This is a genomic window from Microbacterium sp. MPKO10, assembly GCF_026107415.2.
GTDB lineage: Bacteria > Actinomycetota > Actinomycetes > Actinomycetales > Microbacteriaceae > Paramicrobacterium.
The window spans coordinates 513710-606513 of record NZ_JAPCHX010000004.1; the positions used below are offsets into that span (position 1 = coordinate 513710).

Genomic DNA, 92804 nt, shown 5'->3' on the forward strand with positions numbered 1-92804 from the left:
CCTCAGCGACGTTCGGGTGTGCCCGCAGCCGGTAGCGGAGTGCGTTGTCTCCATAAGTCTCGAGAATCGGGCTGTTCGTCGGGTCGTCCGACAGGCCGCGTGCCTCGGCGGCGAGCTCTGGGCTGAGCTCAAGCTGGGGCATTCGGGTGTCGAGGTGCGGGTTGAAGAAGAACGGCAGCGACACGCGGTCGGTGCCCTTGAGCGGTGAGATCACGCGGTGCAGCGTCGCCTTGAGGTATCCGCCCGTGGCCAGCTCGAGCATTTCGCCGATGTTGACAACGAATGCGCCGGGAACGCTCGGGGCGTCGATCCATTCGCCCTCGTGCTCGACCTGCAGTCCGCCTTTCCCTTCTTCGACGAGCAGCAGGGTGAGCACGCCGCCATCGCGGTGGTGTCCGACGCCCTGCTTGGGCTCCGGGTCGGATTCGCCGGGGTAACGCACGATCTTCAGCACCGAGAACGGGTCGGTCGCAAACGCGTCGTCAAAGACGTTCTCGGGGGCGCCGAGCGACACGGCCCACGTGCGCAGCAGACGCAGCGCGACCTCATTGAGGCGGTCGGTCCACTCTGTGACCGTGGTCTGCAGCTCGGGCAGTGCCTCGGGCCACAGGTTCGGTCCCTCGAGACGCCAATAGTCGGCAACGTCCTCGCCCGGGGAAACCGCGTCGCGCTCAGGCCCGACGTCGATCTGCTCACGCCAATCGACCTCGCCGGCAGTGAGCTCACCGCCCATGCGGGTGTAGCCGCGGAACTGCGGGCTGTTCACGTTCTCAATTGCAAGCTTCTGTTCGGCGGGCAGGGCGAAGAACTGGCGAGACACGGCGACCACGTCGTCGATGAGCTCTTGCGGAACGCCATGCCCCACCAGATAGAAGAAGCCGACGTCGTGCGTCACCTCGCGCAACTCTGTGCGGAAGGCGGCGGCCTCATCGGCGCCGGCGTCGAGACGGGACATGTCGAGAATGGGAAGCGAAGAGATCATGGTGAAATACTTGCACCGACAACCACTTGTTGTCACGGATGTTACGCGTCACAAATGAAATATGACGCGGATGCTGGTAAGCACCGCCATCTGACTGCGCGGCGGCCTGCGGCGAGCGCCCCGTTATGCCAGGCGCCCGAGCCCCACCCAGCCGTAGCTGCCGTCTGCCTCGATCTGCTTCTTCCATACGGGAAGCTCGGCTTTCACCGACTCCACCAGTGCGCGGCACACCTCGAATGCGTCAGCGCGGTGCACGCTCGACACCGCACAGACGATTGCCGCATCTCCGATGCCCAGCGTGCCGATGCGGTGGCTGACCGCAATGCGCAGCCCCTCAGCATCCGCCGACGTCGCCAGTTCCGCGAGCACGGCCGCGGCGTCTGGGTGCGCGCTGTACTCCAGCTCGACGACGCGCCCCGCGGCATCCGGATCATTGTCACGCACGGTTCCCACGAATAGCGCTGTCGCTCCCTGCGTGTCATGCGCGACAGCATCCATGTGCCCAGTGACATCAAGCGGCGTCTCAGACACACTCGTCGAGATGATCATCAGTGGTCGCCTCCGTCCAGTTGGCTCAGCACGTGTTCGGCGACAGACAGGATCACCGGCACGCCGTCACGCACCGCGCCCGTCGAACCCGCAAGATTCACCACGAGAGCCGTGCCGACCACACCCGCCAGCCCGCGTGACAGCAGGGCTGCCGGGAGCTTCTCGGCGCCGACGCGGCGGATCTGCTCGGCGATTCCGGGCAGCTCGAAACGCAGAAGCGGTGCCGTCGCCTGCGGAGTCACATCGCGAGGCGCAACACCCGTGCCGCCCGTGGTCACAACGAGGCGCGAGCCGGCGTCAATGGCCGAGCGGATGCTGTCGCTCACCGTGTCGATGCCATCAGGTACCACTCGCACATCAGCGGTCCACCCGGCGTCCCGCAGCAGCTCAGCGGCGAGCGGCCCTGACCTGTCTTCGCGCTGCCCGGCGCTGGCGCGGTCAGACACCGTGATGACGCTGGCGCTGTACGGTCGGGTCACGATGTTGGCGGCTCTGCCGTGTGGCTCATGGTCCATACGGCAAGTGTAGGCAACGTTCCCGTTCGACAACGTGTGACGTTGCGGACAAAATGCCACCGCACACCTGCCGACCCTATCCGTGCCGTCACAACTTCTTCCCTGTGACAGCATCCGGAGCATTTGCACCGTGTCAGCAGCCGCAGCTTCCGTGCCGCGAAAGCATCATCCGCAGTATCGGTGCCATGGCAGCATCCTCAGCGGTTAGTTCGCCCAGAACACCGAGCGGCGAGCACCGCGTGGCGGCACACCTCGCACCGTTCGGCAGCGAATTCGCACACGAATGATTAAACACGGCACTTTCGACAGCGGGTTTCGCCGCCGCGAGCAAGACTCGAATCAGCTGCACATGTGCCACACCGCATCATCGACGAAGTTAGCCTGTCCTAAATCATCAGAGCCTCGATAGGCTCCAGAAACAAGGCACAGGTACTGATTTCGACCGAGACGCCATTCGGTTGAAGGAGGAGACGTGGACGCGAAGACGGGCACCGACTTGCCCACCGCTCCGCTGAAGTCTGACCTGTCTACCGCGGATCCCGAGAATGCTCGGGAGGCCGGGAACATCCTGTACTCCGCGAACGTCTTTGATTCCGAGATCGGCTCGCACCCCGGGATCAGCGTGTATCCCACGAAGACGCGACTACCTGCACACGCCCCGATTCCTGAGACCACCGCGTCCCGGGATCACCCACGGTCCGGGCACACACAGTCCGGGCACACACACGGGAATGCGACGCACTCCCTGGCTCTGGCTTTCGCCGCGTGGCATTTCATCATTGCCTTCGTCCGCCATGCCACCGCCTTGGGCCGGAACACCACTGGGAAGGTGCCCTTCGGTCGGGAGCCTCGCGGACTCGCGCTCATCTTCGAACCGGTGCCGCTCCCCAAGTCTGCGCTCTCCCCCGGGTCTGTGACGCTCTCGACTGCGCGCTTGCCCCGGCCGGGGCCCCTCGTCAGGTGCGCAAGCGACACCGTGAACCGCATCTGAACCACAATCGGCCGACTCACGAACCAGCGACACGAAAGGCAGCGATTCCCATGGCGAAGCGCACACGCACGGCTCCCCGCCGAACCGACAGCGGAGCCCGCACTGACGGGCCGCTCGCCGATTCGCTCGTGAATCTCGGCCGCTACCTGCGCCCGGGCGAGGTGTCAGAAGACCTGCGCTCGGTGTATCTGAAGGGCGGCCGCGCGGGCGACGCCTTCTACCGTGACCGCTGGTCGCACGACAAGGTGGTGCGCTCCACCCACGGTGTCAACTGCACGGGCTCCTGCTCGTGGAAGGTGTACGTGAAAGACGGCATCATCACGTGGGAGACGCAGCAGACCGACTATCCTTCCGTCGGCCCGGATTCCCCCGAATATGAACCGCGAGGCTGCCCCCGCGGCGCGGCCTTCAGCTGGTACACGTACTCGCCGACGCGCGTGCGCTACCCGTACGTGCGCGGCGTCCTGCTGCAGATGTACCGCGAGGCCAAGCAGCGCCTCGGCGACCCCGTCGCCGCCTGGGCCGAGATCACATCGGATCCCGAGAAGGCGAAGCGCTACAAGAGCGCCCGCGGCAAGGGCGGCCTCGTGCGCGCCGACTGGGACGAAGCGGCCGAGATCATCGCCGCCGCGCACGTGCACACGATCAAGCAGTACGGCCCCGACCGCGTCGCCGGGTTCTCGCCGATCCCCGCGATGAGCATGGTCTCGCACGGAGTGGGCGCCCGCTTCGTCAATCTTCTCGGCGGCACCATGCAGTCGTTCTACGACTGGTATGCCGACCTGCCCGTCGCCAGCCCGCAGGTGTTCGGCGATCAGACCGATGTGCCCGAGTCCGCCGACTGGTTCAACGCGTCGTACCTCATGATGTGGGGCTCAAACGTGCCCGTCACCCGCACGCCGGACGCCCACTTCATGACGGAGGCACGCTACCGCGGTCAGAAGGTCATCACCGTCTCGCCCGACTACGCCGACAACTCGAAGTTCGCCGACGAGTGGCTCGCCCCGCACGCGGGGACAGACGGAGCCGTCGCCATGGCGATGGGACACGTGATCCTCAAAGAGTTCTTCGTCGACCGCACCACCCCATATTTCAACGACTACCTCAAGCGGTTCGCCGATGCCCCGTACCTCGTTGCCCTGCAGAAACGCGGCGACGCGTGGGTGCCGGGCAAGTTCGTGACCGCCGCCGACCTCGGTGGTCAGGATGCTGACACGGGCAACGCCGCGTTCAAGACAGTGCTTCTCGACCAGGACGGCTCGCCCGTCGTGCCGAACGGCGCGCTCGGGCACCGCTTCAACGCCGACGACACGGGAAAGTGGAACCTCGATCTCGGCGACGTCGACCCGCTGCTGTCGATCATGGACTCCCCAACCTGGTCAGGCGACGCAGCGGCGATCGACCTGCCGCGCTTCGACATCACGCCGCTCGACGACGCCGACGGCACGGCAGACGACGGTGACAGCGCGAACACCGCGCACACGGGCGGCTCCGGCATCGTGCGGCGCGGCGTGCCGACAGCATCCATCGCCGGTCAAACGGTCACAACAGTATTCGACCTGTTGCTCGCCCAGTATGGCGTGGGCCGCGACGGTCTGCCCGGCACCTGGCCCACCGGGTACGACGACCCGTCCACACCGGGAACCCCCGCGTGGCAGGAAGAGATCACGTCGGTGAACGCCGACCAGATCGCCCGCATCGGCCGCGAGTTCGCCGACAATGCCGAGCGCAGCGGCGGCCGTTCCATGATCATCATGGGTGCCGGCACCAACCACTGGTTCCACTCGGACACCATTTACCGCACGTTCCTCACCCTCACCACGATTACCGGATGCCAGGGTGTCAACGGGGGCGGATGGGCACACTACGTCGGGCAAGAGAAGGTGCGACCCCTCACCGGGTACAACCAGTATCAGCTCGCCGCCGACTGGGTGCGCCCCGCGCGCAACATGATCGGCACGGCATTCTGGTATCTCGCGACCGACCAGTGGCGCTACGACGGTCTGCCCGCCGACCAGCTCGCCTCACCTCTCGCGACCGGAAAGTTCGCCGACCGCACGACGGCGGACTGCATGGTCGAATCCGCTAAGCGCGGGTGGATGCCCAGCTACCCCACCTTCGACCGCAACCCGCTCGACATCGTCGACGAGGCTCGTGCCGCTGGCGTCGAGCCCCAGCAGTACGTCGTCGACAGCCTGAAGGACGGCAGTCTGCGCTTTGCGTGTGAAGATCCGGATGACCCCGCGAACTTCCCGCGTGTGCTCAGCATCTGGCGCGGCAACATCCTGGGCTCGTCTGGCAAGGGAAACGAGTACTTCCTCAAGCACCTGCTGGGAACGGATGCTGCGGTGCGCGCTCCCGAGGCGGAGGGCGACCGCCGCCCTCGCACCATGACGTGGCACGACGAAGCTCCCGAGGGGAAGCTCGATCTGCTCTTCACCGCCGATTTCCGCATGACCAGCACGACGCTGTTCTCTGACGTCGTGCTGCCCGCGGCCACCTGGTACGAGAAGCACGATCTGTCGTCCACCGACATGCACCCGTTCGTGCACTCGTTCAACCCGGCGATCAAACCGCCGTGGCAGACGCGCACCGACTTCGACATCTTCCACACGCTCGCGGCCAAGGTCAGCGACATGGCGACGACGCATCTCGGCGTGCGCGAGGATCTCGTCGCGGCACCGCTGATGCACGACACCGCCGACGCTTTGGCGACGCCGCACGGAACCGTCACCGATGATGCGCCTCTGGTTCCGGGCGTGACGATGCCGAAGCTCATCGTCGTCGAACGTGATTACACGAAGCTCGCCGAGCAGATGAGCGCTCTCGGACCGCTCACGGCGAAGTTGGGCATGCAGACGAAGGGGATCACCTACGATCCAACGCCCGAGATCGAGAAGCTGGGCCGGGTGAACGGCCTCGTGCAGGCGGGGCCGTACACCGGCAGCGTCCGTCTCGACAGCGATGTGCGGGCCTGCGAGATGGTGCTCGCGTTCTCGGGCACCACCAACGGCAGGCTCGCGCTGCAGGGATTCGAGAAGCTCGGCACCCATACCGGCCAGCACAGCGTCGAAGAGCTCGCCTCGGGGTCGGAGGAGACCCGCGTCACGTTCCCCGACGTGCAGTCGCGCCCGGTACCCGTGGTCACCTCCCCCGAGTGGTCCGGCTCTGAGCACGGCGGCCGACGATATACGGCGTTCGCCATCAACGTGGAGCATAAGAAGCCCTGGCACACGCTCACGGGGCGCATGCATTTCTACCTCGACCACGACTGGATGCTGGAACTCGGCGAAGCCCTGCCGATCTACCGGCCTCCGCTCGACCTCTACCGGCTGTACGGGGACTCGCAGGTCGGCTCGACGGCAGCATCCGGTGCCCCCGGTTCGCACGGGAAGGCGGAGGTCGCTGTGCGGTACCTGACCCCGCACTCCAAGTGGTCGATTCACTCGGAGTACCAGGACAACCTGTTCATGCTCTCGCTCAGCCGCGGCGGACCCACCGTGTGGATGTCGCCGCAGGATGCCGACAAGATCGGCGTCCGCGACAACGAGTGGATCGAGGCGTACAACCGCAACGGCGTGGTCGTGGCGCGGGCGAACGTGTCACACCGGATGCCGGAGGGGACCGTGTTCATGTATCACGCGAAGGATCGCACCGTGGATGTGCCGAAGACCGAGACGAGCGGTCTTCGCGGCGGCATCCACAACTCGCTCACGCGGGTGCTGCTGAAGCCCAGTCACCTCATCGGGGGCTACGCGCAACTGTCATTCGCATTCAACTATCTCGGTCCGACAGGAAACCAGCGAGACGAGGTGACGGTGATCCGCCGTCGCAGCCAGGAGGTCGAATACTGATGCGCGTCATGGCACAGATGTCGATGGTGATGAACATCGACAAATGCATCGGATGCCACACCTGCTCTGTCACGTGCAAGCAGGCGTGGACGAACCGCACAGGCGTGGAATACGTGTGGTTCAACAACGTCGAGACCAAACCCGGCGTGGGCTACCCGCGAGAGTACGAGGATCAGGAGAAGTGGGGCGGCGGCTGGGTGCGCACCAAACGCGGCCGACTCAAGCTGCGCTCGGGCGGCCGCATCCAGAAGCTCGCGAGCATATTCTACAACCCGAAGCTGCCCGAGATCGAGGACTACTACGAGCCATGGACGTACGACTACGACATGCTGCTCAATGCGCCGGCGGGCGAGCACACGCCCGTCGCCCGCCCCAAGTCGCTGCTCACCGGCGATGACATGAAGATCGGGTGGTCGGCGAACTGGGATGATGACCTGGGCGGCTCGACCGAGACGGTGCAGAACGATCCGATCCTCAAGCACATGAGCGACCACGTCGCCATGGAGTTTGAGCAGTCGTTCATGTTCTACCTCCCCCGCATCTGCGAGCACTGCCTCAACCCGTCGTGCGTCGCCTCGTGCCCGTCGGGTGCCATGTACAAGCGCAGTGAAGACGGCATCGTGCTTGTCGACCAAGACCAGTGCCGCGGATGGCGGATGTGCGTCTCCGGATGCCCCTACAAGAAGGTGTACTTCAATCACAAGACCGGTAAGGCCGAGAAGTGCACGCTCTGCTACCCGCGGCTCGAGGTTGGTCTGCCGACCGTGTGCAGTGAGACGTGCGTCGGCCGACTGCGCTATCTCGGGCTCGTTCTCTACGACGCCGATCGTGTGCTCGAAGCCGCGAGCGTCGAAGACGAGAAGGACCTTCTCGAGGCCCAGCGCAACATCATCCTCGACCCGCACGACCCCGCCGTGATCGAGGCGGCGCGTGCCGAAGACATCCCCGAAGACTGGATCGAGGCGGCGCAGTCGAGCCCCATCTACAAGCTCATCAACGAGTATCGCGTGGCGCTGCCGCTGCACCCGGAGTACCGCACCATGCCGATGGTCTGGTACATCCCGCCGCTCTCCCCCGTCGTCGACGTCGTCGCCTCAAGCGGCAACGACGGAGAAGACGTGCGCAACCTGTTCGCCGCCATCGACCAGCTGCGCATCCCGATGGAGTACCTCGCCGGCCTGTTCAGCGCGGGCGATCTGGGGCCGGTGACGGAGTCGCTGCAGAAGCTCGCCGCCATGCGCTCGTACATGCGCGGCATCAACCTCGACGAGGGGCGTGACGAGTCCATTGCCGAGGCTGTCGGTATGACCGGCACCGAAATGGAGGCCATGTACCGGCTGCTCGCGATCGCGAAATACGAAGAGCGCTACGTGATCCCGCAGGCGCACTCCGAGCAGGCACGTGAGCTTGACGAGCTTGCCTGCTCCCTCGACTACGACGGTGGCCCGGGAATGGGCGGGGCCGGTCCGTTCGGCCTCTCCAGCGGGCACGGCCCCGAGCCGGTCGCCGTCGAGAACTTCCATGTGCTCAAAGACCGCCAGACCGCCGACCGCCCCTCGACTCCCGGCCGCATGAACCTGCTCAACTGGGACGGCAACGGCAGGCCGACAGGCATGTTCCCGCCCGACAAGCAGAAGGACGAGTCATGAGCCCCGTCAAGCCGCTTCCCGAGCCGGTGCCTCCGCACCCGCTCACTGTGGATCAGCGACGCATCGCCCACATGGCAGCATCCATTCTTCTCGACTATCCCGACGCCGCGCGCCGGGACGCCTGGCCTGCAGTCGCCGATGCTGTGGCGAGCCTGCCCGAGCAGATCGGAACCCGGTACCGCCGCTTTCTGCACGAGATGGCGGATGCTGACGCCGAAGCCCTCGAGCAGAACTACGTCGCCACGTTCGACCTCAAGCGCAAGTGTGCGATGTACCTGACGTATTACGCGGCCGGTGACACGCGGCGTCGGGGCATGGCACTCGTGCGCTTCATCGAGGCGTACCGTGCCGCGGGGTGGGAGCCGGGCGACCAGGAGCTCCCGGACTATCTGCCCGCCGTGCTCGAGTTCTCGGCGGCGAGCTCCTCGCCCGTCGCCGTCGATCTGCTTGCCGCGCACCGCGACGGCATCGAGGTGCTGCGTGCGGCACTCACGGGGTTCCGCAGCCCCTACGTGCACCTCATCGAAGCTGTGGCCGCGTCGTTGCCCGAGATCGACGCGGCCACGCGCGAGCGCTATCTGAGTCTCGTCAATGACGGCCCGCCGACTGAGACTGTCGGGCTGACGTTCCTCGGCAATCTCAAGCCGTACTCTGCTCGCGAGGAGGTGGGGGCATGAATGCCCTCGATTTCGTTCTCTGGATCGCCCTGCCGTACGCGGGTATGGCCGTGTTCATCGTCGGGCACATCTGGAGGTACCGCTACGACAAGTTCGGTTGGACGAGCCGCTCGAGCGAGGTGTATGAGACGCGGCTGCTGCGTCTCGGGTCGCCGATGTTCCATTTCGGCATCCTGATGGTGCTCGCCGGGCACGTTGTCGGGCTGCTGATCCCCCGCGAGTGGCTGTACTTCATCGGCATCGACGAACACATGTATCACTGGGGAGCCACGGTGCTCGGCACGGCAGCCGCCGCGATGCTCGTGGCCGGGCTGGCAATCCTCATCTTCCGCCGTCGCACGAACGGACCGGTCTTCCTGGCGACAACGGTGATGGACAAGATCATGTATGTGTTCCTGTCGCTCACGATCGTGATCGGCACGGCGGCGACGGTCGCGCATCAGATCATCGGCGGCGGCTACAACTACCGTGAGACGATCTCGCCGTGGGTGCGCAGCATCCTGTTGTTCCAGCCAGACCCGGCGCTCATGATCGACGCGCCCCTGCTGTTCCAACTGCACGCGCTGAGCGCGACACTGCTGTTCATCCTGTGGCCGTTCACGCGGCTCGTGCACGTGTTTTCGGCGCCGGTGGGCTATCTGTTCCGCCCGTACATCGTGTATCGCTCCCGGGACGAGCATCGCGGATCCCGCTCAGTGCGTCGTGGTTGGGAGGGCTCGAACCTGCCCGAGAAGACGCCGGGGCAGAAGCGGTTCTAGACGCGTCGCCCCGTACAAAAAAGGACCCCTCGCGCACCCGCCAGAGCCCGGTTACCCTTGCTACGTTTCCGTCCTGGGGGAGTTGGCCTGGATGGCGCCACGCGAGGAGCCAGAATCCATTGTACAGACTCACCCAGCACGGTCGAACCACCGTGAGCGAACCAGCAGAAGCGCCACAGTCAAACCCGTGTGGCGCACGGTTGAGACCGTATGGTCGGCACCACTGCTCGGTCTCGGGTAAGATAGCCGAGGCCGCTTTTCGCGGCTCTGGAGAATTCGCCTAGTGGCCTATGGCGCACGCTTGGAAAGCGTGTTGGGTTAACGCCCTCGGGGGTTCGAATCCCCCATTCTCCGCCAATTTCTGCCCCGTAATCGCGCGGAATATGGGCACCGATACCGGCGCCATCTGGCGTTCATGCAACAACTCATGCAACACCGGCTCTGAGAATCTGATCTCCCGGCGTGCGGAAGACTGAAGATGCGGGATGCCGCGAGCCCGGAAACTTCCGTGACTCCCTCGCGGCGCGCGACGTCGATCGCCGTTGGAGCGCCGCTGATTCCCGGCTCGAGCTACCGGTTCGTGTCGTGTCCTCCAAAAGGAGGACACGACAAGAGCGCCGATCCGTACCAAGATAGATGAGGAGGATCGATGGGGGAATCTGCACTGATGGACGCGACTGTTGTGCGCGTGCGCCGCTCCCTGCTCTGGCAGGGGCTGCTCATTGTGTGCGTCATCGCCATCCCGCTCCTTCTCACGCTGTACTGGCTTGCGATCCCCGCTGGCGCAGGCTGGTGGGTGCTCGCCGCCCAGGTGCTGCTGATGATCGCGCTCCTCGTGATCGGGATCCGCTATGCGGGGATGCGCGTCACGGTGACAGCATCCGAACTCGTCACCGTGCCGTTCTTGCCGGGATCCCGGAGCTTTGAGCTCGCCGATGTCGCGCGCGCGATTGTTTTGCAATTGCGGCGTTCGGGCGGGACAGACCCGGTCACGCAGATGTTCGTGCTTGACGACGAGGGGGCACTGCTGCTGCGGATGCGCGGCGAGTTCTGGGCAGACGACGCGATCAATTCGATCGCCGCGCGCCTGGTCACAGCCCCGGTCGAGCACATGCAGAACACGGTGACCCTCGACGAGCTTCAGCGCACGAATCCAGATATGCTCACGTGGTTCGAGAGGCGACCGCAGCGGAGCCGCTGATTGTGACGCGCTCTTCCGCGAAAGCAGGGTGACGGCCTGTGCGCTGGCCCGGCACACCCGGCGCCGCTTCTTTTGACTGACCTGACATTCTCTCGCCGACTTCGGCGGAATGTGCCTTCACCCTGTGGCGGTGCGGGCACAGCAGCACCTGCTCAGAGAACCATCCCGAAGGTCACGCTGCCCTCGTCACGAGCGATCTCTGAAAACCCGACGCGCCCGTAAAACGCGAGCGCTCCGGTGTTCGCCGTCCCGGCCGTCAGATGGAGCCCGGCGACACCTCGACGCCGAAGCTCGACGATCAGCGTGTCGATGAGTCGCCGCCCCAGACCCTGCCCCTGCGTCTCAGGGAGCAGGTCGATATGCAGATGCGCCGGATACGAATCAACGTCGCCGATCAGCATCCGATTCGGGTCTGTGGCTGCCTCAATGAGTGTGCGCTCCCCGGGCATCTCGTCGTCACGCGGCTCGTACTGCCACGCCCTCTCGGGCCACCAGGCCTCGGTGAACCACCGCGCAAATTCGCGGGTGTCGGCAGTCGCCACAAGGTACCCGATCGCGCGCTCCCCGTTGTCGACCACCCACGCCAGGCTCGGGTCGTGGCTCACATACGGGGCGGCGTAGACGTCGGGCAGGAGCGTTCCACGCGAGAACCTGCCCGTTGCGTCACCGCCGCTGTCACCGGTGCGCACACAGATGTCGGAGAGGTCGGCCAGGTCGGACGGACGATAGGGGCGGATGCTGCTCACCCAGCGATTCTACGGGCTCTGGCCACCGCACCCACCGTCATGGCTGTGGTGAGCGTCAGGCTCGAAGCGGGGCGACCCTGTCGACAACGATGGCACCCTCGCAGCGCCGTTTCAGCCTGCGCCGTGGGGCAAGACCTTCGGCGACGTGCACGACCACGTCGACGTGATGGTTCAGGTGGATTCACCCGGCACGGCGTGGCTGACGACGTTCAGGTGGCGAAGTTGGCGGTTCTCGGCGCCCTATGACGCCAACAGTGACACCTGAACGATGCGGGTCGGCGGACGCAGTGCGTCAGGCGCCGAAGACACGCCGCACGAAGTCGTTGCGGAACATGCTGTTCGGGTCGTAGCGCTCGGCCACCCCGCGAAAATCGGCGAGCTTCGGGTATGCCGCGTGCAGCGCAGCTGAATCGGCCGCGAACAGTTTGCCCCAGTGCGGCCGCGCGCCCAACGGCAGCAGACGCTCCTCCAGCTCGGCCAGCAGGACTTCCACGTCGGCCTGCGCAGGCAGCCAGGTGAGGTGCAGCCCCACGACATCGTGCCCGTACGCCGGGCTCAGCCACAGATCGTCCGCGGGAACCGTTCGGATCTCGTTGACCTGCAGCAACGGGGCCACACGCTCATGCATCGCGCGCATCACCTCGAGCGCGTCGCCGATCCGGGTCCGAGGCACCAGGTACTCGGTCTGCAGCTCGTCGCCGTTCGATGGCGTGAAGTCGAGGCGGAAGTGCGGCAGCCTGTCGATCCAGGCGCCGGGCGCGCCCAGCTGAGCCGTGCAGAACTCCGCGGAGATCCCGGGCAGCGGGTGACGAGCAACTGAGGCGGGAAGCGCACCGAACATATCGGTCGGCGCTGCCGCGTCGGCATCCACTCGCCGTTTCACCCAGACCTGGTCGACGGTGTCGGGGTCACGCCACGTCGTGAACATGCTCACGCTGTACCCGGCGCCCGAAATCGCGTCGAAATTCTCGAGAACGCGCTCGAGTGGAAGTCGCTCGTACACGTGCTGCGCCACATCGAACGTGGGCTCGATGTCGAGTGTGACCCGCGTGACGATGCCGAGCGCTCCCAGCGACACAACGGCGGCGTCAAAGTCGGCGTCGCCGCGCCGCAGGGTGACGATGTCACCGGATGCTGTCACCAGCTCAAGCCCCGCGACGGCCGCTGCGAGCGACGGAACCCGGTTGCCGGAGCCGTGCGTTCCGGTGGCGATGGCCCCGGCCACGGAGATGTGCGGCAGCGAGGCGAGGTTGGACAGCGCCCAGCCCGCACGCTGCAGTTCAGCGCCGAGCTCGCCGTAGCGGATGCCGGCACCGACGGTCACCGTACGCGCGGCCTCATCGATGACAGGCGCAGAGTCCAGGGCCGAGGTTGCGAGGAGCACGCCGGGAGTGTCGGCAATGGTGTTGAACGAGTGCCGCGACCCGACGGCCCGCACCCGCGCGCCCGTGGATGCGGCGTCCGCCAGCACATCCTGCACTTCGCGCGCCGTCGTCGGCGCGACGATCCGCTGGGCGCCGAAGGCGAGGTTGCCCGCCCAATTCGTACCGATTTCAAGAGACATGCTTAACTCCAGGTGGTGTGAGGCGGTATGAGTGCTGCGACGGTGGCGGACGCAGTGGTTGTGCTTGCGGTTGTGGCTGCGGCCACGGATGCAGCTGCGGCAGCGGTCATGGCTACGGTTGTGGCTATGGTTGCGGTCATGGCTGTGGTCGCGGTTGCAGTTGCAGTGAAACGTGCCATGACGTGGACAAAATCCGCGGGTGTGCGGTGGCATGATGTCCGCAGGTACCGATCATGTCTGCTGCTTCAGGCGCGGGGACGTAGGCGCTCCTTCAACAGGGGCACGCCGAGCAGCGCCCAGACGATGATGGCCGCAGCGATGCCGATGAGCGTGCCGGCAAGGGTGTCGGTGAGCCAGTGCGCCCCGACGTACGTGCGGCTGAGCGCCATCGCAACTATGCCGAGCACGCCGATGACCCAGATCCACGTGCGTCGCAGCGCGATGCCGAGCACGACGGCGATCGTGGCGGCATTCGCGGTGTGTCCGGAGGGAAACGAGCCGTGGTCGGAGACGACGAGCATCTCGAGGGGCCGGTCTCTTCCGACAAGCTGCTTCACTCCCTGCACCACGGCCGCGCTCAGCCCGAGAGATACGAGCCAGTAGACCGCCGCGATCGGCTTGCGCGCCAGCAGCAGCCCTGCGGCACCACCCAGCGGAATGATGATCCACGCGATGACGCCGCCGCCCAGGTAGTTCATCACGAAGCTGGCCCACATCAGAAGGCTGTTCGGGTCGTGCCGCACCGTGGACATCCACGCCGAGTCTGCCTCGAACGGCGACCCGCGCAGCAGCACGAGCCCGGCGAGCGCAGCCACGAGCAGCAGGGCGACGAGGGCACCAGTCAGTGGCCACAATCGGACAATCTTCGCGTGAACGAGGAGTGCTTCGTCTCGTGTTCGGGGCATAGCACCATCTTGCCATCGGTTCCGGATGCTGCCGTTGCACCGGCAGCTACACGACAACGCCGCTTGTCACACGGGTGCGCACGAGGCGCTCGTCGTCCGCGGTGACCTCGTACACGTCTCCGGTCAGCTCCACGTGCGTCTCTGTCTCCCGATCGGCGCACGAGGCACCGACCCAGAGCTGCACGCCGCCCGGTTCGACAACGCTGCGCAGAGTCCGGTCCGAGAACGCGAGCCGCGTCGGCGGCACTGTGAAGGACACCTCGGCGCTCTCCCCCGCACGCAGATCAACGCGCGCGTAGCCGACCAGCTGCGCCACAGGCCGTGTCACGCTCGCGTGCTCGTCGTGGGCATATAGCTGAACGACATCGGTGCCGTCGCGCTCACCCGTGTTGCGCACCGTGACACGTGCGGTGAACGTCTCACCCGCGCGAATCTGCGCGTCGTCTGTCGCGGACGCCGCAACAGCATCTTCGGCTGCCGCGCTCTCGACTCGAAGACCCGCGTGCTCGAATGTCGTGTACGAGAGTCCGTAGCCGAACGGAAGCACCGGATCGCTCGCGGCCGAGGTGATGTCGGTGCTGCCACCGAGCCGCGGGTGAAGATAACTGTACGGCTGTGCTCCGGCCGAGCGCGGGATGGAGACCGGCAGCCGCCCGGACGGCATGACCCGACCCGACAGGACGCCGGCGATCGCTCCACCGCCCTCCTCGCCCGGGAAGAACGCCTGCACGACAGCGCTCGGGGCGCTCGGGCCGGACACGGCCCAGTCGATCGCGTACGGGCGCCCCGTCAGCAGAACGAGGATCACAGGCGTCCCGCTTGCGACCACGCGCTCCACGAGCTCACGCTGCACACCGGGGAGCTCGAGGCTCTCTGTGTCGTTGCCCTCGCCCACGGTTCCGCGGCCAAAGAGCCCGGCACGGTCTCCCGCCACGATGACGGCGACGTCAGAGTCGCGGGCGGCGGCAACAGCTCCGTCGATGCCGGAACGATCGTCACTGTCAACGTCGACCCCCGGCACGAGCGTGATGTCAGCATCCGGAATCTCGGCGCGCAGAGCCTCTGCCACCGTGGGAATCTCGAATCCAACGGGGGTGCCCGGGTGGTGCGCCAGCACGTGGTTCGCGAACGAATAGCAGCCCATCAGCGCCTCGGCCGAGTCGGCGTTGGGCCCGATCAGCGCCACGCGGCGTCCCGGATGCTCGGCAAGAGGCAGCGAGCCGTCATTCGTGAGCAGCACAACGGACTCCTCGGCCAGCCGCCGCGCGACATCACGATGAGCGGGCGAGTCGAGGTCGACGGGCTCCGGCGTGAAGGCGAATCCGTCGTCGAGCAGGCCGAGCTCTTCCTTCTGCGAGAGCACGCGCAGAACGGCACGGTCGACGATCGCCTCGTCGGTGAGGCCCGCGCGGATCCGCTCGGCGAGCGGCTCGAGGTAGGCGTCTCCAGTGGGCAGCTCGACGTCGATGCCCGCGGTCAGCGCGAGTTCGGCAGCCTCTCCCCTGTTTGCAGCGACCTCGTGCATGAGGTGCAGGAACGCGACGGCGAAGTAGTCAGAGACGACGACGCCATCGAAGCCCCATCTCTGGCGCAGCAGCTTCTCGAAGTAGGCAGGGTCGGCGCCGACGGGCACACCGTCGATCTCGGCGTAGGAGTTCATCACCGATCGGACGCCGCCGTCGCGCACCGCCATCTCGAAGGGCGGCAGCAGAACGTCAGCGATCTCGCGTGGCCCGGCATGCACGGGCGCGTGGTTGCGGCCCGACTGCGACGCCGAATAGCCGACGAAGTGCTTCAGCGTCGCGTGGATGCCCTCGCTCTGCAGCCCGCGCACGTACGCGGTGCCGATCGTCCCGACCACATAGGGGTCTTCAGAGATGCACTCGTCAACCCGGCCCCAGCGCGGGTCGCGCACGACGTCGAGCACCGGGGCAAGCCCCTGGTGGATGCCGAGGGAGCGCATCGACCCTGCGATCACGCCGGCCATCTCCTCGACAAGTTGCTCGTCGAACGCGGCGCCCCATGCCAGCGGTGTGGGGAATGTCGCCGCCTTCCATGCCGCAAGACCGGTCAGGCACTCCTCGTGTACAAGCGCCGGGATGCCGAGGCGCGTCTGTGTGCGGAGGCGCTGCTGTTCTGCCGCGAGCCAGGCTGCGCGCTCCGCAGCATCCACCGGCCTCGTGCCGTACACACGGGTGAGGTGTCCGATGCCGTGACGCGTGGCTTCCTCATACTTGCTCGATGTCGCCATCTCGTCGGCCATGGGGGCGACGACCTCGCCGCCCTGGTCGACCCAGAAGCCCACAAGCTGCGCCAATTTTTCGTCGAGCGTCATCTGAGCGTGCAGTGCGCGCACGCGTTCTGACGGCTCCGGCAGCCCGGAGTGAACCATAGTCTTCTTCTCTTCTCTGCGTGAATAGCGTGATCATCCGAACCGGCGATGTCTGGCCGGAGCGGTTACCCCTTGACGGCTCCCGTGAGACCGCCGACGATGCGCCGCTCGAACAGGCTGAAGAACACGAGCGCGGGGATCATCGAGAGGGAGGTGAATGCAAGAACCTTCGCGGTGTCGACGGCGTATTGCGAGGCGAACGCCTGAACCCCGAGCGGGAGGGTGAATGTCGACGCGTCGTTCAAGATGAACAGCGGAAGGATGTAGCCGTTCCAGCTGCCGATGAATGCCAGAATGCCTGTCGTGATGACGCCGGGCGTTGCCAGCGGCACCACCATGCGCCAGAAGAATCCGATGCGTGAGCAGCCGTCGATGAACGCTGCCTCCTCAAGCTCCTTGGGGATGGCGCGGAGGAAGGGGACGAGAATGATGATCGTCACCGGAAGCGCGAAGGCGATCTGGGGAAGGATCACCCCGACAAGGGAGTTCATCAGCCCCAGATTCTTGATGACGATGTAGAGCGGAGTGATGGCCACCGTGATCGGGAACATCAGCCCGGCAGCGAACAGCGAATACAGGATGCCGCGGCCGCGGAACGGGTAGCGGGCAATCACATAGCTCGCCATGACGCCCAGTACCACAGCACCGAGCGTGGTCGCGACGGCGGCGATCGTCGAGTTGAGCACCTGCTGCCAGAAAACCGAGCCGAAGAGCACGGTGAAGTAGTTGCCGATGTTCCACGGTGCTGGAAAGCCCGCCGGGTCTGTCGTGATCTGCGCATTCGTGCGGAATCCGCCGAGAATGATGTACACGACCGGCGCGAGCATGAGCGCGATCACGACGAGCGCGACGAAGTACACGACCGGGTTGCCCCACGTCAGCTTCTGTTCTGCGCGCCGCGGGGCCAGCCGGGGCCGGATTGTTGCAGTGGCCATCACTTCTTTCCTTCCGTGAGCGCGCCCTCGGTGTCTCGTTTCATCACGTACCGCTGGTAGAGCAGCGCAATGATCAGCGAGATGATGAACATGACGACGGCAACGGCGTTTCCGTAGCCGTAGTTGCCGGAGTTGCGGCCGCTGGCGACCATATACGTCGCCATCGTCGACGTGCCCGCTGTCGATGCCACGTACTGGCCCCAGACGATGTAGACCAGGTCAAATAGCTGCAGCGAGCCGATGATCGAGAGGAATGCCCAGATGCGCACGGTCGGTCCCAGCAGTGGCAGGGTGATGCGTCGCTGAATCTGCCAGAACGAAGCACCGTCGATCTGAGCCGCTTCGGTGAGTTCTTCGGGGATCCCCTGGAGCCCGGCAAGGAAGATGATGACGGCGAAGCCGATGTATTTCCACGTGATGATGAGCATCAGCGTCCACATCGCGATCGCCGGGTCTGAGAGCCAATCCTGTTTCAGCGCCCCCAGCCCGATGTTCTCGAGGAAGCCGTTGACGGCTCCCGTCGTCTGCAGCATCAGGCTCCACCCAGTGCCGACGACGACCTCGGAAATCACGTACGGGATGAAGATCAGCACGCGGATCACAGACTGGCCGCGCATGCGCCGATTCAACAGCAGCGCGAGGAGGATGGCCGCGGGCCCCTGAAGCACGAGCGAGAGAACGACGATGATGCCGTTATGGGTCAGAGCCTCGAGAAATGCCGAGTCCTGAAAGATCGTGAGGTAGTTCTGGAGCCCAACGAAATCTGTCGGAGGGCCAAAGCCCTTCCACCGGAAGAAGCCGTAGAAGGCTGCCATCGCGACGGGAAAGATCACGAATGACAGGAACATGACGAGCGCCGGGCCGACGAGAACGGTGATCTCGAGTCGAGTCCTCCAGCTCTGCCCTTTCGGGCGGCGCCGTGCGGGGGCCGGCGCCGCTGCGCCGGCCCCCGTCGACTCGTCGACTGCGTCCACGCGTCGTGGCGACGGTGAGTGCGTTCGAACGGTCATGATGTGTGCGCCTTAGCCCTTCTTCGCAGCAACTGTCACGGCGTCGATGATGTCCTCGGGCGTTCCCTGGCCGGCGAGCAGGTCGACGACGGCGACGTTCAGCGCGTTGCCGACATTGAGTCCGTACACCGTGTCGAGCCACTGCGAAACGAACGGCGCTTCGTTGTAGGCCTCGAGGATCTGCTTGAGGTACGGCTCGGTCACGGCTTCCTGCGCCTTCGTGTTCACGGGAGGTGCGTTGAACGCCTTGTAATAGCTTTCCTGCACATCAGCGGTGGCGAGGTAGTTGAGGAAGTCAACGCACTCCGGCGGAGCCGTTGCCGAGCAGGAGTACCCATCGACACCACCCATCATCGCGCCCGGCTCACCGTTGCCGCCCGGAACCTCCGGGAACGGGAACCAGGCGAGGTCAGGAAGCGGCTTCTCGTCGGGGGTGAGCGATCCGATCACGCCCGGGTCCCACGCGCCCATGAGCTCCATGCCCGCCTGGTGGTTCGCGATCAGACCGGCCGAGCTTCCCGCGCCCTGCTGAGCGGATGTGGTGAGGAACCCTTCGTTGAACGGCTCGTTGGAGGCGAAGTCCTCAAGGTCCTGCGCCGCCTTCAACCAGCATCCGTCACTGAAGTCCATCTCGTCTGCCGCCTTCGCCATGGTGTCTGACGAGCACTCGCGCAGCGAGAAGAAATAGAACCAGTGGGCGGCAGGCCACGCGTCCTTCGCGCCCAAGGCAATGGGAGCGACGCCGCTGTCCTTGAGCTTCTCGACGGCGCCGACGAGGTCGTCGATAGTTTCGGGGTTCTCGGTGATCCCCGCGTCGTCGAACAGGTCCTGGCTGTAGAACATGCCGCCGGGCAGAACCGCGAGGGGCATGGCCCAGACCTTGCCGTCGAGCGTCTCAGCCGAGAACGAGCCTTCCGAGATCTCGTCCTTCGCCGTGTCTGAAATCTCGTCGGTCAGATCCATCAGCTGGCCTGCGGCGACCATGGCCGCCATCTTGCCGCCGCCGCGCTGCAGGAAGATGTCGGGAGCGTTACCCGAGTTGAGCGCGGTCTGGAGCTTGCCGTCGAGGTCTTCATTCTGAAGCGCCTGAATTTTGATGGTGACGCCTTCATGGTCCTTCTCGAAGGCAGCGGCGGCATCTTCAAAGAATTGCTTGCCTGCGCCCGTCGTCGAGTTGTGCCACAGCGTCATCTCGGTGCTGCCGTCATCTGCTCCGCCGGTTCCGCTGCAGCCGCTGAGCAGGAGTGCCCCTGCAGCGAGCGACGCGGACGCGGCGAGCCATCGCTTGGTCTTCATGTCTCACCTTTTCTCTTCATTGAGCGACGTCCCTCGCGAGAAGGGAGGACGCGGTGCTGCGCCAGCGGGTGGGGTGCTGTCGCCTCCCAGATCGTGCTTGTTGCTGCTGTGCTCACACGACCCGAGTAGGTCGATACTGACAATGCCTCAGAGAGTTGTCAAACGTTTTCGAAATCCTTTTCCATGCTACTCTCGGCGCATGGTGCGCAGAGCGACGATCCACGATGTGGCGGCAGAGGCCGGGGTCTCTGTGGCCACCGTGTCGAAAGCGGTGAACGGCCGGTATGGCATCGCCACGGCGACCGCGCAGCGGGTTCTGGATGCTGTCGAGAAACTCGGTTACGAATCGAGCCTCGTCGCCAGCAGCATGCGCTCGCGTCGCACGGGCGTCATCGGCGTTCTCGTCGCCGATTTCGAGCCGTTCAGCGCCGAGATCCTGAAGGGCGTCGGCACGGCGCTCCATGGCTCAGAACTCGATCTCCTGGCCTACAGCGCCTCCCGGCAGCGCGACAGCGAGGGGTGGGAGCGCCGCTCGCTCAGCCGTCTGAGCGGAACGCTCATCGACGGCGCCATCATGGTCACGCCCACGGTGGTCGGGGCCACGAGCGACATTCCGATCGTCGCCGTCGATCCGCACACCGGGCGTGCCGACCTCCCGACCGTGGAGTCCGACAGCTTCGGAGGCGCTCTTCAGGCGATGCGGCATCTCGTCGAGCTGGGTCACCGCCGGATCGCGTTTGTCGCCGGCCGTCCCGACCTGCGTTCGTCGATGCTGCGCGAGGCCGGGTATCGCGAGGGACTGCGCGAAGCCGGCATCCCATTCACACCCGAACTCGTGCGCATCGGCCGCTATGAGCCGGAGGAAGCCCGGCAGCGCACGGCGTCCCTGCTCGAGAACACGGACCCGCCGACGGCGATCTTCGCCGCCAACGACATCTCGGCGATCGCCGTCGTCGGTTTGGCGACGAGCATGGGTCTCTCGGTTCCCCGCGATCTCTCCGTTGTCGGGTTCGACGACATTCCCGAGGCCTCCCGGCTGGCCACTCCCCTGACGACGGTGCGGCAGTCGATGCAGCGCCTGGGCGGCGAAGCCGTGAACCTGCTGCTCGCGCTGATGAACGGCGAAACCACGGATGCTGCGCACGTCCGGCTTGCCACCACGCTGATCCCGCGGGCGACGACGGCGCCACCACCCGCCCGCTCCTGACTGTCTGCTCCGACGCTCAGGGCATCCGTACGTTCCTGCCCGGTGCGCTCTCGGCCCGTACCTCCCGCACCACGCGGCCCTGCAGCATCCGACCGCCCTTTACTGCTTCGCAATCGCGCTGACACGCCTCATCCGGGCCGCCTGAGGCCTCGTCACCGCGCGGCACCCTCAGCCGTACACCGTGGGGACCCGACAACATCATCCTGTCGATGCGCGCATCATTCTTGAGGCTGACGCGCGCGCCGCCTGCCGATCTCTAACGTGGAAGCATGATTGAACTCCAGCACCTGAGCAAGCGATACGGCTCCAAGCTCGCCGTCGACGACATCTCTGCGACGATCCGTCCCGGCATGGTGACCGGGTTTCTCGGGCCAAACGGGGCAGGCAAGTCCACGACCATGCGCATGATCGTCGGCCTTGACCACCCCACATCGGGCTCAGCGACCGTCAATGGCCGCCGCTACCAGAACAGCGCGGCTCCCCTACACGAAGTGGGAGCGCTGCTCGAGGCCAAGGCCGTACACACGGGACGCTCAGCGCAGAACCACCTCCTGGCACTCGCCGCCACACACGGCATTCCGAAAAAGCGCGTGCACGAGGTCATCGAGATGACCGGGCTGGGCTCGGTCGCACGCAAACGCGTCGGCGGCTTTTCGCTCGGCATGGGCCAGCGACTCGGCATCGCCGCAGCGCTGCTCGGCGACCCGCACACGCTGATCCTCGACGAGCCGGTGAACGGTCTCGATCCGGAAGGCGTGCTCTGGGTACGACGCCTCACACGCCAACTCGCCGACGAGGGACGCACCGTCTTCCTCTCATCGCACCTCATGAGCGAAATGGCCCAGACCGCCGATCACGTGATCGTACTCGGGCGCGGCAAGATCATCGCCGACGCCCCCATGACAGACATCATCGCCGCGTCGACGGGCAACCTCGTGCACGTGCGAACGCCTCAGACCGCCGACCTTGCACGGCTGCTGACCGCTCCCGACGTCTCGGTGACCTCACGCGAGAACGGACTGCTTGAGGTGTCCGGGATCGACGCCCGACAGATCGGCGAATCCGCAGCATCCCACGGAATCGTGCTCCACGAGCTCACCCCGGTCAACGCGTCGCTCGAAGACGCCTACCTGCAACTGACAAACGACGCGGTCGAGTACCGCACGGAGGAAGTCCGATGACAACCGCCACAGCCACACCCGCTCCCCGCTCTCTCGACAGCATCCGCCTCTCGTTCCCCGGGCTGATCCGCTCGGAATGGATCAAGCTCCGCAGCCTGCGCTCGACCGTGTGGTGCTACGTGCTGATCATCCTCGCCACAGCCGGCTTCAGCGTTCTCATGGCGCTCTCGGCGAACTTCGGCGGCGACGATCTGCCGCAGGCCGCGCAGAACAGCATGGTCGCCCAGTATCTGACGGTCGGCGGCAACTTCACAGGGCTGATCGCCGCCGTGCTCGGCGTGCTGGTCATCAGCGGCGAATACACGACAGGCATGATCCGCACGACATACACGGCTGCACCGGGCCGACTGAGCGCCTACACGGCGAAGGCTCTCGTGCTCACCGTTGTCACGTTCATCGTGGGGCTCATCTCGGTCGTCGCGGCACTCGCCGCGTCGATCCCGGTCTTCGCCCTCAACGGAGTCTCTCCTGACCTGAGCAACCCGGATGTTCTGATCGCGCTGATCGGCTCAGCCGGATACCTCGCGCTGATCGCACTGCTCTCGTTCTCGTTCGGCGCGATTCTGCGCAACTCAGCCGGAGGCATCGCCACAGCGGTCGGCATGCTGTTCGTGCTTCCCGTGGGGATCAACATCGTCTACAGCTTCACGGGAGCCACCTGGGCTGCGAACATCGCCACCATCCTGCCCGGCTCTGTGGGCGCCGCGCTGTACCAGTACAACGGCGAAGGCACCGAGGCAGCGCCCGCTGTCGGATTCAACGCGGACGGAATCCTGGTGCTCGATCAGGCCTGGATGCTCATCATCTTCGCCGCGTGGATCGTCCTCGGCCTTGTGGCGGGAGCGATCCTCACCAAGCGTCGCGACGCCTGATACAGCGCGTTCGGCAGGACGCCCTCGCCACCCCTCGTGGCGAGGGCGTCGGTCTGCGCGCCGCGGGCCTCGCGGTCAACGACTCAGTCGGAGAGCGGAGGCACCGTCCGAGGGCGCACGATAACCCACACCGAGAACGTCGCGACAAGAGCCGTGACGATCATGACGCCCGACATCGTCGCCGTGCTCACGCCGAGCAGTCCGACCACCGGTGAGAGGATGCCGGCGACGCCGAAGTTCATCGCGCCGAGCAGAGAAGCCGCTGTTCCGGCCTCCCGTCCATGGTTCACCAACCCGAGAACCTGAATGGTGGGGAAGGTGAACCCACACGACATAATGAAGAAGAACAGCGGGATCAGCACGCCGAGCAGACCGGCATCGGTGAACGACAGCACGAACATCGACACGGCGGTCAGAACTTGCACGGCCGTCGTACAGACAAGTACCCACTGCGGACCCCACCAGCGCATCAGCCGTGCCGCAATCTGCACGCCGATCACGACGCCGACCGAGTTCGCGCCGAACAGCAGACCATACTGCTGGGCGTCCATGGCGTACAACTCTTGGAAGAGAAACGACGAACTCGACAGGTACGAGAACAGCCCAGAGAAGTTCATCGCACCGACCAGGGCAACACCAATGAAGATGCGATCGCTGAAGATGTTCCGATAGCGCTCGCGCATGGTGCTGTGCCCCTTGCCCGTGCGCCGCTCCTTGGGCAGTGTCTCCACGATGAAGAGGCTCACGCAGACAACGACGACGAGTCCGTAGAGCGCGAGAAACCAGAACAGCCCGCGCCACGGCAGCACAAGCAGAAGCTGTGAGCCGAGCACGGGAGCCAGCACGGGCGCGATGCCCTGAACAAGCGCGAGGCGCGCCAGCATCCTGACCAGCGGCTTGCCGCCGAACAGGTCGCGCACCATCGCCATCGCGACGACACCACCGGCTGCCGCCCCAGCGCCCTGGGTGACGCGGAAGATCCCCAGCATGATGACGTCTGGGGCGACCGACGCGAGAATGCTGGAGGCGACGTGCACGGAGGTTGCGATGATCAGTGGCAGGCGCCGCCCGACCTTGTCGCTCCACGGGCCCATGAAGAGCATTCCGCAGCCGAACCCGATTGTCGTACCGGTCAAGGTGAGTTGGATCGCCGCGTCCGACACTCCGAAATCTTCGGTGAGCGCGGGGAAGGCCGGCAGGTACAGGTCGATCGTGAAGGGACCGATTGCCGCGAGGGCCCCCAGAATGAGGATGTAGACGAGGCGCTGTCGTCCGGAAAGCGAGTCTCCGGGATGCACGACTGTAGTCACAGAAAATTCCCTGGCTGAGCGTGGATGTATCGAGCGCGGTCTCGAGCCAGCCCGCGCTCGAATCGATTCGAGAGTTCTACTCTACGGGATGCTGCGACAGCGCGGCGCCCGTGCGCGCCGGGTCCGTGAGCACGATGTCGAAGACGAGTTCAGCGGCCCCGATCAACAGGATCTCGTCGCCCAACGCCGCGCGCGCAATCGCGACATCTTCGAAAGCAGGGCCGAGCGTCTGCAGGCCGACGAGCCGCGTCATCGCGTCGGTGCGTGCTTCGTAGAGAAGCCCGAGAAACCCGCCGAGCACGACAAGAGCCGGATTCAGGATGTTGATGGTGTTGCGCAGTGCCGTCGACAGCATGTCCACCTGCCGATCGATCTCGGTGACAGCATCCTCGTCAACGGCCGACAGGATCGCCCGCTCAAGATCTGACGGATCGAGACCCGGGTCTCCCAGAGCCTCGAGCAGCCGCGCCCGGTTCACCTCGTCTTCGAGCGTTGCACCCGGGACCGTAGCGCCAGCGACGCGCGTGTGACCGAACTCTCCCGCGAAACCGCCGATACCGCCGAGCAGCTCTCCCCCGACGATCATGCCGCCGCCGATGCCGCTCGCTCCCCCGTTCAGATAGACGAGGTCCGTGACGCCGTCCCCGGCGCCGAACGTGCGCTCGGCGACCGCGCCAAGGCTCGCATCATTGCCGACCCAGCTGGGCAGGCCCGTCGCGTCGGCAAGCAGCCGCGCCAACGGCACGTCAGTCCACCCCAGGTGCGGAGCAAGCCGCACCGTTCCGTCTGAACTGCGGACAAGACCCGGGACCGCCGCGCCGAGCCCAAGCACCACTGTGCGCTCGGGCAATTCGCGCTGCAGCTCCGCCACCAGACTCGCCGTCATGTGCACGGCTTCCTCCGGCGTCGGCGTGGACTCCACCTCGCGGCGCACGTGCGACCGCACGACGGCATCGAGCCCGACGACGCCCACGGTGATCGAGTCCACCTCGGGGTTCACCGCGAAGGCAACAGCGTCCCGATTCGGTCGAACCAAGGGCGACGGGCGACCGACGCGCTTGACACCCTCGGGCAGCTCTTCGACAGCGAGGCCCAGATCGACGAGTTCGGCGACGAGTGCGGCCACCGTGGATCTGTTGAGCCCGGTGAGCGCGGTGAGGCGTGACCGTGAGAGCCCTCCGCTGCGATGCACAAGCCTGACGATTGTCGAAAGGTTGTGCCGACGGACGGTATCGAGGTTATTGCCGCGCACTGCCACACTGAAACTCTAATGCGCCAACGCTCGGCGCAGGTGAAGGACGGTTCCACCGGCGCCTCTGGCTGCTCTCGTCCTGCCCAGGTGCGGGCACCGTCTCGGTGCACCGAATCGGTTCATCGATCACGACAACGGCGAGACGGAACCGCGGTCAATGTAGTGCGGAGCAACCAGGTCGACGCGGGGATCGACGGTGGCGGTGAGCTGTTCGACCAGCAGTTCGACACCGCGCTCGCACGATTCGGCTGCGACAAGCGGAATCACATCGAGCGGCGGCGAGAAGCGCGACGTGTCGAAGCTCGAGCACGCTGAGATCACCGACAGGCCCCCGGGAATATCGATCCCGCGATCGGCCAGTTCGTCGAGTGCCGACGTCTGTATCGGCTCTTCGCAGTTCATCACCAGACCGGTCATATCGGGCAGCTGCTCGTACAGTTCATCGAGCGCTCCGCGTACACCGGCGGGACCGTGGCCGGGCAGGGCGACGGCGCCCCGCACACCTCGCTCCGCCGCGGCATCCTCGAACCCTGCACGGAATCGGTGCGGAAAGTTGGAGCCGCGCTCGTAGATGCGCGGCGGGTGCCCCAGCATCCCAATCGACTGATGTCCCTTGTCTGTGAGACGCGCCAGCGACATCTCCGCCGCCTGGCGGAAGTCGAGGTCGACGCATACGAGTCCCTCCGTGTCATCGGGAATGCCGATCACGGTCGCTGGCAGATCGATCGAGTGCAGCAGGTGCGTTCGTTCGTCGTCCCTCGCCACATCGAGCACGATGACGCCGTCGACGAGTCGGCTTGCGGCAACACGCTGCAGGCCACCCGTCGCCTCGTCCTCCGTCAGCAGCAGCACGTCGTAGTCATACGCGCGCGCCGCCTGAGTCACGGCGAGCACGAACGCCATATGCGCGGGTGCGTAGGTGTCAGGGCGGAACGGCGCACTCAGCGCGAAAATGTGGGTCGTGGTGCCTGCCAGCATCCGGGCGCCGGCGTTGGGGCGGTAGCCGAGTTCGCGCACGGCGTCCGCAATGCGCACGCGCGTGGCCTCTCCGATCGACCGCTTTCCGCTCAGCGCATACGAGACGGTGCTGATCGATACGCCAGCCGCCTTCGCGACGTCATGAATGTTCGCCACGATCCCCCATTTCCACTGTGCACTCGCAACCGTCTGGTCGGAGTTTAGAGTACGCCCCGACCGGCGGCCATCACCGACCGACGGCGTGCCATGTCCACACGGCACCAGTGTCGCTGTCGCCATCGCGGTCGACGGTCACGCCCGAGTCATCCCAGCTCGCTGTGAACGTGGCTTCGGCTCCCTCGGGCGTCGTCACCGTCACGCGCTGTGAACCGGCCTCACGCGAGGGATACACGGCGAGCTCCAGGCCGTCGAGGTAGTCGTAGTCGGGGCGGTCGGTGCGTGCGCCGAGCGGCAAGACCGTACCTTCGCGAACCCAGAGCGGGATGCTGTCGAACGCGTGGGTCTCGGTGCGCCACACACCGCCGTCAACCGTCTCCCCGGTGAAGAAATTCGTCCACTGCCCGGCTGGCAGGTAGTACTGCACCTCACCCGCTTCGCTGAAGACCGGCGCGACCAGCAGCTGCGAGCCGATCATGTACTGCCTGTCGAGGTAGTCGACAGTCGGGTCGTCTGGGAACTCCAGCTGCATCGGGCGCATGAACGGAGCACCAGTCGTGTGCGCTTCGCGGCCGACCTGCAGCAGGTACGGCATGAGCCGGTTCTTCAGCTGAGCGAACGTGCGCGTCACGTCGACGGCGCTCTGGCCGGGCTCTTCGGATCCGTCGTCGAACAGCCACGGCACCCGGTAACTCGTCGAGCCGTGCAACCGCGAGTGACTCGACAGCAGGCCGAACGCCACCCACCGCTTGAACACGGCAGCATCCGGCATCCCCTCGAAACCGCCGATGTCGTGGCTCCAGAACCCGAAGCCGCTCATCGCGAGCGACAGCCCGCCTCGCAGGGTCTCGGCCATCGATTCGAAGCTGGACGAGTTGTCTCCGCCCCAGTGGACGGGCATCTGCTGGCCGCCCGCCGTCGCCGAGCGTGCGAACAGCACGGCCTCTCCCTGACCCCTGTGCTCTTCGAGGACCTCGAAGACCGCCTTGTTGTACAGCTGCGTGTACAGGTTGTGCATTGCCCCGGGGTCGGTTCCGTCGAACCACACGACGTCTGTCGGGATCCGCTCGCCGAAGTCTGTCTTGATCGCGTCGACGCCCTGCTCAAGCAGCGTCCGGATCTTGCCCTGGTACCAGGTGACAGCATCCGGATTCGTGAAGTCAATGAGCGCCATGCCCGACTGCCACATGTCCCACTGCCAGATATCGCCGTTCGGCTTCTTCACCAGGTAATCCCCGGCGACGGCCTCTTCGAACGCGGAGCCGCGCTGGGCGATGTACGGATTCATCCACACGCTGACACGCAGATCCTTGCCGTGCAACCGCTCGAGCATGCCGTCCGGGTCGGGGAACACCCGGGTGTCCCACTCGAAATCGGTCCAGTTGAACTCGCGCATCCAGAAGCAGTCGAAGTGGAAAACGCTCAGCGGCAGGTCGCGCTCGATCATGCCGTCGATGAAGCTCGACACGGTCTTCTCGTCGTAGTCCGTCGTGAAGCTCGTCGACAGCCACAGCCCGTACGACCACGCGGGCACTTCGGCGGGGCGACCGGTGAGCCGCGTGTAGCGCTCAAGCACGTCGGCGGGCGTCGGCCCGTCGAACACAAGATACTCGAGCACCTCGCCGGGAACCGAGAACTGCACGCGCTCCACGGCTTCGCTCGCCACCTCGAATGAGACGTGCTCCGAGTGGTTGACGAGCACCCCGTAGCCGCGGTTGGTCAGGTAAAAGGGAACGCTCTTGTACGCCTGCTCGCTTGAGGTGCCGCCGTCGGCGTTCCACACGTCGACGGACTGACCATTTTTGATGAATGGGCCGAACCGCTCCCCCAGGCCGTAGACGAGCTCACCCACTCCGAGCGAGAGCTGCCCGTGAAGATACCGGGATGCTGTGGGGCGGCCATCAGCTGAGGCGCCCACTTCGCCCACGGGCTCCGCCGCGATGGCAGCATCCGGTGCCAGGTCCATGCGACCGATCGACTTCCCGCCGCTGCGGGTTAACTCGCGACCGTTCGATTCGAAGGACAGGTTCCACGGACTCCCCGCCGTGACGCGGGCTGTGAGTGACCCGCTCGTGAAGGTGCCCTCGGCGTCGTCGATGCGGATCTCGGGCTCACCAGCATCCGCCCCCGGCAACTCAAACCCGCGGTGGTGTGCCGAACCGAGATGATTCTCGATGCGCACGGCGATGACGCCGTCGAGAGGGCTCGACAGAGACACCGTGAGCGCGGGTCGGTTGAGGGTGTCCCCACGCGTCGCGATGACCCGCGTCGGAGCCGTCACGCGCAGCGACTGCCCCACCCGCTCGATGTCGTATGCCTCCTGGGCATACAGCGCCGTGACGCCGGGTCGGGTCTGCCAGAATCCGTCGGTGAACTTCATTTACTTGACTGCTCCTGCGGTGATGCCCCGTGTGAGGGTGCGTTGGAAGATGAGGAAGAAGATGAGTGTCGGAATGAGACCGAGCAGCGCCGAGGCGCTCGTCGTCGTCACGTCCATGAGGCGGTCGCCCTGCAGCACGGTGATCGCCACGGGAACCGTCTGCGTCGCATTGCTGATCAGGAACGTGAGCGGAATCAAGAACTCGTTCCACGTCCAGATGAAGAAGAAGATCAGCAGCACGCTCAGCGTGGGGCGCGAGATGGGGAACACCACGGTCCAGAGAATGCGCCAGCGGCTGGCGCCGTCAAGGGATGCTGCCTCGAGCAGCCCCTTCGGGAACGTGCCGTATACGGAGGCGAGCAGGTACGTGCCAAACGCCGACTGGATGACGGTGAAGATGATGATGACGGCCCACTGGTTGTCGTACAGCCCGACCTGCTTGAACATGAAGTACAGCGGGTAGAGCAGCACCTCCTGCGGCAGCATGTTCGCCAGCAGGATCAGCACGACGATCCACGAGCGGCCTTTGACCCGGCCGATCCCCAGGGCGAACGCGTTGAACATCGAGATCACCACGGCGAACACCGCGACGAGCCCGGAGATGTAGATGCTGTTCCACAGCTTCTCGGGGAAGTTCACGCGCTCCCAGAACGCCGTGAGCCCGTCCGTGTAGAACTCGGTCGGCAAGGACAGGGGGCCGGATGTGGCGTAGTCCTCGGGAGATTTGAACGAGTTGACGAGGATCATCAGAAAGGGCACGGCGATGAAGAAGCCGAGCACGATGGCGACCGCGAGTACGACCCAATCGCTGGTCTTCTTCCGGTTGAGTCCGCTCGGCCGCTTGGTGATCCGTCTGCCGGTTGTCAGGAGCTCGGTGGCCATCAGATCTGCTCCTCTTTGCGCTCGAGCCGGTTCTGGAATGTGATGAAGACGATGCTGACGATCGCGATCACGACGGTGAGCGCCGTGGCGATGGTGGCTCCGTATCCGACCTGCTGCGACTGGAAGAACTCGCTGTACGCGTAGTAGGCGGGAACGATCGTCGAGGTTCCTGGCCCGCCGCCGGTCAGCGCGTACACGGGGCCGAACACTTTGAGCGCCGCGATCGTGCACGTCAGCACGACGACGAAGATCTCGGGGCGGATGATGCTCATAGTGATGGCCTGGAACCGCTGAAACCAATTGGCGCCGTCAAGCTCTGCCGCTTCGTAGAGCTCGGGATCCACGCGCTGCAGCGCGGCCATGAAGATCACGACCGGGTAGCCGAGCTGCACCCAGATCATGATCACCATGATGCTGATCAGCGCTGTATCGGGGCTGCCCAGCCAGTTGTGCTGCAGGTTCTCGAGGCCGATGCCGCCGAGCACGTTGTTGAGCGCACCGTTCTGCGGGCGCAGGATCCACCCGATCACGATCGCGGCGATCACGGAGGGCATGATCTGCGGCAGGTAGTACGTGGCGCGCAAGAAGCTCGCCATTTTGCCGCCGAACTTGCGCCCGATGAGGTCGAACAACATTGCGGCGAGCAGAAGCCCGAGCAGCGTTGGCAGCACGACCATCGCGAGAATCATCGCTATCGAGTTGACGAACGACGTCCAGAACGTGGCATCGCCGAAGAGCTTCACCCAGTTGTCGAGCCCCGTCCACTCCGGCGGCTTGATGCCCCGGTAGTCGGTGAACGACAGGTAGATGTTCCAGAACAGCGGGATCACGATGATCACCGCGAGCAGGGCGAGGCCGGGGATCAGGTAGAACCAATATGTTCGGGAGGTCGCGCCGGGGATCATCCCCTCGCGAACTCGTTGTCGCACGCGCGGGTCGGCCCCTGTGTCCACTTCCGTTGTTGCCATGAAAGTTCGCCCTTCGAGTCAGAATGAGAAGAGGGGTGGATGCTGCGGGGCAGCGCCCCGCAGCATCCACGTGTCTCAGCCGACGATGTCGTCGACGCCCGCCTGGTACTGCTCACCCAGCTGCTTCTGCACCTCGGCCGGTGACTTCGTGCCGTTCAGCAGCTCCTGCAGGCCAGCGTTCAGCTCGTCGTAGAAGGTCGCTGTCGGCCAGTCCGGGTAGAACGCGATCCCGTCGCGCTCCGTGAGCGTGTTGAAGTTGGCGATCAACTCCTGGCTGTCCGCGTCGATGTCTTCCTCGTTCGCGGCGACGGGGACGCCGCCGTTGTTCCCGATAATCGCCTGGATTTCGGGGCGCATCGTGATGTCGATGAACTTGTACGCGAGATCCTTGTTCTGCGCCTTCTCGGGCACGGACCACATGTTGCCGGCCGAGCCGGGCGACATCTCAGCACCGGGGAAGAGGAACGTGCCCCAGTCAGCATCCATCTCGGTATTGAAGCGGTTGTACCACCAGCTGCCCGAGAAGAAGATCGGGTAGTCGCCCGAGATGAACGCCACTCCGGCGTCCTCGGCCTTGAGCCCCGTGGAGTCCGGCGAGATGAAGCCCTTGTCCGTCCAATCGGCGATGGTCTCTGTCGCGTACGAGATCTCGGGGCCCTCAAAGTCCACGTCATCGGTGTACAGCTGATACGCGTCAACCCAGTCGCGGTCGGCCTTGGTCAGCGCGAGCTGGTACCAGAGCTGCCCGAGCGGGTACTCAGCCGCGGCCTCCGAGAGCGGCGTGATTCCCTCATCGACGAATGCCTGCATGACGCTTTCGAACTCGTCGAGCGTCGTGGGCACCTCGAGTCCGGCGTCGGCGAACATGTCCTTGTTGTAGTACACCTCGACGTACTCACCGTAGTTCGGGACGCCATACCAGCTGCCGGAGCCCATGATGCCGTCTTCGTTGTACCTCGCGGTGGTCTGCAGCGACGGCGCAAGCTTCTCGTCCCAGCCGTACTTCTTGACCTGCTCATCGAGGTTGGTCAACAGGCCCTGGCTCGACAGGAGTCCGGCCGTGGCGTTTCCCTTGTTGTATTCGAGAATGTCGGGGGCTTCGTCTGAGTTGAGCACCTGGCTTGCCGTTGAGCGGATCTGCTCGAAGCTCTTCTCTTCGAACTGGACCTTTGCCCCGGTCTCTTCCTCGAAGATGTCGATCGCTTTGTTCCAGGCGATGCCCATGGCGCTGTCTGCGTTCTCGTAGTGCCAGAGAACAAGCGTGTCTTCGTCGTGGCTCGCTCCGCCCGAGCAGCCCGACAGCAGCATTGCTCCGATTCCGACGGCAGCGAGGGCGGCCGCCGATCGTGTGTGGCGTTTCACGGATTTACCTCCTTGTAAGGCCCGAAGCGCCGAGGTGATCGTGGGGGTGATCGACGTTTGTCTAAACGTTTCGACGCGCTGTGTTGCAGATGAGTCTAAACGCTTCGACAGACGATGCGCAAGTGATTTGTCGGATGAAACGACAAAGAAGTCGTGAGACGGCACCGCCTCCCGCTACCCTGGAACCCGACCACAGTGTTCGAGCCGGAAGAACCCGAACCGCGGCAGTACCTGATTCTCGACAGTGCCCGAGGCCGGATTCTGTCCGGCTCAGGCTCTGTTCGACCCACGACACAGACCACGGCAGAGTGCGCGCACACCGAGGCGACGCACCGATCATGAGGAAGTGACACTCACCGATGTTCGTTGACATGCCCGAGGCCGACCTCGCTGCCTATCGCAGCGCGCAGACCGCCCCAGCCGACTTCGATGAGTTCTGGCGTCGCACGCTGCAGGAAGCGCGTGACGCGGCATCCGCCCCGACCCTCACTCTCGTCGATACAGGGCTGAGCACCATCGACACCTACGATGTGACCTTCTCGGGCTTCGCCGGGCAGCCGGTCCGGGCGTGGCTGCGGGTGCCGCACCACGCTGCGGGACCGCTGCCAGCCGTCGTCGAATACGTGGGGTACGGGGGCGGACGCGGCCACGTGCACGAGAACCTCATGTGGGCATCCGCCGGGTTCGCGCATCTGCTGATGGACACGCGCGGGCAGGGCTCGGGGTGGTCGACCGGCGACACCCCCGATCCCGAGGGCACGGGGCCGCAGGGCAGCGGCATGATGACGCGCGGCATCGACAGCCCCGAGACGTACTATTACCGCCGCGTCTTCACCGACGCTGTGCGCGCTCTCGAGACAGCGCGCGCACTCGAGATGACGGATGCTGCCCGCACGGTGATCACCGGCGGCAGCCAGGGCGGCGGCATCACGATCGCCGTCGCGGGGCTGGTCCCCGATCTCGCGGCCGCCGCCCCCTACGTGCCGTTCCTGTGCGACTTTCCGCGCGCGACCGTGATCACCGACAATGATCCGTACAAGGAGATCGGCCGCTACCTCGCCGTGCACCGCGACAAAGTCGCGCGTGTGCACGAGGTGCTCTCGTACTTCGACGGTGTGAACTTCGCGCGCCGCGCCACGGCTCCCACACTGTTTTCGGCGAGCCTCATGGATCCGACGTGCCCGCCATCAACGATCTACGGTGCGTTCAACGAATGGCAGACCGCTGATCCCCGGCAGAAGCGCATGACGCTGTGGCAGTACAACGGCCACGAGGGCGGCGGGCCGCTCGACCGCCAGTATGCGCTTGAGTTCTTCCGCGAGGTGCTCGAGTAGTTTCAGAGCAGCGGCACAGCTACCGGACGCCCAACAATCCCCCGAGATACTCACGTGTTCTGCTCGCGGCGAGCGCAGAGGATCGCGTCATGCGTGTGATTCGTGGCTCGCTGCGCCCCGCTGTCTCTGAGACGCTTTTCGTCGACAGAGATTGTCCAACCAGGCCCGAGCAGCGCCGCGACATCACCCGGCTGGCAGTAGCGCTGCGGGTCGAACCCGACGCTTGTCGTGAGGTCATTGATGTCGTGCGTAACGAAAAGGAAGACGCCGCTGGGACGCACGGCCCTTAGATGAGTGAGTCCGATTGGCCGTGAACGGTGTGGAGGCTGTTAATCGGTAGCGGAGGGCGCCAGCCCCAATGCGTGAATACCGGACTCAACACACTGCTGGTCACACTTAACGTCCATCTCGATGACCGGGTCCTGCCCGCGATCGGCTTCACCTGCGATCGCCACCCGGCCGCAAGCCTGCGCTGCACGATATCGAGCTGCTGTGCCTACTCGTCCCGAAGTATTTGCATACCGATGGGAAGCTCGCCGAATGCCAGACAACTTTGATGACGTTCTCGACGCCATCGGTCCGCAAGGACAGCGCTTTCACCTCAGAGCGGAAAGCCAGAACTGAGGACGGGGAACAATCAGTGCGAACGGGCGGGGGCCGCCGAGTCCTACCCGCCCCTACCGGGTTCCTGGCTCGGGGACTCGAGGAACGGATAGTCAGTAAAACCGCGATGATCACCGCCAAAGAACGTACGAGGATCCACAGCGGTGAAGGGACCCCCGGCTGTTAGGCGAGCGGGGGTGTCAGGATTGGCGATGAAGAGCGCTCCGTAGGCGATGAGGTCTGCCGTCCCATCCTCAATAAGTGCGAGCTCGGTTGGCCCGGTCGATCGACCCTCCGTGAAGGGGTTCAGAATGAACGTTCCTGGCCAGTGCTGACGCAGCCTCACAGTGAGGGGACGCAGATCACGCGACTCCATGAGGTGAATGTACGCCAGGTTCATCGGGGAAAGAGCAGCGATGAGCATGTCGTAGGTGTTGTCCAGATCGTTCTCAACGATGTCGTGGAGCGTGTTTCCCGGTGAGAGGCGGATGCCGGTTCGCTCAGCACCGATTGCATCGGCGATTGCCGATGTGACATCGACGGCAAACCGGATCCGCCGCTCGGAGGTTCCTCCCCATCCGTCCTCGCGCAAGTTGACGTTTGTCGAAAGGAACTGGTGCACGAGGTATCCGTTGGCCCCGTGTATCTCTACTCCGTCGAATCCGGCAGCTATCGCGTTTCTTGCCGCTGTGGCGAAGTCTGCGATCGTCTCGGATATCTCGTCCTCAGTGAGCGCGTGCGGAACGGGCAATGGTGTCCGTCCCGCACGCGAGTGGATGGTTCCTGCCGCTGCGACCTCGGACGGCGCCACGTGCTGCATTCCTCGTGGCAACACGTCGGGATCACCGAACCTGCCCGAGTGCATGAGCTGCGCGAAAATCCTCCCGCCTCTCGCATGAACAGCGCCGGTGACCGAGCGCCACGCGTGGACCTGTGCCACGGAATGCAATCCCGGCGTGTCCGCCACGCCTTGACCAGACACGGAAGGCTGCACGCCCTCACTGACAATGAGTCCTGCACTCGCCCGCTGTGCATAGTACTCAGCGTTCAGCGCACTGACCGTCGCGTCGCGCCCGTGTGCGCGGGCGCGCGTCATCGGCGCCATCACAATTCGATTCTTGAGGGTGATGCCCGCGAGACTGTACGGCTTCAACGCGGTATTCATGGGGTCTCCTGACCGGTTTTCTCATCGTTCCATCCCAGTTCTCGACCGATCGCGTGAACAGCAGCGAGCTGCCGCGTATTGAAGTCGACACCAAGCTGGCTCGGGATCGTGACGAGAACGGTGTCGGCGGCGGCGAGCGCGACATCGTCGCGCAGTCGATTGACGAGATCTTCCGGAGAACCAATGTAGGAACCGCCGTACCGAAATGCAGTTCCGTCGAGAATCCCTGCACCGTCACGGTCTTCAGGCCCTGTTCCGAAATAGAAGCGACTTTCGTCGTCGACGATCGGGACGATACTGCGAATGACGGTGATTCTGGGGCGCCACGGCCAGCCGTACGAGCGCCATGCGTTCGTGAAAGCGTCGATCTGCTCCGCCTGAAGTGCGCTGAATGAGGTGACGGCGTCATCGATGATGACCGTCGAACTCATCAGCCCCATTCCATTCTCGGCCGCCCAAACCGCCGTGTCTCGGTTGCCCGCACCCCAGGAAATTCGCTCATGTACCGTGGGCGATTGCGGGCTGACCGGCAAAAGATCTCTTGTGATGCTCTGCTCCGGGTTGGGTGCCGCAATACCCACGCCACGCACCGCAGCGAGCGCCTGCCGTGTATGCTCACGAGCCATCTCCCCCGCCTCTTTGCCCGGCGCCGGGGCATGCCCAAAATGTTGATATCCCCGGTCCGCTGCTTCAGGAGAACCGCGGCCGATACCCAGATGAACGCGTCCACCGGCAATCAGATCAAGGGAAGCGGCCTGCTCAGCAAAGTAGAGCGGTGATTCATACCGCATATCGTGGTTGCAACGCCCGTTCACGTAAGCTTGGTTGCATGGTCGAACTGGTAGCGCTGAGGAAGACGAACGAGGTGGCCGCGTACGTCCGCGCCTCCATGGACCGCAAGGGCGACCGCTGGACGGTCGATACGCAGCTGAGGAAGATCAGGGCGCTGGCCGAGGCCAAGGACTGGAACGTCGTCGAGGTCTACGAGGACAACGCGGTGTCGGCGACGAAGAAGCGCCGCGCTGGCACCCGGTGGGCCGAGATGCTGGACGACGCCCGCGCGGGCCGGTTCTCGATGGTGGTCGCCGTGGACATGGACCGGCTCCTGCGCAGCACGAAGGACCTGAACACGCTGATCGACCTCGGTCTGCGCGTCGTCACCGTGGACGGCGAGATCGATCTCTCGACGGCGGACGGCGAGTTCCGGGCGACGATGCTCGCCGCTCTCGCCCGGTTCGAGGCGCGTCGCAAGGCCGAGCGACAGATCAGGTCGAACGAGCGCCGACGTGCCGAGGGCATCCCCACGTCCGCCTGGAAGGCGTTCGGATGGTCGAGGGAGGGTGAGCTGATCGAGGAAGAGGCCGACGCGGTTCGGCGGGCCTTCGACGCGTTCCTCGGCGAGCCGTCGCTGTCGATCCGGCGCATCCGCGAGGACCTGAACAGCGCTGGTCACCTCACCGCCCGCGGCTCGGAATTCTCCGTCGATGCCGTGCGCTACCTGCTCGCGAACCCGCTTTACTGTGGCTACATCAAGCACTACGCATCCGGCGAGCTGTACCCGGTGCAGGGCGAGGCGTTCCCGCCCATCGTCAGCGAGCAGACGTGGCGGACCGCGGTGGCGAAGCTGGAGGACAACGTGCGGAGGTCGGCCAGGCAGGGCAACCAGCCGAAATACCTCCTGTCGACGATCGGGCTGTGCGGGAAGTGCGGTGCGACGCTCGTCTCGGGGACGAACAGCCGCAAGCAGCCGACGTATCGCTGCGGCGAGCAGTTCCACCTCACTCGCCAACGCGAGCCCGTCGATGCGATGGTCACCGAGGCAGTGCTCACCCGCCTGTCGTCGGTGGACGTGCACGACCTCGTGATGCCGCAGGAGGACGACGGGCCGGACCGCGAGGAACTGCTGACCGAGCGGAACGCCCTGGTCGAGCGCGTAAAGGAGCTGAGCCCGCTGCTGCGCGACATCCATCAGCCGGTCCTGGAGATCACCGCGGCGATCAACGACGTGAAGGTCCGCATCGACGAGATCGACGCGGAGCTGCTCGACCGCTCGGCATCCGTGGCGGCGAAGCTGCTGGCAGACGTGGAGGAGGCGGTCGGCACCGCGGAGCGTCGCGAGGTTGTCGAGTCGAAGTGGAAGGCGTTGGACATAGACCGCCGCCGGATGCTCGTGGACGAGCTGGTGACTGTGACCATCGAGCCCATCGCGCCCGGTCACGTGAAGTTCGACCCCGACCTCATTCGCATAGAGCCGCGTCGCGACTGACTCATGAGTCAACTCGTCATTGCAATGGTGAGTCGACTCGTGGGAGAGTGGTTGCAGACAAGAAGATCCCACCGGGGCCGCGACTTAGAAGCGCGGGGTTCTGCTCCCGGATGAGTAGCCGGTCAAACAGCCCAACTACCGTGGCGGGGAACCGGAAGATACTCATATCTGAGGACTTCCGATGTCTGTCGTTATCGACGTTCCCCGCGCATCCGCGCTTGACTGCCCTGCTCTCGATCAGGACTCGTCTCCCGTTCCGCATGCTGATGGGCTCGATCCCGTCATCGCCGCCGCCCGCGCCGCCGGTCGCCGAGCCGGTGAGCGCCTGGCTCTCACTCCGCTGACGCCGCGACAGCGCGCCGCCGTCGCCGCCGTGATGGGCGGTGGTCGCTGATGAGCGCGAACTCCGCCGCCTTCGATCACCTGACCAGCTTCCGCTGGCGACAGGGCGACCCGTCCCTCGCCGATGGCGAGGCCCAGCTCTACGACCTCGGCGTGCTCCGCTCCGTGCTGGAGGAGGCCGTCGAGATCGCCGTCGCCGACGCCCGCGCCGACGGGGTGACCTGGGCCAGGATCGGCGACGCCCTCGGCGTCACGCATCAGGCTGTCATCAAGCGCTACGGCCGGGGCGGTGGTCGCTGATGCACGCCGACGCACGCAACCTCAGCACCGCACCCGCCGACCTGACCCCGCCCGGAGGGCCTGGCCTGGCACCCGCCGAAGGCGGGCTGCCCATCGCCGTGATGACGGTCCGCAGCCGTGCTTCGCACTCCAAGAGTTTCGGGGGCCTCATTCGTTCCTACGGGCGCGGCAAGGGCTTGTCGATTGCCGCGCCTTGCAACAACGCGCCTGGTCAGAAGCCGATTCCGTCTTCGCTGCGTCGCGTCGCCTCGCGGGTTCATTTGAGGTCTCATTTGGGGGTCAATAGGGGGTCATTTAGGCGCCGCACCCCCTCTGCGGCCCTCCACGCCGCCTGCGACGGGGGTGGTCGCCGTGGCTAAGCAGGAGAACAACCCGACGAGCATCGGGCTCACGCAGTACCTCGATCCGTCGTACTGGACCTGGGCTGCCGAGGACCCGAACGGGGCCGCGCTGCTCGAGCAGGGAGCCGGGGCGATCCTCGCCTACGTCGCGCAGCGGCTCGAGGCCATCGGCTGCGAGGTCATCGAGGCCTACGGAATCGTGCACGACAAGGATGAGCGCGAGGTCTGGAGCGACACGGAGAAGGCTCTGGTGGTCGAGCCGAAGCCCGATCACCTGCACGCGGTCATCAAGTTCGCCAGCCGTGCGAAGAGCGCGCCGCTGGATCGGCTCGCGTTCGGCATCGGCGTCGAGCCCCAGTACGTCGAGAAGCCGGGCCGCGGTCGGTACGCCTTCGACAACATGCTGTCGTACCTGACTCACGTGAAGTATGCGGACAAGCATCAGTACGCGCCGTCGGAGGTCGCCACGGTGCGCGGGCCGGACTACCTCGGGATCGACGCCCAGCGCCGGGAGACCTGGCTCAAGGGGCGCGCCCACGTGAAGAAGAAGGTCGTCGCGGAGAACTTCGAGGACATGCGGGAGCGGGTGCTGCAGGGCGAAATCACGCGGGATCAGATCATGCTCACGGACGAACTGTTCGACATCTACTCGCGGCATCAGCGGGAGATCGACGACGCGCTGTCGGCCTACGGCCAGCGCCGCGCGTACCGGGCGGCCGCGAAGCTGCGCGCCGGTGCCTTCTCGACGCACGTGGTGTTCGTCCACGGGGATGCCGGGATCGGCAAGACTCGGTTCGCAACGGATTTCATCACCGAGGCGATTAGCGCGGCCAATGCACATGGCGAGCGGTGGCAGGTCTACCGTGCCGCGACGGGGAACCCATTGGATGACTGGCGGGGCGAGGAGGTGCTGCTGCTGGACGATCTGCGGGCCTCGGCGATGGACGCGAACGATTGGCTGCTGCTGCTCGATCCGTATAACGCCTCGCCTGCGAAGGCTCGGTACAAGAACAAGGGCGAGGTGGCTCCGCGCCTCATCGTGATTACGGCGACGATCGAGCCGGTCGAGTTCTTCTACTACGCCCGCCAGAAGGGCAACGTGGACGAGGCGCTGGACCAGTTCATCCGCCGCCTGGCGTCGGTCGTGAAGGTCTACCGCGCCGACGACATCAACCGCTACCTCGTGCAGCACATCGGGAAGATCGAGCCCTACGAGTGGCACCAGTGCAGCATCCCGACCGCCGCGCACACGCCCGGCATGTACGGCAACGCGTACCACCAGAACGCCGGGTCGCGGGAACTGACGTACGGTCCGGAGACCTCGGCGGAACACGACGCGGACGGTGCGGTCGCGGAGCTGCTCAGCGGGCTCGCGGTGCGAAGTCCGGACGTGCCGCTGGCGCTGATCGAAGGTGCCGCATGAGCACCGATCAGCATTCGCTCTTCCAGGGGGTCGAGGGGGCCGGAGGCCCCTCGCAAGCAGGGCTGGAGGACACGAGCGTCAGCGATGTGTCCGACAGGCCTACTGCTTGCCACTCTGGCGTACAGGTGGAGCAGCAGACCGACTCCCAGGTGAACACCGGTCGGGCTGATGCGGAGGCTGTGCGTCAGAGTCACGGCGGCGCGAAGCGTCGTCGTGGGGGCCGCGCGAAGCTCGATACCGACTTCGGGGAGGAGACGCTCGCGGCGCTTCGCACTCGTGCGAAGCGGCTCGGGCTGGCTCCGAGCACGTGGGTGCGGACCGTCGTACGCGATGCCCTCCACGCCTCCCGCTCGGAGGAGTTGGACGCCGCCGTGGCGGCGCACCTGCTCGGGGTCGAGGCGCGTGTGCAGGCGTCGGCGGACGCTCGTGAGCTGGCTGCCCAGGTGCGCCCGCTGGCGATCAACGTCAACGACTTGGATCGCCGCGCGCGCGCCGGTGAGGCGGTGGCGCTGTCGTCGGAGGTGCCCGAGCTGATCGAGCTGCTGCGCGAGGTCCGCGCCTTGCTCGGGGATCGGACGGCCGCATGAGCACCACCCACTACAGCCCGAGCACCAGCGCCGCCGACACCGAGCGCTATATCCGCGGGAAGGAGGACGAGCGGGGCGTCGCGATCACGTGCGAAGTGCCGGGAGGCCCTGGCGCATTCTCGGCGCGCGCACGGGCGCTCACGCAGAACACCACGCGCGAGGTCGAGGCGCTGCATTACCGGCAGTCTTTCAGCGACGAGGAGTTCGACCCGAAGAACCCGGAGCACGTGCAGCGGGTGAACGATCTCGGCTATCAGCTCGCGAAGAGGATGCACCCCGACTCGGACTGCCTCGTGGTCAGTCACGTGGATGGCCGGGGCAGAAAGCCGCATAACCACATCTTGGTCATCAATCACAGCAACCGGACCGGAAAGGCGCTCTCGGACTACCGGACGTTCCACGATCGCAAGGCCGGGAACCAGCGGGGCGTGCAGTCGGCGAACGACGAGCTGATGCGAGAGCACGGGCTCTCGGTCGTGAAGCGGCTGGAGCACGCGCCGAAGGACTGGGAGCTGCGCCGCGAGGACTTCGCGGAGGGCGGGCTCGACCGCGAGATGGGTGACCGGATGAGCGCCGCACTGGCCGACCCCCGCGTGGTGGACAAGGCCGGTCTCGAAGCGGTGATCGAGGAGCAGAACCAGCAGCTCGACGACGCCGGGGAACGTGTGCCGAGGATGCGGCTGCACAGCCCCGTCAGCAAGAAGGGCAAGCGCGCCGGGCAGGAGACCTGGACGCTCTACATCGAGGACCGCCGCGGCGAGTCCGGCCGCGCCGATCGCCGCAAACGCGCGAGCGCGCTCTCGGCGGACTTCACCCCGGAGGGCGCGCAGGCGTTCTTCGACTACCACCAGCAGCAGAAGGAGCAGGAACATGAGCGCAGCGCTCGACAGGCTGAAGCAGCAGAACGGGCCCGTGCAGTCGCCGCAGCCGCTCGGCAGTCCGGAGACGATGGAGCTGTTGACCTCGATCCTCGCCGCCGTCGAGGCGCAGAATACGAGGATTGCCACGCTGACCGAGCAGCAGAAGAAGCTCGCGGGGTTCGTGAAGGTCATGGACGAGGAGACGACGAGGCGGCTGGAGCGGATCACGACCCCGGCGTCGACCTCCTCGCCCTCCAGCGACGTGTCCGCGAGGATCGCGAGTATCGAGAGCAGGCAGAACGAGATCGCGAGCACGCTCGGCGAGTTCGCGCAGAGTCTCAACGGCGAGAGCTTGAACGCCGCGTCGCGAACCTTGGTCGCGGAGGCGCAGAAGAATCGCGCGGCTACGGCCTCGGCGATTGAGGGTCTGAAGGTGCAGGCCACAACGAACCAGAAGCTTGTGAGCCAGGTCGGCGGCGAGGTGCAGCGGATCGAGAAGCGTACTGAGGAGCGGGTCGAGAAGGCCGTCGAGCAGGTCGCCGGGGAGGCCTCGGCCACGATGACCGCGAACCTCGACGCCTCGAACGAGCGCGCCGAGCGGATCATGGCGGCGACGGCGAAGCTCGAAGCGCGTCAGCTCTGGTCGGCCGCCGCTGCGATGTGCCTCGCCCTGCTGCCGGTGGTCGTGGTCGTCGCCGGGCTCTGGATGGGCATCGCCGGTCTCATCACGGGCGCTCAGTGGGCGCTCGACGTGGACGGGCGCATCTGGCTCGGCATCGGGCGCTGGCTCGTGGTCTCCGTGGGTCTCGCCGGGGCCGGCTACGGGCTCTTCGCGTCCGTCCGCTCGGCCGCCGGTCTCGTGGAGACGTGGAAGGGTCGCGGGGTGCCGAAGTGGCCGAGGTGGCGATGATGGCTGGATCCGCTCGAGCTACCGGTTCCGATCAGCGGTCGAAGGATTTTCGCAGCAGCCGGTCCTGCGGCCTCGGTGCCGCCGCCCTAACCTGACGAGCATCCCCGCCGTGACGGCCATCACGACGGCGATCCCGGCACCGATGATCCAGGGGTTACCGAGGAGCCCACCGACGCCCGCGAGTGCTCCGCCCGCCGCGATGAGCGGCAGGCCGCAACAGAGCAGCAACGGAAGCGCGCAGCATGCCAGCAAGAGCAGTCCGGTCCCTGCAGCGACGACGGGACCGGCGCGCCGTTCGTCGCGGTCCTGATCGGCGCTCATCGTCTGCACCTCTTCAGGATGAGATCTCCCCGATTGCCTGCGTTGCCGGTCATGCGCAGCACGACAGCAGCGACGGGTCGGTGGTGAAGGCCTTCGCGGCGATCCGGATGCCCTCGGCCATCGTCAGGTAGGGAGCCCAGGCGTCGGCGATCTCGGCGACGGTCTTGCCGAGCACGTGGACACCGGCGGCGGCGAGCTCTCCGGCGTCCTTGGCGACGGCGGTCAGGCCGAGGATCTCGTTCGTGTCGGCGTTCACGACGATCTTGATGAACCCGCGGGTGTCGCGGTTGACCAGCGCGCGGGGCACGTGGTGCAGCGGCAGGACGCGGCAATCGCAGCGGATCCCCGCAGCAAGCACTTCCTTCTCGGTCATCCCGACCGCTCCGATCGCGGGCCCGGTGAACGTCACCCGCGGCAGGCGGGAATAGTCGACGGCACGATCGGCGTCGGCGAACGCGTTCTCGGCGACGAGGGTGCCGTGGTGGGCGGCGACGTAGACGAACTCGGGGTGCCCGGTCACGTCGCCCGCGGCCCAGATCCGCGGGTTCGAGGACCGCAGCCGGTCGGAGACGACCACCTCGCCGGAGTCCCCGGTCTTCACCCCGACCGCATCGAGGTTCAGGCCATCGGTGACGGGACGGCGTCCGAGGGCGACGAGCACCTGCTCGGCGCGGAACTCCTGCGAGTCGCCGGACACGTCGGCGGTCACGACGGCCTCGCCTCCCGTGCCGCGGGAGACCCGGGTGGGCACCACGCGGCGGACGACGCGGATGCCTTCGTCGGCGAACGTCTCCTGAAGCGCCTTGGACACCTCCGGCTCCTCCTTCGAGGAGAGCCGGGACCGCACCAGCAGCGTGACCCGCGAGCCGAGGCGAGCGAACAGCTGCGCCTGCTCCAGGGCGACGTAGCCGCCGCCGAGCACCAGCAACGACTCAGGAACCTCAGCGAGTTCCATTGCCGTGGTCGAGGTCAGGTACCCGGTCTCCTCCAGGCCGTCGATCGGCGGAGCCCACGGGCGAGAACCAGTCGCGACCAGGAAGTGGTCGGCCTCGATGGTCTCGACCGTCCCGTCGCCGGCGATGATCTCCAGTACCGGGGCGTCTGGGCCGCCGGCGAACGATGCATCGCCGCGGCGGACCTGCCAGCCGTAGGAGTCGGCGACGTCGGCGTACTTCTCGCCGCGCAGCGACTCGACCAGCGCCTGCTTCCCGGCGATCAGCGCAGGCATGTCCACTGTCTCAGCCGTCGCCGCGATCCCCGGGAACCGGCCTGAAGCGTCGGCGGCGACGTGACGGGCGTCGGCAGCGGCGATGAGGGCCTTCGACGGCACGCAGCCGGTGTTCACGCAGGTGCCGCCGAGCGTCCCGCGCTCGATCATCACCACCGACTTGCCGAGCGTGGTCGCACGGATGGCGGCGGCGAATGCTCCGCCTCCGGATCCGATGATGGCGAGGTCGTACTTGGTAGGCATCGCTGCTCCTGTCAGTCCTTGGCTTTCTGCTCTGTCTCAGCCATACTGGACCTTCCAGTGCAGGGGAAGGTCAAGCCTGCTCCTGCCGAACGATCGGAGGCCGCGATGCGCATCGGAGAACTCGCCGAACGCGCGGGCACCACGGCGAAGACGCTCCGCTTCTACGAGGGGCAGGGGCTGCTTCCGCCGGCCGAGCGCACGCAGTCCGGCTATCGCGACTACGCACCCGAGACGGTCGCCCGGATCGACTTCGTCCACCGCGGCCAGGCCGCGGGCCTCACCCTCGCCCAGATCCGCCAGATCCTCGACATCCGCGACGGCGGCCATGCGCCCTGCGAGCACGTGCGCGACCTGCTTGACGTGCGCCTCGCTGAGATCGAGCAGCAGATCGCGCAGCTCTCCGTGCTGCGCGACACTATCGCGGACCTCAGACAGGACGCCGCGCACCCGGACCCTGAAACGTGCAGCACCGATCAAGTGTGTAGGTACTTGTAGACGACGGTAGCCAATGACTCCAACGCTACAACCCCGATATGCGCTAACGCATATCGATGACGCCGGTTCCCACCTCCAGATGCGTCGTACGGGCGGCGATTGCAGCGAGGAGAGGGAATGGTGAGGACTGCTGCTTCGCAAAATGATGAACGCGGAAATACGCCCTATCGATACCGACCTCGTCCGCGGCTACCGCGATCTCGACGGCTTGGGTGAGAGAGTCTGCCGCTGATCGAACGCGGGATCCGACACCGCGATTCCAGAACCCGAACGAGAGAAACCCAATATTCTTCATGTCGCTCCATCCCTTTTTGTGACGCTACTTGAATGTTCAAGTACACGATACGATGCAGTACTTGAATGTTCAAGTTGCACCTGGCAGGATGCTTGCAGGAGGATCATGACCCGGAGACAAGCGTTGAGCGCCGATGAAGAAGCTGCGTGGACCAATTTGCACCTGATCTCGCAGTGCTTACCTGCGGTTATGAACCAGCAGCTCCGCCGAGACGCGGGCCTCGGGCACTATGACTACGCAGTGCTTCTGACCTTGTACCGCACTTCGGAGCACACGGCGCCGTTGATCGACCTCAGCGCCATCACATCCGGTTCATATTCTCGGCTCTCGCACACGATCAGTCGGCTCGAGGAGCGCGGTCTGGTCACTCGTGAACGTCGAGGCGCCAACCGTTACGCTTCGCTCACTGAGGAGGGGCGCCGTACGTTCATTTCGGCAGCGTCTGCCCACGTCAGTGAGATTCGGAAGCGGGTGCTCAACCATGTTCCGGCCGACAAGATCGCCGATCTCGCTGAGCTTCTGCACCCCATCGCTGAGCAGCTGCGCGCCGCAACTCCGCGAGAATAGTCTGCACAGGGGCACAACGCCATGCATAGGTGCGCGCGAGACAGCGGCCAGCTGAGGCATGTTCACCGTGCAGTACTGCCCATGGACGATCTGTCTGCCTGACTTTTACGCTGTTCACATGGTTCCGACTCCAGCCGCGATGTCATACGGCACGGCACTCTCACGCAACGAGCTGTTCTCTTCGCCTGGGCTGCAGCGTGATGTTCCCCGGATCTTAGATTCTGAAGAAGAAGTGCTTCTCGCACTTCCCGGGGTCGCAGGAAGGTACCCGCTCGTCATGATCGCCACGGCGCAGAGGCTCCTTGTGGCACAGGTCACGGGCGGCGTCAAAGGCGTGCGGCTCAAGAAAGAAGCCAGCGCACGCTCCATCACCGGCATCAGCTACAGACCCGGACTCTTCACCCGGGTGAGGGTGCACTCCAGTGAGACCCACGACATCAGGATGGTGCCCAATCGCAAGGTCGACGCCGAGCGATTCACGCGAGAGTTCGACTCGCTGCTGCGCACGGGGCACCTTCCCCGCTGATCCACGGCAAAGCCGCATGACGCTGTAGCAGTACAACGATCACGGGGGGCGGCAGGCCGCTCGACCGCCAGTATGCGCTCGAGTTCCTCCGCGAGATACTCGGGTAGACCTGCTCAACGCTGTGGCACAGCATCCGGACGCTCGACGGTGCTCTCGATCTCGACGACTCGGTGCTCGTGACCTGCACGCAGGATCGCGTCCATCACATCGAGTACGTGAAACGCCAGGTCTCCGGATGCTCGATGTGGACGGTCCTGCGTGATCGCGTCCGCGATGTCGACGATGCCGATGCCACGCCCACCGTCGCGGAATCCCGCCGCGTCGGCCAGCGGCATCCATTCTCTGCTCTCGGGCGTCCACACCTCGCCGACGTGTGAGAAGTGGTTCGGATCAGGAACGGATATCGTTCCCGCCGTTCCGTACACCTCAAACAGCGGCGCGCGCGTTGCCCAGACGTCGAAACTCACTGTCAGAGTCGTCGTCACTCCCGACGCGTGCTCGAGCAGGGCGCTGACGTGCGTATCGACCTCCACGGGAACGGGCTGCCCGGCGAGCGCTCCCTTCGCCACGGTCCGTTCTCGCAATGACCGAGTCGCCGTTCCCGACACTCGCGTCACCGCGCCGAAGAGCGTGACCAGGCTCGTCAGGTAGTACGGGCCCATGTCGAACAGCGGACCTCCCCCAGGCTGGTAATAGAACGCCGGCGCCGGGTGCCAGAGTTCGTGCCCCGGAGCACTCCAGTGCACGGATGCTGCCACAGGAGAGCCGATCATCCCGGCATCCAGAGCGTGTCGCGCCGACTGCACACCCGTGCCCAGAACCGTGTCGGGAGCACAGCCGATGCGCAGCCCCTTCTCCCGGGCAAGGTCGAGAAGCGGCGACGCCTCGGCCGGAGTCAGCGCGAGCGGCTTCTCTCCGTAGACGTGTTTTCCGGCTTCGAGCGCCCGACGGGCGATCTCGGCGTGAGCGGCCGGGATCGTGAGGTTGAGCACAAGGTCGATGTCGGGGTCGGCGAGCAGTTCGTCAACGCTCAGTGCACGCACGCCGCGCTCGGTGGCGACACCATCCGCCCGTGCTTCATCGACGTCGGCGACGGCGACGATCCGCGCATTCTCATGTTTCGGAAGCTCGGCAAAGTACTGCGCGCTAATGTTTCCGACGCCGATGACGCCGATCGCGAGCGTCTTCGGCTCGTGCATGCTGCTCCCCTGCTGGCTGGTTTCCTGCTCTCTGCTGCCCTGCTGTTGACTGCCCCGCTGTGTGATTCCCTGCGAGTCGCTTCTCACCGTGCTGCCCACAGCAGGCCCCTCTCGACGATCGTGCGCACGTTCGGATCGTCAAGCACATCGAGGCGGTGTCCCGCCGTGCAGACGAAAATGCGGCCCGCGCCCCACTGTCGCGTCCACACCGTCGGAGTGGTGACCGGCGCGTTCCACGCATCGAAGTCACGCGCGGCGACCGTCGTCGTGGCGAGCACGTCGTTGTAGCTGTCGGAGAGCACCCAGTACTGCTCGGTAGTGAGCTCGAAGTCGTCGAGCCCTGCCACGATCGGGTGCTCGGCTCGCTCGGGAACGATGTTCACGGTGTGCGTCACGTAATTGTCGGCCTGTTCGCCCGCAAGCTGATCCTTAGGTGCCTTCGCTGCGTGGTGCGCGAACTGCCCGCCAACCATGTGCAGGTAATCGGCGCTGTTCCGATAGGAGTCGGCGATGCCGCCGTGCCATCCGCCGAGCCCAGTGCCGGCGCGGACAGCGGCGATCAGCCCCGCCAGCTCATCGTCAGCGATGGTGTTCATGGTGTTCGTCTGCACGATCAGGTCGACGGATGCCAGGTAGTCGGCCTCCGTGTAGACCTGCGTGGACTCTTCCACCCGCACGTCGAAGTCGTTGTTCTCGAGGAACGGGATGACGCTGTTCGTCGTCTCGACGGGCTGATGCCCGTCCCATCCTCCGCGCACGATCAGTGCCCGTCTGCGGTTGCTGCTCATTGTCGTTGTGTCTACTTCCCTGTATGCGTTGTCGTGTGCGAGCTACTTTTTCCGTGAGAATGCGGCGTCGAACGCAGCATCCGGTGGGCTGATCTTCGCGAGTGTGCGCACGAACTCAAGAGCCTCTGACCCGCCAACGAGGCGATCCATGCCGGCGTCTTCCCATTCCACGCTTGTGGGGCCCTCGTACCCGATCGCGTTGAGTGCTCGGAAGATCGGCCCCCACGGCACGTCCCCGTGGCCTGTCGACACGAAGTCCCACCCGCGCCGCGGGTCACCCCACGGCAGGTGCGAGCCGAGTCGTCCGTTGCGACCGCCGGTGAGCTGCACGACAGACTCCTTGCAGTGCACGTGATAGACCTTCGGCGCGAAGTCGAGGAGGAATGTCACGGGGTCTACCTGCTGCCATACGAAATGGCTCGGGTCGAAGTTGAAGCCGAATGAATCACGGTCGCCGATGGCTTCGAGGGCACGCTTCGCCGTCCAGTAGTCATACGCGATCTCAGAGGGGTGCACCTCGAGAGCGAATCGCACGCCGACCTCGTCGAAGACGTCAAGGATCGGGTTCCATCGGTCGGCGAAGTCCTTGTAGCCGGCATCGATCATGCCGTCGGGTACGGGCGGGAAGCCCGCGACGGTCTTCCAGATCGCCGAACCGCTGAAGCCGGTCACCACGTCAACGCCGAGGGCAGCGGCCGCCCGCGCGGTGGTCTTCATCTCGTCAGCGGCGCGTTGCCGAACGCCCTCGGCGTCTCCGTCGCCCCAGACGTGAGCCGGCAGAATCGCCTCGTGCCGCTCGTCGATCGGGTCGTCGCACACGGCCTGCCCGACGAGGTGGTTCGAAATCGCAAACACTTTAAGTCCGTTGCGGCTCAGGATCTCTTGCCTGTCGCGCACGTAGTCGGGGTCGGATGCTGCGCGGCGAACATCGAGATGGTCACCCCAGCTCGCGATCTCAAGGCCGTCGTAACCCCATTCGCCCGCGAGGCGTGCGACCTCCTCGAACGGCAGGTCGGCCCACTGGCCCGTGAATAATGTGATCGGACGCGTCATTGCGCTCCTCCTTCTGTGCGATCTGTCTCGAGCGCCTGCCACTGCGAATCGCTGCTCGCGCTGCGCTCGACGGCGTGCAGAACCTGCTGCACCTGCGCGGCTTCGGCGAACGACGGGCTCGGCTGTCTGCCTGCGGCGATGTCGGTCACGAGGTCGACTACCTGATGCGTGAAACCGTGCTCGTAGCCCAGCCCATGCCCGGTCGGCCACCAGTTGCCGACGTAGGGATGCTCCGGCTCCGTGACGATGATGCGGCGAAAGCCGATGGCCTCGGCGTCGTCGCGGGAGTCGTAGTAGTTCAGAACGTTCGACTCCTCGAAGTCGAACGAGACGGAGCCCAGGCTCCCGTTGATCTCGAGTCGCATCGCGTTCTTCCGGCCGAGTGCATACCGCGTCGCCTCAAATATGCCAATCGCGCCGCCAGAGAAGCTGGCGCTGAAGAGTGCCGCATCGTCAACGGTGACCGGCCCCTTCTCGGCGTTCGCCGCGTCGCCGTGCCCGCCGAGTCCCACGAAGTCGCCGCCGACGGGGCGCTCGTCCACAAACGTGTGCGTCAGCGCTGAGACTCCCTCGATGCGCTGCCCTGTGACCCACTGCGCCAGGTCGATGCTGTGCGCACCGATATCGCCGAGCGCACCGCTCCCCGCCTTCTCACGATCGAGCCGCCACGTCAGCGGCGCGTTCTCGTCGCTCAGCCAGTCTTGCAGGTATTGGGCACGAACATGGCGGATGCTGCCGAGCCGCCCCTCGTCCACGAATCTCTTCGCGAGTGTCAACGCCGGTGTGCGCCGGTACGTGAAGCCGCACATCGCGAGCGCTCCCCGCAGGGCTGCTGCCTCTGCGGCATCCGCCATCTGCTCAGCTTCGGCGACGGAATTGGCGAGCGGCTTCTCGCACAGCACGTGCTTTCCCGCGGCGAGCGCGGCGGTCGCGATCTCCTCGTGAGTATTGCCCGGCGTGCAGATGTCGATCACATCGATGTCGTCGCGCGCGATGAGTTCTCGCCAGTCCGTCTCGACGGATGCCCAGCCCATGCGCTCGGCTGCTTCGGTTGCCGCCTCGACGTTGCGCCCACAGATCGCTGTGAGTTCCGGTGTCAGCGGAAGGTCGAAGAAGCGATGAGCCGTGCGCCACGCGTGTGAGTGTGCGGCCCCCATGAACGCGTAGCCGACCATGCCCACGCGCAATCGTTGTTTGATCACCTGTTCTCCCATCATTTTCCGAATCCTGCGGTGAGCCCACTCACGAGCTGGCGACGTCCCAAAGCGTAAAGAACAACGATCGGAAGCGCCGAAAGCGTGACCGCAGCGAGCACTGCAGGAATGTTTATCTGAAACTCACCTTGGTATGCCCACAGCGAAAGGGGAAGTACCCGCTTGTCTGCACTTTGAGTCAGAACGAGTGGAAAGAGGAAGCCGTTCCACACGTTGAGGCCATCATAGATCGCGACTGTGATGATCGCAGGCTTCGCCAGTGGCACGACAAGACTTCGTAGCATCCGCCAATCACCTGCACCGTCCATGTGCATGGATTCGAAGAGCTCACTGGGAATGTCTCTCATGAAATTCACGAGGATGAGCACAGTGATGGGAATGGCGAACGCAATCGACGGCAGAATCAGCGCAAGCAGACTGTCGTATAACCGAAGCTGCGTAATCATGTAGTAGATCGGGATGATCGTCGCCTGAAGCGGGATAGCAATGCCCAGGAGGATGAGCGCGAACGAGTTCTTCGCAAACTTCGTTCTACTGCGAACGACGTAGTACGCGGCCATGACACACACGATGAGTACCACAGCGACGGTCGACGCTGTCACAATCACGCTGTTCATGAAATAGAGGGCGAAATCGTTCTGCAAAACCGTGATGTACGCGCCAAGCGTGGGTTCGGCGGGTGGAAGCAGCGCATTCTCGCTGAAGAACGAGGACTGCTCTCGGATGCTGGTGACCACCACGTAGTAGATCGGCACGATGATGATCGCGAGCCAGACCCATCCGAGTAGACCGCCAATGATGTTTGGACGAGTTCTGACCGCGCTCATGCGCCCTCCATCTGACTTTCCATCCGGTTCGCGCCACTCATCCGATTGAGAACGAGCGACAAGGTCAACCCGACGACGACAAGGATCACGGCGATGACACTGGCGCGGCCCATATCGAAGCTGCGGAACCCAACGAGGTACATGTCAAGGGGAAGGATGCGCGTTGCATTGCCGGGGCCGCCCGCGGTGAGCACGTAGATCAGATCGAAGTACGTGAGCGAACCGACGAGCATGAGAGTCGATGACGTCACGATCGTGTATCGCAGCTGTGGGATCGTGATCGACCAGAACCTTGTCCACACACTGGCCCCGTCGATCATTGCGGCTTCGTATAGGCTCGCCGGGATCTGCTTGACTCCGGCCTGGTAGAGCAGCGTATGGAACGGGATGAAGCTCCACGCGATCACGAAAAGCACGACGCCGAGCGCGAGCTGCGGATCGCCGAGCCAGTTCTGCGCAAGGGCATCGATTCCCAGTGCGCTCCCGAGGCCGAAATTCGGATCAAGGAGTGATTTGAAAGCGATGGCAACGGCTGCCGCCGAGAAGACGAGCGGGAGAAAGTAGAGCACAGCGAGCACGGCCCGATAACGCTGCTGGCCCGCCGTGAATACCCCGAGCAGAAGACTGATCGGTGCCTGGATGAGCCAGCTTCCGACCATCACCACGAAGCTGAGCCAGGCTGCGTTGCCGGTCTCGGGCGAAGTGAGCGTGCGGAGCCAATTATCGATTCCCGCCCACGTGGGTGTCCCGAGGCCATCCCAGCTCATAAAGCTCAGCGCAAGCACGCCGATCAACGGAATCAGGGCGAAGGCGGCAAAGAACGCGAGAGCGGGAATGACCATCACGGGACTCGGTCCGTGACGTACGCGCGTCGCTGGCCGAGCGGCTCCACCCGCTACCAGCCGTTCAGTGACGGTAGCGGCCACTAGAGAGTCCCATTCATCGCGTCGACGAACTCCTCAGGGGTCGACGTCTTCAGGAAGACCAAGTCAAGGTTTGTCAGCAGCTCCTGGGCTTGGGAGGGCCGCAGTGCTTGATCCCACGACAGCTGGAAGTGCGGTGCGTTCTTGACGAGGCCGTACGCGAAGGTGAGGAAGTCAGCATTGTCCGACTTCGCGAGCTCCTCCTCGAGTCCGGCAACGGGTGGAACTCCGCCGCCTTCGATGAGCTGCGTCGTGTAGTCGTCAGAGAACACCATCTCGTCGAGGTATGAGGTGACGGCGTCCTGCACTTCTTCCGACGCATCTGCGCTTACCGACCAATAGTTTGCTGGGTTTCCGACGATGTTCGCGGGGTCGCCCGCGCCACCTTCGATTGTCGGGAAGCGCGTTGTGGCAAGGCCTCCGCGCTCCACAAATTCCGGGGCGTCGGTGAGGAACGACGAATACAGCCAGCTGCCTTGCAACAGCATTGCGGCTTTGCCCGTGTGCAGGAGCGCTGCATCAGCCCTCGTGTCTGCCACGACGGAGCCATACCCGTCACCAAATGCGCCGCGATCAACGAGTTCCTGGATCTTCTCGAGAGCTTCGATGATGGCCGGATCTGACCAGGCGTTCTCTTCGCCCGCGAGCACAGCGTCAAACACCTCTGGGCCTCCAATGCGGTCAGTGAGGTACTGAATCCACATCAGCTCTGGCCATTTCGACGCTCCGGCGAGCGCGAACGGGGTCACCCCTGCGTCAACGAACGCGTCGACAGCCGAGAGAAGCTCGTCCCACGTCTCCGGAACGTCGACGCCAACGCTCCCGAAAAGCTCGGTGTTGTAGTAGAGGACGACGGGCTGACTCTGGGAGTTGGGGACGGCGTAGAGTTTGTCTCCGATCATGCCGTTCTTCACGACTGACGGGAGCACGCGATCGACAAGGTTCGTGACTTTGCCGGTGAGATCGACGACCTTGTCCTGATCTACGTAATCGGCGAGTGTGCCACCGCCCCAACCGAACACGAGACTCGGTCCAGTTCCCGCTCCGATTGCTGTGCGGATCTTCTCCTTATAAGCGTCGTTGTTGAACCACTCGACGGAAATCTCGGAATCGGGATTCTCGCTGTTCCAGGTCTGGAACGATTCCTTCCAGATTCGCTCGTGCACACTACCGGTCGTCGCCCATGCGCTCGCCTCGCCGGCAGCGCTTTCACCGGGGCCGCTCGTTCCGCATCCGCTCAGTGCCAATGCGGCCGTGGCCATGAGCGCCGTGCCTAGCGTCATTCTCCTTCGCGATCGGATCATGATTCGCCCTTTCCTCGTCGTTGAGTACATTCGAAATATTTTCCGCAGTTATTTCTGCGCTGTTTCGAGAGAATAGCAGAGGTCACCTCTCGCGACAACGGTTTCGTGCCACGTTCCGGCCTGAGCCGGCCCCGAGGTATAGGGTCGAAATAGTTTCTTGGGAGGTGGCAATTGGAAGTAGCCCGGCCGACACTGCACACGGTGGCACAAATGGCAGGAGTATCCGCAGCGACGGCGTCGAAAGTGCTCAACGAACGCGAAGGAATCGCTGAAGGCACGCGGCGACGCGTACTCGACGCGATAAAGCAGACCGGCTACCGTCGCAGCGTCGAGACCGCCCCCGGCCGCCGAGCCGCGATCGTCGCTGCTTCTCATGGCTTCGACTCGGCGTACTCAGCGAGTGTCGTCGACGGAATGGCTCGTGCTGTGGAGCCGCTAGGGATCGATCTCGTGGTGACGCTCGCACGCCGAACTGATAAGCACGACGACCCGACTTCCGCTGAGCAATGGCTCGGTGAGCTCGTCGACGCGACAGGGCTGATCATGCTCACAGGGACGCTCTCGGATTCAATGATCACGACAGCCCGCTCGATGAGCATTCCCCTCGTGATGATCGATCCGATCGACACCAAGGACAGCCGGGTTGTTTCGATCGGCGCGACGAACTGGGACGGTGGTCGAACCGCTACCGAACATCTCATCAGCCTTGGGCACAGAGACATCGCTTGGATCGGCGGCCTTTCCAGGTCGATTCCCTCCATTGAGCGACGGCAGGGCTATGTCAGCGCATTGCAAAGCGCGGGGCTGGCGGTCGATGAGGCGCTGAGCGTCAGTGGCGACTACACGTTTCAGACTGGATACGAGAACGCGTCGCTACTGCTGGCAAGCGGACAGGCCCCAAGCGGCTTCGTGTGCGGCAACGACGAAATCGCACTCGGAGTGATCCAAGCCGCGCGCGAAGCAGGAAAATCAGTGCCCGGTGATGTGTCAGTCGTGGGGTTCGACGATACGTCGGCCGCCCGGCGTGCCACTCCGCAGCTGACAACCGTGCATCAGCCCCTCGCAGGCATGGGAGCGATGGCCGTCGAGACCGTGCTCAGTCTCTCACGGGGGGCAGCCCCGCCGTCGATGCATATCCAACTCGCAACTTCGCTCGTCGTCCGGGAGTCCACGGCCGCGCCTCGTTAGAGGATCCCGTACAACCGACTGCGAGAGAGAACACCACAGCAATTCACTGATTCGCGATCACGATGACAAAGGAGTATCCATGACGAAAGCATCGATCGTCGCCCGTCGCGCCGAGACTGTCGCCACCGTGAACCGAAGACTTTTCGGCGCCTTCGTCGAGCATCTCGCGCGATGCGTTTACACGGGGATCTATGAACCTGAGCACCCGACCGCGAACGACGACGGGTTTCGTCTCGACGTTGTTGAACTCGTGAAGGAACTGGGAACGACAACGATCCGATACCCGGGCGGAAACTTCGTTTCGGGATTCCGCTGGGAAGACAGCGTCGGCCCTCGCGAGAAAAGACCGGTACGCCGAGATCTCGCCTGGCATTCGCTCGAGACGAATCAGGTAGGCGTAGACGAGTTTGCTCGCTGGCTCGCACTCACCGATTCCGAGCTCATGATGGCGGTGAATCTCGGCACTCGCGGAATCGAGGAGGCGCTTGATCTTCTTGAATATTGCAACCACCCATCGGGAACGGCGCTGAGCGATCAACGCATCGCAAATGGTACGACCGAGCCGCACGGCATCCGCATGTGGTGCCTCGGAAACGAAATGGATGGCCCCTGGCAGACCGGCTATCGAAGCGCCGAGGATTATGGCGCCCTCGCCGCGCGCACGGCCCAGGCGATGAAGGCGGCAGACAATGATCTTCAACTTGTCGTGTGCGGATCTTCTGGCTCGGGAATGCCAACATTCGGCGACTGGGAGCGCACGGTTCTCGAGCACACCTACGAGCACGTCGATTTCATCTCGTGTCACGCGTACTACCAGGAGCGAGGCGGCGACCTCGGCTCGTTCCTCGCCTCATCGCTCGACATGCAGTACTTCATCGATACAGTCGTCGCGACGGTGGACCACGTCGGCCGGAAGCTCCGCAGCTCGAAGCAGATTCAACTGTCATTTGACGAATGGAACATCTGGTATCTGGACGAGCACAAGGCGTCAGACGAGGTAAACGAGGAATGGCAGATTGCCCCTCGTCAGCTCGAAGACACCTACTCCGTCGCTGACGCTGTCGTCCTCGGCAACCTCCTGATCACGCTGCTGAAGAACCACGCTCGGGTGAGGTCGGCCTCATTGGCCCAGCTCGTCAACGTGATTGCCCCCATCAGGACCGAGCCTGGCGGTGACGCCTGGCGGCAGACGACGTTCTTCCCGTTCTCTGTGACGAGCAGGCTCGCACGTGGAACTGTCATTGCGCCACGCATCGATGCCCCGACGTATGCCACCGCTGTCCATGGGGAGGCATCTCTCGTCGATTCCGTGGTGACCCACGACGACGACTCAGTCGCTGTCTTCCTCGTGAACCGCAGCCTGACCGAGCCGGTTGACCTGACCATCGACCTCACTGAGTTTCAGGTCACATCCCTCACGGAGGCGCTCACGCTACACGATGACGACGTGTACGCAAAGAACACGATCGATGATCAGGAGCGCGTCAGTCTGAAGGCGCTCCACGGGGCAGAACTTGTCGACGGGGTCGTGACTCTTCGTCTCCCACCGGTGTCGTGGAGCGCCGTGGCCGCTCACCGGGAGTCGTGAAGGGAGGCTCGGCACTGGCTGCCGGGCGTCCTCAGCGCTGACCGCGCCCACTCGTTCACGATGACAACCGGATAGAGTGAATGCGTGATTGCGGGGGAACGCCTTTCAGAGACCGGGCAGTGGCTCGAATCCCGCGAGGGTACCCGCTGGTGGTTCGATTCTGGCGCCCTCTGCCTCGACTTCGCATACACCGGGCTGATGACCGGCACTGGGGGCGCCCAGGCAGACGGTTGGGAACGTCTCCTGAACGCGGCCGACCTCGACGATTGGCTCGCTGAGCGCTACACCGTCACAGCTTCGGGCGAACGCGATCTGAAAGACGCTCACACACTGCGCGAGGCCATCGCGCACGTGGCCATCGCGGCATCCGTCGACAAAGACCCGCTGCGTCGAGACGTCGACATCATCAATCTCTATGCCGCAACGCCCGACCTGCCGCCGCGCCTCGACGGCGGTTCGCGGCAGGCGGGTCGAACGAGCCCGCGCGCAGCCCAGGCGCTCTCGACCATTGCACGCGATGCCGTCACCGTGTTCAACGGTGAGGATGCGGGAACGATCCGCACTTGCGATGCCGCGGACTGCGACCTCATCTACCTCGATATCTCACGCGCCGGAACCCGTCGCTGGTGCTCGATGCAGCGCTGCGGCAACCGTCACAAGGTGCGCCAGCATCGGGCCAGGCAGCGGGCAAAAGCTGCGGAGAAGCCGTCGGCCGCGATCGCTCAGACTGCCGACCAGTAGCCGTCGTCGCCGAGCACCGGCACCAGTTCGCTGGCATCGACTTTCCCGGCGGCAACGACGGCGTCCCGCTTGTCCCGATCGATGAGGCGCTGCCCCGCAGTCGAGGCCGTATACAGGTGCCCGACGGCACGCTCGAGCCCGGTGAATGCGGCGCTGGCGGCAGCGGCTTCGGGCGAGGCGTAGTCAATTCCCACGGCGGCGAGCGCGTCGATCACGGCGCCCGTGGCAAAAAGTACGTCCACGGCGAACCCCGAGCCCCCGGCACCGGCATGTGCACCGGCCGATTCCGCCGCGTCACCATCGGGGTCTGCAGCGCCCCGGCTCTCAACACCCGTCGCACCGCCAGCATCCTGGGCAGTCGCACCCACGAGTGCGACGCGCACGCGGTCGCCCCGGTCGACCTGGTGCTGCAGAACGCGCTTCGCCACGGCCGTCCGATTGCGCAGCGAGGCGGCGAACACACGCGCCCCGGTCGTGCGAGCAACATCCACGACCCAGTCTTCGGCACGGACGCGCCCGTGCGCCTCGATCGCGGTCGCGATCGGATGCCCGCCGGCGATGCCCTGCACCACAACGACGGCTCCCACGCCCTCGGCGATGGCATCGAGCCCGGCGCTCCCCCACTCGAACCGAACTTCGTACCGTTGTTGCTGCTGACCTGCTGTGCTCACGCGGCCAGCCTATGCGGCTGCGTGGCACAGCATCCGCTGTGTTTCAACGTATGACGCTCCGCGGCAGAATCAGGACCTGCGCGTGAGGTTTTGCGGCAGTATCAGAACCAGCGCGGATGCTCTCGGCGCTCGGGAATGACATCGGCGATGATGCGGTCGCTCGGCAGCCGGTCTTCGGGTGCGGGCATGCGCATCTCATGACGGATGAGGTCCCAATCGTGTCGGCTGAGCTCCACGAGGCCGGGCCGCAGCTGGATGCCCCATGTGCGGCGGTTCTGAGTGAGATCGAGATGCTTCTTCAACGGTTGGATCGGTGCTTCTACCGCGGGCCGATACCAGTCGATGCGACGTCGCCACTGGCGAGCGGATGCGTCGGCACGATGATCTGCCGAATACACGTCTTTGTCGGCGACCCGCCCGATGGCGGTGAACGCGCGCAGCGGCGTGCCGTCTCGAGTCTCTCGCGGGGAGTAATACACGAGGCCGTCGGCCTCGTTCAACCGACTGATCGCCTCACGGCTGCCGTGGTTGAGCTGGCCGATGCCGAGGCGCACGGCATCGCGCACGTGGTCGCGCTGCACCACACCGAGCCAGAACCGAATCGCCATGTCACAGTTCTACCGGAAACCCCCGTCACTGTCGCCCCGGACTCGTGCACACGGCACGGACGCTGTGCAGGGAACCCGTAGCGCGGTGCGCCACACTGAGAACATGCACGTGCAGCTGAAACTGGTGCTCGACACCGATCCGTCCGCCGCGTGGCGCGCCCTGAGGTCGCCGACAGTCATGCGCGAGCTCTACGCGCCACTGCTGAGCGTCGGCACGGGAGGCGAGACACTCTGGAGCAACAAAGTGGACGAGGTTCCGCTGTCGTTTGCCGGCGTCCTTCCCCTTGGCCGACAGCTCATCACGCTCGAGTACGACGAGTCCAGCCACGCCGGAGTAACGATTTTGCGGGATACCGGCGGCCCATCGACCGGACCGCTCAGTGCCCTGCGCGGATGGAACCACCGCATGGCGATCTCGCGGGCACCCGACAGCGGTAAGCCCGGTGGTCGGCCCGCTGGTCAGCACGAGGACTCTGGTCTGCCTGAACAGCCCCTCCGAACACTATTGCGCGACCGGCTGACCTTCCACGGCCCGGCCGCGGGGGCGTTTTGGTATCCGCTCTGGGCGATCTGGCAGTGGCGCGGTGCCCGACTGCGGTCGATGGCGCCGAACTGGGCGTTCGATCCCGAGCTGCGGGCTGACTGAGCACGACGGCAGCCACACAGCATCCATGCGCTAGACTGTTCTCACTTGCGGGCAACGTTATGCCCCCTGCGTCGTAGAACGCTCCCTCTCCCCGGCAACGGGTCGATGACTTTCATACGGCGAACGAATGCGCGATCCCGCGTCTTCGCCACTTCTCCGCCTGAAGTGCGGATCTCGATGCCTGAAAGGCACCATGTCTCAAATCACATTCAGCGCGCTCGGCGTGCCTGCTCCCCTCGTCTCCATCCTCGCGAAGGACGGCAAGACCGACGCTTTCCCGATCCAGGTCGACACCCTGCCCGACACGCTCGGCGGGCGCGACGTGCTCGGCCGCGGACGCACCGGAAGCGGCAAGACCCTCGCGTTCTCCATTCCGATGGTCGCGCGCCTCGGCACAGAGCTCGCCGGCGGCAAGCGCCGCGCGGGTCGCCCCCTCGGCCTCGTACTCGCTCCGACCCGTGAGCTCGCGACGCAGATCGACGCTGTGCTCGCACCGCTCGCCGCGGCGTACGGCATGAAGACCACCACCATCTACGGCGGCATCAACCAGCGCCGCCAGGTCGAGGCCCTGAACGCTGGCGTCGACATCGTCGTCGCCTGCCCGGGCCGTCTCGAAGACCTCATGAACCAGGGCCACGTGCGCCTCGACGCTGTCGAGATCACCGTGCTCGACGAGGCCGACCACATGGCCGACCTTGGGTTCCTGCCCGTCGTCACGCGCATCCTCGCTGCCACGCCGGCAAATGGCCAGCGGATGCTGTTCTCGGCGACGCTCGACAACGGCGTAGACAAGATCGTGAAGCGCTTCTTGCACAACCCCGTCACGCACTCGGTTGACGACGAGACCAGTCCCGTCGAGGCGATGACGCACCACGTGTTCTTCGTGAACGACGCAGATGCCAAGAAGGAACTCGTCGAGAAGCTCGCCTCGGGCCTCGGCCGACGCATCCTCTTCACACGCACGAAGCACCACGCCAAGAAGCTGGCGCGGCAGCTGACAGCATCCGGAATCCCCTCCGTCGACCTGCACGGCAACCTGTCGCAGCCTCAGCGCGACCGTAACCTTGCCGCGTTCAGCGATGGAAGTGCCCGTGTGCTCGTCGCCACGGACGTTGCCGCGCGCGGAGTGCACGTCGACAACGTCGAGCTCGTTGTGCACGTGGATCCGCCCATCGAGCACAAGGCGTATCTGCACCGTTCGGGCCGCACGGCTCGGGCCGGCAGCGCGGGAACCGTGGCCACTGTGTGCCTTCCCGTGCAGCGTGATGACCTCAAAAAGCTCTTGCGCAAGGCCGCCATCACGGTGACCCCGCAGACCGTGACCGCCACGTCGCCCACCGTCGTCGAGCTGGTCGGCGAGGAGGCTCCGTACGTCAAGCCGGTCGCCAAGCCCGTGCAGCAGCAGGGAGGCGGAAAGTCGCAGGGCGCAAATGCACGTCGCAAGCGCGCCAACCGTCAGGGCGGTCAGGATGCTGGTCAGCGCGGACAGCGCGGTCAGGGAGGCCAGCGCAGTTCCGGACGCGGCGAGCGCGACGACGCTCCGCGACGCGACCGGTCGGGCCGTCCCGCCGCGGCGGGTGCCGGACGGTCGGGGCAGACTCGCTCCGGCGGCCGCCCCGGGCAGCAGCGTTCTGGCCAGGGTCGTTCCGGCCAGCGCGGCGCTGGGCAGGGTCGCACGTCCGCGCCCAGCGTGTACAGCACGTCGTCGTCCGGAGCGCCGCGAACCGAGCGCACCCACCGCCGAGTGTCGTCCCGCTAACGCGAACAGCACCCAAGCAAGGACGCAACGCCGTAGCTAGGATGTTTTCTCGAGAAACGTCCTAGCTTCGGCGTTCTGTCCTAGTTCCGGTTCTCAGCAGGGCAACGATGCGGGCCGACCGCACACGACACAACGATATTGCTGATCCACCCGCGACACGGCGACGATGCGGACCGGTGCATCACGCTGAGGTCGACGATGCTGCACATCCACCGTCGGAAGAGGACGACGCCGCTCGTCCATCCGTGATGCAGCATCACTTCCAGACCTGAAACACCGCGGCCCGGCAGCCAGCAGCCCGACTGCTTGCGTCCTGGCACCACCGCGACTCCGCAGCCACCGCGGCCCGACAGCCTGTGACCGGCACTCTGCGCTGGCCTAAAGCCAGCGCTGCTTCTTGAACACGATGTACAAGATGACCGCGATCAACAGCATCCCGCCGATCGCCAGCGGATACCCCAGCGCCCAGTGCAGCTCGGGCATCACATCGAAGTTCATGCCGTAGATCGCCCCGATGAGCGTCGGCGCGAACAGAATCGCCGCCCACGACGAGATGCGCTTCATGTCTTCGTTCTGCCGCTGCCCCACGAGCGTCGCATTGACGGTGAGGATCTGCGCCAGCATCTCCCGCACATCCCCGACACGCGCCGACGCCCTCGTCGCGTGGTCGGAGACGTTGCGCAGATACTCCTGCAGCCCCTCGACCGTGCCGTACTTCGTAAATCCGGCGATGAGGTCGCGAATCACCTTCTCGAGTGGCGCAATCGCACGCTGCAGATCGTTCACCTCGCGACCGAGCCGATAGATGCGCTCGGGAACGGCGGCGTCGCCCGCAAATACTTCGCCCTCGATCTCAGCGAGGTCGTTCTCCACACCGTCGATCACCGGAACATACGTGTCGACAATCGTGTCGAGCACCGTGTAAAGAACAGCCTCCGTTCCGTGGCGCAGCAACTCAGCATCCTGGGTTAAGTCGTCCGGATGCCAGTCGCGGGCATCGGATGCCGCTTGGCGCACCATCACCACCCACTGCCCCTGCACGACGATGTGGAATTCGCTCACGGCGACGTCTTCGATCGCGTCGTCGTATCGTGCCGAACGCACCACGAGAAACAGCGTGTCACCGTACCGCTCAATCTTCGTGCGCTGCCCCTTGTGCAGCAGATCCTCGACCAGCACCGGATGAAGATCGAGGCGTTCAGCGAGATCAGCGACCTCGCGGTCATCCGGCCGGTCATACGCGACGACGGCAACCCGGCCCTGGCGCGCCTGCACGGCGTCCATGACGTCGTCGAGACTCGCATGGTCGAGACCTTCGATCGGGCGGCCGTCTTCGAGCACCGATGTGCGCACCGCGCCGGTCCCGGCACGCGCCGTCGCGGGCATCGCCGCCCGGCTTCCCAACAGCGGCACCCACCTCCGACGTGGCCGTTCGCCCGTGCGTTTTGCGCTCATGTCTCCCCTTTCACCGCTTGGGGAAAGAGCATCCGTTCACCGGCGGCTCACCGAGGATGCACTGCCGATTATGACCGGGCGCGAACTCGCGGTACCGTCTCGATATGGACACCACGGATGCTGTCACTCCCACTCTCGATGTCGTCATTCGACCGGCGCGCGACGTCGACGCCGAGTCGCTCGGCCGCGTGCACGCGAAGTGCTGGCACGAGACTTACGATCACCTGATCAGCGCGGCGGCTCTCGAGCGCGTTTCGCCGCTGCGCCTCGCCGAACTGTGGACCCACTGGACGAAGCAGGGCGACGAATATCATCAACATGTCGCACTTGTCGACGGAGAGATCGTCGGCTTCGTCGGCTCGGGCCCCGCCCGCGACGAGGACGCCCCGCGCGATCGCGAGCTCTACTACCTCTACCTTCTGGCTGCCTACCACGGCACCGGCATCGGCCAGCAGCTGTTCGATGCCGCGTGCGGAGACCGGCCTGGCTACCTCTGGGTCGCCGATGACAACCCGCGGGCCCATGGCTTCTATAAGCGCAATGGGCTGAAGCGGGATGGCGCACAGCAGGTGCAGCCGTTCCTCGGTGAGGAGCTGCTTGAGGTGAGGCTCGTCCGCTGAGACAGCATCCGCTTCTGTCTCCGGAGCCGGAAGGTCGCTGACGGGGCGAATCGCTGAGATCCTCTGAAACCCGGTTGGGGAGGCTGCCATGCATGATGACACGTCATTGACCGTCGGGCGCGCTAAACGTGTGCTGACAGAGCGCGTCGCTCCAGCGATCTACTCCGCCGCTTCACCGCTGCAGGTGGATGCCCACGTCTTGCCCGGCGAACCGGTTCCCGTTGCTGAGGGGCTCGCCCTCGACTATGAACCGTTCGAGGTCGGCAGCACATGGGGACCCGCCTGGGGAACGACGTGGTTTCGCCTCACCGGCACGGTGCCCTCCGACTGGGCCGGCCGCCGCGTCGAGGCGCGCGTTGACCTCGGCTTCGACATCAACATGCCGGGTTTCCAGTGCGAAGCACTCGTCTACCGCGCAGACGGCACTCCCGTGAAGAGCATCAACCCGCGCAACCAGTGGATCCCGATCGCGGATGCAGCCGAGGGCGGCGAACCCGTCGAGCTCTTCCTCGAAGCAGCGTCCAACCCGGTCCTTCTCGATTACCACCCCTTCCTCCCGACACAGGAGGGAGACATCGAGACGTCATCGCCCGAGCCGCTGTATCGCACACGCCGCATGGAGCTCGCCGTCTTCGAGCCCGAGGTCTTCGAGCTGTCGCTCGACCTGCAGGTGCTGTGTGAGCTTCAAGCCGAGCTCCCCGAAACCGGGCCCCGCCGCATGCGCATTCTGCAGGCGCTGGACAACGCCCTCGACCGGCTTGACCTGCAGCGCATTGTGGCGACAGCATCCGATGCTCGTGCCGAGTTGCGCGACGTTCTCGCTTCCCCTGCCGAGGCGAGCAGTCACCGCATCGCCGCGATCGGCCATGCGCACATCGACTCGGCCTGGCTGTGGCCCGTGCGCGAGACCATCCGCAAGGTGGCCCGCACGACATCGTCGATGACCGAGCTGATCGAGAACGACCCCGACTTTCTGTACGGGATGTCGAGCGCGCAGCAATACGCGTGGATCAAAGAGCACCGCCCCGAGGTCTACGCCCGGGTGAAGGATGCTGTCGTGGCGGGCCGGTTCCTCCCGCTCGGCGGCATGTGGGTCGAATCAGACACGGTGATGCCGACCGGCGAATCGCTCGTGCGGCAGTTCTCGTACGGGCAGCGCTTCTTCGAGACGGAGTTCGGCATTCGCTCGACGGGCGTGTGGCTTCCCGACAGCTTCGGATACTCCCCCGCGCTGCCGCAGCTGATGCGCCGTGCCGGGTTCGAATGGTTCTTCACGCAGAAGATCTCGTGGAACCAGCGCAACGTCTTTCCCCATCACTCCTTTTTGTGGGAGGGGATCGACGGGTCGCGAATGTTCACGCACTTTCCGCCGATGGACACATACAACTCGCAGCTCTCCGGCGAGGAGGTCGCGAAATCGACGCGCCAGTTCCGCGAGAACCGGGTTGCCTCGCAGTCGATCGCGCCCGTCGGTTGGGGCGACGGCGGAGGCGGTACAACCCGCGAAATGACGGGCAAGGCGCGGCGCCTGGCGAACCTCGAGGGAAGCGCGCGCGTCGAGTGGCAGCATCCGGATGCGTTCTTCGACGCGGCAAAAGCCGAACTGGCTGACCCTGCTGTGTGGGTCGGTGAGCTCTACCTCGAGCTGCATCGCGGCACGCTCACGAGCCAGCACGCGACGAAGTCGGGCAACCGCCATGCCGAGCAGGCACTCATCGAGGCCGAGCTGTGGGCGGCGACGGCTGCCGTGCGCGAGGGCTTCGCGTACCCCTACGACGAACTCGATCGCCTGTGGAAGCTGCTGCTTCTTCAGCAGTTCCACGACATTCTGCCCGGCACCTCGATCGCGTGGGTGCATCGCGAGGCCGCTGCGACGTTCGCCGGGATCATCGATGATGCGCGGGACATTGCCGACGAAGCACGCCGCGTGCTGGCGGGCGAGGGCGACCGCGAAATCGTCTTCAGCCCGGCGTCCGTCGCGGGGCCGGTTCCGCTCGGCGCGGCTGCTGCCACAGCATCCGGGCCCGCCGTTTCTCTCACCGAGCGCGATGGCGGCTATGTTCTGGCCAACGATCGCGTCACCGTCACAGTCTCACCTGAAGGCCTGATCACGTCGGCCGTCGACGCGGCAACCGGGCGCGACGCGATTGCGCCCGACGAGGCAGCGAACCTCTTTCAGCTGCACCAGGACTTTCCGAACATGTGGGATGCCTGGGACATCGACCGGTTCTATCGCAACCGTGTCGATGATCTGCGTGCCGTGGAGTCGCTCTCCGCGCGGATCGTCGAGGGCAGAGCAGAGGTCACGCTGGAGCGCCGCTTCTCTGAGTCGTCGTTGCGCCAGACCATCAGCCTGGCACCGGATGCTGCGACGGTGGTGCTGCGCACAGAGATCGACTGGCATGAGACAGAGAAGCTGCTCAAGCTCGCGTTCCCGTTGGACGTGCAGGCGACGCACTCCGAGGCCGAGACGCAGTTCGGGTTCCATGCGCGACCGACACATGTGAACACGAGCTGGGAGGCAGCGAAGTTCGAAACGTCAATGCACCGGTTCGTGCTCGTGCGCGAGCCCGACTTCGGCGTCGCGCTCGTCAACGACTCGATCTACGGGTACGACACGACGAGAGACTCGACGGATGCTGGTGTGACCACCACCGTGCGCCTGTCGCTGCTGCGTGCTCCGCGGTTCCCGGACCCCGACACCGACCACGGACGCCACGTGATCACCGCGGGGCTCGTAGTCGGGGCGACGCCCGAGAGCGCGACGGCAGAAGGCATCGCACTCAATGCTCCGGAGACCGTGGTCACCGGAGCACGCGACGTGGAACCGCTCGTCGCCGTGTCAGCCGAGGGCGTCATTGTCTCGAGCGTCAAGCTGGCCGATGACCGTTCGGGCGACCTGATCGTGCGCATCTACGAATCGCGAGGACGCCGGGCAGCGGGCACGCTCGATGTGGGCTGTGCGCATCGCAGCATCCGTGAAGTGTCACTCATCGAGGATGAGATTCCGGATGCTCGCACGGGCGCAGCGTTCGCGCTGACGCCGTTCGAGGTGCGTACGTTCCGCATTGTGCGCTGATCTCTCTGCCGTGCGCCGCGGCGCGCTCTGGGCCTGGGATGCCGTGCCCGAGCGTGCCGCGGCGGCTCAGCTGTCTCGACTGACTCGGCTGGCTCGGTTGATTCGGTTGACTCCGACGGGCCGCGGTCAGCGGCGCAGCCCCGTGTCGTGTGGGTTCGGCAGGGGCGGCTGTGGCGGAAGATCGTCCGGCAGGGGCACCGTGCGGGGCGAGGGCTCGGCAGGTTGGGCTTCCCCTGGTGCGTCTGTGTCGGGTTCGGTCCCGGGCTTGTTCCCGGTCCCGGACGCGGCCCCAGTCCCAGACTCAGTCCCAGTTCCAGACTCGGTTCCAGGTCCAGACTCGGTTCCAGGTCCAGACCCAGTCTCGGTCTCGGTTTCGGTCTCGCGGGAGCGTCCAGGCTCAGAATCAGCCACCGTTTCCGGCCACGGAGCCGCAGCTCTCGCAGCTTCCTCTGCCTTTGTCGCCCGCTTGAACGACACTCGCGATCGCTTTTGTTGAGCAGGGCCGGCCGCTTCCTGCAGTTGTTCCTGCGTTCGCGCCTCGAGTTCGGCCGCGTTCGACACAAGCAGTGCTGCGAGAAAGCGCACGAACATCGTGATCCACGCGAACAGCACACCGAATGCGATGAGTTCGTAGTTGGTCAGCGGCAGGATGCTGGGGCCGTAGAACAGCCACGTCGCACCAATGAGCAGGACGAGGCCGCCGAGCGTTGCGAGAAAGAACGGCAGTGGCATCCCTCGCAGGGCGATCGGAGAGACCAGCATGAGAAGACCGAAGATCGCCGAGAGCCCGATCGCGAAGACGTTGTGCACCGTGACGCTTACGTTGACCGGCACCATGCCGATGCCCGCGAGTGCCACCCCCATGGCGATGAACAGCGTCGAGACCAGTGGCGCTGCGCCGCGATAGCGAATCACGCGAGCCGTGTGCAGGTTGCGGATGTCACGATCGACGTAGAGCGCAAATGTGGTCACGAGGATGCCGGCGACAATGAGGATCGCGTTGAAGCTGATGCTTGGCCTGTTGCCGAACGCCCCGAGCACACTGATCTGGTACCGCCACCAGACGGGATCCGTTGATGTGGCCATGGCCGTGAGGAGGCCGACCCCGACGAAGAGGAACATGCGCTGCGACAGACTCACTGTGTTGAGCCGCGATACGGCGAGATACAGCATGTACGCGGCGAGCCCCGTGGTCACGGCACATCCGATGGAGGCGCTCACAGGATCGATTGTGAGACGTCGGAACGCGAGCTGTACGACGAAGAGAAGCACGGCCGTCGCCAGGGCACCGAGCGCCGTGTGCACGATCGCAACGACGATCGCATCGAGCGTGAACTTCCACGTTGGGAGCTCAAGACGCCACTCTTGGCCCACGAGGCGCCGGGACCTCCAATATCCCACGCCCGCGGCAACGGTTCCGAGTACGACCACGGCGCTTACCGACACCATGCCGATCGACCACTCGCCCCACGCCCAATCCGTCCAGATGGGCACGGACATTCCGCCGAACACGATGAACGCAAAACCGAGTGCGATCAGGGCCGAGCACAGTCCAGCGATGAGCGCCTCGACCTCGACGTTGATGCCACGTTGGCGGTAACGGCCGGTCGGCGGCGAACCGGCGCGGGCAGATCGACGTACGGCAGACATCACAGTCTCAAGTTTAGGGAAGGGCGCTGACGATATGTTCAGCTGATGCGGCCCACACTCGCGAGTGCCATGCGCAGGAGCGTCCCCCGCCCGCCTTCCATCTCGGCGGACACGGCGTCGGACTGTGCTTCCTCCGGCGGCATCCACGTGAGCTCGAGAGCATCCTGTCTCGGGTCACATGTTCCCGTGACGGGCACAACGTATGCGAGTGAGACAGCGTGCTGACGTTCGTCAGAGAACGGCGTGAGACCAGGCATCGGAAAATACTCGGCCACGGTGAACGGCACCGGTGACGCAGGAAGCAACGGAAAGGCCATCGGACCGAGATCTTTCTCCAGGTGCCGAAAGAGGGCATCGCGAAGTGTCTCGCCATACATCACACGCCCCGAGACGAGCGTTCGGGTCATCTGGCCCGTGGCCGTTGCGCGGAGCAGCACGCCCACTTCAGTGACCACGCCCATACCGTCGACACGAACAGGGACGGCCTCGACGTAGAGCAGAGGCAGGCGGTGCCGAATCTGCTCGAGCTCAATATCGCTGAGCCAGCCGGGTGCCCGATTGCCCTGCGGCTCTTCGGGCTCGTCAGGCTGATCAGGGTCAGGAGTGCGAACGGCCATGCTCCATTGTTGCAAGAACGACTGACAGCGGTGTCGGAGCGCGCCGGTAAGCTGACATTCACCCGAGACCAGAGGAGGAAGACGAGCGATGGCTCCCGAATCGCCGGGCCCCGAGAATTCCACCGGTGCGCAATCCGGCTCAGCACGCCCCAGCGATGCACATAACGATCCGGTGCGTCCTGATCACCCGCAGGCAGACGCAATGCCGACGGACTCAGCACAGCCCGATCCTCAGCCGACTGATACAGCGATTGATCCGGATGCTGTCCTCTGGTCAGCGTCCGAGGCTGATCGCGAGGGGCGTCCGCTGCTCGTACTCATGCACGGGTATGGGTCCAACGAGAGCGACCTGTTCGGTCTCGCGCCGTCACTCCCGCTGGAGCTCGTTATTGCGTCTGTGCGCGCTCCGCATACCGCGCCGTGGCCGATCGATGGCTGGTCGTGGTTCACGGCAGGCACCGAGAAGGGCCCGGACAGCGAAGAGATCAACGATTCAGCGCGAGCCGTGCTCACATGGCTCGACAACCTTACGGTCACCCCGCCCTCAGTCGGGCTCCTTGGCTTCTCGCAGGGCGGAGCAATGGTGCTGCAGCTGTTGCGCAACGCCCCGTCACGATTCGCCTACGGGCTTGTTCTCTCGGGCTTCATCGCTCCCGGCGAAGAGCCGGGCGATGCCGACCTCGCCGAGAGAAAACCACCGGTGTTCTGGGGCCGCGGAAGCGCGGACGATGTGATCGCCGAATCGGCGATCGTGCGCACCACTGACTGGCTGCCTACGCACTCGACGCTGTCGGGGCGCATCTATGAAGGCCTTTCACACGGGATCAACCAGCAGGGTGTCGCCGACATCCGAGCGTTCATCGAACGCAATCTCTGACGCCCTGTTAGATCGCCATGTTGGTGTCGGGCGCCGCTCATAGGCTTTCGCCATGCCTGTTTTCGGAACCATGCCCGGCGTTTGCCGCCTCTGCGGATCGCCGAACGGTGTCAAGCGCACCAATGGTTGGCACTGCTGCATCTGCGACTGGCGCGTTGGCGACGTTCCGGATCCAGAGCTCCCACGCCCACTCATTCACGTCGTCTACTACATTCGCTGGGCAGATCGCGTGAAAATCGGCACCTCCGCCAACCCTCATCAGCGACTCGCAACGTTGTGGCACGACGAGATTCTCGCCTTCGAGCCGGGCGGACGCGACCTTGAACAGGCCCGGCACACACAGTTCGCCGATCTCCGCGAAGGCGGTGAATGGTTCAGTGCCGATCCACGACTTCTGCAGCACGCTGCGGCACTATCTCAGGGCGACGATCCGTGGCACGCCTACGCGCGGTGGGTGAGCACAGCACTAAAGCGCGCGAACTCCCTCGACCTCTGAACCACCTGGCCCTGCCGGATACCGCTGTTACAGTGCTGAGATGCGAGTTGCCGTACTCTTCGGAGGAGCAAGCGAAGAGCGAGACGTGTCGATTGCCAGCGCCTCGCAGATCGTCCCCGCCCTCCGCCGCCAAGGGCACGACGTGAACGTTGTCGATACCGCCTTCGGAGTAATCGGGCGCGCCGATGAAGCCGCCCACCTCTCCCCTGCGGTCGGCAACGCACCTCCAACGGGACTTGACCTCACCGTCGCCCGCCAATCCGACGACGCCCTCCGGCTGCCCGCCGAGGTCGCAAACGTTGATCTCGTATTTCTCGCCCTGCACGGCGGAACCGGCGAAGACGGCCGGCTTCAAGCACTCCTCGAACTCGCCGGCATCCCCTACACCGGCTCAGGTCCGCTCGGCAGCGGGCTCGCGCTCGACAAGGACATCAGCAAGTCGCTGCTGCGCGACGCAGGAATCCGCACCCCCGACTGGTTCATGGCATCAGGGTCAGTGCCGCGCCCGCGAACGGATGTGGGAACGTATGAGACGGGCGAAGCAACAGCTAACGCCGGAGCTGAGACGGGAGGGGAAAGACCACCTGGAACGGCACCAGCAGAGGCAGCACCAGCAGAGGCATCTGCCTCCGATGCCGAAGCTGCAGACACCACTGTCCATGAGATTCAGACAAGACTCGGCTTCCCGGTGATCGTCAAACCCGCGAGCCAGGGCTCGACAGTGGGACTCTCCGTCGTCCGTAACCCCGGCGACATCGCTGACGCTGTGGCGACAGCATCCGCATTTGGCCCCGTCATGATTGAGGCGTTCATCCGGGGTCGCGAACTCACCGTCGGCGTACTCGATGACGAGCCGCTCGCCGTCGGCGAGATCATCATCCACCCCGACGAGGCATTCACCTATCAGGACAAGTACCAGGCGGGTGCCGTCCGCGAAGTCTTTCCCGCAGACATTCCCTCAGAAATCGAGGATGCTGCCCGCTCGATCGCCCTCCACGTGCACCGCACCCTCAGACTCGACTCATACAGCCGCACCGACTTTCGGCTCGACGAGCACGGAACACTCTGGGTCATCGAAGCGAACAGCCTGCCCGGGATGACCGCGACCAGCCTGCTCCCGCAGTCCGCGGCGGCCGCCGGTATCGACTACGACGAGCTCTGTGAACGTATCTGCGCGTGCGCGCGGCTGCGCATCGGCTGAGCGTGTCAGACGCGTGTGATGAGATGAGCACATGAGCAACGTGCTCGATCGCTTCTCACCCGCAACCCGCGAATGGTTCGCGGGTGCTTTCTCTGCGCCCACGCGCGCACAGGAGGGCGCGTGGAATGCCATTTCTGAGGGCAAACACACGCTCGTTGTGGCACCGACCGGGTCAGGCAAGACACTCTCGGCTTTCCTCTGGTCCATTGACAGACTGATGGATGCTGACGCGCAAAGCATCGGCAGCGGCAGTGCGGGTAACGGCGGTGTTCGTGAAGGTGATGCCCCCGCCCCACGTCGCCGCAGAACCCGGGTGCTGTACATTTCCCCGCTCAAAGCCCTCGGCGTCGACGTGGAGCGCAACCTCCGGGCACCGCTCGTCGGCATCACTCAGACGGCCAAGCGCCTCGGTGTCGAACCGCCAGAGGTCACCGTCGGAGTGCGATCGGGCGACACACCAGCAAAAGACCGTCGTGCGCTGATTTCCAAACCTCCGGACATCCTCATCACAACGCCCGAGTCGCTCTTTCTCATGCTCACCTCCCAGGCACGAGAGACCCTCGCCACCGTTGACACCGTCATCATCGACGAAGTGCACGCTGTCGCAGCCACCAAGCGAGGCGCCCACCTGGCTGTCTCGCTTGAGCGCCTCGACGCGCTGCTCGATGCACCGGCACAGCGCATCGGGCTCTCGGCCACCGTGCGGCCTCGGGAGGAAATCGCTCGATTCCTCGGCGGAACATCACCCGTCGAGATCGTCGCGCCCCCAGCCGAGAAGACGTTCGACATCGAAGTCGTTGTTCCCGTCGACGACATGACCGATCTCTCGGTCGGGCAGCCGCCTGCCACTTCTGGTGTCGGTACTTCGGATTCCCGAGGTACAGATACCCGAGGCTCAGACTCCCAGGGCCCAGGTTCCCAGAGTCGAGATTCCCAGAGTCGAGATTCCCAGAGTCGAGATTCCCAGGGCCAAGATTCCCAGGGTGCCGGCCTCGACGGCTCCGCAGCTGGGCCCGTCCGTGCCGACGGCGAACGTGGCGGCTCCATCTGGCCGCACGTGGAAGAAGCGATTGTCGACCGCATCCTCGAGCACCGATCCACGATCGTGTTTACCAATTCGCGGCGCCTCGCCGAGCGCCTCACGGCGCGTCTCAATGAGATCAACGAAGCGCGCATGAGTGACGAAGCGTTGCGCGACGGGCCTCTCCCTGACGGCTGGCCTAGCGACGGGATGCGTGCCGATGGGAGGACTGCCAACGGGCAGTCTGCCGACCGTTGGCCGACCAACGAACCGCCTGCCGGTGAGCATGACATTGCCACCTCCCCTACCGTTGCCTCGACCTCTGCCATTGCTCCGGCCCCCTCCTCCGCCGACGGACAGACACGAACGACGCCCTCACGAGCGCCCGCCGCTCTCATGGGTGGCAGCGGCCAGACCCAAGGTGTCACCGACGAATCAGCGCTGCTCGCTCGTGCCCACCACGGTTCGGTATCGAAGGAGCAGCGTGCCCAGATCGAAGACGACCTCAAATCGGGTCAGCTTCGCTGCGTCGTCGCCACCTCCAGCCTCGAACTCGGCATCGATATGGGCGAAGTTGATCTCGTGATCCAGGTGGAGGCTCCGCCGTCCGTCGCCAGCGCACTTCAGCGCATCGGCCGCGCCGGTCACCAAGTGGGCGAGATCTCGCATGGCGCTCTGTTCCCGAAACATCGCGCCGATCTCGTGAACACGGCGGTTACAAGCGAACGGATGCTGCAGGGCGCCATCGAATCGATGTCCGTACCCGCTAATCCCCTGGACATCCTCGCCCAGCAGACCGTCGCCGCCACCGCACTCGAGGCCCTCGACGTCGAGCGCTGGTTCGAGCAGCTGCGACGCACTGCCCCGTTCTCGGCGCTCCCCCGGTCCGCGTACGAATCGACACTTGACCTCCTCGCCGGGCGCTACCCCTCAGACGAATTCGCCGAACTGCGCCCGCGCATCATCTGGGACCGCGACGCGGGAACCATCGAAGGACGGCCCGGTGCGCAGCGCCTCGCTGTGACGAGCGGCGGCACGATTCCCGATCGCGGCACGTTCGCCGTCTACATGGTCGGCGGCGAAGCCGGAAAACCTGGCGCACGTGTCGGCGAACTCGATGAGGAGATGGTTTACGAGTCTCGCGTCGGCGACGTCTTCGCCCTGGGCACCACGAGCTGGCGGATTCAGGAGATCACCTTCGACCGCGTGCTCGTGACGCCAGAATTCGGGCAGCCCGGACGGCTCCCATTCTGGATCGGCGATGCCCTCGGGCGACCATTCGAACTCGGTGAGGCGCTGGGCCGATTCACGCGAGAGATCGACAAGACAGGCGAAGCGGATGCTGCCGAGCGGCTCTCGTCCGCGGGGCTTGACGAGCGCAGCATCCGGAATCTTCGCGCCTATCTGGCAGAGCAGCGCCAGGCGACCGGACACCTGCCCACCGACAAGACCCTCGTCGTCGAACGGTCACGCGACGAGCTCGGCGACTGGCGGATCATTCTGCATTCCCCATTCGGCATGCAAGTTCATGCACCGTGGGCTCTCGCGGTAAATGCCCGCGTGCGGGAACGCCTCGGAATTGACGGCGCCAGCATCGCCAGTGACGACGGCATCATCGTGCGTGTCCCCGAGACCACGGACGAGCCGCCCGGTGCCGAGCTGTTCGTCTTCGACCCGGACGAGCTCGAAGCGATCGTGACGACGGAGGTCGGTGGCTCTGCCCTCTTCGCGTCGCGCTTCCGCGAGTGCGCGGCGCGCGCCCTGCTGCTGCCCAACTACAAGCCGGGGCGACGGTCTCCGCTGTGGCAGCAGCGGCAGAGATCGGCACAGCTGCTCGAAGTGGCAAGCAAGTTTCCACAGTTCCCCATCCTTCTCGAGACCGTTCGCGAGTGTCTGCAGGACGTCTACGATGTGCCCGCTCTGCGTGACCTGGCCGGGCGCATCGCGAGCCGTCGGATTCGCCTCGTCGACACGACGACCGACGAACCGTCACCGTATGCGAAGTCGCTGCTTTTCGGATATGTCGGTGCGTTCATGTACGAGGGTGACTCGCCGCTCGCCGAGCGCAAGGCGGCAGCGCTGGCGCTCGATTCGAGCATGCTCTCTGAGCTGCTGGGCCAGGTTGAGCTGCGCGAACTCCTCGACCCGGGCGTCATTGCCCAGACCGAGCGCGAATTGCAGCGCCTGACCGAGAACCGGCGGATGCGCGGCGTCGAAGGCGTCGCAGATCTACTGCGCATGCTCGGGCCGCTCGACGCCGAAGAGGTGGCCGCCCGGCTCGACCCGAGCGCGGCGGCGCCGTCCAGACACCCTCAAGACGGCTCAACGCAGAACGGCGCAGTACACGACAAGACGGTGGCGAACGCTTCAACGCCGGATGCTGTAGCCGAGTACACCGGTGACGACGTCGCTGACCTCGCCGAATCGCCACACGCCTCCGTCGACGAGGCGTCGAAACTTCTCGACGATCTGATCGTGGGGAAGCGCGCACTCCGCGTTCCTGTCGCGGGGATCGACCGCGTCATCGCCATTGAAGATGCGGCGCGCGTACGCGATTCGCTTGGTGTGCCTCTGCCGATCGGCGTGCCCGCCGCGTTCATCGAGCCCGTTCCCGACCCGCTCGGCGACCTTGTCGCCCGCTACGCCCGCACGCACGGCCCGTTCCGCTCCGGTGACGTCGCCTCACGCCTCGGGCTCGGCATCGCTGTCGTCTCTCAGGTACTCGCACGCCTGGCCGATCAGGGTCGCCTCGTGCGCGGCGAATTCCTTCCCGACGGCGGAACGACGGGGCCGGCGATCGAGACGGCTGAGTGGTGCGACGCCGAGGTGCTGCGCCGCCTGCGGCTGCGGTCACTCGCGGCCCTCCGCCACGAGGTCGAACCCGTCGACACAGCGACCTTTGCCCGGTTCCTCCCCGCCTGGCAGAACATCGGCGGCTCGCTCAGAGGAATCGACGGGGTGGTCGCCGCCATCGAACAGCTCGACGGCTGCCATCTGCCTGCCTCCGCTTGGGAAACACTGATTCTCCCGCAACGAGTCGTCGACTATTCCCCGGCAATGCTCGACGAGCTGACCGCCCTCGGCGAGGTGGTCTGGTCCGGTCGAGGCGCGCTGCCCGGCCGCGATGGCTGGATCGGTCTGCACCTTGCCGACACGGCACCGCTCACTCTCGCCCCGGCAGACGATACTCCGCTGGGCACCCTCGAGAATGAGATCCTCGTCGCACTCTCGAGCGGTGGCGCCTACTTCTCGGCCCAACTGGCGCAGGCCACCGGATGCTCCGACGACGATGCCCTGCAGAACGCACTCTGGAACCTCGTCTGGGCCGGCCTCGTCACCAACGACACGTTCACACCTCTCCGGATGCTGGTGAGCGGAACCGGAGCCCACAAGACACGGCGCGCTACACCACGTTCACGCCTGTATGGCCGACGTGGCTACGCCAGGCCCACCGGATCCGCCGGGCCACGACTCGGCGGCCGGTGGTCGTTGCTGCCCCTGGCCGAGCAGGACGCCACCGTCCGCGCGGCAGCGACAGTCGAGGCACTTCTCGATCGGTATGGCGTCGTCACGCGCGGATCCGTCATGGCCGAAGACTTCCCCGGCGGCTTCGCCCTCGCCTACCGCGTGCTGTCAGGTTTCGAAGAGAAGGGACGCGCACGACGCGGCTACGTCATCGACGGCCTCGGAGCCTCGCAGTTCGCGACCTCGGCAACGATCGATCGCCTGCGCAGCCACGTCTTCACCGACGACCAGCGCCCGCTGCACGCCGTGGCCCTCGCCGCGACCGACCCGGCCAACCCGTATGGTGCAGCGCTCCCCTGGCCATCGATGGACCTGACAGGTTCCCGGCACCGTCCCGGACGCAAGGCAGGCGGCATCGTCGTTCTCGTGGACGGCGAGCTGGCCTGCTACCTCGAACGCGGTGGCAAGACATGGCTTGCCTTCACGTCTGACGAGGCGACGCTCGACGCCGCGGCGGCATCCGTCTCGTCCTTGGTGCGTGCGGGTCGCATCGACAAGGTGGCCGTTGAGAAGGTGAATGGCGAGTTCGTCTACGGCAGTCCGCTCGAGCATCCGCTTCGACGCGCGGGCTTCACCGAGACGCCGCGCGGCCTGCGCATCCGGACGACGAACCTCTGATCATGCGAGCGATGAACCATGCCTGAAGGCGACACCGTCTATCGAACGGCGCACAACCTGAACCGTGTGCTCGCTGGGCACACCATCGAAGGGTGGTCGTTGCGCGTTCCGGCCTACGCCACCAGCGACCTGACGGGGCGCACCATCGACGAGGTCGTCAGTCGCGGCAAGCACATTCTGCTGCGCGCGAGCGACATGACTCTGCACTCGCATCTGAAGATGGAGGGCGACTGGCACATCTACGCTCGTGGCGCGCGGTGGAAAAAGCCCGCCCACGCGGCGCGGGCGGTCATCGAGACCCAGGACCACACGGTCGTCGGGTTCGACCTCGGCATCGTCGAGCTCATGTTCCGCGCAGACGAGCACAGGGCGGTCGGGCATCTCGGCCCCGATCTTCTCGGCCCGGACTGGTCACCGCGCGAAGCCACAGAGCGGCTGGATGCTGACTCGCAGCGATCCGTGGCGAGCGCTCTTCTCGACCAGCGCAACCTGGCGGGACTCGGAAACGAGTACGTCACCGAGATCTGTTTCCTCCGCGGCATCCGTCCTGACACGACGATTGCGGATGCCGATGCCTCCGCTCTCGTATCGCTCGCGCACCGGCTGATCACCGCGAATCGCGACCGGGTCGCCCGAACGACCACAGGCGACACCCGCCCCGGGAGACAGAGCTGGGTCTACGGCCGGGCCGGAAAACCCTGCAGACGCTGCGGAACGCTCATCGAGCGAGGAACGCACGAAGCGGGGGTGGGGCACGAACGCATCACCTTTATCTGCCCGCGCTGTCAGCCCGAGGTGACGGCCACAGGCGGTCAGCTCGGTGAATGCCCCTCGATCCAGTAGAACTGTGAGAAGCGCTGCCCGCGCAGAAGGCCCAGATGATCCTTAAACACGTGCCTCACGTGCTTCACGAGCGTCTTCTCACCAGCGGCCCAGGCGAACTGGCGCGCTGATTGCGAAACATTCGCTCGCAGGGCGTCGGCGAGTGCTTCGCCACGCGTGTCCGTCGGCGTCACCCAGTCCCAGGTGTCACCGGGCCGCCTCTCTGCGGGCAGCTGGTCGCGATCATCGTGGCCATCTTCGATGAACACCCGGGCACTGACGCCCTCACCGACGTCAGCAATCCAGCTGTTGATCGCCGGAAGCGCCGTGACGTCTCCCGCGAGAATGAGCTCACGTGTGCCTTCAGGAAGAGCGATCTTCGCGGGCGTGAGTGCGGCTTCAACAGAGTCACCGACGACCGCCTGCTTCGCCCAGTCGCCCGCAGGGCCGCGCGTCTCATGCAGCACGAACTCGAGGTCAAACGTGCCTGCGTCAGCATCCACCCCCACGAAGGTGTAGCCACGCTGACTCACATGCTGCTCCCCGCGCTCAGGATTGGGAACCCACAAGCGAAGCCAAGCCGTCGGAAAAACGTCCAGCTGCTGGGCCAACTCAGGCGCAGAAAATCTAATGCGCCGGTAGCGCGGAGTCAGGTCCACAATGCTCGTCACCGTGACCGCGTGGTTCGCGATATTCATCACGCGCATCACGCCGCGCTGCCAGTTCACCATAAGCCCTCCAAGCTAGGTAAGGCTAACCTCAATTAGAGAACGGCGTCAAGGAGGCCAGGGAATCTCGCATCTAAATCATCCCGTCGCAACGACAGGCGCCGGTTGCGTCCCTCCGGGACGTTGCGGATAACACCGGCTTCTCTCAGCACCTTGAACATGTGCGACTTCGTTGACTTGGGAACCGAGGGGTCAAGGGTCGTACAGCTCGCCGCCGTGAGCGACGACTCACGAAGCTGTCGCACCAGGTCGAGTCGTACCGGATCACTCAGCGCAAAGAGCACATCCTCCAGCACGATCGCCTCGCGCGCCGGATGCTCAAGTTCATTCACGGGAACCATAGTTCGATAATACTTGAACAATTGGAACGAGCGCCCTACACTCCAATGGTTCGACTTTTTTGGAACCCTTGGAGTTTTTATGACCACAGCACCGCAACGCCCAATCCCGGGACTCGCTGGTGCGCACGACCGGCGGCGGACGATCGCGTTCCTCTTCGCGGCGCTCTCCATCGGCGCGATGCTCGCTTCCTCCAGCGCCCTCACGCCGTTCTACCCGCCCCTGGAACACTCCCTCGACATCACGCCTCTCGGGGTCTCACTCGTCTTCGCCATCTATGCGGTCACTCTGCTGGCGGCTCTCCTCGTGGCTGGGTCACTGTCGGACCATGTCGGTCGACGTAGCGTCATCAGCATCGGTCTCGTCACGCTTGCCGTCGGCGCGCTCACTGTCTCGGCGGTAGACACGGCGCCAGCGTTATTCGCTGCCCGTGCCCTGCAGGGAACAGCGAGCGGCTTGCTGACACCCGCACTCTCCGCGCTGCTTCTTGACACAGCATCCCCGTTGCGCCCTGGCCGCGGCGCGCTTCTGAACGCCATCATGCCGGGGATCGGCCTCGCCCTCGGGACCCTCGCGGGCGGGGCAGCGCTCACGCTCATCACCCCCGCCCTTCCCGTGACCTTCCGCGTCCTCGCCGGCCTGTATCTGGCCCTCGCCGCTGTGATCTGGCTGCTCCCGGAAACCTCGCCGCGGCGCACGGGTAGCATTCGCTCGCTGATTCCCCGCGTCTCGATCCCGCGCCCGGTTCGCCGGCTGTTCCTGATCAGCACACCGGCGCTCATCGCGTCATGGGCCACGGGCGGACTGTTCCTGTCGCTGGGGCCGAGCATCATCGCCGAGAGTCTCCACACGGACAACTCCTTCGCACAGGGTGCCATTGTCGCCCTCCTCCCCGCGGCGGGCGCCGTCGCTGTCGTCGCGCTTCGCCGGTTGACCCCGCGCGCGATCGCGATCATCGGCACGTCGTCGCTCGCGATCGGAACGGCGATCGCGCTTGTCGCCCTCGGCGCGGGCTCGCTGCTCGGGTACATCCTGGCCGTCGTCATCACGGGAGCCGGATTCGGCGTCAGTTTTTACGGCGTCGTCGGGACGCTGGCGCCGAGGTCCCCCGTCGAGGAGCGCGCCGGCCTGTTCGCAGCGATCTACGTCACGTCCTACCTGTCATTCGGTGTGCCGACGGTCGCCGCAGGTTTCCTCGCATCCGCAACGTCGATTCCCATGACCGCCGCCGTCTACGGCATCCTCATCACTGCCCTGGCCGCCACGGCCGCCATCGCGCGCATCCGGGCGAGCGACTGACGCCACCGAACACCGTGAGGGACCCTGAGCAATACGCCAGAATAGAGAAATGCCTCTTCCCGTTATCGCCGATGTCGACACGGGCGTCGACGATGCCCTTGCTCTGTTATTCCTCGCGTCACATCCCGACATCGACCTCCGTGCTGTCACCTGCGTCGCGGGCAACGCCAGTCTCGCGCAGGTCACACAGAACACTCTTGATGTCCTCGCCGTCGCCGGCTCCGATGCTCCCGTGGCCGCCGGTTCGCAGCGTCCGCTGATCGAGCCCGCGCGAGACGCCGGGAGCTATCACGGGGCGAACGGCATCGGGAATCTGCACCTGCCACCCTCCCCGCGCACAGCGGAGCCCGTGCACGCGACCGAGCTTCTCCGCCGCGAAATCGAGACGAGCGCCGGACCGGTGACGGTACTGAGCCTGGCCCCGCTGACGAATATTGCGCTTCTCCTCCGGCTCTATCCGCACCTTGCTTCGCAGATCGCACGCATCGTCGTGATGGGCGGGTCGTCGAGCGCCGGCAATGCCAGCGCCGTGGCCGAGTTCAACGTGTGGCACGATCCCGAGGCAGCGCAGATCGTGCTCTCCTCCAGCGTGCCGACGACGGTGTATCCGCTTGACGTCTTCAATCGCGTCGTCGCGTCCGAGACGCAGATTTCACAGCTTCGGGATGCCGCGACGCCACGCGCTCGCCTGGCCGCGTCGCTTCTGGACTATCAGGTCACGCTCGCCGATCTTCCTGACGACATCACCTCGGGCGCGAAGCTCGGTGATGCGGGCACCGCGGTGTTCCTCGTTGCGCCGGAGCACATCGGCACAGAGACCTGGCCCGTCGAGGTGGAGCTGAACGCGGGCTTCTCGCGAGGCCAGACCGTCGTCGACCGCCGCCATCGTCCAGGCGAAGCCGAGGAACACGGCCTTGTCACGCCGGTCTCACGCAGCGACATTGCCCTCACGGTCGATGGCCCGGCCGTCGCCGGCGTGTTTGTGGACGCCCTTCTGCGCGCAGAGCCCGTGCCATGATCTGAACCTGAGACGCAGAACAGCGTCGGACTCCAGCCGCCGTGGATGCTGGAACGTCCTGCACGCCACGCAAAAGACTCATTCGTGCACCGCTCTCGGCAAGGTGCGCTGACGCGAAGACTCACACGTCGGCGTCGTCGGCCGCCTCACCACGCACCATCTGCACCCACCGCGTCAGGTAGGCGGCACCCGCCTCATCGTGGATGAGCGTTTCGTGATGCCGCACCGGATACGGCACGTTGGGAACGCCTTCGCTGGGCCGCACGTCGACATGTGCAACGTCATAGCCGCGCTCGTGCAGCCAGTCCGCCATGGCGTAGTCGGTTCGCGAGTCGCCCATTGTGCGCCACCGTCGCGGAACCGCGGCATCAGCATCCCGCAGAAACCCGATCACACGGTCGGCACCGAGGTCTTTTCCCACACGCGCCGACTCGACGTCGGTCGAGATGATCGTGGGATCGATCCTGTAGTCAATGTTTCCCACAGCATCCGGAGTCTTGGCATCGAGCCGCTCGAAGCCAAAGCCGTGGCGGCTCATGATGGCGGCGATCTGCTCATCGATCTCGCCTTGACGCGCGAGGTACTGATCGTTCGATACCGACGTGTTCTGCTCGAGCGAGACCATCGAACGCTTTGTGCGGTCGTAGAACACGAGATCGGCGTAGTCACGGTTCACGAGGATCTCGATGTCACGCGCCACGACATCAGGAACCGTCAGAGCGTCGTCGACGGTCACCTCTCCCGTGCCGTCGGCGCCGATCGTCATCCACACGGCGCCCTTCTCGCAGACGCCCCACAGTCGCGCATCTCGAGAGAGTCCGGCCTCCAGAAGCGGCGGCACCACCTGCTCGCGCAGAAACCCATCAGAGCGACCAGTGTTGAACGCGATGGGGACGCCCGCGTTGGCGAGCGCAGCGAGGTCTTCCGCAATGCTCGGGATCGCGATTGATCGAGTCACCGGGCTGGCGATCGGCCCATCGACGTCGAGCAAGAGGCCAAGCGGAGGCACGGCGTTCGTCTGGGTCGCGGCCGAGGGCACGGTCGAAGGGTCAGTCACAGTGGCCAGTCTACGAGGCGTCGCTCAGTGTTTCTCTCAGGGCAACACCCAGTGCCGCTCTCAATGCAACGCCCAGTGCGCGAGACAAGACATCTGGTCTGCACACGTCGCACGCTGCACAGCGCCACGTAAACTGAAGCATGGCCGAGCAGAAGACCCGCCCCACAGATGCGTCCGTCACCGCGTTCATCGACCGGGCGACGCCCACGAGACGCCGGACAGATGGGCACCGTCTCGACGACATCATGCGCGAGGTCACGGGTGCCGATCCTGTCCTGTGGGGCCCGTCGATCGTGGGCTACGGCAGCTTCCACTATGTCTCGCCCGCCAACCCTCGCACGCGGGGCGAGTGGCCGCGCGTGGGGTTCTCACCACGCAAGGCGGCGCTCTCGCTTTACGGGCTCAAAGACCTCCCCGACGGTGCCGCGCTCCTGCCACGACTCGGCACGTTCACCGAGGGCGCGGGCTGCGTCTATGTGAAGACACTCGACGACATCGACGAGGCGGTTTTGCGGGAGCTCATCGCCATCGCCTGGTCACGCGATGACGACACTGGCGGATGCTGACACAGACCGCCTCAGCTCGCTAAAAGCACGCAGCGCCGCACATTTATCACGGTCACACGGCCCCGCCGAGAGTACCGCGGTGCTACGTTCGAGAGTATGAAGCAGCCCATCTCTCTGAATTCCACGGACGACCACGGCCACTCCTGCGCGTGCGGCGAAGCAGACGAGGCGCTTCCGGAGCTGGACGTGCAGACAATCCCCCACGCCGTGCGTCACGCCGCCATCTTCGGCGCACTCGAGAGCCTCGCGCCTCGCTCGGGCATGATCATCTCAGCGACGCACAACCCGCTGCCATTGCTCGCCCAACTGGAACAACGCCACCCCGGCGACTTCGAGAGCACATACGTTGAAGAGGGCCCCGAGCGCTGGCGCATCAAGTTCGTCCGTCGCCCCGACGCAGAGTGACTCTGCGACGCGCATGACCGAAACCACCGGCGACAGCATCCTGACCATTCGCCGCAGCAGCATCCTGACCATTCGCCGCAGCAGCATCCCGTTTCTCTGGACGGGCACCATTGCGATCATCGTGGGCGGCCTCATCGCCGCCGTCACGTCTCCGCTCGACCTCGAACATGGGTCGTGGGCTGCCGCCTACATCGTGCTGATCGTCGGCGTTGCCCTGATCTTCTTCGGCGTCACGCAGTCGATGCTTGCCGAACGCGTCAGCGGCGGCGCGATCGGCCTCGAGATCGGCACGTGGATGCTGGGCAGCCTCGCCGTTCTCGGCGGAACGCTCATTGAGACACCGATCGTTGTGGACATCGGCGGAGTTCTGCTCATCGTGGCACTCATCGCGTTCGCGCGTGCCGTGCGATCCGGATTCAGATCCGGCACTCGGGCGACGCTGCCGCTGTGGACGTTCCGCATTGTGCTCGTGATCATCATCGTCAGCATCCCGATCGGTCTGGTTCTCTCGCACCTGCGTCACGGCTGAGCGCCGCCGGCACGCTCCGCCGAATACCGCGCGACAGCCGCATCTCGCAGGGCAACTGCACCTCAGGACAGCCGCGCCTCAGGACAGCCGCGTCTCGCAGGACAGAGGGAAAACCGCACCCCACCCGCTCGGCGCTCTGATGCGGGTGGGGCGCGGCCCTGCGATTGCAGAGGTGCTGTGAATCGGGTTCTGAAGTCGCACGACCTCCGCCAGCGCATCCACGGTTGAACTCAGCAACGCTCTCAATGATGAGAAGGGGGGACTCATCACACGTCCACGATCCCGCGCACGTAGGAACTCGTCAACCCCGCATTCGAGGGACGGCTCGGGCATTCCGCCCCTGATTCAATGACCGCCGCCGAGTCGTCCCGCCAACCTCTCATGAATGCGCGAACTTGCCTCGTTCAGCCCCTCGATCACCACACGCTTGCCGCGCTGCTCGTATTTCGTCGTGATCGAATCGAGAGCGGCGACCGTCGACGCATCCCAGATGTGCGAGCCCGACATGTCGATCACGACACGTTCCGGGTCATCGGCATACGCGAACTGCGTCGTGAGGTCGTTGCTTGACGCGAAGAACAGCTCGCCGTTCACTCGGTAATTCGCGGTCGGCACGGCGGCGCCGTCGTCGAGGCTGCGCTCTACGGTGGCGAAGTGTGCCACGCGGCGAGCGAAGACCAGTGCGGCAACGATGACTCCGACAACGACTCCGATGGCGAGGTTGCTCGTGGCGACGACGACAGCCACCGTCGACAGCATCACCAGGGTCTCCCCCAGCGGCATCCGCTTGAGAGTCGAGGGTCGGATGCTGTGCCAGTCGAACGTGCCAACAGACACCATGACCATCACGGCGACCAGTGCCGCCATGGGGATCAGCCCGACAATGTCTCCCAGCGCGACCACGAGAATCAGCAGGAAGGTTCCGGCGAGGAACGTCGAGATTCGTGTGCGGGCTCCCGAGGCTTTGACATTGATCATTGTCTGCCCGATCATCGCGCAGCCGCCCATTCCTCCGAAGAGTCCCGAGAGAATGTTCGCGGTGCCCTGGCCGAGCGCTTCGCGCGTCTTGCGCGAATGGGTGTCTGTGATCTCATCGACGAGCTTCGCTGTCATGAGCGATTCGAGAAGCCCCACCACGGCCATCGCGAGCGAGAACGGGGCAATGGTGGTGAAGGTCTCCCATGTAAGCGGAATGTTCGGGATGAACAGTTCGGGCAGACTCTTCGGCAGTTCGCCTTCATCACCGACATTGGGCACGTTCAGCGCCATCACGAGCGTGACCGCGGTGATGAGCACGATGGCCACGAGCGGCGCGGGCACCACCTTCGTCAGCTTCGGCATGAAGACCATGATGAGAATGCCGGCGGCGACAAGCGGGTAGACGAGCCACGGAACGCCGATGAGGTGCGGCAGCTGCGCCATGAAGATGAGGATCGCCAGCGAGTTGACGAAGCCGATCATGACGCTGCGCGGGATGAACCGCATCAGTTTCGCCACACCGAGCGCGCCCAAAACGATCTGGAAGAGCCCCGCAAGAATCACCGTCGCGATGAAATAGTCGAACCCGTACTCACGCGCGACCGGGGCGATCACCAGCGCGACAGCACCGGTGGCCGCCGAAATCATCGCGGGGCGACCACCGACGACGGCAATTGTCACGGCCATCACGAACGACGAGAACAATCCCACGCGCGGGTCGACGCCGGCGATGATCGAGAACGAGATCGCCTCCGGAATGAGCGCGAGCCCGACGACGAGACCGGCGAGCACTTCGCGCGTCAGCAGTTTCGGGCTCCGCAGCGCCTGCAGGACCGTCGGCTCGGGGCGGTAGCGATCGGCATCGGTATTCGGGGGCGCAAGCGCCATGGAGTCTCCTTGGGAATGTCGCGGGGCAGGACGCTGCGATGCGCCGGTCTTGTCGAGATACGAGGGTTTTGCGGAATCAACGGATCCCGCATACGCTGCGAGACGAGACGACAAGTGTGACGGGGAACAGTCATTCCCAGCATCCCCGAAGACTCTACCCTAACGTGAGGGTAGAGTTCAGGTGTGACCGAACACATGATGCACATCGGAGAGCTCGCCGAGCGCAGCGAGCTCTCGCTGCGGACCCTGCGCCACTACGACGAGATCGGCCTCCTCCGCGCCTCGGGCCGCTCCGAGGGCGGCTTCCGTCTCTACTCAGAAGATGACCTTTCCCGACTCCTCGTCATCCGCAGAATGAAACCTCTCGGATTCAGCCTGGAGCAGATGGCCGAGCTTCTCGAGATCGTAGACGCGCTGGAAGCAGAGCATCCCGACGCATCGGTGCGAGACGTCCTCGACACGTACATCGTTGACGCCGAGCAGCGCCGCGACAAGCTGGCGCGGCAACTCGCAATGGCCGACGAATTTGTCGAGCTGCTCCGCAGCAAGTGATCGTCGTACGACGGCGCCCTCGCGTCGATTCGTCACGCCGCGCAAAAGGGACGTGAGACAGAAGGAACGTGAGGCAAGATGGACACGCGGATCACACGCACCGGGTCACGCTGACACCTCGGAGCCGACAGAGTCACGCCGCAGAGGAAGGACATGATGACACAGCCGCAGGGAGCCCATCTGGTGGGCAGCGTCAATGACAACGATGCTGAGAGCACGATGCGGCGCGCAGCATCCATTCTCGGTTCTCACCTCACGCGGATACCCGACGGTGAGCCGGGCAGGCGATTCCACTGGATCATGTTTCAGGCCGATGTTCTCGGGCAGACCGCGGGAATCGAGCGTGTCGGCGAAGAGCCCGTTTGGCTGCGCGACCTCGACATCAGGCCCCTGCGAATTGCTGCGGGTGTCGACGCGTCGACACTGCAGCTACCTCCGCTCGGCTATGCGGATGCTGCACGAGACTCATACGCGGTGTTCACCCGCCTGCGTGACGAGGGTCTCATCGCCGAAAGAACACGCTTCCAAGTGGCGCTGCCCACACCGACAGCTGTCGTCGGTTCGTTCTTTGCCGGGGCCGACCAGGCGCTGATCGAACCGCTGTATCGCGACGCGATATACCGCGAGCTCGATGGAATTCTGCGCGACATTCCCCACGACGATCTCGCGATCCAGTTCGACTGTGCCGTGGAGTTCCTGGTGCTCGAAACTCACGATGCCGAAGGCGGTCGCGTGCCGTGGTTCGCCGGCGACGTCCTCGATGGTCTCGTTCAGCGAGCCGCCGAGGCGCTCTCGCGGGTGCCAAGCGACGTCGAAGCGGGTGTGCACCTCTGCTACGGGGATGTGGCCGAGAAGCACTTTGTCGAGCCAGAGAGCACTCGCACGCTGGTGCGATTCGGCAATGCCCTCACGGCAGCCATGCGTCGCCCGCTGACCTGGCTGCATCTGCCGGTTCCGATTGAGCGCGACGACGATGACTACTTCGCCGATCTCCAGAACCTGGCGCTGGCACCGGAGACCGAGCTCTACCTCGGGCTTGTGCATCGTGAAGACGGCGTTGAGGGTGCCGAACGCCGCATCGCGACAGCGCAGCGTCACGTTGAGCGTTTCGGCGTGAGCACCGAATGCGGAATCGGCCGCGCTCCCGAAGGAACGACGGACGGCATCTTCCGGACGCACGCCGCCGTCGCCTCCGCCTGGTAACCTCTGAGCGGCGGGGCGGCCATCACGAGCGGATTCGCGCCGCCTGGTGGAGGTTATGAGCGGGCGAGCTGCGTGCGGAGCCAGGTGCGGGCACGCGTGATGAGCGCGCGGGCAAGTTCGTTGTCGGGTGCCCATGCCTCGAATCCGTGCGGAACGCCGAGCACGAGGTCGTACGTCACGTCGACGCCCGCGCGTTCCAGCCGTCGCGCGTAATCATCGATCTCGTCATGAAACAGCTCAATGTCCGATCCGTAGATCCAGGTCGCGGGCAACCCCGAGAGATCGTCGCGGCGCGCTGCCGCCGCGTAGCCACTGACGCTCCCCGAACCAACATGGTCGCCGAGGTACGAACGCCAGCCCACGAGGTTGGCTCGGTTGTTCCAGATGAAGTGATCGTCATTGTCACGTGAGCGATCGGCGGCCGTTCGGTCATCGAGCATCGGGCAGAACAGCCATTGCGCGGCCAGGTGAACGCCTTCGTCGTGGAGTCGCTGCACGAGGGATGCTGCCAGGCCGGCGCCCGCGCTTTGACCGCCCACCGCGATGCGCTGCGTATCGATGCCGAACTCGTCGGCGTGTTCCAGCATCCAGGCATAACCCGCTGCGCAATCATCGAGCGGAACGGGAAATTTGAACTTGGGAGCGAGACGGTAGTCGACAGAGACGACGATCGCGCCGGTGTCACGTGCCGTCTCGCCGCAGAAGACGTCATCGTATGCCGCTGAGCCCATCACGAGCCCGCCTCCGTGAAGCCACAGCAGTGCACTGCCGTTGGGGGCAACGGGAACATACACACGGATGCGCGCCGCGAGGTCGCGGACGATGCGGCGTTCCACTCCACTGACGCGCCGCCCAGGTATGAACCTCGACAGAGACCCACCCATCGTCAGGATGAACCTGTTCTCCAGATCGAATGTCGTCGATTTTCGGGTCGCTTCGCGCATGCGCGGATCAACTCGATCGATGTCCATGCGCTCCCCTCGGCGGCCGGCCCCACGCCGTTGACCACGCTCAGCTCAGTCTATGGTGCCTCGCCTGACAGCGTTCTCACCGCGAAAAGCGCGGTTGGCGCCTCCGAAAACCACACCGCAGTAGGGGGCTGTTCCACACCCCAGTGTGATGTGAGGGGAACCACCGCATTCTTATCTTCATGAGGTGGACGTCATCAACGAATTTATTCTTCAGGCCGCGGCTTCGCCGTGGCTGCTGCTCGTCATGTTTGTTGTTGCGGTGATCGACGGATTCTTTCCGCCAGTTCCGAGTGAAACCGTGCTGGTCGGGGCCGCTGCCGCTGCAGCATCCTCTGGAGCAGTCCCCAGCATTGTGCTGTTGTGCCTAGTCGCCGCCGCGGGGGCGACGATTGGAGACAACATCGCCTACCTGATCGGACGGAGCGTTGGAGTCACACGATTCCGCTGGATGCGTGGACCCCGCATCTCCGCAACCCTCGACCGTGCGGCGCATGCCCTCGAGCACCGAGGTGCTCCGTTCATTCTCGGTGCCCGGTTCATTCCGGTCGGCCGTGTGGCTGTGAACATGTCCGCCGGAGCGCTGGGATATTCGTGGCGCCGCTTCCTTCCGCTCAGCACTGTCGCCTCGGCAAGTTGGGCTGTGTACAGCGTCGTGATCGGCGTTGTCGCTGGCCAGTGGCTGCAGGATCAGCCGCTGCTGGGCGCCGTACTTGGGGTCGTCTTTGCCGTGCTGATCGGCTGGGCCATCGATCGGGTGGGGGTGGTTCGCCGTCGGCGAGCGGAGACATCACCGGAGGGCTCTCGCGCGACTCAGCTCGAAACGGCCTCGCTTGATCGCGTGCTCGCCGAACAGTGCGCGTGACGAGTCTGTTGTCGCAGAAAACCCCCGCATCCCTTGTGTTTACGGGGGAGAACGGGGGTTTTCGTTGGCGGTGACGGTGGGATTTGAGTCCGGGAGGCCGACTTCAGAATCTCGTTCCACCGGCGCAGGTCGCGGACCTCCCGCTCGAGGTCGGCGATCTTCTGTGTGTCCGCGGTCGTTACTCCCGAAGCCTCACCGGAATCGATCTCGTCCTGTCTGGCCCAGGTGCGCAATGCTTCGGGAAGGATACCGGGCTGATCGGCGACCCGTCTGATTGCTCCCCGCTTTCGTCGCGGGGTCTCGGCGCGCGTGGATCGCCATCCGCGTCGCGCGCTCGCTGAGCTCCTCGCTGTGCCCCGTTGCTCTCATCCTTCGCTGGTTTCAGAGCTTCCATCAGGCCCGAGCTGCATCAGCCCTCGCTCCTTTGCCGACTTTTTGACCCAGTCCACCGTCACGACTTTGGCGGCGCCCCAGACTGCAACCAGATCAACTGTCACCGAAGACCCGCTTGCGGTATGACTGAGATCGTCATGTTTTGCAGCCGGGCTGCGACGGGTCCACCGGATTGGGCAAGCGTGCCGGTTAGTCGGGACCGCCGTGCGACCTGCTGGCTGCGCGGCCGACGCAGCTCGTTATAGCGAACAAACGCGATTGACAGGGCATCCGGGTGGGTTCGCGTGGTGTCCGCCAGCGGCTCCAGCAAGGCAACGAGGGTTGCAGCGTCTTCCATGGCCTCCCCCCTGAATGACACCACAGGGGCACCATCGAGTAGCGGGAGATCCAAATGAACCGAAAGCGACGGTTGACCCGTGAGGAGCAGAAGATGCGGACCCGAGAAGAGCTCCGCGCATCCGCGGCTCAGCTCTTCGCCGAGAAGGGCGTCAATGGAGCTTCGGTAGAGCAGATCGCAGAGAACGCGGGGTATAGTCGCGGTGCCTTCTACAGCAACTTCAAGGATAAAAATGAACTGGTCTCCGAACTGCTCGAAGAGCGCACTCGGTGCGAGTTGGAGGAGGTAACCCAGATCACGGCAGGGAAAGCACCGTTTGACGCGTTGCGCGATTGGCATCGCGCTCGCGCGGAGAACCTTGACGACTGGCTTTCGCTGCGCACTGAGCTCCTGCTCTATGCAATGCGGAACCCCAGCTTTCGTCCACGTATGGCCGACTGCGAGCGTGTGGCACTCCATGCGCATGAATCGAGCATCGAGTCGGCCGCTGCCGGGGCCCACGCCGAGCTTCCGGCACCAGCGCAATTATTGGCCTTGATCCTGCATACGCTCGAAGATGGTCTCCTGTTTCAGCGCATGCTCTTTCCAGACGAAATCTCTGATGAGGTTGTCGTCGATGCAGCGGAGCTCCTGTTGAGAACGTGGCTGAGGAGCTCGAGCGATGGATAGCTCACTCGAAGGAGTTCGTCATTCTCTCGGTGGGTCGCACGATCAAAGTCGATCGAGATCCTGGGTGATGGGTCATCACCAGCACCTCCTCAATCTGCGGATTCCGACAGGTTAGGGCACGACCGCTGGATCCATCCAGGGTGAGGGACAAACCAATCCTGGCTACAATCTCCACACAAACAAGAGCCTTAGCCAGGAGTGATGCTTCGGAAGGTTAAAACACCCAGCCTCGCCGAAGTGCAATCCAAAACACTACATCAACACGTCCTAGGAGCTTTATGTCTCGCCCTACCGAAAGTGTCCGAGCCTTTCACGCCAAAGCGACTGACGCCGACCTCGACGATTTGCGCGAGCGCCTTGTGACAGCGCGGCTACCTGAGATGGAGCCAGTTCCTAGAACTGCAATCGACTCAGACCGGTGGTCGCAAGGCGTCCCGCTCACTGAACTCGTCAATGTCACGGATTACTGGCGCACGGAATACAACTGGCGCGCTTTCGAAGAGCGCCTCGACCGCATCGGTCAGTACAGTACGAGTATCGAAGGGCTACAGATCCGATTCCTCCACCGGCAATCGACACGAAAGGATGCCACGCCGCTGATTCTTACGCACGGTTGGCCCGGCAGCATCGCCGAGTTTATCGACATCGTGGAAGAACTGACAGAGCCAGTAGATCCAGCCACACCCGCCTTTCACATAGTGGCTCCTTCGCTCCCGGGATTCGGCTTCAGCGACAAGCCGAAGACGCCCGGGTGGGACGTCGGCAAGATTGCGTCCGCGTGGGTGACTCTAATGGAAAGACTTGGGTACGGCACATTCCTAGCTCACGGCGGAGACTGGGGAGGTGTGATCACTACGGTTCTTGCAGGCAGATACCCCGAGAACGTGCTTGGCATCCATACCACTCTCGCCCAAGCACCGCCCGGACTGACCACCGAAGGGTTGACGCCGACGGAACGGCAGTGGACCGAGGATACACGCAATTTCTACCGTGACCGCGGAGCTTATGCTAAGCAACAAGGGACGCGGCCTCAGACCATCGGATACTCACTCGTCGATTCACCGGTCGGGCTCTTGGCATGGATCTTGGACAAATTCGCCGAGTGGTCGGACACCTTAGACAGCCCATTCGAGAAGATCTCTCGAGATCGAATACTTGACGACGTCACGCTGTATTGGCTGACGCGTACTGGTGCGTCTGCGGCGCGCATCTATTTCGAAAGCCACGGCGGAGTCAATGCCCTTGATCCAGAACTTTGCGTGGACATCCCGTCCGCGATTACGATCTACCCCCGTGACATTGAGAAATGCCCTCGGCCCTGGGCGCAGGAACGGTACCGGCAGATCGTCCGCTGGGCTGAGCCCGAAGCCGGAGGGCATTTTCCGTCGCTTGAGGTTCCAGACCACTTCGTCAAGGATCTGCAGCAAGGACTCGCGGCTGTACTTGCTGCCCGCCAATGATTGGAAAGTCACAACGCTTGGCGGCGATGAGAGCGGACAGCATTTGCCGCGCCATCAGTGGGCGCCCCCAATGGTCTTCACTGAACGCCTGGGCAGATTCATGAAGTCCGCCGCTCCACGAAATACCGTCGGCGAAGAGCGGACCCAAGTAGCCAGCCAGTACCAGCGGTGCCTTCCCACGGCTTTGACGCCACGGACAACCCAGTGCTCAGCAGTGGCTTAAAGCGTCATCTCCGCGGCCGTGCAAGCGTGGGCGCGAGCAATTCAACTCGATCTCGAGCAATACTTCCGCAGCGAGCAAGAGGTCAAGTGTGTCCGTCACCTCAGCTGACGAGCATCGGGGCCGTCGATCTCGTGCACAACGTCAGCGCACGCCCGACAAAGAAGACCCTTGGAGCCGACTACTAGTTTCTTGAGGTCGTTCTCTCCCTCCACGGCGTTTACCGATGCAGGAGTAGACAACAGTCGCCAGCTCGATGTCCTTGGACGGCGCCTAGATGTACTGACCGGGGACATTGATTGACGCTGGCGTCAGGTCCCGAGGGTCTTCCACCCTTGGAAGGAATCGGCTCAGGTACGCGGATGCTGTAAGGAGTCCTCTGGAGCTCGCGTCGAGATTCTGACGCCATTCGTCCAGTTGAACGAGGGCGGCCGATGCGTTGCCATGGTGATGGATCTGGTCGATCGCTGAGGCGATCGTCGCCAAGGGGAAGCTTCCTCGGCGTAGCAGTACGGCCACGCGGGCGTCGAGGACGTCGTCCTTTGCGTACTCGCGGTGCCCGGTTGAGTGTCGGCGTGGGTGCATGATGCCGGCCTTTTCCCATCCGCGCAGCGTCGCCGGGGTGACGCCGACGTGTCGCGCGAGTTCGCCGACGGAATAGGTGGCAGCAGGTGTCGGAGCCGTCGAATCAAGTGGGTTGACAGCACGCAGGACGGCCTCGAGCTCCCTCAGCGTGTCACGCCCTGCCGCGAGCTGCGCGTGGGCCTTGTCTAAGGCCTCGAGAGCATCGCCCGGACGACCGCTTGTGACCGCCGTCATTATCGGAATCGCGCCCTGATGTCCGATGGCGCGAGCCAGGGTCGTGAACGCGAGCAGCTGATCAAGATGACCCTGGTCATACGTGCGATACCCAGCCGGTGTGCGTCGCGAGGCGGCGATGACCCGCTGTGCCTCGTAGTTGCGCACTGTCTGCGCCGACAGCCCGGCCGCACGGGCGAGATCGACCGGCCTGAAGCTGCGACCAGTGTTTGAGGGTTTCGCGACTGACTCTGCGGGCAATAGAACCACAACCTTTCATCGGTTCTTCAAAGTTACGATGAATGAGCATGACTACCAACTCAAGACCAATCGGCCGTGTTCAGCGCACCCCAGACTTTTACCTGTCCATGGGGGACCTGCGCGCGGTGGCGGCGTTCAACGTCGCATGTGCGTTGCAGGTTATTGACCTCTTCGAGGCCGTGAACCCGCATGACGAGCGACCGCGTGATGCGTTGGTCGCGGTAGAGAACTTCGTGCGGGGTGGCCCGCGGTCCCGCGCGCAGCGCATCAGTGCGCCCGCTGCTCATCGAGCCTCTAAAGAGGTCATCGGCGCTGCCTCGCATGCGGCGATGGCAGCCGGTGATGCTGCGGCTTCTGCCTATATTCACCCGCTGACCGACGCCGCCCAGGCCGGCCACATCCT

The 92804-nt window shown here is 64.9% G+C and carries 84 protein-coding genes, 1 tRNA gene, 1 other RNA gene and 2 pseudogenes (1 of these 88 cut by a window edge); 44 read left to right on the top strand and 44 right to left on the bottom strand.

Annotation, left to right across the window (positions count from 1 at the left end; translation table 11 throughout):
* From OK352_RS10580 to OK352_RS10590, 3 genes are all read right to left on the bottom strand, one after another.
* Positions 1-982 carry the 5' portion of an isopenicillin N synthase family dioxygenase gene (locus OK352_RS10580; RefSeq protein ID WP_265141436.1) on the bottom strand. The gene continues 32 nt to the left of window position 1, outside the view, so the window shows 982 of its 1014 coding nt (coding positions 1-982); it begins with the start codon at positions 980-982; the stop codon falls past the left edge of the window.
* A 123-nt stretch (positions 983-1105) separates the two neighbouring features.
* The gene (locus OK352_RS10585; RefSeq protein ID WP_265141437.1) at positions 1106-1531 is read right to left on the bottom strand and encodes a molybdenum cofactor biosynthesis protein MoaE; all 426 of its coding nucleotides are present in this window, start codon (positions 1529-1531) and stop codon (positions 1106-1108) included.
* Positions 1531-2046 carry a MogA/MoaB family molybdenum cofactor biosynthesis protein gene (locus OK352_RS10590; RefSeq protein ID WP_265141438.1) on the bottom strand — a complete coding sequence of 172 codons (516 nt, stop codon included), beginning with the start codon at positions 2044-2046 and terminating at the stop codon, positions 1531-1533. The genes OK352_RS10585 and OK352_RS10590 overlap by 1 nt, the downstream gene beginning before the upstream one ends.
* Positions 2047-2518: 472 nt before the next feature.
* On the opposite strand from OK352_RS10590, the gene OK352_RS10595 reads away from it, so the two are divergent.
* From OK352_RS10595 to narI, 5 genes are read left to right on the top strand one after another with little or no spacing between them, the layout of a single operon-like run.
* A complete protein-coding gene (locus OK352_RS10595) occupies positions 2519-3037 on the top strand; it encodes a hypothetical protein (protein ID WP_265141439.1) in 519 nt (172 codons plus the stop codon).
* A gap of 50 nt (positions 3038-3087) precedes the next feature.
* Positions 3088-6891 carry a nitrate reductase subunit alpha gene (locus tag OK352_RS10600; RefSeq protein ID WP_265141440.1) on the top strand — a complete coding sequence of 1268 codons (3804 nt, stop codon included), beginning with the start codon at positions 3088-3090 and terminating at the stop codon, positions 6889-6891.
* Positions 6891-8540: a nitrate reductase subunit beta gene (narH, locus tag OK352_RS10605; protein ID WP_265141441.1), complete on the top strand. Its 1650-nt coding sequence runs from the start codon at positions 6891-6893 to the stop codon at positions 8538-8540. The genes OK352_RS10600 and narH overlap by 1 nt, the downstream gene beginning before the upstream one ends.
* Complete coding sequence (gene narJ, locus OK352_RS10610) at positions 8537-9217, top strand: nitrate reductase molybdenum cofactor assembly chaperone (RefSeq protein WP_265141442.1); 681 nt, start codon at positions 8537-8539, stop codon at positions 9215-9217. The genes narH and narJ overlap by 4 nt, the downstream gene beginning before the upstream one ends.
* Positions 9214-9975: a respiratory nitrate reductase subunit gamma gene (narI, locus tag OK352_RS10615; protein WP_265141443.1), complete on the top strand. Its 762-nt coding sequence runs from the start codon at positions 9214-9216 to the stop codon at positions 9973-9975. The genes narJ and narI overlap by 4 nt, the downstream gene beginning before the upstream one ends.
* 17 nt (positions 9976-9992) lie before the next feature.
* On the opposite strand, the gene ffs is transcribed toward narI, so the two are convergent.
* Positions 9993-10089: signal recognition particle sRNA small type (gene ffs, locus OK352_RS10620), an RNA gene on the bottom strand.
* Positions 10090-10244: 155 nt separating this feature from the next.
* Between ffs and OK352_RS10625 the strand changes: the two genes are divergently transcribed.
* A tRNA-Ser gene (locus OK352_RS10625) sits at positions 10245-10332 on the top strand.
* Between the two features lie 292 nt (positions 10333-10624).
* On the top strand, positions 10625-11176 hold the full coding sequence (locus OK352_RS10630) for a hypothetical protein (protein WP_265141444.1): 552 nt from the start codon (positions 10625-10627) through the stop codon (positions 11174-11176).
* 152 nt (positions 11177-11328) lie between these two features.
* Here the strand turns inward: OK352_RS10630 and OK352_RS10635 are convergent, their stop codons facing one another.
* The 7 genes from OK352_RS10635 to OK352_RS10665 form a co-directional block, all read right to left on the bottom strand.
* Positions 11329-11922, bottom strand: a complete 594-nt coding sequence (locus tag OK352_RS10635; protein WP_265141445.1) for a GNAT family N-acetyltransferase — start codon at positions 11920-11922, stop codon at positions 11329-11331.
* A gap of 292 nt (positions 11923-12214) precedes the next feature.
* Complete coding sequence (locus tag OK352_RS10640; protein ID WP_265141446.1) at positions 12215-13486, bottom strand: FAD-binding protein; 1272 nt, start codon at positions 13484-13486, stop codon at positions 12215-12217.
* A 245-nt stretch (positions 13487-13731) separates the two neighbouring features.
* Positions 13732-14391, bottom strand: a complete 660-nt coding sequence (locus OK352_RS10645; RefSeq protein WP_265141447.1) for a phosphatase PAP2 family protein — start codon at positions 14389-14391, stop codon at positions 13732-13734.
* Positions 14392-14437: 46 nt separating this feature from the next.
* On the bottom strand, positions 14438-16783 hold the full coding sequence (locus tag OK352_RS10650; RefSeq protein WP_265141448.1) for a beta-xylosidase/alpha-l-arabinosidase: 2346 nt from the start codon (positions 16781-16783) through the stop codon (positions 14438-14440).
* 65 nt (positions 16784-16848) lie between these two features.
* Positions 16849-17718 (bottom strand): carbohydrate ABC transporter permease, encoded by an 870-nt coding sequence (locus tag OK352_RS10655; RefSeq protein WP_265141449.1) that lies wholly within the window; start codon positions 17716-17718, stop codon positions 16849-16851.
* Positions 17718-18728, bottom strand: a complete 1011-nt coding sequence (locus OK352_RS10660; RefSeq protein WP_265141450.1) for a carbohydrate ABC transporter permease — start codon at positions 18726-18728, stop codon at positions 17718-17720. The genes OK352_RS10655 and OK352_RS10660 overlap by 1 nt, the downstream gene beginning before the upstream one ends.
* Positions 18729-18740: 12 nt before the next feature.
* The gene (locus OK352_RS10665; protein ID WP_265141451.1) at positions 18741-20024 is read right to left on the bottom strand and encodes an ABC transporter substrate-binding protein; all 1284 of its coding nucleotides are present in this window, start codon (positions 20022-20024) and stop codon (positions 18741-18743) included.
* Between the two features lie 199 nt (positions 20025-20223).
* On the opposite strand from OK352_RS10665, the gene OK352_RS10670 reads away from it, so the two are divergent.
* The 3 genes from OK352_RS10670 (at position 20224) to OK352_RS10680 (ending at position 23284) form a co-directional block, all read left to right on the top strand.
* A complete protein-coding gene (locus tag OK352_RS10670) occupies positions 20224-21231 on the top strand; it encodes a LacI family DNA-binding transcriptional regulator (RefSeq protein ID WP_265141452.1) in 1008 nt (335 codons plus the stop codon).
* A 269-nt stretch (positions 21232-21500) separates the two neighbouring features.
* Positions 21501-22412, top strand: a complete 912-nt coding sequence (locus OK352_RS10675) for an ABC transporter ATP-binding protein (protein ID WP_265141453.1) — start codon at positions 21501-21503, stop codon at positions 22410-22412.
* On the top strand, positions 22409-23284 hold the full coding sequence (locus OK352_RS10680) for an ABC transporter permease (protein ID WP_265141454.1): 876 nt from the start codon (positions 22409-22411) through the stop codon (positions 23282-23284). The genes OK352_RS10675 and OK352_RS10680 overlap by 4 nt, the downstream gene beginning before the upstream one ends.
* A gap of 83 nt (positions 23285-23367) precedes the next feature.
* Here the strand turns inward: OK352_RS10680 and OK352_RS10685 are convergent, their stop codons facing one another.
* The 7 genes from OK352_RS10685 to OK352_RS10715 form a co-directional block, all read right to left on the bottom strand.
* Positions 23368-24594: a multidrug effflux MFS transporter gene (locus tag OK352_RS10685; RefSeq protein WP_265141455.1), complete on the bottom strand. Its 1227-nt coding sequence runs from the start codon at positions 24592-24594 to the stop codon at positions 23368-23370.
* A 76-nt stretch (positions 24595-24670) separates the two neighbouring features.
* Positions 24671-25852 carry an ROK family transcriptional regulator gene (locus tag OK352_RS10690; RefSeq protein WP_265141456.1) on the bottom strand — a complete coding sequence of 394 codons (1182 nt, stop codon included), beginning with the start codon at positions 25850-25852 and terminating at the stop codon, positions 24671-24673.
* Between the two features lie 120 nt (positions 25853-25972).
* A complete protein-coding gene (locus OK352_RS10695) occupies positions 25973-26980 on the bottom strand; it encodes a LacI family DNA-binding transcriptional regulator (RefSeq protein WP_265141457.1) in 1008 nt (335 codons plus the stop codon).
* A gap of 70 nt (positions 26981-27050) precedes the next feature.
* Positions 27051-29360, bottom strand: coding sequence for an alpha-xylosidase (yicI, locus tag OK352_RS10700; RefSeq protein ID WP_265141458.1), 2310 nt, complete (start codon positions 29358-29360; stop codon positions 27051-27053).
* A complete protein-coding gene (locus OK352_RS10705) occupies positions 29361-30242 on the bottom strand; it encodes a carbohydrate ABC transporter permease (RefSeq protein WP_265141459.1) in 882 nt (293 codons plus the stop codon).
* Positions 30242-31147, bottom strand: a complete 906-nt coding sequence (locus tag OK352_RS10710) for a carbohydrate ABC transporter permease (RefSeq protein WP_265141531.1) — start codon at positions 31145-31147, stop codon at positions 30242-30244. The genes OK352_RS10705 and OK352_RS10710 overlap by 1 nt, the downstream gene beginning before the upstream one ends.
* Positions 31148-31285: 138 nt before the next feature.
* Positions 31286-32572: an ABC transporter substrate-binding protein gene (locus OK352_RS10715; protein ID WP_306387790.1), complete on the bottom strand. Its 1287-nt coding sequence runs from the start codon at positions 32570-32572 to the stop codon at positions 31286-31288.
* A gap of 359 nt (positions 32573-32931) precedes the next feature.
* On the opposite strand from OK352_RS10715, the gene OK352_RS10720 reads away from it, so the two are divergent.
* Positions 32932-33906: an acetylxylan esterase gene (locus OK352_RS10720; RefSeq protein WP_265141460.1), complete on the top strand. Its 975-nt coding sequence runs from the start codon at positions 32932-32934 to the stop codon at positions 33904-33906.
* Between the two features lie 50 nt (positions 33907-33956).
* Here the strand turns inward: OK352_RS10720 and OK352_RS10725 are convergent, their stop codons facing one another.
* The 3 genes from OK352_RS10725 to OK352_RS10735 form a co-directional block, all read right to left on the bottom strand.
* Positions 33957-34187, bottom strand: a complete 231-nt coding sequence (locus OK352_RS10725; protein ID WP_265141461.1) for a hypothetical protein — start codon at positions 34185-34187, stop codon at positions 33957-33959.
* 386 nt (positions 34188-34573) lie between these two features.
* The gene (locus OK352_RS10730) at positions 34574-35674 is read right to left on the bottom strand and encodes an alkene reductase (RefSeq protein ID WP_265141462.1); all 1101 of its coding nucleotides are present in this window, start codon (positions 35672-35674) and stop codon (positions 34574-34576) included.
* Entirely contained in the window at positions 35671-36465 is a 795-nt protein-coding gene (locus OK352_RS10735) for an LLM class flavin-dependent oxidoreductase (protein WP_265141463.1), read from the bottom strand. The genes OK352_RS10730 and OK352_RS10735 overlap by 4 nt, the downstream gene beginning before the upstream one ends.
* Before the next feature lie 38 nt (positions 36466-36503).
* Between OK352_RS10735 and OK352_RS10740 the strand changes: the two genes are divergently transcribed.
* From OK352_RS10740 to OK352_RS10770, 7 genes and pseudogenes are all read left to right on the top strand, one after another.
* A complete protein-coding gene (locus tag OK352_RS10740) occupies positions 36504-37940 on the top strand; it encodes a recombinase family protein (RefSeq protein WP_265141464.1) in 1437 nt (478 codons plus the stop codon).
* 181 nt (positions 37941-38121) lie between these two features.
* Entirely contained in the window at positions 38122-38334 is a 213-nt protein-coding gene (locus OK352_RS10745) for a hypothetical protein (protein WP_006215449.1), read from the top strand.
* Complete coding sequence (locus OK352_RS10750; RefSeq protein ID WP_006215448.1) at positions 38334-38582, top strand: hypothetical protein; 249 nt, start codon at positions 38334-38336, stop codon at positions 38580-38582. Before OK352_RS10745 ends, OK352_RS10750 begins: the two co-directional genes overlap by 1 nt.
* A gap of 342 nt (positions 38583-38924) precedes the next feature.
* Positions 38925-40346, top strand: a complete 1422-nt coding sequence (locus OK352_RS10755) for a Rep family protein (RefSeq protein WP_040004150.1) — start codon at positions 38925-38927, stop codon at positions 40344-40346.
* Positions 40343-40933, top strand: coding sequence for a hypothetical protein (locus OK352_RS10760; protein ID WP_006358982.1), 591 nt, complete (start codon positions 40343-40345; stop codon positions 40931-40933). Before OK352_RS10755 ends, OK352_RS10760 begins: the two co-directional genes overlap by 4 nt.
* Positions 40930-41391, top strand: a pseudogene (locus OK352_RS10765) (relaxase/mobilization nuclease domain-containing protein); the annotation flags it as partial. The gene OK352_RS10760 and the pseudogene OK352_RS10765, both read left to right, overlap by 4 nt.
* A 412-nt stretch (positions 41392-41803) precedes the next feature.
* Positions 41804-42703 carry a hypothetical protein gene (locus tag OK352_RS10770; RefSeq protein ID WP_306387791.1) on the top strand — a complete coding sequence of 300 codons (900 nt, stop codon included), beginning with the start codon at positions 41804-41806 and terminating at the stop codon, positions 42701-42703.
* Between the two features lie 18 nt (positions 42704-42721).
* Here OK352_RS10770 and OK352_RS10775 read toward each other — a convergent pair whose 3' ends face one another.
* Both OK352_RS10775 and merA read right to left on the bottom strand, forming a co-directional pair.
* On the bottom strand, positions 42722-43024 hold the full coding sequence (locus tag OK352_RS10775) for a hypothetical protein (RefSeq protein WP_265141466.1): 303 nt from the start codon (positions 43022-43024) through the stop codon (positions 42722-42724).
* A gap of 49 nt (positions 43025-43073) precedes the next feature.
* Positions 43074-44495 (bottom strand): mercury(II) reductase, encoded by a 1422-nt coding sequence (merA, locus tag OK352_RS10780; protein ID WP_265141467.1) that lies wholly within the window; start codon positions 44493-44495, stop codon positions 43074-43076.
* A 105-nt stretch (positions 44496-44600) separates the two neighbouring features.
* On the opposite strand from merA, the gene OK352_RS10785 reads away from it, so the two are divergent.
* A complete protein-coding gene (locus OK352_RS10785; RefSeq protein WP_006215441.1) occupies positions 44601-44990 on the top strand; it encodes a heavy metal-responsive transcriptional regulator in 390 nt (129 codons plus the stop codon).
* 46 nt (positions 44991-45036) lie between these two features.
* Here the strand turns inward: OK352_RS10785 and OK352_RS10790 are convergent.
* A pseudogene (locus tag OK352_RS10790) lies at positions 45037-45285 on the bottom strand (LLM class flavin-dependent oxidoreductase); the annotation flags it as partial.
* A gap of 189 nt (positions 45286-45474) precedes the next feature.
* On the opposite strand from OK352_RS10790, the gene OK352_RS10795 reads away from it, so the two are divergent.
* Both OK352_RS10795 and OK352_RS10800 read left to right on the top strand, forming a co-directional pair.
* Positions 45475-45852, top strand: coding sequence for a MarR family winged helix-turn-helix transcriptional regulator (locus OK352_RS10795; RefSeq protein WP_265141468.1), 378 nt, complete (start codon positions 45475-45477; stop codon positions 45850-45852).
* 118 nt (positions 45853-45970) lie between these two features.
* Positions 45971-46378 (top strand): hypothetical protein, encoded by a 408-nt coding sequence (locus tag OK352_RS10800; protein ID WP_265141469.1) that lies wholly within the window; start codon positions 45971-45973, stop codon positions 46376-46378.
* A 113-nt stretch (positions 46379-46491) separates the two neighbouring features.
* Here OK352_RS10800 and OK352_RS10805 read toward each other — a convergent pair whose 3' ends face one another.
* The 7 genes from OK352_RS10805 to OK352_RS10835 all read right to left on the bottom strand — a co-directional run bounded on the left by OK352_RS10805 (position 46492) and on the right by OK352_RS10835 (position 53665).
* The gene (locus OK352_RS10805) at positions 46492-47577 is read right to left on the bottom strand and encodes a Gfo/Idh/MocA family protein (protein WP_265141470.1); all 1086 of its coding nucleotides are present in this window, start codon (positions 47575-47577) and stop codon (positions 46492-46494) included.
* 83 nt (positions 47578-47660) lie between these two features.
* Entirely contained in the window at positions 47661-48365 is a 705-nt protein-coding gene (locus OK352_RS10810; RefSeq protein ID WP_265141471.1) for a ThuA domain-containing protein, read from the bottom strand.
* A 42-nt stretch (positions 48366-48407) separates the two neighbouring features.
* Positions 48408-49418 (bottom strand): sugar phosphate isomerase/epimerase family protein, encoded by a 1011-nt coding sequence (locus OK352_RS10815; protein WP_265141472.1) that lies wholly within the window; start codon positions 49416-49418, stop codon positions 48408-48410.
* Complete coding sequence (locus tag OK352_RS10820) at positions 49415-50635, bottom strand: Gfo/Idh/MocA family protein (protein WP_265141473.1); 1221 nt, start codon at positions 50633-50635, stop codon at positions 49415-49417. The genes OK352_RS10815 and OK352_RS10820 overlap by 4 nt, the downstream gene beginning before the upstream one ends.
* A complete protein-coding gene (locus tag OK352_RS10825) occupies positions 50632-51459 on the bottom strand; it encodes a carbohydrate ABC transporter permease (protein ID WP_265141474.1) in 828 nt (275 codons plus the stop codon). Before OK352_RS10825 ends, OK352_RS10820 begins: the two co-directional genes overlap by 4 nt.
* On the bottom strand, positions 51456-52301 hold the full coding sequence (locus OK352_RS10830) for a carbohydrate ABC transporter permease (protein ID WP_265141475.1): 846 nt from the start codon (positions 52299-52301) through the stop codon (positions 51456-51458). Before OK352_RS10830 ends, OK352_RS10825 begins: the two co-directional genes overlap by 4 nt.
* 83 nt (positions 52302-52384) lie before the next feature.
* A complete protein-coding gene (locus OK352_RS10835) occupies positions 52385-53665 on the bottom strand; it encodes an extracellular solute-binding protein (protein ID WP_265141477.1) in 1281 nt (426 codons plus the stop codon).
* A gap of 222 nt (positions 53666-53887) precedes the next feature.
* Here OK352_RS10835 and OK352_RS10840 point away from each other — a divergent pair, with 222 nt between their 5' ends.
* The 3 genes from OK352_RS10840 (at position 53888) to OK352_RS10850 (ending at position 57203) form a co-directional block, all read left to right on the top strand.
* A complete protein-coding gene (locus tag OK352_RS10840; protein ID WP_265141478.1) occupies positions 53888-54874 on the top strand; it encodes a LacI family DNA-binding transcriptional regulator in 987 nt (328 codons plus the stop codon).
* A 79-nt stretch (positions 54875-54953) separates the two neighbouring features.
* Positions 54954-56462: an arabinosylfuranosidase ArfA gene (locus tag OK352_RS10845; protein WP_265141479.1), complete on the top strand. Its 1509-nt coding sequence runs from the start codon at positions 54954-54956 to the stop codon at positions 56460-56462.
* A gap of 84 nt (positions 56463-56546) precedes the next feature.
* Entirely contained in the window at positions 56547-57203 is a 657-nt protein-coding gene (locus tag OK352_RS10850) for a CGNR zinc finger domain-containing protein (RefSeq protein WP_265141480.1), read from the top strand.
* Here OK352_RS10850 and OK352_RS10855 read toward each other — a convergent pair.
* Positions 57185-57874, bottom strand: coding sequence for a 2-phosphosulfolactate phosphatase (locus OK352_RS10855; protein WP_265141481.1), 690 nt, complete (start codon positions 57872-57874; stop codon positions 57185-57187). The two genes, OK352_RS10850 and OK352_RS10855, sit on opposite strands and share 19 nt — an antisense overlap.
* 101 nt (positions 57875-57975) lie before the next feature.
* Complete coding sequence (locus tag OK352_RS10860) at positions 57976-58482, bottom strand: EVE domain-containing protein (protein WP_265141482.1); 507 nt, start codon at positions 58480-58482, stop codon at positions 57976-57978.
* 103 nt (positions 58483-58585) lie between these two features.
* On the opposite strand from OK352_RS10860, the gene OK352_RS10865 reads away from it, so the two are divergent.
* Positions 58586-59128: a hypothetical protein gene (locus tag OK352_RS10865; protein ID WP_265141483.1), complete on the top strand. Its 543-nt coding sequence runs from the start codon at positions 58586-58588 to the stop codon at positions 59126-59128.
* 193 nt (positions 59129-59321) lie between these two features.
* Entirely contained in the window at positions 59322-60887 is a 1566-nt protein-coding gene (locus tag OK352_RS10870) for a DEAD/DEAH box helicase (protein WP_265141484.1), read from the top strand.
* Between the two features lie 378 nt (positions 60888-61265).
* On the opposite strand, the gene OK352_RS10875 is transcribed toward OK352_RS10870, so the two are convergent.
* On the bottom strand, positions 61266-62342 hold the full coding sequence (locus OK352_RS10875; RefSeq protein WP_265141485.1) for a magnesium and cobalt transport protein CorA: 1077 nt from the start codon (positions 62340-62342) through the stop codon (positions 61266-61268).
* 104 nt (positions 62343-62446) lie between these two features.
* On the opposite strand from OK352_RS10875, the gene OK352_RS10880 reads away from it, so the two are divergent.
* Together OK352_RS10880 and OK352_RS10885 are read left to right on the top strand one after the other, a co-directional pair.
* Positions 62447-62962 carry a GNAT family N-acetyltransferase gene (locus tag OK352_RS10880; protein ID WP_265141486.1) on the top strand — a complete coding sequence of 172 codons (516 nt, stop codon included), beginning with the start codon at positions 62447-62449 and terminating at the stop codon, positions 62960-62962.
* Between the two features lie 88 nt (positions 62963-63050).
* Positions 63051-66041, top strand: coding sequence for an alpha-mannosidase (locus OK352_RS10885; protein ID WP_265141487.1), 2991 nt, complete (start codon positions 63051-63053; stop codon positions 66039-66041).
* Positions 66042-66167: 126 nt separating this feature from the next.
* On the opposite strand, the gene OK352_RS10890 is transcribed toward OK352_RS10885, so the two are convergent.
* Both OK352_RS10890 and OK352_RS10895 read right to left on the bottom strand, forming a co-directional pair.
* Positions 66168-67694 (bottom strand): hypothetical protein, encoded by a 1527-nt coding sequence (locus OK352_RS10890; protein WP_265141488.1) that lies wholly within the window; start codon positions 67692-67694, stop codon positions 66168-66170.
* Between the two features lie 35 nt (positions 67695-67729).
* Positions 67730-68308 (bottom strand): NUDIX hydrolase family protein, encoded by a 579-nt coding sequence (locus tag OK352_RS10895; RefSeq protein WP_265141489.1) that lies wholly within the window; start codon positions 68306-68308, stop codon positions 67730-67732.
* Positions 68309-68510: 202 nt separating this feature from the next.
* Between OK352_RS10895 and OK352_RS10900 the strand changes: the two genes are divergently transcribed.
* From OK352_RS10900 to OK352_RS10920, 5 genes are read left to right on the top strand one after another with little or no spacing between them, the layout of a single operon-like run.
* On the top strand, positions 68511-69185 hold the full coding sequence (locus OK352_RS10900; protein WP_265141490.1) for an alpha/beta hydrolase: 675 nt from the start codon (positions 68511-68513) through the stop codon (positions 69183-69185).
* A gap of 52 nt (positions 69186-69237) precedes the next feature.
* Positions 69238-69681 (top strand): GIY-YIG nuclease family protein, encoded by a 444-nt coding sequence (locus OK352_RS10905; protein WP_265141491.1) that lies wholly within the window; start codon positions 69238-69240, stop codon positions 69679-69681.
* 40 nt (positions 69682-69721) lie between these two features.
* A complete protein-coding gene (locus OK352_RS10910) occupies positions 69722-70882 on the top strand; it encodes a D-alanine--D-alanine ligase family protein (RefSeq protein WP_265141492.1) in 1161 nt (386 codons plus the stop codon).
* A gap of 31 nt (positions 70883-70913) precedes the next feature.
* A complete protein-coding gene (locus OK352_RS10915; RefSeq protein WP_265141493.1) occupies positions 70914-76046 on the top strand; it encodes an Lhr family helicase in 5133 nt (1710 codons plus the stop codon).
* Positions 76047-76064: 18 nt separating this feature from the next.
* On the top strand, positions 76065-76889 hold the full coding sequence (locus OK352_RS10920; RefSeq protein ID WP_265141494.1) for a DNA-formamidopyrimidine glycosylase family protein: 825 nt from the start codon (positions 76065-76067) through the stop codon (positions 76887-76889).
* Here OK352_RS10920 and OK352_RS10925 read toward each other — a convergent pair.
* The gene (locus OK352_RS10925; RefSeq protein WP_265141495.1) at positions 76859-77599 is read right to left on the bottom strand and encodes a siderophore-interacting protein; all 741 of its coding nucleotides are present in this window, start codon (positions 77597-77599) and stop codon (positions 76859-76861) included. The genes OK352_RS10920 and OK352_RS10925 overlap by 31 nt on opposite strands.
* A 32-nt stretch (positions 77600-77631) precedes the next feature.
* Positions 77632-77937, bottom strand: a complete 306-nt coding sequence (locus OK352_RS10930; protein ID WP_265141496.1) for an ArsR/SmtB family transcription factor — start codon at positions 77935-77937, stop codon at positions 77632-77634.
* 79 nt (positions 77938-78016) lie between these two features.
* Here OK352_RS10930 and OK352_RS10935 point away from each other — a divergent pair, with 79 nt between their 5' ends.
* The gene (locus OK352_RS10935) at positions 78017-79234 is read left to right on the top strand and encodes an MFS transporter (RefSeq protein ID WP_265141497.1); all 1218 of its coding nucleotides are present in this window, start codon (positions 78017-78019) and stop codon (positions 79232-79234) included.
* 49 nt (positions 79235-79283) lie between these two features.
* Positions 79284-80252 carry a nucleoside hydrolase gene (locus OK352_RS10940; protein ID WP_265141498.1) on the top strand — a complete coding sequence of 323 codons (969 nt, stop codon included), beginning with the start codon at positions 79284-79286 and terminating at the stop codon, positions 80250-80252.
* 121 nt (positions 80253-80373) lie between these two features.
* Here OK352_RS10940 and OK352_RS10945 read toward each other — a convergent pair whose 3' ends face one another.
* Complete coding sequence (locus OK352_RS10945) at positions 80374-81309, bottom strand: hypothetical protein (RefSeq protein ID WP_265141499.1); 936 nt, start codon at positions 81307-81309, stop codon at positions 80374-80376.
* Positions 81310-81449: 140 nt separating this feature from the next.
* Here OK352_RS10945 and OK352_RS10950 point away from each other — a divergent pair, with 140 nt between their 5' ends.
* From OK352_RS10950 to OK352_RS10960, 3 genes are all read left to right on the top strand, one after another.
* Positions 81450-81875, top strand: coding sequence for a DUF1801 domain-containing protein (locus tag OK352_RS10950; protein ID WP_265141500.1), 426 nt, complete (start codon positions 81450-81452; stop codon positions 81873-81875).
* A gap of 96 nt (positions 81876-81971) precedes the next feature.
* A complete protein-coding gene (locus OK352_RS10955) occupies positions 81972-82280 on the top strand; it encodes a DUF2249 domain-containing protein (RefSeq protein ID WP_265141501.1) in 309 nt (102 codons plus the stop codon).
* 13 nt (positions 82281-82293) lie between these two features.
* Positions 82294-82809 carry a hypothetical protein gene (locus OK352_RS10960; protein ID WP_265141502.1) on the top strand — a complete coding sequence of 172 codons (516 nt, stop codon included), beginning with the start codon at positions 82294-82296 and terminating at the stop codon, positions 82807-82809.
* A 345-nt stretch (positions 82810-83154) separates the two neighbouring features.
* On the opposite strand, the gene OK352_RS10965 is transcribed toward OK352_RS10960, so the two are convergent.
* Entirely contained in the window at positions 83155-84675 is a 1521-nt protein-coding gene (locus OK352_RS10965; RefSeq protein ID WP_265141503.1) for a SulP family inorganic anion transporter, read from the bottom strand.
* A gap of 195 nt (positions 84676-84870) precedes the next feature.
* Between OK352_RS10965 and OK352_RS10970 the strand changes: the two genes are divergently transcribed.
* Both OK352_RS10970 and OK352_RS10975 read left to right on the top strand, forming a co-directional pair.
* Entirely contained in the window at positions 84871-85227 is a 357-nt protein-coding gene (locus OK352_RS10970; RefSeq protein ID WP_265141533.1) for a MerR family transcriptional regulator, read from the top strand.
* Between the two features lie 153 nt (positions 85228-85380).
* Positions 85381-86430 (top strand): hypothetical protein, encoded by a 1050-nt coding sequence (locus tag OK352_RS10975; RefSeq protein ID WP_306387792.1) that lies wholly within the window; start codon positions 85381-85383, stop codon positions 86428-86430.
* Positions 86431-86483: 53 nt separating this feature from the next.
* On the opposite strand, the gene OK352_RS10980 is transcribed toward OK352_RS10975, so the two are convergent.
* Complete coding sequence (locus OK352_RS10980; RefSeq protein WP_265141504.1) at positions 86484-87401, bottom strand: alpha/beta hydrolase; 918 nt, start codon at positions 87399-87401, stop codon at positions 86484-86486.
* Positions 87402-87585: 184 nt separating this feature from the next.
* Between OK352_RS10980 and OK352_RS10985 the strand changes: the two genes are divergently transcribed.
* Positions 87586-88263 carry a DedA family protein gene (locus tag OK352_RS10985; RefSeq protein WP_265141505.1) on the top strand — a complete coding sequence of 226 codons (678 nt, stop codon included), beginning with the start codon at positions 87586-87588 and terminating at the stop codon, positions 88261-88263.
* Here the strand turns inward: OK352_RS10985 and OK352_RS17700 are convergent.
* Together OK352_RS17700 and OK352_RS10990 are read right to left on the bottom strand one after the other, a co-directional pair.
* A complete protein-coding gene (locus OK352_RS17700) occupies positions 88212-88538 on the bottom strand; it encodes a transposase (protein ID WP_372338100.1) in 327 nt (108 codons plus the stop codon). The genes OK352_RS10985 and OK352_RS17700 overlap by 52 nt on opposite strands.
* Before the next feature lie 218 nt (positions 88539-88756).
* Positions 88757-88993: a hypothetical protein gene (locus OK352_RS10990; RefSeq protein WP_265141506.1), complete on the bottom strand. Its 237-nt coding sequence runs from the start codon at positions 88991-88993 to the stop codon at positions 88757-88759.
* A gap of 54 nt (positions 88994-89047) precedes the next feature.
* Between OK352_RS10990 and OK352_RS10995 the strand changes: the two genes are divergently transcribed.
* Together OK352_RS10995 and OK352_RS11000 are read left to right on the top strand one after the other, a co-directional pair.
* Positions 89048-89662, top strand: a complete 615-nt coding sequence (locus OK352_RS10995) for a TetR/AcrR family transcriptional regulator (RefSeq protein ID WP_265141507.1) — start codon at positions 89048-89050, stop codon at positions 89660-89662.
* A gap of 278 nt (positions 89663-89940) precedes the next feature.
* Positions 89941-91122 carry an epoxide hydrolase family protein gene (locus OK352_RS11000; RefSeq protein ID WP_265141508.1) on the top strand — a complete coding sequence of 394 codons (1182 nt, stop codon included), beginning with the start codon at positions 89941-89943 and terminating at the stop codon, positions 91120-91122.
* Between the two features lie 493 nt (positions 91123-91615).
* Here OK352_RS11000 and OK352_RS11005 read toward each other — a convergent pair whose 3' ends face one another.
* A complete protein-coding gene (locus OK352_RS11005; RefSeq protein ID WP_265141509.1) occupies positions 91616-92401 on the bottom strand; it encodes a MerR family transcriptional regulator in 786 nt (261 codons plus the stop codon).
* A gap of 47 nt (positions 92402-92448) precedes the next feature.
* On the opposite strand from OK352_RS11005, the gene OK352_RS11010 reads away from it, so the two are divergent.
* Positions 92449-92804, top strand: a 356-nt coding sequence (locus tag OK352_RS11010) for a putative immunity protein (protein ID WP_372338097.1), incomplete at its 3' end; no start/stop codon positions are given.

Bases quoted from the DNA above. Each gene is read 5' to 3' on its own strand.
- OK352_RS10585 (WP_265141437.1), bottom strand. From the start codon at position 1,531: ATGATCATCTCGACGAGTGTGTCTGAGACGCCGCTTGATGTCACTGGG.
- OK352_RS10800 (WP_265141469.1), top strand. From the start codon at position 45,971: ATGGTTCCGACTCCAGCCGCGATGTCATACGGCACGGCACTCTCACGC.
- OK352_RS10740 (WP_265141464.1), top strand. From the start codon at position 36,504: ATGGTCGAACTGGTAGCGCTGAGGAAGACGAACGAGGTGGCCGCGTAC.
- OK352_RS10705 (WP_265141459.1), bottom strand. From the start codon at position 30,242: ATGGCCACCGAGCTCCTGACAACCGGCAGACGGATCACCAAGCGGCCG.
- OK352_RS10760 (WP_006358982.1), top strand. From the start codon at position 40,343: ATGAGCACCGATCAGCATTCGCTCTTCCAGGGGGTCGAGGGGGCCGGA.
- yicI (WP_265141458.1), bottom strand. From the start codon at position 29,360: ATGAAGTTCACCGACGGATTCTGGCAGACCCGACCCGGCGTCACGGCG.
- OK352_RS10970 (WP_265141533.1), top strand. From the start codon at position 84,871: ATGATGCACATCGGAGAGCTCGCCGAGCGCAGCGAGCTCTCGCTGCGG.
- OK352_RS10920 (WP_265141494.1), top strand. From the start codon at position 76,065: ATGCCTGAAGGCGACACCGTCTATCGAACGGCGCACAACCTGAACCGT.
- OK352_RS10995 (WP_265141507.1), top strand. From the start codon at position 89,048: ATGAACCGAAAGCGACGGTTGACCCGTGAGGAGCAGAAGATGCGGACC.
- OK352_RS10770 (WP_306387791.1), top strand. From the start codon at position 41,804: ATGAGCGCAGCGCTCGACAGGCTGAAGCAGCAGAACGGGCCCGTGCAG.
- OK352_RS11000 (WP_265141508.1), top strand. From the start codon at position 89,941: ATGTCTCGCCCTACCGAAAGTGTCCGAGCCTTTCACGCCAAAGCGACT.
- OK352_RS10660 (WP_265141450.1), bottom strand. From the start codon at position 18,728: ATGACCGTTCGAACGCACTCACCGTCGCCACGACGCGTGGACGCAGTC.
- OK352_RS10680 (WP_265141454.1), top strand. From the start codon at position 22,409: ATGACAACCGCCACAGCCACACCCGCTCCCCGCTCTCTCGACAGCATC.
- OK352_RS10990 (WP_265141506.1), bottom strand. From the start codon at position 88,993: ATGGAAGACGCTGCAACCCTCGTTGCCTTGCTGGAGCCGCTGGCGGAC.
- OK352_RS10910 (WP_265141492.1), top strand. From the start codon at position 69,722: ATGCGAGTTGCCGTACTCTTCGGAGGAGCAAGCGAAGAGCGAGACGTG.
- OK352_RS10655 (WP_265141449.1), bottom strand. From the start codon at position 17,718: ATGGCCACTGCAACAATCCGGCCCCGGCTGGCCCCGCGGCGCGCAGAA.
- OK352_RS10935 (WP_265141497.1), top strand. From the start codon at position 78,017: ATGACCACAGCACCGCAACGCCCAATCCCGGGACTCGCTGGTGCGCAC.
- OK352_RS10915 (WP_265141493.1), top strand. From the start codon at position 70,914: ATGAGCAACGTGCTCGATCGCTTCTCACCCGCAACCCGCGAATGGTTC.
- OK352_RS10630 (WP_265141444.1), top strand. From the start codon at position 10,625: ATGGGGGAATCTGCACTGATGGACGCGACTGTTGTGCGCGTGCGCCGC.
- OK352_RS10750 (WP_006215448.1), top strand. From the start codon at position 38,334: ATGAGCGCGAACTCCGCCGCCTTCGATCACCTGACCAGCTTCCGCTGG.
- OK352_RS10975 (WP_306387792.1), top strand. From the start codon at position 85,381: ATGATGACACAGCCGCAGGGAGCCCATCTGGTGGGCAGCGTCAATGAC.
- OK352_RS10895 (WP_265141489.1), bottom strand. From the start codon at position 68,308: ATGGCCGTTCGCACTCCTGACCCTGATCAGCCTGACGAGCCCGAAGAG.
- OK352_RS10805 (WP_265141470.1), bottom strand. From the start codon at position 47,577: ATGCACGAGCCGAAGACGCTCGCGATCGGCGTCATCGGCGTCGGAAAC.
- OK352_RS10675 (WP_265141453.1), top strand. From the start codon at position 21,501: ATGATTGAACTCCAGCACCTGAGCAAGCGATACGGCTCCAAGCTCGCC.
- OK352_RS10820 (WP_265141473.1), bottom strand. From the start codon at position 50,635: ATGATGGGAGAACAGGTGATCAAACAACGATTGCGCGTGGGCATGGTC.
- OK352_RS10665 (WP_265141451.1), bottom strand. From the start codon at position 20,024: ATGAAGACCAAGCGATGGCTCGCCGCGTCCGCGTCGCTCGCTGCAGGG.
- OK352_RS10965 (WP_265141503.1), bottom strand. From the start codon at position 84,675: ATGGCGCTTGCGCCCCCGAATACCGATGCCGATCGCTACCGCCCCGAG.
- OK352_RS10955 (WP_265141501.1), top strand. From the start codon at position 81,972: ATGAAGCAGCCCATCTCTCTGAATTCCACGGACGACCACGGCCACTCC.
- OK352_RS10785 (WP_006215441.1), top strand. From the start codon at position 44,601: ATGCGCATCGGAGAACTCGCCGAACGCGCGGGCACCACGGCGAAGACG.
- OK352_RS10925 (WP_265141495.1), bottom strand. From the start codon at position 77,599: ATGGTGAACTGGCAGCGCGGCGTGATGCGCGTGATGAATATCGCGAAC.
- OK352_RS10860 (WP_265141482.1), bottom strand. From the start codon at position 58,482: ATGGCGATTCGGTTCTGGCTCGGTGTGGTGCAGCGCGACCACGTGCGC.
- OK352_RS10950 (WP_265141500.1), top strand. From the start codon at position 81,450: ATGGCCGAGCAGAAGACCCGCCCCACAGATGCGTCCGTCACCGCGTTC.
- OK352_RS10960 (WP_265141502.1), top strand. From the start codon at position 82,294: ATGACCGAAACCACCGGCGACAGCATCCTGACCATTCGCCGCAGCAGC.
- OK352_RS10870 (WP_265141484.1), top strand. From the start codon at position 59,322: ATGTCTCAAATCACATTCAGCGCGCTCGGCGTGCCTGCTCCCCTCGTC.
- merA (WP_265141467.1), bottom strand. From the start codon at position 44,495: ATGCCTACCAAGTACGACCTCGCCATCATCGGATCCGGAGGCGGAGCA.
- OK352_RS10720 (WP_265141460.1), top strand. From the start codon at position 32,932: ATGTTCGTTGACATGCCCGAGGCCGACCTCGCTGCCTATCGCAGCGCG.
- OK352_RS10645 (WP_265141447.1), bottom strand. From the start codon at position 14,391: ATGCCCCGAACACGAGACGAAGCACTCCTCGTTCACGCGAAGATTGTC.
- OK352_RS10875 (WP_265141485.1), bottom strand. From the start codon at position 62,342: ATGAGCGCAAAACGCACGGGCGAACGGCCACGTCGGAGGTGGGTGCCG.
- OK352_RS10745 (WP_006215449.1), top strand. From the start codon at position 38,122: ATGTCTGTCGTTATCGACGTTCCCCGCGCATCCGCGCTTGACTGCCCT.
- OK352_RS10815 (WP_265141472.1), bottom strand. From the start codon at position 49,418: ATGACGCGTCCGATCACATTATTCACGGGCCAGTGGGCCGACCTGCCG.
- OK352_RS10735 (WP_265141463.1), bottom strand. From the start codon at position 36,465: ATGCGGTATGAATCACCGCTCTACTTTGCTGAGCAGGCCGCTTCCCTT.
- OK352_RS10825 (WP_265141474.1), bottom strand. From the start codon at position 51,459: ATGAGCGCGGTCAGAACTCGTCCAAACATCATTGGCGGTCTACTCGGA.
- narJ (WP_265141442.1), top strand. From the start codon at position 8,537: ATGAGCCCCGTCAAGCCGCTTCCCGAGCCGGTGCCTCCGCACCCGCTC.
- narH (WP_265141441.1), top strand. From the start codon at position 6,891: ATGCGCGTCATGGCACAGATGTCGATGGTGATGAACATCGACAAATGC.
- OK352_RS10830 (WP_265141475.1), bottom strand. From the start codon at position 52,301: ATGGTCATTCCCGCTCTCGCGTTCTTTGCCGCCTTCGCCCTGATTCCG.
- OK352_RS10775 (WP_265141466.1), bottom strand. From the start codon at position 43,024: ATGAGCGCCGATCAGGACCGCGACGAACGGCGCGCCGGTCCCGTCGTC.
- OK352_RS10880 (WP_265141486.1), top strand. From the start codon at position 62,447: ATGGACACCACGGATGCTGTCACTCCCACTCTCGATGTCGTCATTCGA.
- OK352_RS10885 (WP_265141487.1), top strand. From the start codon at position 63,051: ATGCATGATGACACGTCATTGACCGTCGGGCGCGCTAAACGTGTGCTG.
- OK352_RS10710 (WP_265141531.1), bottom strand. From the start codon at position 31,147: ATGATCCCCGGCGCGACCTCCCGAACATATTGGTTCTACCTGATCCCC.
- OK352_RS10600 (WP_265141440.1), top strand. From the start codon at position 3,088: ATGGCGAAGCGCACACGCACGGCTCCCCGCCGAACCGACAGCGGAGCC.
- OK352_RS10670 (WP_265141452.1), top strand. From the start codon at position 20,224: ATGGTGCGCAGAGCGACGATCCACGATGTGGCGGCAGAGGCCGGGGTC.
- OK352_RS10940 (WP_265141498.1), top strand. From the start codon at position 79,284: ATGCCTCTTCCCGTTATCGCCGATGTCGACACGGGCGTCGACGATGCC.
- OK352_RS10905 (WP_265141491.1), top strand. From the start codon at position 69,238: ATGCCTGTTTTCGGAACCATGCCCGGCGTTTGCCGCCTCTGCGGATCG.
- narI (WP_265141443.1), top strand. From the start codon at position 9,214: ATGAATGCCCTCGATTTCGTTCTCTGGATCGCCCTGCCGTACGCGGGT.
- OK352_RS10795 (WP_265141468.1), top strand. From the start codon at position 45,475: ATGAACCAGCAGCTCCGCCGAGACGCGGGCCTCGGGCACTATGACTAC.
- OK352_RS10835 (WP_265141477.1), bottom strand. From the start codon at position 53,665: ATGACGCTAGGCACGGCGCTCATGGCCACGGCCGCATTGGCACTGAGC.
- OK352_RS10845 (WP_265141479.1), top strand. From the start codon at position 54,954: ATGACGAAAGCATCGATCGTCGCCCGTCGCGCCGAGACTGTCGCCACC.
- OK352_RS10590 (WP_265141438.1), bottom strand. From the start codon at position 2,046: ATGGACCATGAGCCACACGGCAGAGCCGCCAACATCGTGACCCGACCG.
- OK352_RS10865 (WP_265141483.1), top strand. From the start codon at position 58,586: ATGCACGTGCAGCTGAAACTGGTGCTCGACACCGATCCGTCCGCCGCG.
- OK352_RS10980 (WP_265141504.1), bottom strand. From the start codon at position 87,401: ATGGACATCGATCGAGTTGATCCGCGCATGCGCGAAGCGACCCGAAAA.
- OK352_RS10930 (WP_265141496.1), bottom strand. From the start codon at position 77,937: ATGGTTCCCGTGAATGAACTTGAGCATCCGGCGCGCGAGGCGATCGTG.
- OK352_RS10650 (WP_265141448.1), bottom strand. From the start codon at position 16,783: ATGGTTCACTCCGGGCTGCCGGAGCCGTCAGAACGCGTGCGCGCACTG.
- OK352_RS10640 (WP_265141446.1), bottom strand. From the start codon at position 13,486: ATGTCTCTTGAAATCGGTACGAATTGGGCGGGCAACCTCGCCTTCGGC.
- OK352_RS10810 (WP_265141471.1), bottom strand. From the start codon at position 48,365: ATGAGCAGCAACCGCAGACGGGCACTGATCGTGCGCGGAGGATGGGAC.
- OK352_RS10900 (WP_265141490.1), top strand. From the start codon at position 68,511: ATGCCGACGGACTCAGCACAGCCCGATCCTCAGCCGACTGATACAGCG.
- OK352_RS10730 (WP_265141462.1), bottom strand. From the start codon at position 35,674: ATGAATACCGCGTTGAAGCCGTACAGTCTCGCGGGCATCACCCTCAAG.